This is a genomic window from Gaetbulibacter saemankumensis DSM 17032 (assembly GCF_000425645.1).
Classification (GTDB): Bacteria; Bacteroidota; Bacteroidia; order Flavobacteriales; family Flavobacteriaceae; genus Gaetbulibacter; species Gaetbulibacter saemankumensis.
The window spans coordinates 749,728-865,070 of record NZ_KE384430.1 but is presented as its reverse complement, the minus strand read 5'-3'; the positions used below and the strand labels follow the sequence as shown (position 1 = coordinate 865,070).

Here is a 115,343-nt window from a genome sequence, read left to right as displayed (position 1 = left end):
AATAATTCATCTCCCTTAAACGGCACTTTCATATGATTTGGAGTAAAGGCCGCATGCGGATTTTTTCCTTTTGGTAGAGCTTTTAATAATTTTTTAAAATCCTTAGTTTCATAACCGTAATAACCAAATTCTTCGGCAGACTGATAATAATGTGATGCATATTTGGTCATTGTTTCATCGGCAAAAAACGACATATCACAAACCTTAATTAAATGTTTCGTTTTATCTTCTATAGATGCATTCTTGAACGGAATATCCTCACAACTTGTACCCCACTGCCAAAAAGAAAATGGATATTCTAAAACCGTTAATTCAAAAGCCTCTTCTAACGACAAATAGCTGTAATGCACATTGCGTCCAAGACTATAAAACTTTAGCAAAGGCAATATTTCCTCTCTGTTTTTTAGAATATCCTTCTGAAAATTTTGAATCTTATTTCTACACTTGGCAGTACCAATAGTGTCGAAGAATTTATAAATACGTTTATCTTCAAAACTATTATTTATGGGCGCAACATAGGGCACACTTACATCGACATCTTCAGGGTAAAAATAGCGATAAAATACCGTGGTACTTCCTCCCTTACTTACTCCAGTACTTACCCATTTATTTTTGTAAATATTCCCTAAAAGCGTTCTAATATGGTGTAAATCGGCGGTTACTTGTTTTAAATTCAAATAATCATAATCTATTTCTTTTGGTGAACTATCACCAAAATATCTATGTTCTACATCAATTTGATTGGCTTTTAAAACCCTCGATAATTCAAAAATACTATTGCTGTTTTTTGTATATCCCTGAGTGATAATAACCGATGGCGCATCAAAACTTAAATGTGATAGATACACTTTTTGATGAAAATAGCCTTTAGAGGTATCAGAGTGATCGATGGGCTGTTTTACTTTCAACATATAAGCTGATTGATAACCTTCTGGTGTTTCAATTTTCTCGAAACTCACATCTGGCAGTTCAAAAAGCAAGGTTTCTAAAGAGGCGCTCTGAGCAATTAATTTTGTAAAACATATGAAACTAAAGAGTAAAATAATACTGTATCTTTTCATCTAAAAGTTGATTTAAGTTTGATTTTCAACAAAACTAACTAAAACTTTTTTTCAAACATCTAACAAATTTATCTAAAATAGGTGACAAAAAAAGCCCGAGCAATCACTCAGGCTTTTTGTTCTATTCTACTCTTTATTTAAAGATAAATCTAACTTTGGGAGAATAAACTTTCTCTTTAAATAGAAGATTATTCAGATTATTGCATTTTCATTAACCAATTGCGTACATCGACTTCACCTTTGATAATATCTCGCAAGTCTTCAATTTTAACACGTTCCTGCTCCATGGAGTCACGATGACGAATGGTTACTGTATTATTTTCCAAAGTATCATGATCAACCGTAATACAGAATGGCGTTCCGTTAGCATCCTGCCTTCTATAACGACGGCCTACAGCATCCTTTTCGTCATAAATTACATTGAAATCCCATTTCAATTCATCTACAATTTTACGTGCTACTTCTGGTAGACCATCCTTTTTAACCAAAGGTAAAATAGCAGCTTTAACAGGAGCTAAAACACTTGGTAATTTTAAAACGGTTCTTGTACTTCCATTTTCTAATTCTTCTTCTACTAAAGAATTTGAAAATACTGCTAAGAACATACGGTCTAATCCTATAGAAGTCTCCAATACATAAGGCACATAACTTCTATTTTCTTCAGGGTCGAAATATTGTAATTTTTTACCCGAATATTTTTCATGCTGACTTAAATCGAAATCGGTTCTAGAATGAATCCCTTCTAATTCTTTAAATCCGAATGGAAATTTAAACTCGATATCGGCAGCAGCATCCGCATAGTGCGCTAATTTTTCATGATCGTGAAAACGATAATTATCTGCACCCATTCCTAAACTTAAATGCCACTTTAAACGTGTTTCTTTCCAGTGTTCATACCACTCTTTTTGAGTTCCTGGCTTTATAAAAAACTGCATTTCCATTTGTTCAAACTCACGCATTCTAAAAATAAACTGTCTTGCTACAATTTCATTTCTAAACGCTTTACCTGTTTGAGCAATACCAAAAGGGATTTTTAAACGACTGGTTTTCTGCACATTTAAGAAGTTTACAAAAATACCCTGTGCCGTTTCTGGTCGTAAGTACAAATCCATGGCATTTTCGGCCGAAGCTCCAAGCTTAGTGCCAAACATTAAGTTAAACTGCTTTACATCGGTCCAGTTCTTACTTCCTGTTAATGGGTCTGATATTTCCAACTCTTCAATTAATGCTTTCACATCGGCTAAGTCTTCATTTTCTAAAGACTTTGCCATTCTTGATAAGATGGTATTTATTTTTTCCTGATACCCTAAAACACGTGGGTTTGTAGATACAAATTCTTCTTTATTGAAGGCCTCACCAAAACGTTTGGCAGCCTTTGCTACTTCCTTATCAATTTTCGCTTCAATTTTAGCACAATAGTCCTCAATTAAAACATCGGCTCTGTAACGTTTTTTCGAATCTTTATTATCGATTAATGGATCGTTAAAAGCATCAACGTGACCAGAAGCTTTCCATGTGGTAGGGTGCATAAATATTGCAGCATCAATGCCTACAATATTTTCATGCATTTGCACCATGGCTTTCCACCAGTAGTCGCGAATGTTTTTCTTTAATTCTGCACCATTCTGAGCATAGTCGTAAACGGCACTTAATCCGTCGTAAATTTCACTGCTCTGAAACACGTAACCATACTCTTTTGCATGAGAGATTACTTTCTTAAATTGATCATCTTGATTTGCCATAGTGCAAAAATAAAAAACCGCTTTAAACAATTGATAGTCTTAGCTAAAAATTAAACAGCTAATCGTTTAATTTTTTTAATTAAGTTTATGTAACCAAATTACCCGAATCATGTTACAGTCTATTGTTAATCTTTTCTTTCCTAAAGTCTGTTATGCCTGTCTGGAACTACTACAAGACAATGAAGATACCATATGCACAAATTGCAGGCACGATTTACCGGTAACCAATTATCATTTTAATGATGATAAAACCATACAAAAAGTGCTTTACGGACGTGCCAAAATTGAAAACGGGACAGCTCTTTTTAGATTTGAAAAGAAAGGCTTGGTACAACAACTTATTCATGGTTTAAAATATAGAGGCTATCAGCGTATTGGATTTATTTTAGGTAATTGGCTGGGAGCAGAATTAAAAACCATTCCTGCATACCAACATATTGATGCCGTAATTCCAGTACCGCTTCACAAAAAGAAACTAAAAAAACGAGGCTATAACCAGGTGACTAAGTTTGCAGAACAATTAGCCTGTTCATTGGATGCAGAATATTTAGACCATGTATTAATTAAAACAACCAACACGAGTTCTCAGGTTAATAAAATTCGTTTCGCCAGGTGGAACAAAAGCAACGAGTTATTTTCGATTAAAAATAAAGAAGCCATTAACAACAAACATATTCTACTGGTAGACGATTTAATAACAACCGGTGCCACTTTAGAAGCCTGCATTGAAGTTTTAAATGAAGCCGACAACCTAAAAATTAGTATTGCGACCATAGCAATAGCATAAAGAGTTGGGTAATATATCTTCAAAATTATGTAGGTTTGCATTGTACATCTGATTACCAAAAACAGGCATCATTTCAGATTAAAAAATTACAGGTAATGAACACATCTTTTTCCAATACTTTTTTGGCTTTATTAATAGGGCTAACTTTAGTAAACTGTGCTAATCGTGGTACGCCACAAGGAGGCCCCAAGGATGAAACACCTCCTGTGATAATTAAATCTGAGCCAGAAAATTTCAGTACCAATTTTAAGGGGAATGAAATTAAAATTTATTTTGATGAATTTATCAAAATAAAAGACCTTCAAAAGCAGTTAATTATCTCGCCTCCCATGAAAACGCAACCTTTAGTTACACCTATGGGTAGTGCCAGCAAACATATTACAATTAAAATTGAAGACACGCTTAAACCTAACACCACCTATGCCTTTAACTTTGGAAACAGTATTGTAGATAATAACGAGGGGAACCCCTACCCATATTACCGCTATGTATTTTCAACAGGCAGTTATATTGACTCTTTGAATGTGCAAGGTAAAATTTTAGATGCCTTGTATAATAAAGCCGAGTCGTTTGTTAATGTTGGACTTTATGAGGTAGATTCAACCTTTACCGACTCTATAGTTTACAAAGAAGTCCCCACATACATTACCAATACATTAGACAGCTTAACCACGTTTTCTATTGAAAATATCAAGGCTGGAAAATACATGCTTATGGCTTTAAAAGATGGGAACGGTGACAATAAATTTCAGCAAAAAACAGATCAGATTGGGTTTCACAATCATTTTATTGAGGTACCCAACGACTCGCTTTATACCCTGCGATTATTTAAAGAAGACCTAGATTTTAAAGCTTCCAGACCTACGTTAGACGTTGGGCAGAAAATTACCTTTGGATACGAAGGTGATTATAGCCAAATGAAAATAAAATTAAAATCTGAAGTCCCTGCCGACTTCGACCATCGTATTACAAAAGATGAAAAAACAGACACTTTATATTATTGGTACAAACCTAAATTAGAAGTTGATTCTTTAATATTCAATGTGTCGCATCCCACCTTTAACAAAGATTACACCGTAAAAATTCGTGATAAAGAAAGAGACTCATTAACTCTAAAACCAATAGCTTCCGACGGCATTGATAACCCTTTTAAAATTCGAGGAAGTGTGCCGATTGTTAAGTTTGACAAATCAAAAATTGCTATTATAGATAAAGATTCTACAGCCATCGATTTTACGACCAAATTCGATACAATAAATAACATCTACACCTTAAATTTCGAAAAAAAAGAAGAGAACAGTTATAAAATTCGAATTTTACCTAAAGCCTTTGAAAGTTTCTTTGGAAAAACTAATGACACGCTTAATTTCACCACTAAAACAAAGGCAGCTTCGGCTTATGGCTATGCGCGATTTACTTTAGTAAATGCCACTTACCCCTTAATTGTTCAGTTAACCAGCCAAAAAGGAGAAGTTTTAGAAGAGCGTTATGCTACTGAAGAAGGTACGGTGGACTTTTATAATTTAACACCGAACACATATTATATTCGCGTAATACATGATACCAATGGCAATGGCAAATACGATACAGGTAGTTACTTAGAAAAAAGACAACCTGAATGGGTTACCCATTTTGATGCCATTGAAATACGTGCCGATTGGGGATACCCTGAGATTCTTCAGTTTACTGAATAGTAAAGGTATCACGGTCGTTTAAAAATTTTAATTTATTACGGTAATAATTGATATGATGACGTTCCAGAGTCACCACTTCTAATTGTTCCTTGTTTGGTTTTATATTGCTTATCGCATTCCCCAAAACATCATATACAGCAGAATTACCGGAATACTCATTAAGATCTTGGTCTGTACCAACGCGATTTACACCAATTACATAGCTCATATTCTCGATAGCTCTTGCTTTTAGCAAGGTATCCCAGGCTAATATTCTGGGTTTTGGCCAGTTCGCCACATAGAGCAACACATCATAGTTTTCGGTGTTTCTTGCCCAAACAGGAAAACGCAAATCGTAACATACTAAGGGGCAAAGTTTCCATCCTTTGTAATCTAGTGTGAGCTTTTGGTTTCCTCTGGCAAATACTTTTTCTTCGCCTGCCAAGGTAAACGTATGGCGCTTATCATAACTTGTTATTGCTCCATTAGGCTCGATAAAAAGTAAGCGATTAAAATATTTACCATCTTCTGAAATTATTAAACTTCCTGTAACAGCAGCATTTGTTTTCCTGGCAATTTTCTGCATCCACAAAACTGATTTTCCATCCATACTTTCAGCAACAGCACTAGCATTCATGGTAAAACCCGTGGTAAACATTTCTGGTAGAACGATTATATCGACTGGAGAGGTCATACTCGCTATTTTTTCAGCAAAAGCTTTACGATTTTCCTTAGGATGTTCCCAAACCAAATCGGATTGAATAAGTGCTACTTTTAGTTGATCTTGCATAAAAACAATGTTGTTAAATCTATCTATATTCAGCCTTTCGAATTTAACAAAAAGATTCTATATTGATTATTATAAATTATATCAAACTATATTCATCTTTTTAAGCAGAAATGACGCATTCATATTCTGGCATACGCCCAATTTTAACTTATAGTCGAAATGCAATTCGTCGTTAATAATTTCGGCATCGAAATAATAATTTTTTACCTGATTCAATTCCTTTTCAACTTCACACAAACTTAAATCGTGTGTCGCTATAACCCCTGTAGCTTGTAATGCGACTAATTTCTTTACAAACTTTAACGAACCAATCGCCTTATCTGTACTATTAGTCCCCTTTAAAATCTCATCTAATACTATAAAATAAGCATCATCTTTTATGGTTTCTACAATATGTTTTAAGCGCGTTAATTCTGAAAAGAAATACGAACTATCATCGGTTAACGAATCAGTGGTTCGCATACTTGTAATCAATTTAATTGGGTTATATTGACTTGACTTTGCACAAACCGGCAATCCCATATTAGCCATGACAATATGTAAAGAAATGGTTCTTAAAAAAGTACTTTTACCCGCCATATTTGCCCCGGTAACAATAAAAAACTGTTGCTTATCTATAAGTACATCGCTATCTATGCGCTTTGCTTTATTTAATAAGGGATGCCCCAGACTTTGCGCTTGAATCACGGCACCGCTAGTAACTATGTCTGGGAATATAAATTCCGGGTGATTAAAAACAAAATTCCCTAAAGTATTATAGGCATCAAAAAACGAAACCACATCAAACCAATCTTCCACTTTATGCCCATGCTCTTTAATCCACTGTTCGATATGATAGCTATGCTTTAAATCGGTTAAAAACAATCCGTTCCCGAATATAGCTGAAATCAAGTTATTTCGATTATCCAAGGCATCCAGACGCTTTGAAAGGGTTTTAAATAATACCGAAGCCTTTATATGATCTTCTTCAATTTGCTCCTGTTTTTCCTTAAGCAAATGAGAAGTAAATACTTCGTTTTCTATTAAATCTAATAATTGAGCATAATGGCGAAAGGTGTCTTTTACCTTATCGGAATTTGCAGATAATATATTAATACGTTTTACATACATACCTGTAAGCCCCAAACCAATTAACAACCAATACCCAAGAAAACTAATATCTAAAACTTTAAAAAATGACGTCAGAATTAAAACCAGGGTTACCCCAGAGAATACTATGGGCAGAAACTTCATTGCTTTAGGAATGGATAATTTGTAGGTATTTAACCAATCTATAATTTGTTTAGCAGGCGTTTCCACATTTACCAAACTTGAGGTTGCCGAATAGGCTTGTCGCCATTTAGATTTAGTACTTAACTCCCGAATCGCTTCCTGCCTTAATGGTATATCACTAATATTATTCGCTTTAAAATCATGAGCCAATTTTTTGGAACCTTCTACTATTGTGGTTCTGTTTATATATTGATAGAGAGACCCTCGGCCAAACAAATCGATATCTAAACTATAATCGTGCTTAGGATCTTGAAACTCTAAGCCTTTATCACGATGATGAAAATCGCCAGAATTAATTCTAATCTCTTCTTCATTGATTGTAGCCAGCGCATTTTTAAAAAGTCTTTGCGACTTGATGTCATTATATTTAGAAAGCAAGAACAAAAATACGGCAACACCAATAAATCCAATAACAAGGGCGCCTTGCCAATATGTAAAACTTAAATAAACTCCTAACCCCGTTAGGACAAAAGTTAACAACCTTAATAAACTTAACAAAGTCATGCGTTTATAAAGTTGTTTGGCTTCTAAAGTATATAATTGTAAGTGTTCTTTATAATAAGAAATCGGATTGTTCATGCACTATTAAATTGAATATTTAAAGTAACAAAAAAGCCCTGAGATAACTCAAGGCTTTTAACACATTATTTATTGTTTTAGTCACGAGACATGAATATTCTAAGCACATACCAAAATAAAAGCATTAAGGAGGCAAATAATCCCAATGCCGCAGGTATATAATCATCAGAAGTGTATTTATTAACCAAGTTAGATGTTTGATATAAAATCGATCCTGCTGCTAAAACACACATTCCAACGGAAAACCAAAGTCCAAGATTAAATCCAAACAAAGTACCTGCTAATATTAACCCTATTGCAATAAAAAATCCAATAGTTAGGCCTGCCTTTAAAAATGAAAAATCTTTTTTGGTTACAAATACAATAGCCGATAAACCTGTAAACAAACACAAGGTAACAATTGCCGCCTGATTTAAAATTTCAGGCCCTGAATCCATATAAAAAGCCGCGATATATATTATAGGCACAAAGATGAGAGCTTCTGCTAAAATATAAAGTCCATAAGCCAGATACTGCATATTCTTATCCGAAGTTCTTAAAGTCATATTTTCGGCATAGTTTGTTACTAACATAAAACCACCAAGCATGATTAACCAGCGATAACCTTCAGTCATCGACAACATAAATTCCACAATGGTTTCACTCTGCAATAATAGATATTCAAGTAATACAAACACCAAAACACCCCCCGCCACATGGCTATATGTTTTTTTATAAAAAGCCACTTTATCTACTTCAGATAATTGAGCTACCATTAATTTATTTTCAACCGTATTCTCCATAAAATTTAGTTTTTTGATTAGACTCTAAATATATAAAAAGAAACCGAATTCTTACATAAAAGTAAAAATTCGGTTTCAGTACTAAATATTATGCAGATTAATCTCTTGACCCACCTAAAACACGTAATCCCCAATACAGTAAGTTTGCTAACGCCCCAATTGCAGCTACCAGATAAGTTCTTGCTGCCCATTTAAGCGCATCTTCCGAACCGGCATACTCCTCTCGAGACACCATGTTTTTATTTTTAAGCCATGCTAAAGCACGGTTACTAGCGTCATATTCTACAGGCAGGGTAATAAAACTAAACAAGGTTGCCGCAGCCATAAATACCAAACCTATGACCGCTATGTAAAATCCCATACCGGCACTTTCAGCTGCACCGAGAATCAAGCCTCCAATAACCAACCATTGCGACATTCCCGAGGTAACACTTACTACGGGCACTAAAGCCGAACGCATCTTAAGCCATTCATATGCCTGAGCGTGTTGCACGGCATGACCACATTCATGAGCAGCTACTGCCGCTGCGGCCGCATTACGCTCATGATAAACCGCCTCACTTAAATTAACCGTTTTATTCTTTGGGTTGTAATGATCGGTTAAACGACCTGGGGTAGAAATAACCTCAACATCATATATACCATGATCTGCTAACATCTTCTCTGCAATCTGTGCACCAGTCATACCATTACGTAAATGGACTTTTGAGTATTTATCGAATTTCCGTTTTAAAGTATTGCTTACCAACCAGCTAACCAGCGCAATACCTCCTATTAATATATAATATCCAAACATTGTTTTCTTTTTAAATTTTCATACTAAATATAACAAAAATAACGCCAAGATTAAAGAGATGATATTCTGTCAGTAGCCAAATAATTGTTAAAAATAAGAACATAAAAAAGCGGGATGCTTTTTTATAAACATCCCGCTTTTAATATATTAATTATAGTCTTTTATTAAGACGCTACGTATTCTAAATCGAATGCTTCGGCGATTTCTTTATAAACGATATCTCCCTTAACAACGTTTAATCCTTTAGCTAATGACGCATTGTTAGCACAAGCTTGCTCCCATCCTTCGTTAGCTAATTTAATTACGTAAGGTAACGTTACGTTTGTTAAAGCTACAGTTGAAGTATAAGGCACAGCTCCTGGCATGTTAGCAACACAGTAGTGTACTACATCATCAATAATGTAAGTAGGATCTTCGTGAGTCGTAGCTTTTGTTGTTTCGAAACAACCACCTTGGTCTACGGCAACATCAACGATAACTGTTCCAGGACGCATTTCCTTAAGCATATCTGCAGTAATTAATTTAGGGGCCTTTGCTCCTTTAATTAATACACCACCAATAATTAAATCGGCATCTGTAATATGTTTTCTGATGTTATACTCACTAGAGAACTCTGTATATACATTAGCTGGCATGATATCTGCAATGTAACGTAATTGTTTCATGTTAATATCTAAGATAGTTACGTTTGCACCTAAACCTGCTGCCATTTTAGCTGCCTGAATACCTACAATACCACCACCTAATACTAATACTTTTCCTGGACGTACACCTGGCACACCACCTAGTAATACACCTCTACCTTTAATTGGTTTCTCTAAGTATTTAGCGCCTTGCTGAATAGACATTCTACCCGCTACTTCAGACATTGGAATTAATAATGGTAAAGTACCATCTGCATCTTCAACAGTTTCGTAAGCAATACATACAGATTTGCTATCGATCATAGCATTTGTTAAAGCCTCACTTGATGCAAAATGAAAATAGGTAAATACAACCTGATTTTCTTTAATCAAGCTATATTCTTGTTCTATCGGTTCTTTAACCTTAACAATCATTTCAGCTACATCATAAACCTCTTCAATGGTATCTAGAATAGTCGCTCCAGCTTCAACGTAATCTTTATCGAAAAAACCACTTCCAAAACCTGCATTTTTCTGCACGTATACCTCGTGATTTCTTTTCGTTAATTCGAATACACCTGAAGGTGTCATCCCTACTCTGTTCTCATTGTTTTTAATTTCTATAGGAACACCAATTTTCATTTTAATCTTATTTTAAAAAGTTAGCATTTAACAATTTGCATCAATTTTTAAAAATTGTTTGCGTGTAGCAAATGTCAATTTTATTTAAAAGATTCCTATCTACTTTAACAATTAAATAACAATTCCACAAAAACTATCTTTTTAATAGGGTTTTATTAAATATTCTTCAATTACAAATCTGCCGTATTATACTTTAATGAAAAACTTTTTTTCTTACAAGAATCTAAAAACAGAATACCAATAATTACATAAAGGAACATACCCCTTCACATCAAACCTAAACATAGTAAATTGCACAGGTTGACAACCTGATTATTTGAAGTCGCACCATAGAAACAGTGGTGACTTTAAAACAAGAAAGCTATTACCCATAATTATGGGTAATAGCTTTTTAGATTATTCTTGTTTGAAAATATTATATAAGCAATGCGTTAGCCAACAATGTTAACTATTTTTCCTGGCACCACAATTACTTTCTTAGGTGTTCTTCCTTGTAATTGCTCCTGGGTTTTTTCATGAGCCAATACGGTTTTCTCAATATCTTCCTTACTCATATCTAATGGCAACTCTAAAGTAAAGCGCATTTTACCGTTAAATGAGATTGGGTAATTTTTGCTGCTCTCTACTAAATGACTCTCATCGAATTTAGGAAACGCCGCTGTTGCAATAGACTCATTATGCCCCAGCTGACTCCATAATTCTTCAGCGATATGTGGTGCATAGGGTGAAATTAAAACCAATAACGGTTCTAAAATGTCTTTAGAAGTACATTTTTGAGAAGTTAATTCGTTAACCGCAATCATGAACGTTGATACCGAAGTGTTGAACGAGAAATTCTCGATATCTTCCTGTACCTTTTTAATGGTTTTATGAAGGGTTTTTAAACTATCTGCACTTGGTTCACTATCAGTTACTCTTAATCCGTTATCATCGTTATACAGCTTCCAAAGTTTTTTAAGGAAGGAATGCACACCGGTAATACCAGCTGTATTCCAAGGTTTGTATTGCTCCAAAGGTCCTAAGAACATTTCATATAAACGTAAGGAGTCGGCGCCATAATCTTCACAAATACTATCTGGATTTACCACATTGTATTTCGATTTCGACATTTTTTCGACTTCGCGAGAGACTGTTATTATTGTATCTGAGGTTATTTCAGAGTTATCTATTACTTTTTCTCCATCATAATAATGTGCATTCTGAAGAAGATCATAACGTTTATCTTCTTTTAAGTTCGTTAAGTCTAATTCATTTTTAAGATTCACAAAACTTACATCAATATTAGTTGTTTTAAATGTTTTATACCCTTGACTAAAAATAGAATCAGAACTATTCCATGATATATGAAGATTAATCTTATCCTCTAATGCTTCAGCAAGCACAGAAGGTAAATCTGATAATTGACCTTCTTTCTCATTTAAATCGTCATATACAGCCTTACTTATTATGATTTGTGTTCCGGGTGCTTGCTTATTTTCAGATTCATTAAATAATCTTCCTTCAATAACGTGTAAAAACGCACTCTCACCCAAAATCATTCCCTGGTTAATCAGTTTTTTGGCAAACTCATCAACAGGCACAACCCCTTTATCGAATAAGAACTTTTGCCAGAAACGTGAATATAATAGGTGCCCCGTAGCATGTTCGCTTCCACCTATATATAAATCGACATCTTTCCAGTAATTCAATGCTTCCTGACTTGCAAAAGCGGTATCGTTGGAGGCATCCATATAACGGTTAAAATACCAGGAGCTTCCAGCCCATCCTGGCATGGTATTCAATTCTAATGGGAATACGGTTTCATGATTTATTAAATCGTTAGAAACCACTTCATTTTTAGTAGTATCCCAAGCCCAAACGGTCGCATTACCTAAAGGTGGCTCACCGGTTTCGGTTGGTAAATATTTTTCAACTTCTGGTAAGTGTATTGGTAAATGTGCCGCATCAATCATTTGTGGCATACCATCGACATAATACACTGGGAAAGGCTCGCCCCAATAACGTTGACGACTAAATACAGCATCACGTAAACGGTAGTTGGTTTTCCCTTCACCACAACCTAATTTTTCTAACTCAGCAATTACCTTTTTGGTTGCTTCCTTATAATTTAAACCATTTAGGAAATCACTGTTCGCGATAATGGTTTTGTCTTTATCAGCAAAGGCTTCTTCCGAAATATCTACGCCTTCGAAAATATTTGGAATCGCAATATTGAAATGCTTCGCAAAATCGTAATCACGCTGGTCTCCACAAGGCACAGACATCACAGCTCCGGTTCCGTAACCCGCTAACACATAATCACCAATCCAAACCGGAATAGGTTCTTTGGTAAAAGGATGCTCGGCATAGGCTCCGGTAAAAGCTCCTGTAATGGTTTTTACATCGGCCATACGCTCACGCTCACTACGTTTCGCCGTTGCTTCAATATAAGCTTCAACTTCCGATTTTTGCTCTGAAGTCGTGATTTTAGACACTAACTCATGCTCAGGTGCCAAGGTCATAAAACTCACTCCGAAAATAGTATCAGGACGTGTAGTAAACACTTCAATAACCTCATCATGATTTTTCACATTGAAGGTTACTGCAGCTCCAACGGACTTCCCAATCCAGTTGCGCTGACTTTCTTTTAATGAATCTGTCCAGTCAATAGTATCTAAACCTTGAAGTAAACGCTCGGCATAAGCAGAAATACGCATGCTCCATTGGGTCATTTTCTTTCTAACTACCGGATGTCCGCCACGCTCAGACACGCCATTTACAATCTCGTCGTTCGCCAATACCGTTCCTAAAGCCGGACACCAGTTTACCTCGGTTTCAGCTAAATAAGTTAATCGGTATTGTAATAATATGTCTTGCTGTTCTTTTGTAGATAAAGCATTCCATTCGTCAGCTGTAAACGCTTTAACGGCATCATCACAAACCGCATTTACTTTAGCATTTCCTTCAGCTTCAAAAATTTTGATTAATTCTGAAATGTCTTCCGCTTTATCGGCATCGTTATTATACCAGGAATTAAACAGTTGAATAAAAATCCACTGGGTCCATTTATAATAGCTGGGATCTGATGTTCTTACTTCTCTTGACCAATCAAATGAAAACCCAATTTGATCTAGCTGACGTCTGTAGGTAGCAATATTTGTTTCGGTTGTAATAGCCGGATGCTGCCCGGTTTGAATCGCATATTGCTCAGCCGGTAAACCAAAGCTATCGTACCCCTGCGGATGCAACACATTAAACCCTTGATGGCGCTTGTACCTTGCATAAATATCAGAGGCGATATATCCCAGAGGATGCCCAACGTGTAATCCCGCCCCACTTGGATAAGGAAACATATCTAACACATAATATTTGGGTTTATCGCTATTGTTTTCAGCCTTAAATGTTTGGTTTGTGGCCCAATATTCTTGCCACTTTTTCTCGATTTGATTGAAATCGTATCTCATCTGATTGTTATATTCTTTAGTAACAGCATGCTATTACATCCAAACCTTCCGATAATGAATGTTTTAACCCGTTGTTATTCTTCATTTTTGAAAGCGCAAATTTACGGTTTATTCATAAAACTGAAAGCCTTTACAGGTAATTAATAAAATTGAATCATAAGGCAAGATTATAACAATCCAATAAGCATTCTTTTTTAATGACTATTTGTAATTTCGCAGCTTAAATACATGACCTTGATTAAAAGTACTACCAAAGCACATTTAGCATTATTAGGTGCCAATATTATTTACGGAGCCAATTACCTGATATCGAAAGGTATTATGCCGGACAAAATTGCACCCACTCCTTTCGTGTTTATTCGATTAATGATTTGTGTCACCCTTTTTTGGGGTATTAAATTCTTCCTTGTTAAGGAACGAATTGAAAAAAAGGACCTTTTAAAACTTGCCTTATGCGGACTGTTCGGTGGCTGCTTAAATCAGACTTTGTTTTTTCACGGCATCAATTTAACATCGCCAATAGATGCTTCCATCATTACTACAGCAACCCCCGTAATTGTTTTAATTTTTAGCTATATTATTTTAAAAGAACATATTACAAAAAACAAAATAATAGGAATTAGCTTAGCAGCAGTTGGCGCTATTTTTTTAATTGTTTACGGCAACAAAGCGGCAGGAACAAGTTCACTTCTAGGTAATGTCCTGGTATTAATTAACGCCTGTAGTTACGGATTATACTTAGTACTTGTTAAAACTTTAATGAGTAAATACCACCCCATAACGGTAATTAGCTGGGTATTTTTATTTGGTTTTATTTTTTTACTCCCAATAGGATTGCCTAGTTTTTTAAATACAAATTTTAGCTCCTTCGACACGCATACATATTTAACCATTGGCTATGTTGTTATATTTACCACCTTCTTTGCTTATTTATTTAATATTTATGCCCTTCGATTCGTATCCCCTTCAGTAACCAGTAGCTACATATATTTACAACCAGTAGTTAGTTTTATATTGGTAAGTATTTTGGCTTATGGATTTATGCAAACCCAATATGCGCAAGATATTAACTTAATTAAAATATTAAGTTGTTTTCTGGTAGCTGGCGGCGTTTATCTTGTTAGTAAACCTGAAAACATAAAAGTTACAAAACCATCTTATAACCCTAAACGTTAATTACAAATAAAACTTAATAGATACTAAAATTCAAGATAGAAGCAATTGCTTTTAAAAGACCTCTATGTTTTGAAGTTTCTTTAGAGATACTTTATTATTTTTACATCTTAAATCCTGTTATTTTATGAGTTCATCATTTGAAAAGCACCAGAAACGCCGACTTATATCTTCTTATTTCTCTGTGGTACTTAGTATCGCTTTGGTGTTATTTCTACTTGGCTTATTAGGGATGCTTGTTCTAAATGCTAAAAAAGTATCCGATCATTTTAAAGAACAGGTAGTCGTTACCATTTACTTAAAAGACACCGCTAAAGAGGTTGAAATCAATCAGCTTGAAAAAAGTTTAGCAATGGCTGACTATGTGAAAACTATTGAATATGTTTCTAAAGAACAGGCTGCTGAATTTATGAAAGCGGAAAATGGTGAAGATTTCATGGATTTCGTAGGTTATAACCCGCTTCAAAATTCTATTGATGTACGTACAGTTAAAAGCCGATTTTGTAACCTCGGAACATTTGGAAAAAATATCGAATGAAGCTTTAACCAAAAACTTTGTCGATGAAGTTACCTATGATAATGATTTGGTAAAACTTATGAATGATAATGTAAAAAAAATCAGTTTCTGGGTTTTAATGATAAGCGGTATTTTCACCTTAATAGCCGTATTACTTATTAATAGTTCTATCAGATTATCAGTATACTCAAAACGATTCACCATTAAAACCATGCAAATGGTTGGAGCCACCAAGCAATTTATTCGTCGTCCATTCGTTTGGAAAAGCGTACGTCTTGGTATTATTGGAGCTATTTTAGCATTAATAGGTATGGGTATTGTGCTGTATTATGTGAATAAAACCTTTCCAGAATTGGGCTTATTAAACACCCCTGTCCTGGTCATTGCCTTGTTTACGTTTGTCTTTGGTTTGGGCATTTTAATTACTTGGATTAGCACACATATTGCCACACAGCGTTTTTTAAATTTAAAAACAGACGAATTGTATTATTAATAACCCTGTTTAAATTACAAGACTGTTAACATCAAATTATTAAATAAATCTATTACTTTGCAATAAAGTAATCATTGATAAACATTATGGGAGAGAAAAAACAAAAAGACGCCATGAAACCAACTTTTGTATTTGAAAGGAAGAACTACAAATTCATGTTTATCGGCATTGTGTTTATTGCCCTTGGGTTTGCCCTTATGGCGGGTGGCGGTAGCGATGACCCGAATGTTTTCAATCCGGATATTTTTAGTTTTAGACGAATTCGTTTAGCACCAATGCTAGTACTACTAGGCTTTGGGTTTGAAATGTACGCTATTTTACTAAATCCTGACAAGAAGGAAAACTAAACCAGACTTTCGGCAAAATCTTTCGACATTTGCTTTACATAACTAATCGTATTGCGCATGGCATCATCTAAATTATCAGCGTGATGAATTACGGCATCCCAATAACTAATACCCAGAGCTTTTATAGCACTTTCCTCTAAATAAATTGTTCCGCACAAGGCAGCTACCGGAATATTTTTATCTGCAGCCGAAGAAATCACGCCCTGAATCGTTTTACCCGATAAAGTTTGCTTATCCAGTTGCCCTTCACCAGTAACAAGCCAATCGGCATTTTCAATTTTAGTATTGAAATCTGCAAGTTCCTTTACCAATTCAATTCCTGGTTTTAAATCACCTTTTAAAAACAATACTGAAGCAATCCCCATGCCCCCGGCCGCTCCACCACCTTTAACAGACAATACCTTAACATCGAAAACCGCATTTAGTATTTTGGAAAAATCTCGTAACCCCTTGTCCAGAAATTCAATTTCTGCATTTGAAGCCCCCTTTTGTGCCGCATAAACGTATGCCGCACCATGCTCTCCATAAAGCGGATTATTAACATCGCAAGCAATTTTAAAGCTAACGTCGAAAAGTTGTGGATGGACTTTAGTTACATCGATGGTTTTAACTTTTGAAAGATTGGCTCCCACAGGATTAAGAACCTCCTGATTAACATTTAAAAACCGGTAACCCAAAGCTGTAGCCATACCCATCCCACAATCGTTAGTAGCACTACCCCCAATTCCAAGAATAATGGTTCGCGCACCTGAATTAATAGCATCCAGAATCATTTCACCGGTTCCGTAGGTGGATGCATTTTTACAATCGTACATTTCAGGTTTCAACAGTTTCAATCCACTGGCTTCAGCCATTTCAATATAGGCCGTTTTAGAATCTTCCGCATATAAATAAGACGCCTTAATAGGCTCAAAAAAAGGATTTTTCACCTCAATTTGTTTCACCGTACCATCTAAATAAAACTTTACCACATCAATAGTACCATCACCACCATCCGCCATAGGTAACTTAATAATTTCAGCATTTGAAATTACCTCTTTAATACCTTGCTCGACAGTTTGGCAAAACTCTAATCCCGTTAAGGAGTTTTTAAACTTATCTGGTGCTAAAACTATTTTCACGTCTTTATTTTAAACCTTAGAATTAAAGTTACAATTTAAAATTTCAATTTGAAACTATAAATTCATTATAACTACACGATTATAGTGCTATTTTAATACTTTTGCGCCATGGAAATTATAGACGCAATTATTTTAGGTATCATCCAAGGACTTACTGAGTTTTTACCTGTTTCTTCAAGTGGACATTTAGAATTAGGCAAGGCCATTTTGGGAGACAATTCTATCCCTGAAGAAAGTTTAGTTTTTACTGTGGTTTTACACTTCGCAACGGCTTTAAGTACCATAGTAGTTTTTAGAAAAGATATTTTAAACTTAATAATAGGTGCCTTAAAATTTAAATGGAATGACGACTTACAATTTATAAGCAAAATTGCCATTTCTATGATTCCGGCCGTTATTATTGGTTTATTTTTTGAAGAACAACTGGAACTATTATTTGGTGGTAATATTCTACTGGTAGGAGCCATGCTCATTATAACAGCTATCTTACTATTTCTTGCCGACAAAGCTAAAGACACTAATAAACCTGTGTCCTTTAAAAATGCTTTGATTATTGGTATTTCTCAAGCTATTGCCATGCTTCCGGGTATTTCACGTTCTGGCGCTACGATTTCAACTTCCGTATTATTAGGAAACGACAAAACGAAAGCAGCAAGGTTTTCATTCTTAATGGTCGTACCTTTAATTTTAGGAAAAATTGCCAAAGATGTTTTAAGTGGTGATATTTCTATGGACAACCAGAACTTTACAGCCTTATCTGTCGGTTTTGTAGCGGCTTTTGTTTCTGGATTATTTGCATGCACCTGGATGATTGCGCTTGTTAAGAAGAGTAAACTTTCTTATTTCGCCATCTACTGCATTATTATTGGTTTATTTGCCATTATTTATTCATTATTATATTAATAGTATGCTTACTAAAGACGATTATATTGCCGGGCAGGTATTACTTATAGATAAACCACTTAACTGGACTTCTTTTCAAGTCGTAAACAAACTGCGCTGGGAGATTAGGCAAGCATTCAAAATAAAAAAAATTAAGGTTGGTCATGCGGGGACTTTAGATCCTTTGGCATCCGGATTACTCGTAATATGCACGGGGAAAATGACCAAACAAATTGATACGTTTCAGGGGCAAGTTAAAGAATATACGGGCACCTTTGTTTTAGGTAGCACGACGCCTTCATATGATCTAGAAACGGAAATAGACCAAAATTTCCCAACTGAGCATATCACCGAAAATTTAATTCATGAGGCTACCAAACAATTTATTGGGGATATTGAGCAATATCCACCAGTCTTTTCTGCCCTAAAAAAAGACGGGAAGCGCTTATATGAATTTGCGCGTGCCGGTGAAGCCGTTGAAATACAATCGAGAACGGTAAACATCCAAGAGTTTGAAATTACTAAAATTAACGATTTAAATATTGATTTTCGAGTGGTTTGTAGCAAAGGCACCTACATTCGTTCGTTAGCAAACGATTTTGGAAAAGCATTAAATTCAGGAGCACATTTATCGGCTTTACGACGCACAAAAATTGGTGACTTTGACGTTAAAAATGGGATAAGTATAGAAAACTTCATAAACGAACTAAAAGACCAAAGTTTGTAATTTTTCGTATATTAACTAAACAATGACCAAATTACTATTGATTTGCATTTAACAGATCAACATAAAGCCCTACTTATAACTTTCCTGATAACCGGAACGGTTCTTCTTGTGGTTTTTAATATGAATTTGAAACAATACTCGGAAATCATTGCAGAGAGTTATTACGAATTAGAGCCTGAAAAGGAGCTAACCGAAGAAGAAACTAAAATTTTAGAGGCGCTTGAAAAATTAAATGCAAGTAAAGCAGAAACCAACAAGGCTTTTAACGAAACCGACGATAATAAGCATTTTGCTCAAGCATTTAAACCTATTGCTCCTCCAAGCGATTATGTTCCAAAAAGCACTTCTAGTGAAAACAATCCATTGGAACACTTTGAGCATGAACTTCCGGAAAATTCAGAATTAAAGGAAACCGATTATTCTACCTTTAATAAAGTAAACGACCTTTTAAAAAAACAACAGGAAACAGGTGCCAATACGAAAAGTACCATGCATTACTCTCTTTCAGGGAGGAAACATTATTACATGCCCACCCCTATTTACTTATGCGAAACAGGTGGGAAAATTGTAATTAATATTACGGTAAATTCTAAAGGAAACGTAACAGACGCCTACGTAAATAGGTCTTCGACTTCTTCAAACCAATGCTTAATAGATCATGCTTTAGAATACGCTAAAGAAGCAAAATTTAATGAAGACCCAACTAAACCAAGTCAGTTGGGCTCCATCACATTTAATTTTATAGGCAAACACTAGGTTCTAATCGGCATAACAGCTTAGTAATATCTTCCACAATATTTTGTCCCTTATTTTGATTATACCAATGTTGTAAATCTTCTTTAAACTCAGCTGTTAACTTACCATATTTGTTTTTATAACGTGTAACAAAATTAGTAGCCTCGGTAGGTCTTGGACCATAAGTCTCGATCACATCACCAGTTTCATTATCAATCATGATCATTTTAGGAATAGACCGTGCTCCATTGGTTAAAAATTGATCCATTAATTCTGGATTGTCATCACGAAGCACAATTTTTAGATCGATATCATCATTTAATTCGGCAATCTTATTTATAACAGGCAGTACATGTGCCGCATCACCACACCAACTTTCAGCAATCATCAACCACGTTACGCTATGATTAAAATCTATTATTTTAAATTTATGTTCGTCAGAAATTTTTAAAGTCTTATCCCAACGCTTCATCCGATTATTATTAAGCTTCGTTAAATCGACAAAACTTTCAGATTTATCAGCTCCAGTCGTAGATTTATCCTCAACTAGCTGTCTTACTAAATCACGGTAGTCCGCATAGGACATACTATTTTCTAAACTGTTTTTTATTATAGAATTCATCGGCTTATATATTTTCGGGACAAAATTAGTATCTTGATATCTTAATAAAGATGATTTTTGTCATACTTTAACACTATAACTAACAGACTACTAATTAGCTATGCACAAACAACGTTGCGACTGGTGTATTGGAGACCCATTATATGAAGCTTACCACGACCTAGAATGGGGTGTTCCTGTTTACGACGATCTAAAATTATTTGAATTTTTAACTTTAGAAACCTTCCAGGCGGGCTTAAGTTGGATTACTGTTTTACGCAAACGAGAGAACTTCAAAAAAGCATTTGACAATTTTGATTACCAAAAAATTGCAAATTACAATCAAGATAAAATTGATAATTTACTATTAAATGCAGGTATAATACGAAACAAACTAAAAATAAAAGCAACTGTTACCAATGCTCAGGCTTTTATAAATATTCAAAAAGAATTTGGCAGTTTTAGCAAATACATATGGGGATTTGTCGATGGCCAGCCCATAAAAAACTCATGGAAATCGATGGCAGAAATACCAGCAACTACAGCTTTAAGTGACACCATAAGTAAAGATTTAAAAAAACGCGGGTTCAAATTTGTTGGTTCGACAGTTATTTATGCTCATATGCAGGCTACCGGCATGGTTAACGACCATATTACGAGTTGTTTTAGATACAATAAACTATAAATTACTACCACGCTTTTAATTGTGTTTAATTTTCTTTTATTTTATACCCAATTCAAAAAACATGTAATCCATGAACAAACATTTTATAAAAATGTTTATTCTTACACTCTCTCTAATCAAGTCCATTACATGCCATGGACAGGATCATTTTAATGGCTTGGGGGAGTCGGCCATTGCCCTAAAATATAGTAATTCAAAATCATACCAAGCACAGTTCTCACTCCGTTCTCGCTATTTCTTATACCAAAACAATGAAGTATCTTACAAACAACAACAATTTGATGCGTTTCATTATTCCACATTACAACTAAACAATAAGAATCGTTTAGGCTTAGGAATTTATTATCGTCAAAGAGATTTTCTTGAAATGGGCAGCAACGAGTTCCGCTTAGCCCAGCAGTACATTCATAAATCAAAAATATCAAGATTTCAGTTAGGACATCGATTACGAACCGAGCAACGATTTTTAGACACCAAAACCATATTTAGACAACGTTATCGTCTTAAATTTGATTTTCCCATAATAGGGAGCACTTTAGAAAATGGTGAACCATATTTTATAGCTGCTTTGGAAGGCTTATTGAGTCTTAGTGAATCGCAACCTGCTGAAATCGATCAACGCGCTACCGCACAACTTGGAATTCAATTTAACAAATCGTTAAAAATTAGGGCCGGGTTGGAATATCGATTGGAAGCGATTAATGTTTTAAACAATACGTATTTATTTCTATTATCCTCAGCAGTAATAAACATTTAAAATCAACTAGATTTTAAATACTCCAAAAACTCATCCCTTGGCATATCTTCTGCTCCTAGACTAGCCAGATGATTGGTGTACACCTGACAATCAACTAACTTATAATCTGTGTTTTGAATAAAAGTGATAAAAGCCACTTTACTAGCATTACTTTCTAAGGAAAACATGCTTTCTCCGCAAAATACGCCATTACCTAAATCAACGCCATACAATCCACCAATTAGTCGACTGCCGTCCCAAACTTCAACGGACTTAGCATACCCCAATTCGTTTAATTTTGTGTAGGCTTCAATCATGTTTCGGGTTATCCAAGTATCCTCCTGTCCCGATCGTTCTACTTTCGCACAGGCACGTATGACAGCTTTGAAATCCCTATTTACCGTTACTTGATAATCGCGATTTCTTAAAATCTGACGCATGCTTTTTGAAACTTTTAATTTCTCAGGAAACAATACAAATCGTGGATCTGGCGACCACCATAAAATAGGCTCTACTTCACTAAACCATGGAAATATTCCATTTTGATAGGCAGCCAACAATCTTTCGGTAGACAAATCGCCACCAACAGCCAACAAACCCTCAGATGAGGCCTGACTAACATCCGGAAACGGACTGTTTTTTTGAAGATAATACATGACATATCAAAAATATAAAAACCTCTTTGTTAATAATAACAAAGAGGTTTTTTTATGTCTATTAAAAAAATTAAATGCTAATTAAAATGGTAAATCGTCGTGATCCTCTTCATTTAAATTTCCAGCTGGCTCGAAAGCATCCATTGGTGGTACAGGTGGCACATTTCCTCCTGAAGCATCTGCCTGAATTGCTTCAATTCTCCAGCCTTGAATAGAATTAAAGTATTTTGTTTCTCCCTGAGGGTTAACCCACTCTCTACCGCGTAAGTTAATGCTAATTTTAACTTGCTGTCCTTCACTATAATTATTTAAAAGATCGGTTTTATCTTGTACAAACTCCACCATAATATGCTGTGGGTACTGCTCTTCTGTTGTTACAACAATTTCTCTTTTTCTAAACCCGTTACTTCCAAAAGATTGGGTTTCACCAATCATTTTAATTCTACCTTGAACTTCCATTGATTATTATTTATTCTGAATTATTAACTTTCTTCTAACTTAATAAAATTTTCCATGCGCTCGACACATCTCCAAAACTAAGATAATTATGTGCCAATTCATGTTTCTCCTTTTCGCTTGCCAATTTTATATTTGGATATTTAGCACTAATATCTTCAATAAATTGCTGGACGACTTCGTTACTTGGCAAAGCCTCGACATTACCTAACATCCCCAAATCATTACCAGTTAACACATTACTGGTTCTAATAGCTTCTGGAAAACTATCGACACCAATTCCAATTGATGACAAAGGCTTTGGTATTTCAAAAAATCCACTATTAGCGCGGCTGTAATAACTACCTCCAGCTCTAGCTACCAAATCCAGTTTGTCCTGATTTATTGAAGCATCATCATTTAATACAGCTTCATTGATATGAAGTTTTACAACTTCACAAATCACTAAATTCCCAGCTCCACCCTCTTCACCTAAAGCCACCACGTCCTTTACCTTACATTCCATCTGTACCGGAGATTCAGCCACCCGATAAGGTTTTATCAACTCCGATTCCAACATGGTAAATCCAGCTTTTTCAAATTCATTAACGCCTTCAGCAAATTCTGTACTCGCCAGAGACATTTGATGTACCATATCAAAATTCACTACGTTGATGACAACTTCCTTAACCGATTTTACATTCTCTAACGTATGCTTTACTGTATTATTTCTAACACGTCTTGCCGGCGAAAATATCAATATTGGTGGATTCGCACTAAACACATTAAAAAAACTAAATGGCGATAAATTTGGTCTTCCATCGGCATCTATAGTACTTGCAAAAGCTATAGGTCTGGGCGCCACGGCACTTAACAAATAACTATGTAATTTACTGGTTTGTAAGCTTTTTGGATCTAATGATAGCATTGAGGGTAAATTTCAACAAATGTAACCAATCTATACTGGAACTAAAAACCAATTTACTAACAACTTAAACAATAATATTAACAGATTTACATTATATTAGATACCAATTAACAAGGAATGATTTTTACCAAGTATAGTAATATATTACGCTGGATTATTGTAACCACTTCATTTATTATTGTTTCCCTTATATTATGGAAAACTTACGAATTCTTCCAACATTTTAAGGAAGAAGAGCGCACTAAAATGGAAAACTGGTCTTTTGCGCAAACCCAGTTTATTAATTCAGATACCAACACCGATTTAAATTTAACCTTAAAAGTTCTTCATAGCAATAAAACGACTCCCATGCTGGTAACTGACACCGATGGGAATTTGATAAATCACAATAATTTAGATAATGTCGACCTATCTAACAAAAAACTATTAAAACATCTACTCTCTAAATTCGAAGAAGAAAATAAACCTATTCCGGTAAAGGTTGATGGTAAAGTAGTAAACATTATTTATTATGGCAACTCCGACCTACTTAATAAACTGAAATATTACCCGATGGCTTTGCTGCTTATCGTATTTTTATTTGGTGCGGTAATATTCTTCTTTTACCGTAGCAACAAAAATGCCACCCAGAATAAATTATGGTCGGGTATGGCTAAGGAAACAGCACATCAAATTGGCACACCTTTGTCTTCACTTATTGGCTGGACGGAAATATTAAAAACTGAGAATATTGACCAAAACTATGTCGTAGAAATTGAAAAAGATATTGACAGACTACAAACCATTACCGAACGTTTTAGTAAAATAGGCTCTATCCCAACCCTAGAAATTGCTAACATTGTAGATGAAACTATCCAATCTTTCGATTATTTAAAATCAAGATCCTCAAAATTAGTAGAATTTGAAATCATTACACCCAAGGAAGATATTCAGGTGCAATTAAATAAACAATTATATAGTTGGGCCATAGAAAACTTAGTTAAGAATGCCATTGATGCTATGAAAGGTCGAGGTAAATTAAGCATTGAAATTACCCAACTTGAAAACACTATAAAAATTAATGTTAGCGACACAGGTAAAGGAATATCTAAGAAGCATTTTAATACAGTATTCGAACCAGGATATACAACAAAAAAACGTGGTTGGGGTTTAGGTTTATCCCTTACAAAACGTATTATTGAAGATTTTCATGAAGGAAAAATTAAAGTATTAAATTCTGAAATAGGCAAAGGAACTACCTTTCAAATAAGTTTAAATCGTGCATAAAATGTCTGAGAAATTTGTTAAAATAAAAGAAGTCCCCTTAAACAATAATTGCCCTGAGTGTTACAATAACAAAGGACTTACTTTAAGTTTCAATCAGAAATTTGTTGAAACAAAATATTACAAATCTATAACTTCCGAAATTCAAACCACACTAATCTGTAAAACCTGTAACAATACTATTTATCCTGTACAATGGACTGAGGATATAGAACAAGTTTTTGAATACCAGCAGCGTGCCTTCACCCCTAAAAAACCTTCTACTTTTATAAAACAGACAACTTGGATACTAATTATAGCGGCAACTATATTAATAATAGCGAGTATAGCGGCTATTGGCTATTTTAAATTATAAATTCGCACGTATTGCTTCTGCCGTAGCTTCAAACGCCTCTTTGGTCATGCTTTCTTTTTTAATGAAACGCGCATCTTCCATAGTATTAAGAGGTATTAAATGCACATGCACATGCGGCACTTCAAGACCGATTACGGAAACCCCAACGCGCTTACAAGGAATGGTTTTTTCAACAGCAATGGCCACTTTACGAGAAAAGGACATTAATCCGTTATAAGTCGCTTCATCTAAATCAAAAATTTTATCAACTTCCTTTTTTGGTATACATAGTGTATGCCCCTTACTATTTGGGTTTACATCTAAAAATGCCAAGAAATCTTCTGTTTCAGCAATTTTATAACAAGGTATTTCTCCGTTAACGATTTTAGTAAAAATTGACGCCATAATAATTTAATTGTTGCAGTTGAACCTATGTAAATATAAAAGATTCCTAATAATATTATTAGGAATCTCTTCTTTACTGTTTAAAAATATGTTATCGTGTAATTTCTATAATATCAAATTTCATCACCCCATTTGGCACCTGAATTTCAGCTACATCACCAACAGACTTCCCTAACAATCCTTTACCAATTGGAGAATTAACCGATATTTTACCAGAAGCTAAATCAGCTTCACTTTCGGCTACCAAAGTATAGTTCATTTCCATACCATTGGTTTGATTTTTTATTTTCACTTTAGATAGTACCAAAACTTTAGAAGTATCTAATTGCGACTCATCGATAAGACGTGCATTAGATAAGGTTTCTTCTAATTTAGAAATTTTCATTTCTAACATTCCCTGAGCTTCTTTTGCTGCATCGTATTCTGCATTCTCACTCAAATCACCTTTATCTCTAGCTTCAGCAATAGCCTGAGATGCTTTTGGGCGTTCGATATCTTTAAGTTGGTTTAACTCAGCTCTTAATTTTTTTAATCCTTCCGGTGTATAGTACGATACTTTACTCATAACTTCATTATTTATTAACAAAAAAAGTGCTGAACATAATTCGGCACAAAAAAAATCCCGCACATACGAGATTGAGTAACAAATATACAAAATATTTAATCAAAATACTTTTTATTGTACCTTGCGCAATATTATTTTTTACTATGAAGTCCTTTATTTACCTACTGTGTTTCACCTGTTTAATAAGCTGTAGCAACACGCAAGAAAATGAAAACTGTCGTTTTTTATTAAACGTTGGTGTAAATGTCGTGGTTGACCTCAGCCTGCCTCAATATAGCCAATTACCATTTGCAGGCAATTCGGTGTATATTCCAAATGTTGGAAACCGCGGTATTATTGTTGCAAGTAGTGGTGCAGATTATTATGCCTGGGATGCCGCCGATCCGAACCACATACCTTCGGCATGTTCAACACTAAAAAACAATGATTTAGAAGCAACTTGTGGCTGTGAAGACCAAAACACATACAGTTTAATAACAGGTCAGATTTTAGGAAACAACCAACTACCCTGTAGCCTAAGAAATTACCGTGTAGAACAAAGTGGTAATCGCTTAATTATTTCAAATTAAGAATGACAAACAAAAAAGATTTCGAAAGTATATTTCGAAATCTTTTTCTATAACATTTAAAACCTATAATTTTTAAAATTTCAAAGTCATTCCTAACAAGAAATTTGTGGTGGCTTGTGGATAGTAAAAATTCTCTGTAATGGCATCATCATTCGATCCAACCGGTCTGTAATAATAGCTATAGGTGTAACCATTCGAAACATATTCACTATTAAATATATTATTCACTAATAGATTAAAAGCTATTTCTTTAATCCATGTTGGCTGAATTTTATAGGATGCATTTAAATTATTCACAAAATAAGCGTCCATACTTTTTCTATCACTCGAGGTATTATCTAAATACTGTTTCCCTACATACTTTGAAATGAATCCTAAATTAAGATTCTCTATCGGCGAATATCTAAGCGTTCCTCCTGCAATAACATTTGGAGAAAATGAGATATCGGTATCTTCATATTCGGTAACTATGGCTTCGTATGATACCTCATCATATGTTACTGGATCGTACTGTATATCATAGACTACATAATCGAAATTTTTTATTTTATTTTGGCTAAAGGTCGCATTAGCATCCAGTCTTAAATTTTCTAAAAGTTTTACGCCTGCCTGCAATTCAATCCCTGCACGATAACTACGATCAACATTCAGACGAATTGGATCACCAACGCCGTCTAAATCGCCGGTTAACACTAGCTGATCCTTATAATCCATATAGTATAGATTCGCTGTAGCGTAATAGTTAGGGGTTTTTAATTTATAACCAAATTCATAATCAAATAAACGTTCTGGTTCTGGCGTAACGGGGTTCTTTGTTAAATCGTCTCGGTTTGGTTCTCTATTGGCTACAGCAAATGATCCATAAACAGAATTATAATTGTCAATTGTATAAGTTAGACCCGCCTTAGGGTTGAAGAAATTAAAGGTTCTATTTACATTAATTGGAAATAATTCAGAACTAACACCTAAGGCTTCATAAGCCACGCGACGGTATTGTACATCACCAAACACATACCAATTTGAATTTAAAGCATACTCTGCTTTCAGATAGCTGTTATAATCATGCTTCTCTGAAATACTCGTGTAATAATCGGTTCTTATTGGCACTTCCACAGGAAATGAATCCCAAATAAGTTCCCCAAAATGATCGCCATCGTATTTATTATAGCCACCACCTAAATGCACATCTAAACCGTCTTTAGCATAATTTAATGAATAAACTAAGGCATAGAAATCATTATCTAACCAACGTCTTCTTATAATATCGCCATCTTCGTCCGCGTTAGGATCGTTTGGAAAATAATCGCCAACTTTTTCATCCTTTTTATACTGTTCAAAATAGCCCTTACCTCTGGTATAATTCCCCGAAATATTACCCGAAAAACTTGAATTAAACTGATGTGACAAATGCAACTGATAATGGGTCTGCTCATAATGGTCTATCTCATTATCATAAGTGTAATAATTGTATGTTCTTCCAGAATTCAACAAATTATCGGCTTCTTCTGGTGACAGATAATTTCTATCTATAAAATCCTGAATACCTTGCTTATCTCCTTTCACAACCGCTTCGGGCGTACCATACCAAGATTGATACGTTTCTTCTAGTCCGCCAAAAACCATAACTTTCACCGATGTTTTATCATTTAAAAAACCACCCTCTACATAAAATGAAGACAAGTCTGAACTGGCACGGTCTATATAACCATCACTCAAAATTTTAGACAATCGCCCTTCAACATAAAAATTATTTATTAATCCGGAACCGATACTCACATTATGCTTACGGGTATTATAAGAACCAATGGCATTGGTAGTTGTGGCATAACCCACTTTTGAAGGTTCTAAAGTTTTTAAGTTCAGACTGGCACCAAAAGCTCCAGATCCGTTCGTACTTGTTCCAACGCCACGCTGCAGTTGAATATCTTCAACTGAACTCACAAAATCCGGCATATTTACCCAAAATGTACCTTGACTATCGGCATCGTTATAGGGAATTCCATTTATGGTAACGTTTACACGAGTGGCATCACTACCCCGAACTCGAATACCCGTATAACCAACACCTGCACCGGCATCGCTAGTAGTAACTACTGATGGCATCTGGTCTAATAAAATTGGTAAATCCTGCCCTAAATTTATAGACTCCAGTTCTTCTTTAGAAATATTGGTAAATGCAACCGGTGTTTTATCTTTAGCTCTTGTTGCCGATAGCAATACTTCTGATAGTTGCTGCACTTTAGTGGTATCCTGAAGTACTTCATTCTGTTGAGCACAAAGCCCCGAAGACAACATTAAAAATGTTAGAAAAAGCATTAAGTTTTTCATATCGATTAATTGTTTAACCGAATAAAAAGAGGTAATTATTCTTTAAAAATTTGTTGGTTTTATTAAAATAAATATCCAATACAGCGATTTTCGCCTTCCTAAACAGCATTACCTGTTCCAGGTTCAATGGGTATGATCTCAGCCTATATTAGGCACCCCTTTTTTGAGAACGCTGCAAATGTAATAAGTCTTTTCAATTAAAATCTATAGAAATAAGATTTTTTTAAATTTCCCAAAATCAAGGAGTTTGGATTTTAAACATTGAACAAAAAAATAGGCTAAAGAAATCTTTAGCCTATTTTTTAATATTATTTATTATTGCATCTAGCTTTTTAAAATATCATGAAGCGTTGGCATGAAATTTTTATCAGCAGGCTCTAAGAATCGGTAACTTACCATTTTTCCTTCCGGATCAACAATAATAAATGTTGGGAAACCTATAATTTGATAGTCTGCTAAAAATCTTGAATTACGTCCATTATCCATGATAAGCTGATGTCCTACCATTTCTTTTTTAGCTACAAAATCACGCCATTTTTGTTTTTCTTCTTGTTTATCACAACTTACACCTATAAATTCGATGTTTTCATTTTTTAATTCCTCCTCATACTTCCTTAAATATGGAATTTGTTTAATACATGGCCCGCAATAAATATTCCAAACATCTATAAAAACATATTTCCCTTTAAAATCTTCAAGAGCTATCATATTGCCATTAACATCTTCAAATTTAAATTTTGGAGCTTCTTGACCAGGCATTAAATGGGCATAATTTTTTTCTAAAATCCCCAGTTTCTCTATAATATTATTATAGTCTGTTTTACCATTATCAGTTACCATATAATCTCTTAAAGGCTCTAACCCTTTACGAGCAATACCATCTAACCCTTTACGAGAGCTAATCATCTTATTATAATAATACAGTATGTAACGTTCTTTAATTAAAGGATTGGCAATTTTATCTAAGTTGCTATTAAAATCAGTTTCCTGGCCAGAAAACTTATCTTGAGTTCTAAAATATTCATCTAAAAAATAAAACCAACTCATAGAGCCCAATAAAGCAGACGATTCAAATTTTTCGGTAACGGTGTTTTTTATAAAACTGGTAAATTCAGCTGGCCAATCATTCTGATTGGTTTTATCTATGATGGCATATTTTATAGATGCATATCTATAATTCGTCCACTCTTTTAAAAACGTTTTAAACTCCTCATTAAATTCCAATTTTTCAAGAGCCGACAACTCTTCATTTAACTGACCATTAAGCTGTTTAAAACCTTCTGATCCGTTTAATCTTGAACCTTTATAATGGGTTAAAAAAGCCTTACTAGCGGCATCTTTTAAGAATTCATTTTCTTTAACTAAATCTCCGCTATAGGTAATATCTGTTCCTGTAATTGCAATTTCAACATTTGATCCTGCCTCAATATAACATGGCACCCTTTTTAATCGGTACCTATTATTTGAGTATAAGGATAATTCTCCAAAAATTGGTCCTGAAATTTGGATATCATTCACTCTAAATACCCCATCTTCTCCTTTAGGTTCAACAAAATATGGTAAGGAAGAACTCTCGCTGAAATACAAAAACTTTAAAGCATCAGCCTCTTCATTATCAAACTTTACAGTTAAACTTGTTTTTAAATCTTCTTTCTTTTTCCCTTGACAACTAGTTATTACAAATAACATCAAGAAAGCAAACGCGAATTTTTTAATCATTTTTCGAATTTATTTAACATTTTTTCTTTTTCACAAAGCAACAACTTTGCCTCAGCAACGTCCTGATTTTTACCCCTTAAGATAAATTAAAGTACATGTTTGATGAACAGCGAATTTAATAAAATCCTCGGCAGATATGATTTTTAGGGCGTTTTTTAACTAATATTTGGCTTTTTACGATTGATTTTTTTCTCTGAATGCGCCTTCTTATTGTTTAAGCGCTTCTTAATTATCGCCTTGGGAGTTTTTGTTGGGATACGTTTTTTAGAAGTTTTAAGTCCAGATTCAAGCAAAGCCATTAACCGCTTTATAACAAGCCCTTTATTTTTATGTTGACTCCTAGTAGTGTCACAACTTAATATTAAAAAGCCATCTTTTGTCAACCTATTCTCAAGCTTTTTTAAAAGGCGGACCTTTTGATTTTCGTTAAAAATTAGGGAATCCTTCAAATTAAAACTTAATTCAATTTTTGAAGACACTTTATTAACATGTTGGCCACCAGCTCCCGAACTTCTAAGGGCTTTGAATTGTAATTCCTTTAATAAGTTCGCTTCGTTTAGCATTACATATTTTGATGAGCTGGTTTCAATAAATCATTAACCGTTTTAACTGGATTGAAAGTAGATAGTGGTATTTCTACAAAAATAGAGTTCCATTTTGCCATACTACCATTCCATAAACCTGGACGCTCCAAAGCTTTTATTTCCGTTCCGTTTTGAGATTTCATTGTAATAAATGCTGCATCCGGATCAATAAAGTCTAAAAGGTTAAATTTATTTCCATTATAATCTTTCACACCACAGACCAAATCGGTTGGATTAAAATGAGTCGCATTACTTACAATATCGTTTTGGGTCTTATCCAAAGTATTTATTTGAGCAAACTCAACAATTTGTAAGGATAATTCATCATGTTTATCTTTCACCCAAAACGGTCCACCTCCTGGCTCCCCTTCGTTTTTAACCATCCCGCAAATGCGAATAGGTCGGTTCAATTTATCATGAAGTAAGAGGCGCTTTTCATCATTAGATAAATTTTGGTAAGTATCGTCTAAATAAATGCTCATTCTATTTATCGCAAACAATTCTATATTGCTAAGTTGCTCTTCTAATATTTCTGGGTTATCTAAAACTCTTAAGTATTCAAAAATCTGAGTTTGAAGTTTAATTAGAATTCCTCCAAGCATTTTTCTATACTTAGAAACTTCTATGTTTTTATCAAGAACAACAATATTATCTACATTTTTTATAAAAATTATATCATGGTCAAGCGCATTTAAATTTTGAATTAGAGCACCATGACCCGCTGGTCTAAATAATAGATCTCCAGATTCGGTTCGATACAACTCATCATTTGAAGTAATGGCAATCGTATCTGTCGATTTTTGTTGATAACTAAATGAGACATCGAACGCTGTACCGGTTTCTTTCTCAAGCTTATCTTTTATGTTTTTTAGCTCACTATTAAACATGTTTTTATGAACTTCAGAAATGGTAAAATGTAAATATGCTTTACCTTTCGAAGAGGCATACATACTTGACTCTAAAAGGTGTTCATAGAAAGCTGTAACTACTTGTTTTCCATACTTATGAAAAGACAATAATCCCTTCGGATAAAACCCATAATTTAATTCATTTTCAAGAAGCATTGCTTCAACAAAAGCTGTGTATTTAGCCTCATAACTCAATGCACTGTAATCAACACCCTTCAATTTTATATGATTTAAAACCTCTGTATAAAATGGCAACTTTTCTAAACCATTCACAAAAATCCAGAAGCTTTTGTGTCTTTTCAAATAAAGATCGATACGTTCATCCAGTTTCTTAAACTCTTTTAAAAACTGAAACAAAAATTTAAACATTCTAGTGGCAGCACCCGATGCCGGTACAAATTTAACAATAGAGAACTCCTCACGATTATCATCGAAGAATTGAACAAATTCTTCTTCCTGACTATGGCTAACTTTAAAAATACCATCTCCCAGAGTAGCGGCTGACACTAAATTAGAATAAGTCATCCCCTGCTTAATCTGTTCAACTTGGGCTTCAACTTCGTGAATGTTTAGATGGTGGTTTTTAATTTGTTCTATATCCTTTTCAGAAAACATTACTTTCTTTATTTAATTTATCGATATGTTTTACAGCTTTTTGAAAACGTGCTTCCATAGCTCCTTAGAATAAACCATATGGACGTTGATTATTATCGAGCGCAGACTTAAATGCTTCAAACATTTCCTTTCTCCGCATAGGTCTATCCCTAAGGTCATCGGCCTCACAAGGGACGTCAATATTAGTTAAAAAATATAAATTGAAAGTATTTTCGACAGAATATTTCTTTAGCATAGGGTGGCAATACCCATTATAAAAAGTTTCCGAATATACTCTGGTTTCTAATAAATCGGTATCGCAAATTAAAACTTTATTCACTTTCAATGCATATTCGTTTTCCAATTTTATTTGACCTACTGCTATTGGCAATAAGTCTTCTACTTCACACGTTTTTTGTTATTTATCCCATTTATTCTGCAAATAATCACGAGCAAAATCATGGACCCATAAAGTATCATAATAACGTGCTAATTATCTCGACAAAGTCGTCTTACCCGTCGATTCAGACCCAAATAAAACAACTTTTATACAGGTTGAAGATTTTTGTTTAAACTTTTCTTCCATGCCAAATACCCAAAAATAGCAATAATAGCGAAGCCAAAGTATTGCAAACTAGTAAATGTAAAGCCTTTATACAAATATAACGGCACTGAAATCACATCCCCAATAATCCATAAAATCCAATTCTCAACCTTACGACGGGCCATAAGCCACATACCAACAAAAAATATGGCAGTGGTTAATGTATCAATATATGCTACCCAACTACCCCATTTATTAAAAAAATTATAAACCAAAAAAACAAATACCAAGGTTAATAAAAATATGAGAAGCCCTAGTTTTTTTTCCACCCTAGTCATTGTGGAAATAGGTGTGACATGAGTTTCATCAACTTTTCTGGTCCAAATATACCAGCCATACACACTCATTATAAAATAATAAGCATTAATCATCATGTCCCCTAATAATTCCCATTTAAATAATAAGTAAACAAATATGACAGTACTAATCATACCTGATGGAAATACCAGAATGTTATTCTTTTTAGAATACCAAACGGATAAAAAACCGAATATTACCGCAACAATTTCTAAAACAATATCCGTTGGTTGATATTCAAAGTATTGTTGAAATAAAAAATCAAATAAATCTTTCATTCTGCTTGAGGTTTAGAATAATCTTACACATGTGATGTGTCTTTTTTAAACGCTTCTATAAAGGATTCATTTTCTTCAAAGGCAGTACCAATTACTACCATATTAGCCCCTGCATTGTAGGTAGCATCTAATTGCTTTTTGGTACGGATACCGCCTCCAACAATTAAGGGTATATTTAATTCCCTTTTAACTGAAGCAATAATTTCCGTGGTAACAGGATGTTGTGCACCGCTACCAGCTTCAAGGTAAATTAATTTCATACCGAGAAACTCTCCTGCCTTAGCCGTATCTACAATCTGATTTAATCCTTCTCTAGGCATTGGCTTAGTCTCTGTAACCCTCTGAACAGCCGTTTCTTTTCCATTCTCAATAAGAATATATCCTGTAGGAATGACTTCTAATTTTGTTAGTCTTAGTTTAGAAATAGCTTCTACATGTTTACCTATAAGATATTCAGGATTACGCCCTGAAATTAAACTTAAAAATAATAAAGCATCGGCTTCACTCGTAATCTGAGTGACATCTCCCGGAAATAATACAACTGGCAGGATGGTATTCTTTTTAATGTTTTCGACTAAAACTTGAGTATCATTATCTTTTACGGTACTGCCTCCAACAAAAATATGAGTAGCGATTGAAGCGTTTACTTTTGCAATAAATCTTTTAATTTTACTTAAAGAAAATTTGTCAGGATCTATTAAAACTGCTAATAACCTCTCTTCTTTTCCAACCGCATTAATTATACAATTATAAACTCCTTCCATCTAAGACATAGCATAAGCACAAGTAAAACCTTCAAATTCTAAAAACTCAACATTATATCGGCCCTTAAAATCTTTGTAATCTATCCAGGCCACCGTTTTCAATTCGTTATCTGAAACAGGAATCATTAAACAATGATTTTTAAAACTCAATCCCGGTGTTGCAAAAAGTTTAAAAAGTGATTCTTTCACACACCATATAACCGTAAGTTTGTTGATATAATCGTTGGAATTTTCATTTAAATATTTAAACTCGTAATCAATAAATTTATTCGCAATCAACTTAATTTTATCACGTTGCTTTTCAATATCAATACCAATCTTTTGAGTACTTACTATAACCGCGGAAAAATTAAACGAATGGGTTATCGAAATATGTTTTCCATCCTTTAAATGGGGTTTTCCGTTTTCATCATAAAATAAATCCGTATCGGTATACCCAAACTCGGCTAATAAATGCCTTACACTTAAAAACCCTCGCCGATGTATCTCACTTTTCATTCCCAAAACTCGGACAGAGCTTTCCGGTTTTAAACAAATAGGCTCTATTAATTCATCGAAGGATTCTGTTATCTTCCAGATTTTTACCGTTGTTTGTAAATTTGGATTAATGGTTTTATAGAGAGGCATTTAAATATTCTAAAAGTTATAGTTATCTTTGCAGCGCCGTTGGCAAAGTAAACATTAATTCAAGCGAATTTAACTATTTAAGTTTTAATGACAAGCATGTTTATTTCAAACAAAAAAAAAAGATAAATCAATATGAGTACAAAAACAATTCCTTACGTAGCTAACAAAGTAAAAGACATGTCGCTCGCTGCTTGGGGACGTAAAGAAATAGAATTGGCTGAGGCTGAAATGCCTGGTTTAATGAGTCTGCGTGAAGAATACAAAGAATCTCAACCTTTAAAAGGTGCTAGAATTGCGGGATGTTTACACATGACCATTCAAACAGCCGTTTTAATTGAAACTTTACAAGCTTTAGGTGCAGAAGTAACTTGGAGTTCTTGTAATATCTTTTCAACTCAAGATCAAGCTGCCGCTGCTATAGCTGATGCAGGCACTGCTGTTTATGCCTGGAAAGATATGACCGAAGAAGAATTTGACTGGTGTATTGAACAAACTTTATTCTTTGGAGAAGATAGAAAGCCTTTAAACATGATTCTTGACGACGGTGGCGACTTAACTAATATGGTATTAGATAAATACCCTGAATTAGCTGCTGGAATTAAAGGTTTATCTGAAGAAACTACTACTGGCGTTCACAGACTTTACGAGCGTGTAAAAAATGGTACTTTACCAATGCCCGCAATTAACGTGAACGACTCTGTAACAAAATCTAAATTTGATAACAAATATGGATGTAGAGAAAGCGCCGTTGATGCCATTCGTCGCGCCACTGATGTCATGCTTGCTGGTAAACGAGTAGTTGTATGTGGTTATGGAGATGTTGGTAAAGGTACAGCAGCTTCTTTTAAAGGTGCAGGAAGCATTGTAACAGTTACTGAAATAGATCCTATTTGTGCTTTACAGGCTGCCATGGATGGTTTTGAAGTTAAAAAATTAGAAACTGTTGTAGGTAATGCCGATATTGTAATTACAACAACCGGAAACAAAGACATTGTTAGAGCTGAGCACTTTAAAGCAATGAAAGACAAAACTATTGTTTGTAACATCGGACATTTCGATAACGAAATTCAGATGGCTTGGTTAAATGAAAACTATGGCAACACTAAAAACACCATCAAACCTCAAGTAGATAAATATACTATAGATGGCAATGATATCATTATTCTTGCTGAAGGGCGTTTAGTGAACCTTGGTTGTGCTACTGGTCACCCTAGTTTTGTAATGAGTAACTCATTTACAAATCAAACCTTGGCCCAGATTGAACTTTGGAACAACTCTGAAGCTTATGAAAACAACGTTTATATGCTACCTAAGCATTTAGATGAGAAAGTAGCAAAATTACACTTAGCAAAGATTGGTGTTGAGCTTACAGAATTAAAAGAAGAACAGGCAAAATATATTGGTGTAACGGTTGATGGCCCATTCAAACCTGAGCATTACCGATATTAAAAGCATATTGATTTAATATCATCAGTTGAATAAAAAAAGTAACCCCATGTATACGTATACATGGGGTTACTTTTTTTATTCTAATTCAGAACGCTATTTAAATACGGATAACAATACATTAATCAACAACTTCCTTTTCAAAATACCACCATAAACTGGAGTCTATGGTCGATTTCATTTTCATAATATCAACATCATTTTTTAGGAAAATAGTAATATTCTCATCGGCACGATTACGTTCAACACTTTCTCTTATTTCGATAGATTCAATCTCATTAAATCGAATTAAATAATCTCTGACTTTATCGTCCAAAGATTCATCGCTTAAATAAATTTTAATCGTTGGGTGGCAGGGGGAATTTCTAATTTCAGATCTAAATGGGAATTGCATAATGTCGAAGTTTAAAAAGTTTGTTCAGTACATGACTTCAATTTACATATTAATTCATTAAAAATCAACATATAAAACCCCCTTTATAGTAAAAGCCTAATCAATTTGAAATTAAAAAATAATCTTAAACTATTATAAAAACAAAAACTCACCCTAAAAATAGGATGAGCTTTTAAAATTATTCTATTAAGAAAATAGTTTCTTAAGCTTCGAAAGGCTCGATAGAAACGTAAGATTTGTTATCTTTTTTCTTAGTAAACTTTACAAGACCATCAACTTGAGCATGTAAAGTATGATCTTTTCCTTGGTATACATTTTCACCAGGGTGATGTGTATTACCGCGTTGTCTTACGATAATGTTACCTGCTAATGCAGCCTGACCACCAAAAATCTTAACACCTAAGCGTTTCGATTCTGATTCTCTACCGTTTTTCGAACTTCCGACTCCTTTTTTATGTGCCATTTTATTTCGATTTTAGATTTTAAAATTAACTTAAAGCAGCAATTAAATCAGCCTTTTTCATTGAAGAAATTCCTTCAATACCTTTTGCTTTTGCCATCTCTTTTAATTCAGCAACTGTTAATTTGCTTAAATCTTGAGAAGCCTCAGCCTTAGGAGCTTCAGTTTTAGTTTCTACTTTTTTCTCTGCTTTTGCTGGTGCAGCTTTCTTAGCTCCAGAAGCAGCAATGTTTTCAATTACGATTTCAGTTAAAGCTTGACGATGACCGTTTTTCACACGGTAACCTTTACGTCTTTTCTTTTTGAAAACTATAACTTTATCACCTTTAAGGTGTTTTAAGACTTTTGCTCCTACTTGAGCTCCATCTATAGCCGGGGCGCCAACAGTTACATTCTCACCATCTGCAACAAGAAGAACATTATCGAAAGCAACAGCTTCTCCTTCTTCTACTTGTAAACGGTTTACGTAAACCTTTTGGTCTTTAGCAACTTTAAATTGCTGCCCTGCTATCTCTACAATTGCGTACATAGCGTAACGTTTTATTAATTAATTTTGTTCAAAAAATGAGTGCAAATATACTGCTAATTAATTAATTTACAAACGATATATTTTAAAATACGGATTTTTTTATTTTTTAAACATCTGCATAACGGTTAAAGTCGCAATTACTGTTGTTGCGAGCCCCATAATAAGCACCACAAAGGTTACCATACCAATATCAGCATTAAACCCACCGTGGATTACCTCTAACATCTCCGGAAGAAAACTATTATTTACTTCGGTAGCATAAAACAAGAAGAAAAAAGTAAATAAAATAGCTGCTACAAAACCTGTAATTACCCCTGTCTTAAATCCATTACCATATGAAAACGAATCAGGGCTTTGCAGCTTACTTAATCGTACAGCTTCATAAATTCCAAAGGCCGTGATAACTGCATTAAAAAAGCTGTAAACCGGATTGGTATTCATGTGAAAAAGAGCCAATATTAAAAAATACGCAATTAATACCGCACTTGTAACAAGGCCAAACCGAATGGGTAATGATATTCTTTTCATGGGTATAATTTTATTTATTCTTTTAAATTTCGTGAAAAATTAACTAAAAAAATAATTTTCAATCATCTTTTTGTGGATTTAAGAATACAACAGGTACAATTAAAGCTTTCATTTTAATTGAAATAGACCATTATTATTTATTATTTTTGCGAAAACATTACATTGAACATCATGAAGACTTTAAAAAACATAATTCCATTAGTCTTGGTACTTACTTTAACTTTTAGCTGCAAAGATAAATCTGTGCCAGAAGTTAAAACTATTGCTATTGAAAGTGATAATATTAAAACTTTAGACCCCAATGCTACTTATGCTAAAGCTGAGTTTACCATTGAAGGTATGACCTGCGCTATGGGGTGCGCTAAAACCATTGAAAAGAAAATTGCTGGTATGGAGGGTGTAAAATCGTCTGTAGTTGATTTTGATAAAAAATTAGCTATGGTAGAGTACGATAACGCTAAAGTAACGCCTGCAAGTTTAGTTGAAACTGTATCGAATGTTGCCGATGTTTACAAAGTAACCAATATGAAAACGGTAGAGGCGTTTTCAACTAACGATGCTAAAAAACAATGCGACGCTAATTGTGAAAAAGCATGTTGCAAAAATAAAACGGAAGCAGAAAAAATGGCCTGTGCTGAAGATTGCACCAAAGCCTGCTGTGCTAAAGAAGCTTAAATATTGTCTGCTAAATAATAAAAAAAGCTTCTCCTTTTGAGAGGCTTTTTTTATTTCCATTGTAAAGTTTCCATCATGTGCTTAATATCTTTCTGGATATAATTCACAGCAGGCAATATAGAATCGTAATTTGGTTTTGCTCTGAAATATAACGAGCCTGTTAAAAAGTGCTGAACACTATCCGTAACGTAGAACTGCACGGGTGAAGCAACATCCCCTTTAACTTCAGATAATACACCATATACTTTATGTTGCTTACTTTCAAAAGGATACACTGGAATCTCATCGGCTTTAACCGTATGCTCCAAAGTAAATTTCTGAGCATCTCTAAAATACTTAATTAAATTCTCCTTATTACCTTCAACCGATTTATAGGTTAAAAACAAGGTGCCTTTTAAGGCTGGATAATCTAAATTAACGCCATAACTCGGGGTAGCTGACTTCAGCTTTTTTGAGCTTACATTGCTTGCTAATTGATTTTTTTCAAAAGTAAAGGGCAAATCCAAATTTGATGTTTCATAACTCGCCTGCGGATAATCTAACCGTAAATACGCTTTTGGCTTAGGCAAATAATCTTCTCCGCAGGATAAACAAAACAAAACTATTGCTAACAAAAAAAGATTATACAGCTTCATCAAGAATGGTGAATTTTATAAGTTTTATACGCTTTTTATCTAAGGCTTCAATTTTAAAAACGAAATTTTTAAAATTTATTTTACTATTCAACTTTGGAAAACTACCTGAAATCTCTAAAACAAAACCAGCAATAGTTTCAGCTTCACCCTTATTATCCTCAAAAACAGATTCATCCTCCATTCGGATAATTTTATAAAAGTCCTTTAGAGCCGTTTTACCCTCGAACACATAATTATGTTCATCGAGTTTAGAATAGGTCAAATCTTCATCATCAAATTCATCGCTAATATCACCAACAATTTCCTCGATAATATCTTCCAAAGCAATAATACCAGAAGTCCCTCCGTATTCATCTACAACAACGGCTAAATGCACTTTTTTCTCCTGAAACTCTGCCATTAAATCATCCAGCTTTTTGTTCTCAGGAACAAAAAATGGCTCTCTAATCAATGTGGTCCAGTCAAATTGTTTTCTATCTAAATATGGCAGTAAATCTTTAACATACAGAACACCTTCGATAGTATCAATATTATCACGATATACCGGAATACGTGAATAACCATTTTTAATAATTTCAGGAATAATTTCCTGAAATTTTTGTTCGATATTGATAGCGAATATATCTATCCTCGGACTCATAACTTGCTTAGTATCGGTATTCCCAAACGACACAATACCCCGAAGAATTTTATGTTCTTCTTTGGTGGTATCTTCCTCACTTGTCAATTCCAAAGCTTGAGATAACTGATCAACACTTAAATTGGACTTTTGCTTACCTAGTTTATTATGTATGGTTAACGTAACACTACGCATAGGCAGGCTTAAAGGCGAAAATACAATATCTAAAACCCGAAGTGGATAAGCCATAAAAGTAGCAAACTTCAAATTATTCCTACTAGCATAAATCTTGGGTAAAATCTCACCAAACAATAAAATTAAGAAAGTAATAACTACAACTTCAATTATAAATTTCACTACTGGTGAAGAAATTCCAGTAAATAAATCACTGCTCAAAAAAGCAAACAGAATTACAATTGCTATGTTTATAAAATTATTCGCTACCAAAATGGTTGCTAATAGCTTTTTAGGTCTTTCTAATAATTTTGAAATAATTTGAATTTGCCTAGATTTCTGCTCTAATCCAGCGTCTATATCATTTCTACTTAATGAAAACAAAGCAACTTCAGCCCCAGAAATCAGGGCAGAACAAAAAAGTAATAAAAATAGTAGAACAACACCAATAACAATTGAATAATCAACTGCTAAAATTAAACTCATAAAACTCGCGGGGTCGGGATCCAAGTACTATCGATTTAGTTAAACATTCTAGCTTTTAAAAGCTATTGATTATTAAAAAGGGAGATCATCATTATCATCATCAACAGCATCTAAAGAAGCCTCAGATTTAGTTTCTACTTTAGTGGCCACAGTGGGTTGTTGTTGCGCAGCACTAGCATTGCCTTCACTTTCTTTTTTAGTAGTTAAAAAAGTGAAATCGGTACACTGAACTTCGGTCGAATAGCGTTCATTTCCACTTTCGTCCTGCCATTTTCTAGTTTTTAATCGACCTTCAATATACACCTTATCTCCTTTACTTAAGTATTTCTCGCAAATTTCGGCACCTTTATTTCGAACTACTATGTTATGCCATTCGGTATTGGTAACCCGTTCGTTTGTTTGCTTATTTGTATAGGTTTCGTTTGTTGCCAACGGAAAACGACCAACGCAACCGCCACCTTCAAAGTAGTGCATCTTTACCTCATCGCCTAAATGCCCAATTAACATTACTTTATTTAAGGTTCCTGACATATTTTTTCTGTTTTTTAATGAAGCAAAATTACTCATTTGCTTCTCAATTATTAAAGTTGAATTCCTTTTTTTTAAAATTAATAAAAAAATTATGATTGCTAATTATTGAGTTCATTAAAAATTGAACGTTTCTATGAAATTACCAATTAATACAGGCACCGCATAATCATTTATCTTACTAATTGAAACACCATTATCTATAACATCGTCCAACTTTGCAATCCAAAATCTTGTATGTAAATGCTGATGGGACAATTTATGTATAATGCAATCCTTATTATATAAGGACAATTCAAACGATTTATGTTTTAAGACGGGATGGGCCTCTACCTGAATGTTTAAATCTTCATAAGCCAAATCTGTTTTCGATTCTATTAAAGGAAACTGATACAAATTTTCCCAGATACCTTTACCTTCTCTTTTTTCAAGAACTGTTTGTCCATTGTTAGATATGACAACAAGAAAATTAAAATATTTCCTTTTAGCCTTTGCCGCCTTTATTTTTACGGGTAACTCTCCTACAATCCCTTTATTAAACGCTAGACAACCAGATTGAAAAGGACAGGAAGTACAATCTGGATTTTGAGGCTTACATTGAGTAGCGCCAAACTCCATAATGGCCTGATTAAAATTTGCTGGATCCTTTTTATCTATAAGTTCCTGAGCCAATAATTTAAACTCTTTAGCTCCTTTAGACGAATTAATAGGGGTATCAATATTAAAATAACGAGCAAGAACACGATATACATTACCATCGACCACAGCAGTCACTTCATTAAAACAGATAGAAGCTATGGCACTAGCCGTATAATCACCAACGCCTTTTAATTTTAAAAGAGAATTATAATTATCAGGAAATTTACCACCTAACTCAAAAGCTATATACTTGGCACTGGCATGTAAATTTCTCGCTCTGGAATAATACCCTAGTCCCTGCCACAGTTTTAGCACCTCACTTTCGTCAGCCTCTGCAAGATGAGAAACTGTAGGAAACTTGTCTAAAAATGCCATGTAATATGGTAATCCTTGCTTCACTTGTGTTTGCTGCAAAATTATTTCCGACAACCAAATTTTATATGGATCGACAGTTCTTCGCCAAGGCAAATCACGCTTATTATCTGAATACCAATTACTTAATGTTTTATAAAATATCATTCGTTTAAGAAATAAAGCCAACAAAAATAAACGTTTATAATCTTAAATTTTAATGAATTAGGTTTGAAATATTGAATTTTAAATTCCTATATTTGCATCCCTTTAAATTTATAGTAACCTAAAAAAAAAATTAAAATGACGAAGGCTGATATAGTAGCAAAAATTTCTGAGAAATTAGGAATTGAAAAAGGTGATGTTCAAGCAACTGTTGAAACATTTATGGAAGAGGTAAAATCATCTTTAGAGAGCGGTGACAATGTTTACCTAAGAGGTTTCGGTAGCTTCATTATTAAAACAAGAGCTGAAAAAACAGGTAGAAACATCTCTAAGAATACCACTATTAAAATACCATCTCATAATATTCCTGCATTCAAGCCTGCAAAAGTTTTCGTTGAAGGCGTTAAAACAAATGTAGAAGTAAAGTAAAATATTTAAAAAGAATTATTAATTTAAAACACACTATTTATGCCAAGTGGTAAAAAACGTAAGAGACATAAGGTTGCTACGCACAAGCGTAAGAAACGTAGACGCGCTAATCGTCACAAAAAGAAAAAATAATCCAAAAAAGTAGTTAACAGCTACTTTTTTTGGTTTTTAAAAAACAAACGTTCTTTGAAATGAGTTCATCAATGTTTTAGGCACTTACGGTGCTTTTATGAACTCCACGGATTTAAAAAATCCTGTGAAATCCAGCTATAATCTTATAGTTGGATAAAACAATTTATTAATCCATCTATACTTAATTGTATGGATAAAAATTAACAAAATGGATAAAGAATTGATCATTCGATCTAGTTCTGACGATGTTGATTTTGCCTTATTAAAAGATGGAAAACTAATTGAATTACAAAAAGATGAAGGTGGTAACAACTTTTCTGTTGGCGATGTGTTTATAGCCAAAATAAGAAAAGCTGTTCCAGGACTAAACGCGGCATTTGTTAACGTGGGCTACGAAAAAGATGCCTTCTTACATTACCACGATTTAGGGCCTAAACTTCCTTCCCTTTTAAAATTCACAAAAAGTGTAAGCACAGGTAAACTAAAGGATTTCTCTTTAAAAAATTTCCCATTTGAAAAAGATATTGATAAAGACGGTAAAATTACCGATGTCTTAAAATCAAATCAGTCGCTATTGGTACAAATAGTTAAAGAACCCATATCAACCAAAGGTCCTAGAATAAGCTCAGAGCTTTCTATTGCCGGAAGATATATTGTTTTAGTGCCTTTTTCGAGTCGAATTTCTATTTCTCAAAAGATAGAAGACAAAGATGAAAAAGACCGTCTAAAACGATTGGTTAAAAGTATTACTCCTCCAGGGTTTGGTATTATTGTACGCACCGTAGCACAAGGCAAAAAAGTAGCTGAACTAGATAAAGATTTACAAAATTTGCTTAGTCGTTGGACAGCAATGTGTAAAAAGCTACATAAAGCGCATCATCCGAGTAAAGTATTAGGTGAAATGAATAAAGCCTCGTCGATATTACGAGACATATTCAACGATACCTTTACAAGTATTCATGTAGATGATGAAGAGCTTTATTTTCAAATTAAAGATTACGTGCAAGAAATTGCACCCAAAAAAGAATCAATAGTTAAATTGTATCAGTCGAATGTGCCAATTTTCGAAAAATTTGGTATTGAAAGACAAATTAAAACCTCGTTTGGTAAAACAGTTTCCATGGCGAAAGGTGCCTATTTAGTTATAGAACACACCGAAGCCCTTCATGTCATTGATGTAAACAGTGGTAACCGCTCTAACAAGGCCAACAATCAAGAAGATACAGCATTAGAAGTTAATTTAATTGCCGCTACCGAAATAGCCCGACAGTTACGTTTACGTGATATGGGAGGCATTATTGTAGTCGATTTTATAGATATGACCAATGCTGAAAACAGGCAGAAACTGTTCAATCACTTTCGTGATGAAATGAAAGATGATCGTGCAAAACACAAAATTTTGCCTCCAAGTAAATTCGGATTGATACAGATTACAAGACAGCGTGTTCGCCCAGAAATGAACATTAAAACTCGTGAGGAAAACCCCGATGCGGTAATGAATAATTCTGAAGTAGAAGCACCAATTGGGTTGATACAAAAAATTAATCACGATCTTGAAAAACTATTCAAAAAAGACTATAAAAAGGTGACCTTAAACACACATCCTTTTATAGCAGCCTTTTTAACAAAAGGTTTTCCATCTATTCGTTCTAAATGGTTTTTAGAACACAAAAAATGGGTTAAAATATTACCAAGAGATGCTTACACATACCTTGAATACCACTTTTTCGACAAAGATGGTAAACAATTAAAATAATTAAAAAACCCGCAACTTAATTAGTTCGCGGGTTTTTTTATATTTCAAAATTCATTTAAATCTTAAGCTTGTATAAAGCACTGGGTACAAACAAAATTAGGTTGCCGGATTCGGCATAGCAGCATGTACTTCATTAATTTGCTCTATAATCTCTTCACTTAAATTTGTATCTATAGAACCTATATTTTCTTTAAGCTGGTCAAGATTCGTAGCTCCAATAATATTACTCGTAACAAAGGTTTGTTGATTAACAAAGGCTAAACTCATCTGAGCCAAAGTTAAATTATTCTCTTCAGCTATTTTTAAGTAACGTTTAGTAGCTTCCGTACACTGCTCACTACTATATCTGGCAAATCTCGGAAACAACTTAAGTCTTGCATTGTCGGCAGCTGTACCTTTAACATATTTACCTGAAAGTACACCAAATGCCATTGGTGAATAGGCTAACAATCCGATATTCTCACGCAAAGAAATTTCGGCCAAATCACCTTCAAAAACGCGATTAATCAAGGAGTAGGCATTTTGAATGGTTTTCATTCTTGGCAAATCATTGCTTTCTGATTCCTGCAAATAACGCATCGTTCCCCATGAATTTTCATTCGATAACCCTACATGTCTTATTTTACCGGCCTTTATTTGAGCATCCAAGCCTTGTAAAACCTCATTAATATTGTCGGTCCATTGTGTATCTAATTTAAAATCTCGAACACCAAACCTGTTTGTGTCTCGTTCCGGCCAGTGCAATTGATAAAGATCAATATAATCTGTCTGTAAACGCTTAAGCTCTTTATTTACTGCTTCTTCAATAGCACTAGGACTAAAGCCTGTTGTTCTAATATGCGCAGTATAATCTCCTGGACCGGCAATTTTGGAAGCTAAAATAACTTTGTTTCTATTTCCGCTTTTTTTCAACCAGGTCCCTACAATTTCACTAGTTCTTCCACTGGTTTCAGCTGTAGCAGGTACTGGATACAATTCGGCTGTATCTATAAAATTAATCCCTTGCTCTAAGGCATAATCCAACTGGGCATGCCCTTCGGATTCAGTGTTTTGATTTCCCCATGTCATGGTACCTAAACAAATTTTACTAACTTCTATATCGGTGTTTGGTAGTAAAGTATACTTCATAATTATTATTATCGCTTTTATTTTTAGGTTTTAATTAAAACAGTCATAAAGATAAAAACCTTCCAGTTCTGGGGGAAACTGAAAGGCCTTAATATTATATTATTATTATTTATTTACTGAAAAGCTACTCATTCTCATTTAACAGCTCGGTTAGTTCATCTAATTTTGGTGTTAAGATTACTTCTATTCTTCGGTTGGTTGCCCGGCCATCAGGGGTATCATTCGATGCAATTGGAGCATACTCACCACGACCTGCCGCTGTTAAATTTTCTGGATTAATCGATGCATTTTCTCTTAATATATTAACAATGGCCGTTGCACGTTTAGTAGATAAATCCCAGTTATCACTCAATACACCATGTCCTTGATAAGGCACATTATCTGTATGCCCCTCAATCAATACAGCAACATCAGGATTTTCTCCCAGAACTGCTCCTAGTTGTTGAACAGCACGTCGTCCTTCTCCACCAACAGCCCAGCTTCCTGATTCGAATAACAATTTATTTTCCATAGAAACATAAACTTTTCCATTGCGTTGTTCGACCGTTAAACCTTTGCCTTCAAAATCGGTTAAAGCACGTGAAATCGCATTTTTAAGCTTACGCATAGCCATATCCTTATCGGCAATCACTTTTTCTAGTTCTGCCACACGATTAGAACGCTGCTCTAATTCTCTTTTCAGTTTTTCCAGTCTCTCACTTTCTGCATTTAACGCTTGTTCTTTAGCTTCCAACTGTGCTAATAACTCACGATTCTTTTTAGAATTTGCTGCTATTGCTGCCGAACTGTTTTTCTCTAAAGCAGCATACGAAGCTTTTAAATTATCTAAGTTCGCTCTGGTTGCATCATATTCATTTTTTAAATGATCGCGTTCTTCAACTGCTGAATCATAGGCTTCCTTGAGCTTTTTCAACTCATTCTCAGCATTAGTTTTGCCTGCCAGTAAAATTTCGTTATCGTCGGCTAATTTTCTATTTTCCTTTTTTAAATTATTGTACTTTGATTCTAATTCTTTGTAGACCTTTGGGGACACACATGAGGCTAAAATTCCCAGCGTCAGTACAGCCAATGAAATTTTTTTTATCATTTTTTTCTTTTCTTAGGTTAGGTTTATTTTGGTTAATTCTCAATCTCAACTAAAATCGGACAATGATCGCTATGTACTGCTTCCGATAATATAACGGCTCGCTTTATCTTTTCTTGCAATGGCTTAGCAACCATAGCATAATCTAAACGCCAACCTTTGTTATTAGCTCTAGCATTTGCACGATAACTCCACCAGCTATATTGCTGTAATTCCGGATGAATATATCTAAAGGAATCGATAAACCCACTATCTATAAACCTCCCTATCCATTCACGCTCTACAGGTAAAAACCCTGACACCCCTTTCATTTTTGGATTATGAATATCTATTTCCTCGTGACAAATATTATAATCGCCACAAATAACCAAATTAGGCACAGTTTCTCTAAGTTTATTTACATAGTCTTGAAACATATCCATATACTCCAATTTATGATCTAAACGAGCATCGTTAGTCCCGGAAGGTAAATACAAACTCATTATAGAAAGACCATCGTAATCGACTCTTAAATTTCTTCCTTCGAAGTCCATTGAATCAATTCCCGTGCCATACTCGACATGCTTGGGTTCTTTTTTACATAAAATAGCTACGCCACTATACCCTTTCTTTTGAGCACTAAACCAATAATTATACTTATAACCTGCTGCTTCAAAAGCTTCCAAATCTAACTGTTCCTTTAACGCTTTTATTTCCTGCAAACAAATAACATCAGGGCTGGCGCTTTGTAACCAATCCATAAAACCTTTATTAATTGCTGCTCGGACGCCATTTACATTATAAGATATAATCTTCATCTATATTGATTTTTAATTTCAAAATTAATATTACTTGGGTGATATGTTTACAATATCTACTTATTTTTAGCTAAAATAAATAATGACTTACTTTTACACCATTATTTAACAACGCATTTAACGAAAAGACCCAATGAAATAATTTGTGCGATTTGTAGTTTAAAATACCAAATGAAGTTTATAGCCTATCTTATAATACTATTTATTGGTTTTAGTGGTTTCGCACAAAATCCGATATCCAACTATAGAACTAAAAAAGTTGCTCTTAATGACAGTATTGTTATAGATAGAGTTAGTATTAACCCTAATTACTTTTCAATTTCGATTAACAATGGGGTTATATTAGATTCCAGCTATTATTTTGTAGATTTCTCTAAAGCGATACTAAGACTAAAAAGAACAATCGATACTGATAGCATTGTTATAAACTACTTGAAATTTCCCGAATTTTTAACCAAAACTTACAAACAATTAGATGAGAGTATTATTGTTAAAAATAACAACAATCAACAAAAATTATATCAACTTACACAACCTAACACCAACAAAACCTTTATACCTTTTGACGGATTAACCACGAGCGGAAGTATCTCGCGTGGAGTCACTATTGGAAACAACCAAAATTCCGTTTTAAACAGTGAATTAGACCTTCAAATAACAGGTAAACTTAACGATAAAGTTTCTCTTAGGGCTTCTATTCAAGATGCAAATATTCCACTTCAGGAAAGCGGATATAGTCAACGGCTGGATGAGTTTGACCAGGTATTTATTGATTTATACAGTGAAAAATGGCATGTTCGAGCAGGAGACATCGACCTTATTAACAACAATTCTTATTTTGCAAATTTCTCTAAACGTGTTCAGGGTTTATCACTTAATATGCACCTAGATGACAACAACAAAGAAACACACCTATTTGCTGCAGGCGCCTTAGTAAGAGGTCAGTTTACACGAAGTCAGTTTACCGCGTTAGAAGGCAACCAAGGCCCCTATAAATTACAAGGGCCCAACGGCGAATTGTTTGTGCTTATCGTTTCTGGTAGTGAAACCGTTTACGTAAATGGCGTGCCATTACAGCGTGGGGAAAACAAAGACTACATTATAGATTATAATGCTGGCGAAATTATATTTAACCCCACCTTTCCAATAACATCAGAAATGCGGATTACTGTTGATTATCAATACAGTGATCGCAACTATTCCAGGCTAGTAGCTTATGGGGGTGGACGTATGGAATCTAAAAAATTTAGTCTGGGGGTCTCGGTTTATTCTGAAAATGACTCTAAAAACCAACCCCTTCAGCAAAACCTATCGGAAGAACAAATTGAAATTTTAGCCAATGCTGGAGACAACCGTAGCCTGATGGTAGCTCCTTCGGCTGTTAAAGAAAGTTTAAATGAAAATAGAATTTTATATAAAAAAGAACTAATTAACGGTGTCGAAGCCTTTGTATTTTCTAACAATCCGGACGATCAGTTATATCGCGTAACTTTCTCACAAGTAGGAAATGGTAATGGCGATTATATCTTAAGCAGTATCAATGCCGTAAGTAATATTTACGAATATGCTGGACCGAATCAGGGAAATTATGCACCAATAATTCAACTAATCGCACCTACAAAACTACAAATGGCAGTTATAAATGGGCGTTATGCACCTAGTGAAAAAACAAATATTGATTTCGAAGTTGCAGGAAGCAAAAATGATTTGAATCTCTTTTCAAATTTAGATAACGAGAATAACGATGGCTTTGCAGGGAAACTTAACATTAACCAAAACATTATTAAAACAGATAGCTTATGGAGCTTAGAAGTTTTTGGAAATGCCGATCATATTCAGAAGAATTTTAAAACCATTGAGCAGCTGTATAATGCCGAATTTAATCGTGACTGGAATCTGGGGAACCTAGACGGAACAAGTACTACAAAAATTTCCGGAAACCAAACTCTAATGCGAACAGGTATTAAGTTATATCATCCCGAAAAAGGACAAACCACATACGAATTTGAGCATTTAGGGTATTCTAACAATTTTAAGGGTAACCGCCATATTACCAATATTAATTTTAATTTAAATCGATTCAATATTCAGTCCTACTCTAGCTTTTTAAATGCCAATTCCACCCTAAATAACTCAAAATTTTCCAGAAGCTACAACCACCTAAGCTATAGTTTTAATAAAGCCTGGCTCGGCACAAAAATTGCCTTAGAAGATAACGAGCAGCGCGATATTGCAACCGACTCCCTTACTCCGCTAAGTCAGAAATTTAAATCTTTTGAAGTTTTTACTGGTATTGGTGACAGCACGAAAATATTTACTGTAATTGGGTATAAGAACCGAATAAATGATAGTATAAGAAACAACCGTTTACAGAAAGTAAACACATCAAACACCTATTATTTAGACACGAAACTGATTAAAAATAAACAAACCAACTTATCACTATATGCCAATTATCGTGTTTTAAAAAATGTTGACGATAATATTAAAGACGAGCAATCTATAAACTCTCGTGTACTGTTCAATCAAAAATTATTTAAGAACGTCATCTTATGGAATACCCTTTTTGAAACCAATTCAGGAACCTTACCTCAGCAGGATTTTACTTATGTTGAAGTTGAACCAGGACAGGGTACCTATACATGGATTGATTATAACAATAATGGTATTCAAGAACTAGACGAATTCGAACTGGCACAATTTCAAGATCAAGGCAAATATATTCGTGTGTTATTACCCAATCGTATTTACATAAAAACCCACCAAAACAGACTAAGTCAAACTGTAACTATAAATCCGTCGCAATGGTCGGTAAGCGATAATAAACTGGAACGATTCTGGTCCCATTTTTATAATCAAACCAGTTATTTAGTCAATAGAAAACTAAAACGTGAAGGCGATAATTTTAATTTAAATCCGTTTAACAGTAATGGCAACGATTTGCTAGGGCTTCAGTTAAATTTCAGAAATGTGTTGTTTTTAAATCGTGGTAAACAACACTACACTACCTCCTATACTTATCTTTCTAATAAAAGCAAAAATGTACTTTCTATCGGTTATATCGAAAATAGTTTACAGAGTCATCAGCTCGATTTCAACCATAAAATAGTAGAAAGCTGGCTAATAACTTTACAGTCTAATTTTGAAGCAAATGCGAGTAATAACGAAAACTTCAGCAATAAAAATTACGATTTAGATGAAATGCAGTTAAGTCCGAAACTTTCTTATTTGTTCAGCGACAGCTCTCGATTTGATATATTTTATCAATATGCTACCAAAGAAAATACCATTGGCGATTTAGAAACCTTAAATCAAGAAAAGTATGGGGCGTCATTCACTTTTTCCAGCACAGTAAAAAGTTCCGTTATAGGAGAGTTTAATTATTTCTCGAATAGCTATAAAGGCAACCCGAACACGCCGGTAGCTTATCAAATATTAGAAGGGTTACAGCCTGGAAAAAACTTTACCTGGAGTTTATTAGCGCAAAAAAAACTCACTAAATTTCTTGATTTAAACTTGAGTTATTTTGGAAGAAAGACCCCAACAAGTAATGCTATTCACACAGGAACCGTACAGTTAAAAGCCTATTTTTAAGATTTAATTAATATTTCGGTTACAGATTTTTTGTAATATTGTTATTAAGATGAGCAAGTTAGTGGTTGTTACATACACATTTTTGATACTTCTACAGAGTATTAATATAAACATTGAGGATTTTTCAAAGCTCAGTGTTTTGCTCGAACATGCTAATTATCATAAAGAAATGTATGGTGATAGTTTTCTTGAATTTATATCTGAACACTACGGAGATCAAACCCTATCACATGGTGAAAATCATGATGAGCATAAAAAATTGCCGTTTAAAGAGCACCACCATATGCTCTGCCAAGTTAATGCTGTATTTATTTTAACTTCAACACTCACATCGCCTTTAAATTGTCAATCGTTTACTGAAATCCCACTTAATTTCTTCTATAAAGAATCGATTTCCCTATTTGAAAAACCATCTGTTTTTCAACCTCCCAAATTTGCATAATTCTATTTCATTTTTAATTACTTAACTATTCAATTCATGTGATTTTTGAATAGCCATTATTAATTTCATAGTTATGAATCATGCTAGAAAAGATTATAAAATTTAGCTTAAAAAATAAGCTAATCATTATACTATTTACAATATTTATCATAGGTTTCGGAATCTACTCCTTAACCCAAATACCTATTGGTGCCGTTCCAGACATTACTAACAATCAGGTACAAGTAATAACCACTTCTCGAAATTTATCTACTCAGGATGTCGAACAGTTTATTACCTACCCTGTAGAACTGGAAATGGCCAATTTACCTGGCGTGGAAGAAATCCGATCAGTCTCAAAATTTGGCCTATCGGTCGTTACCATCGTTTTTGAAGATAAAATGGGAACCTATTTACCACGTCAGTTAATAGCCGAAAAAATAAAATCGGCAGAAGAAATAATACCTAAAGGCTTCGGCACTCCCGAAATGGGCCCAATAACAACTGGGCTTGGCGAAATTTATCAATATATTTTAGATGTAAAACCCGAATATAAAAACCGCTATTCAACTACCGAATTACGTACCATACAAGACTGGATCGTAAAACGTCAGCTCTCTGGTATTCCCGGGGTAGTGGAAGTTAATACTTGGGGAGGCTATTTAAAACAATATGAAATAGCCATAAACCCAGAAAAGCTAAAAGCGATGAACATCCAATACATGGAAATTTTTGAAGCTTTAGAAAAAAACAACAGCATCGCCGGAGGTGGATATATTGAAAAAACTAACAAAGCCTTTTTTATACGTGGCGAAGGACTTATTGGAAGCCTAAAGGATATAGAAAATATTGTTGTTAAAAATGAAGGTATTCCCATTTACATAAAAGATGTTGCCAAAGTAGGATTTGGAAAAGCCACACGTTTTGGAGCCATTACAGGCAATGGTGAAGGCGAAAAAGTATTAGGTCAGGTTATGATGCTCAAGGACGGTAACTCGAAGCAGGTTATCGATGCGGTTAAAGAACGTATTTCTAGCATAGAAAGCACCTTACCTGAAGGCGTTTTCATTAATGGATTTTTAGAACGCAGTGAGCTTATAGGCAAAACCACTTTCACAGTGAGTGAAAACCTCATTTTGGGGTCGCTAATTGTGATATTTGTGGTCGTATTACTTTTGGGTAATTTACGTTCTGGATTGGTTGTAGCCTCCGTTATCCCTTTATGCCTTCTATTTGCAATTGCACTCATGAACATCTTTGGAATTGATGCCAACTTAATGAGTTTAGGCGCCATCGATTTCGGTATTATCATTGACGGAGCCGTTATTATTGTTGAATTTATTGCTTTTCAAATTACAGCTAAAAGTGCAAAAATAGGCGACCTTCATTTACAAGAAAAACAAGCCGTTATAGATGAAATTACCCTGCAAAGTTCATCAAAAATGATGAACTCAGCCATATTTGGACAACTTATCATTCTTATTGTATTTATCCCCATCTTATCGCTCAGCGGTGTTGAGGGTAAAATGTTTAAACCAATGGCTTTAACATTCAGTTTTGCCCTTATTGGCGCTATGATTTTCTGTTTAACCTATGTACCTGTTATCGCTTCCATATTTTTAAAACCTAGCAAACTAAGTGATAAAAACATTTCAGTAGTACTAATGAAACGTTTAAACCACTATTATAAACCAACCATTCATTGGGCTCTTTTAAACAAATCTACGGTAGTAAGTCTGGCTGGTATTTTATTGGTGTTAAGTATATTTATTTTTAGTCGCATGGGAGGTGAATTTGTTCCTACCTTAGATGAGGGTGATTTTGTAATACAACCTGTTTTAAAAACGGGAACCTCACTTGGAAAAACCATTGAAATCACTACAAAGATTGAACAAATCTTATTAGACAACTTCCCTGAAGTAGATCAAGTAGTGAGTCGTATTGGTGCTGCCGAAGTCCCCACAGATCCAATGAGCATGGAACAGAGTGATGTCATTATAAAATTAAAACCTAAAGACACATGGACTTCGACCGAAACCAAAGATGAGCTGGCCGACAAATTTAAAGAGGCCCTAGCAGTAATTCCTGGTATGGATGTAGAATTTACCCAACCTATAGAAATGCGTTTTAACGAACTCATTACAGGAGTAAGAGCGGATGTAGCTATTAAAGTTTTTGGTGAAGACTTATCAATACTTGCCAATAAGGCTAATGAAATAAAATCATTAATTTTAGAAGTGGAAGGCGCATCCGATATTATTGTTGAAAAAGTTGAAGGTCTTCCGCAAATGAGTGTTACCTATAATCGCAGTAAAATTGCGCGTTATGGATTAAACATTTCAGATATTAACGATGTCATTTCTATGGGATTTGCGGGTAAAACTTTAGGAAGTGTTTTTGAAGGTGAAAAACGCTTCGACTTAACGGTTCGATTAGATGAGGCTCACAGGAAGAACATCGAAAATTTAAAAAACTTATTTATCGACACTCCTAATGGAGCAAAAATTCCTTTAAGTGAATTAGCTGAGATTAAATACTCGAAAGGTCCTGCACAGATTTCTAGAGATGACACGAAACGCCGAATTGTAGTTGGGATTAATGTTAGAAATCGTGACCTGCAATCGGTTGTTGATGATGTTCGCGCTATTATAGAAAGTAAACTAACATTACCGCCAGGCTATAGTATTTCATACGGCGGACAATTTCAAAATTTACAAAGTGCAAAATCCAGGTTACTTCTGGCGGTTCCAGTAGCTTTAATACTTATTTTCATACTCCTCTACTTTGCCTTCGGCTCTATGAAGGAAGCTGCCATGGTATATTCGGCCATCCCATTATCTGCGGTAGGAGGCATTTTTCTCCTTTGGATTAGAGATATGCCTTTTAGCATATCAGCAGGGGTAGGTTTTATTGCCTTATTCGGGATAGCGGTACTTAATGGTATTGTACTTATCGAACACTTTAAAGAGTTAAAAGAACAGGGTATAATAGATATAGAAACAAGAATAAAAAAAGGAACAACCGAGCGTCTCAGACCAGTTTTACTAACAGCTTCTGCCGCCGCATTGGGATTCCTGCCTATGGCAATATCCACCAATGCTGGTGCTGAAGTACAACGTCCCTTAGCAACCGTAGTAATTGGCGGATTGGTAACAGCTACTTTATTAACACTTGTGGTGTTACCTGTGTTATATGCTTGGTTCGAAGAAAAACCTAAATTTAAAATGAATCCTAAAAAAACCATAATAACGATTATACTTGTTATATTTTCAACACATATTAATGCCCAAGGTAAGCCTTTAAGTCTAGAGGACGCTGTGAATTTAGCCATAGAAAATAATGCAAGTTTAAATGCTTCAATATTAAAATCTGAAGAATCTAAATCTTTAATTGGCAGTGCTTTCGACTTTAATAAAACTTCGGTGTATTACAGCTATGATGAAAATAATCTTGCTGTGAACAATAGACCTTTAAAAGTGTTTGGCGTATCACAGGATTTTAAATTTCCCACGCTCTATTTTGCAGATAAAAAAGTCAATAAAGCCAAATACCATTTACAAGAATCTAAATACCAAATTAAGGCTGAAACTTTAAAACGAGACGTGCATTTGGCATATTCCAATTTAAGCTATTTTAAAAACAAGACCAAAACCTATAAGTTTCTTGATAGCTTATACACGCATTTTGTAAAAGCATCTGAACGACGTTTCGAATTAGGTGAAACTAATTATCTGGAAATGATAAGTGCACAATCCAAGCAAAAGCAATTAGAAACTGTTTATAGACAATCTCAACAAGATGTTGTTTTAGCTCAGGAAACTTTAAAAAGACTCATTCAAGTTGACAGTGTTATAATTATTCAAGACCAGTTAGAGAAATTAGAATTAGAGTCTATAACTCTTGAAGACAATGTGGGGATGTTATTTTTCGATAATTCTTCATTATACTATGAGGCCCTCAACCAGAAAGAGAAACAAAGCCTACTACCCGATTTAAATGTTGAATATTTCCAAGGAACTAATAGTGACTTAAACAGAAATATAAAAGGTTATCAATTTGGCATTAAAATCCCACTTTTATTTAGTGGCAACGCATCTAAAATAAAAGCTTCAAAAATAGCAATAGAAGCTATGAATACTGAAAAACAAGAGTATCAAGTCAACCTTAAAGCCAAATACAATAGCCTATTGGCAAAGCTCCAACAATACAATGAAGCTATTAAGTATTATGAAACCCAAGGTGAAAGATTATCAAGAGAAATTTTAAATACGGCAAATCGAACATTTAAGGAAGGAGAGATAGATTTCTTTCAGTACATACAAAGTATTGAAACCGCAACGGAAATTGAACTGACTTACCTAAAAAATCTCAATCAATATAATCAAACCATTATCGAAATAAACTTCTTAATTCTATAACCATGAAATATATATATATACTTTTTATTGCGCTACTCTTAATTGGATGTAACAATTCTGAAAACAAAAAAGAATTGGCACATAACGAAGAGGAAACTGAATTACATGATGATATAACAATAACAAAACAACAATTCACTAATGAGAACATGGCTCTTGGGACACTTGAAGAACAGGATTTTAACACGACCATTAAAGCTACTGGAAGCATTGATGTACCGCCTTCAAACAAAGCCGTTATAAGTACTTTTATGGGTGGTTATATTACCAAATCGCCATTATTGGTAGGTGATCGGGTTGAAAAGGGACAAGTCCTAGCCTCTTTAGAAAACACCTTATTCGTGGAGTTACAACAAGAATATTTAGAAGTCGCAGGACAATTAAGTTATTTAAAAGCCGAATTTGAACGACAAAAAACCTTATACAACGAAAACATTAGTTCACAAAAAAACTATTTAAAAGCAGAAGGCACCTTTAAAAGTAATTTGGCTCATTACAATGGACTACGCAAAAAACTCGAAATGTTAAACATATCCCCATCTCAAGTTGAAAAAGGCAATATAACTTCGGTCATTAATTTATTTTCTCCAATAGACGGGACTATTAGTAAAGTAAATGTAAGTCATGGTGCTTATGTTTCGCCCTCTGATGAAATACTTGAAATTGTAGATACCCATCACATTCATTTAGAATTAGAAGTTTTTGAAAAAGATATTTTAAATATTAAAAAAGAACAAAATATTCTGTTTTCAATACCCGAAGCATCTGATAAGGTTTTTGAGGCCGAAGTGCATTTGGTAGGCACTACCATTAATGAAACCACAAGAACTATTAAAGTTCATGGACATATTCACGATGAAGCTGAAGCGAATTTTATTGTAGGCATGTTTGTTGACGCAAATATTGTTATTGATAGTGCAAAAAACAAGGCGTTACCTAACGAATCCATTATAGATAATGATGATGCTTCTTATGTTTTGCTATTGACAAATGAATCAGAAAGCAACTATCAATTTAAAAAAGTAAAAGTTGAATTAGGTGAGCAAAATAACCAATACACTTCCATACTTAACCCGGAAGTCTTAAACAATAAAAAAGTCTTAACTCGAGGCGGGTATATGCTTATAAATGAAGGTAAAGGTGGGCATTCACACTAAATACATCAAGCTGTTAAAATTGTGAGCTATCCAGTTTACTAAAAACTTTTATCACGGTTTTAACAGCTTCATAATAAAAATCTGGCTGAATATTTTCATAAATATCACTAGGTTCATGATAATCGGCATGGTCTTCTACACCAAAATACAAGAAAGGGACATGAAACTTATAAAATGAAGCATGATCAGAAGATAGCGTCCAATCATCTTTCCAATTTCCTCCATCATGACCTATTTTCAAATGCAATTTCCCTGTATCTTTTATGCTTAAAACCACCTGTCTGAGGACTTCTGATTCTCTGGTCCCCACAACATATAATTCGCGTTTATCACTGCGACCTATCATATCTAAATTAATATTTAATTTAATTTTCGCAAATGTTATAATGGGGTTCATTACAAAATATTTAGATCCCCTCAAGCCTAATTCCTCGGCGTCAAAAGCAGCTAAAACTACAGAGTTATTTGGCGGATTATTTTTAAAATATTCAGCAAAGCTAAAAAGCGCACTTAATCCCGAAGCATTGTCATCAGCACCATTATAAATTTGCCCATCTTTAACCCCTAAATGATCGTAATGCGCACTAATGACGACATAATGATCCGGATGTGTTTTTCCTTTTATAAGTCCTAAAACATTAGCGCCTTCGTAGTGAACACCGCGCTCCGAAAAATAAAATAATTGCGTATAAGTATCTTTTTTAATTGGAGCTAATCCCTGACGGTGAAATTGATTGATAATATATTTACGTGCTTTTAAAGCACCTTTTGTTCCCGTGTGCCGACCTTGAAAACCATCAGAAGACAAAGATTGACAATGCTTGAGTAGTTCAGATTTTGAAAATTGAACTTCCTGAAGTACTTGATCCTGACCATAACCATTTAAAGTTATGCCAAACCAAAGCAAAACAAGCAGATGTAAATATGTTTTCATTTAATAAGGAAATGACTATATATTTAGAAAGTCATGATACAATAAATATACAGAATAAAAACTATGATTATCCCTATTCATCAAAAACAAAAAGCCTGCATCATTATACTGATGCAGGCTTAAACGTAATATAAATTATAAAATCTACTTGATAGCAGCTTTCATTAATTCTCTATTCATCCTTGCAATGTTATCTAATGAAATGCCTTTAGGACATTCTACTTCACAAGCACCAGTGTTGGTACAGTTACCAAATCCTTCTAAATCCATTTGAGCAACCATATTTTGAACACGATCAACCGCTTCTACTTGTCCTTGTGGCAACAAAGCATATTGCGATACTTTAGCTCCAACAAACAACATAGCAGATGAGTTTTTACAAGTCGCTACACAAGCCCCACAACCAATACATGTTGCAGCATCCATTGCCTCATCGGCAGCATGCTTAGAAATTGGAATAGCATTCGCATCTTGGGTATTTCCTGAGGTATTTACAGAAATATAACCTCCAGCTTGCTGAATACGCTCGAAAGCCGTTCTGTCAACCACTAAATCTTTTATTACAGGAAATGCCGCTGCTCTGAATGGTTCGATAGTTATGGTATCGCCATCGTTAAACATACGCATATGCAACTGGCAAGTTGTTACACCTCTATCAGGTCCATGAGCTTCACCATTAATATACATAGAACACATACCGCAAATTCCTTCACGACAATCGTGATCGAAAGCTACAGGTTCTTCTCCACTATTAACCAACTGCTCGTTCAAAACATCCATCATTTCAAGAAATGACATATGCTCTGAAATATCAGTAACTTTATAATCGACCATTTGACCCTTTGCATTTGAGTCTTTCTGTCTCCAAATTTTAAGTGTTAAATTCATAATGTCAATCTTATTTGTATGAACGTTGTTTTAGTTCAATATCTTTAAATTCTAATTCTTCTTTATGTAAAACGGCATCTGCAGGTTCGCCTTTGTATTCCCAGGCTGCAACAAACGCAAAGTCTTTATCGTTACGTTTTGCTTCGCCTTTTTGCTCACCACTTTCTTCAACAGACTCCTCTCTAAAGTGACCTCCACAAGATTCTTCTCTCATTAAAGCATCTTTAGCGAACAATTCTCCTAATTCAAGGAAATCGGCCACACGACCAGCTTTCTCTAGTTCAGGGTTCATTTCGTCTGCGTTACCTGGCACTTTCACTTCTTTCCAGAACTCTTCACGGATTTGTTTAATTTCAGCCATAGCTTCTTTTAAACCTTTTTCATTACGAGCCATTCCTACTTTATCCCACATCACTTTTCCTAGTTTTTTGTGGAAATAATCAACCGATTTGGACCCTTTATTGTTTACGAAGAAATCGATTCTGTCTTTAACTGATTTTTCAGCTTCATCAAATTCTTTTGAATCTGTTGGAATTTTCCCTGTACGAATATCATCAGCTAAATAATCACCAATAGTATAAGGTAACACGAAATAACCATCGGCTAAACCTTGCATTAAAGCCGAAGCTCCAAGGCGGTTAGCACCGTGATCTGAGAAGTTAGCCTCACCAATACAGTAACATCCAGGAATGGTAGTCATTAAGTTATAATCAACCCAAACACCTCCCATGGTATAGTGCGTTGCAGGATAAATCATCATAGGTGTTTTGTATGGATTCTCATCAACGATTTTCTCATACATCTGGAATAAATTTCCGTATTTAGCTTCCACAATTTTCTCTCCTAATTCAATAATTTTTTCCTTAGAAGGATTCTTTAAATTGTGAATTTTAGCCTGTTCTTCACCGTAGCGTTCGATAGCCGAAGCAAAATCTAAATACACCGCTTCACCTGTAGCGTTAACACCGTAACCAGCATCACAACGCTCTTTTGCTGCACGAGAAGCTACATCACGAGGCACTAAGTTACCAAATGCAGGATAACGGCGCTCTAAATAGTAATCCCTTTCTTCTTCGGACAAATCGGTTGGTTTTTTACGACCTTCACGAATTGCCATGACATCTTCCATATTTTTAGGCACCCAGATACGTCCGTCGTTACGTAAAGACTCAGACATCAATGTTAATTTAGACTGATAATCTCCTGAACGTGGAATACAAGTTGGGTGAATTTGTGTATAACAAGGATTTGCAAAATAGGCTCCTTTCTTGTGAATTTTCCAAGCTGCCGTAGCATTCGATCCCATAGCATTTGTAGACAAGAAATAAACATTTCCATATCCACCAGAAGCAATAACAACCGCATGAGCCGAATGACGTTCGATTTCACCAGTAATTAAATTACGGGCAATAATACCACGTGCTTTACCATCAACAATAACAACGTCTAACATTTCATGACGATTGAACATCTCAATCTTACCACGAGCAATTTGACGATTCATTGCAGAATAAGCTCCTAATAATAACTGTTGTCCTGTTTGTCCTTTAGCATAGAAAGTTCTGGATACTAAAACCCCTCCAAAAGAACGGTTATCTAATAACCCACCATAATCACGAGCAAAAGGTACACCTTGTGCCACACACTGGTCGATAATATTAGCAGATACTTCAGCTAATCGATATACATTAGCCTCACGTGAGCGGTAATCGCCCCCTTTTACTGTATCGTAGAATAATCTGTATGTTGAATCTCCATCACCTTGATAGTTCTTTGCGGCATTAATACCACCCTGTGCAGCAATAGAGTGTGCACGTCTTGGTGAATCCTGATAAGCAAATGCTTTTACATTATAACCTAACTCTGCTAAAGTCGCAGCTGCCGAACCTCCTGCCAAACCAGTCCCTACAACAATAACATCTATATGACGTTTATTAGCAGGGTTTACAAGGTTTATTTTATTTTTATAATCTGTCCATTTATCTTTAATTGGACCTTCTGGTACTCTTGAATCTAAAGCCATTTTATATAAGATTAATGGTTAAAGTGGTGAAATAAAGCGATAATAATAAATCCTAATGGAATTATGATCGAATACGCTTTACCAAGTTTTTGTAATGTTTCTTTTCTACCTGCAGTAGACCCCATAGATTGGAATGCAGAAGTAAAACCGTGTGCTAAATGTAATCCCAAAAGAACAAAAGCAACGATATAAGCACCAACTCTAACTGGGTTATGGAATTTCTCAACCATTTCATGGAAATACCTAAAACCGCCATCATGCATTCCAGACATATCGCCTTGAATGTATTTTGTATTTATTTCTGGGAACCAAAAATCTATAAAGTGAAGAACTATAAACGCTAAAATAACAAGTCCGCTTAAAATCATGTTTCTACTCATCCAAGTAGAATTAGCAGCTCCATTATTTTTAGCATATGCTACACCCTGAGCTTTTTTGTTTTTCAATTCTAAAACAAACCCCATAACAAAATGAAATACAACACCAAAAATTAAAACGGGTTGTAAAGCGAATTGCACTAGAGGATTTGTTCCCATAAAATGCGACAGTTCATTGAACAAGTCTTCACTAAACAAGGAAGTAATATTTACCGCTAAATGAATAATTAAGAAAAACATGAGGAAGAATGCAGAAAGCGCCATAGCCACTTTTCTTCCAATTGAAGATTTAAAAAATCCGGTCATTTTTAATATATTAGTTAATACGCTAGCAAAGGTAAGAACCAAGCCTATTTTTAACAAGTTTTAAATAAGCTTTTATTTGGTATTTAGAATGGGTTTAAAGAAAAATCTATAGAACGCTATATAAGTTTAAAATCTAAATAGATATGATTAACACAACCCTCTAAATCAAACGCTTCCAAAGTCACCTATCGAATTTTATATTTAGAATTAGTTTCGAACTCCACTTTAAATTTTAAAATGAAGTTAAATCTATAAAATTATCTAAATCTTAGTATATATTTTACTTAGCTTTGCTCAATTCATAAAACGAAAAATCTTCAAAATACAATGAAATACAAAAGAATAGACAGCAATCTTTTCATTAATAACAGAAAGAATTTCGCTGAAAAAATGAAACCAAACAGTTTAGCGGTTTTCAATTCTAATGATATTTATCCAATAAGTGCCGACAGCACCATGCCTTTTCAGCAACACAGAGATATTTTTTATTTAAGTGGTGTCGATCAGGAAGAAAGTATTCTGGTTATTTTCCCGGATTGTCCAAGAGAAAAGCACCGTGAAATATTATTTTTAAAAGAAACAAACGAACACATTGCCATTTGGGAAGGCGAAAAATTAACCAAAGAAGAAGCCTTTGAAACTTCTGGAATCAAAACAGTTTATTGGCTTAAGGACATGGAAAAAATCATGTTCGAAATCATGACACAGTGTGATACCGTATACATTAACACCAATGAGCATTACAGATCCAATGTTGAAACTGAAACACGTGAAGATCGTTTTACAAAATGGTTAAAAAACAGGTATCCTGCACATGCCGTTGCTAAGAGCGCTCCTATTTTACACCGTTTACGTTCTGTAAAGAGTCAGATTGAAATCGACCTTATACAAGAAGCCTGTAACATTACAGAAAAAGGATTCCGTAGGTTATTGAACTTCGTAAAACCAGGTGTTTGGGAATATGAAATTGAAGCAGAATTAATGCACGAATTCTTAAGAAACCGTTCAAAAGGTTTTGCCTACACCCCAATTATTGCCGCAGGTAATAACGCCAATGTCTTGCACTATGTTGAAAACAATCAACAATGTAAAGCGGGCGATTTAATTTTATTAGACACCGCAGCAGAATACGCGAATTATTCCAGTGACTTAACCAGAACAATTCCAGCTTCCGGCAGATACAGCAAACGCCAAAAAGAGGTTTACAATGCTGTAAATCGCGTTAAAAAAGAGGCTACAAAAATGCTTATTCCTGGAGCCGATTGGGCAGATTATCATTTTGAGGTTGGAAAACTTATGACTTCGGAATTACTAGGTTTAGGTTTATTGGATAAGGCCGATGTACAAAATGAGAATCCAGATTGGCCAGCTTACAAAAAATATTTCATGCATGGTACTTCTCATCATATTGGTTTAGACACACATGACGTGGGTATTTTAACAGAACCCATGCAAGCGAATATGGTATGGACTGTTGAGCCTGGTATTTATATTCCAGACGAAGGTTTTGGTATACGATTAGAAGATGATGTTGTTATCCAAGAAACAGGAGAACCATTCAACCTCATGCAAAATATTCCTATTGAAGCGGACGAAATTGAAGATATTATGAATTCATAATGAAAGTTTCCATAGCTTACAACAACAAAAAGGGTCGTTTCAAAACGACCCTTTCTTTTTAACAATACTAAAAAATTGCAATTTACAGAGTGACTAATTCAAATAAATAATCGTTCAGCTTGCTAAGTGTCTTTATTTTGTCTTTCGAGTTAATTAATAACGAAATATTATTGCTACTACCTCCATAAGAAATCATTCTAATTTTCACATCTTGTAATACCTGAAACAACTTATAAGTTTCCTGATTATTTACAATAGAATGTCCTACTAAGCATACAATACTTTGATCTCTATCAACTTCGATTGTAGCAATTTTTTCTAACTCATTTAATATCTTATCAAGATTTTTATCATCATCAATAGTTAGTGATACTGCCACCTCAGAGGTAGTAATCATATCAATTGGCGTTTGATAAACTTCAAATATTTCGAATACTTTTTTCAAAAACCCATAGGCTTGAAGCATTCTTGCCGACTTAATTTTAATGGCAATGATATTATCTTTTGCTGCAATAGCCTTAACACCTATTTCTGAATGATCGTTATTAATTAACGTTCCAAAAGCCAATGGATTCATCGTATTTTTTAAACGTACCGGAATATTGTCGGCACGCACAGGTGTTACCGTTTGAGGATGTAATATTTTAGCTCCAAAATACGCCAACTCGGCAGCCTCCTCGAATGATAAGTTTGAAATTGGCTTCGTATTTTCAACATATCTAGGATCATTATTATGCATACCATCAATATCGGTCCAGATCTGTACTTCTTCTGCCAATACAGCAGCACCAATAATAGTCGCTGTATAATCACTTCCTCCACGCTGTAAATTTGAAATGGCGCCCTGATCATCCAAACATATAAATCCTTGAGTAATATAAATATCTGCATCACCTGCCTGATCTAAACTATCTTTTAAATGCGACTTAATATGAGCCATATCAGGATCTTTATCTGCATCTATTTTCATAAAATCTAAAGCAGGCAATAAAGCTGAGCTAATACCTTCTTGCTTTAAAAAGCAATTCACCATATATGTAGAAAGTAATTCTCCCTGAGCTAATATTTGATTCTCTAATTGCAAAGAATACGTTTTTTTAGCCGAAGCTACCAATAACTGAAACACTTCAGACACATAATCCTTAACCTGAGCATTTATACTTTCGTCGCTTAATAATTGATCTACAACGGCAATATAAGTTTCCTGAAGCACATTTATTTTTTCTACCGCTTCACTCGCTTTATTATCCTTAATATCATTGGCAATAGCAACTAAATGATTTGTTGTACCAGACATTGCTGATAAAACAACAATCTTTTTCTCTCCGTTGTGAATAATGTTTTTTACATTATTAATATTCTCAACCGAACCAACAGAGGTACCACCAAATTTTAATACTTTCATATAGTATGCACTTAAACTTTTCTACACAGTCTGTAATTTTTACATTACCTACTTCATTTTCATTAATTTGAGCCAAAACTATAACTACTATCTCAGAAAAAAATATTTATTAAAAAAAATGTTTACTTTTACACATATTGTTAAATAATTAACATGAAGACTGTATCTAACTGTGTAGAAGACATATTAATTACACAACCTTATTTAGAAGAAGCACTTTCAAGAAACATTATTAATTTTAGTGCACTGGCCATAGAATTAACCGAACCTATAAGTAAAATGCTTAAAAAGGAGGTTAAGCCTGGCGCTATAATGATGGCTTTGAGACGTTACAATCCTCCGATAACTTTATCGAATTCTGTTAAGATGAAAAAAGTCATGCAGAATTTAGGAGATATAACCGTACGTTCCAACCTAACCGACTTTACTGTAAAAAATTCGGAAACAATTATCGACAATCATGCGAAAATCTTAGAACGCATTAATCAGGAGCCGAAATTATTTTACACCTTTACGCGAGGTATTCACGAAAGTAATATAATTGTTTCAAGCGGTCTTGACGACTTTATTAAAGAGTGCCTGAAGAATGAAACATTTTTAGCTATCCAGGACGGCTTATCTGCTATAAGTGTAAATTTACCACAGGACAACTCTAAAATTGCCGGATTGTATTACCAGTTCTTTAAACGTTTGGCCTGGGAAGGCATTGGCATTTACGAAGTAATCTCAACCACGAACGAGTTCACTATTTTGGTTGAAGATGACATTGTCGACAAGGCATTCGCTGCTATAAAGAAAGTTAAGGCCTAAATCAAAAATATGACCATAACATATAAAGGTGCACATGTATTTTTCACAGATACGGGAACAGGTGATACTTTAGTTTTCCTTCATGGATTTTTAGAAAACCACCTTATGTGGCAACATGTTGTTCCTGCTTTATCTAAAAAGCATCGCGTGATTTGCATCGATTTACCAGGACATGGACAAACGGAATGTTTTGGCTACATCCACAGTATGGAACTCATGGCAGAAGTTGTAGAAGTGGTACTTTTACATTTAAAAATTGAAAACGCTACGTTTTTTGGACATTCTATGGGAGGCTATGTGGCTCTAGCATATGCAGAAAAAAACACTAATAAAGTTAAAGGTTTAGGTTTATTGAATTCGACAGCCCTACCTGACACCGAAGAAAAAAGAATTAATCGCGACCGTGGTATTGTAGCAGTAAAACAAAATCATAAAACCTTTATTCGTATTGCTATTAATAATTTATTTAATCCGGCCAATAGTAAAAAATTCGAGAAGGACATTAAAGCTATAACTACTAGAGCACTGCAAACACCGCTTCAAGGTATTATTGCTGCACTAGAAGGCATGAAAATAAGATCCAACAGAGAACATATTTTTCAAAATGGTAATTTTAAAAAGATGATGATCGCAAGCAAAAATGACCCGGCCTTAGATTTTAATACCCTTGTAAATCAAACCAAATACAGCGACGTCTATTTTGTAGAATTTCCCGATGGACATATGAGTTATATTGAAAACGAACGTTTATTCTTACGTATAATAGTGCATTTCATCGAAAAAATATAGCTTTTTGTCGTTTTACTCTTTTTTTTACTTATGTTTAAGGTCCTAAATCACTCGAACCATGGAAAATACGACCAAAAAAACGGCATTGATTCCAAAAATGTATTGTAGTATTTTTGGACATGATTATGTGATAACAAAAAAAGTAACTTATCACGTAAAAGAGTATACTTGCACCCATTGTAAAAGACAGCTTACAACCAACAGCAATGGAAACCTAACTGAACTCACTCCAAAATTTCAGGAAATAAACCAAATACTTGAAAAAATTTACAATTCACGTATGGAACGTATGAAAAACAAACAATTCGCATAAGCAATTAACAAACAGTAAATTAGATATTAAAATTCTATTTATTATTCACTAGTATTTTGTACTTTCGTATTTTAATTAAACACCAATAAGTACAAATGAAAAACCTTCATTGCAAGGTATTTGGACACCAGTATAACATTACGCGACATGTTACTTACCATGTAAAAGAATACACCTGTAAAATCTGTAAAAAGCAACTTACTACGAACGGAAATGGACTCTTAACAGAGCTAACACCAAAATTTAAGGAAATAAACAACGTATTAGAATATGTATATTTTAAACGAATAAATCGCTTAAATAAATATACCGCTTCGTCACGACATAACCGCTCTAAAACTCGGGAATCAGTTTAATCGTTAAAATTTTTCCAGCCCTGAGCTTTAATTGGAATTTTGGTCTCTGCCCTGGTAACTAAATGCATGCCCGCACTTTCTTCGGTTATATATCCAATAACACTAAAATGGGGATTTGCCTTAATTTTAGGAAAATCTTCCTGAGAAATAGTAAATAATAATTCGTAATCTTCTCCTCCATTTAAAGCCACAGTAGTACTGTCTATATCGAATTCTTCACAAGTAGCTATCACTTGCGGGTCTAAAGGAATTTTATTTTCATATAAATCACATCCCACTTTACTCTGCGTACAAATATGCATAAGTTCAGAAGACAAACCATCACTTATGTCAATCATTGCCGTAGGTTTTACTTCCAATTCCTTGAGCAATTTAATAATATCCTTACGCGCCTCAGGTTTTAACTGACGCTCTATAATATAAGTATAAGCATCTAAATCGGGTTGATTATTAGGATTTACTTTAAATACTTCCTTTTCTCGCTCTAATACCTGAAGCCCCATATAAGCCCCACCTAAATCACCACTAACAACAATTAAATCATTTGGCTTAGCACCATTTCTATAAACTTCATTTTCAACCTCTCCAATAGCTGTTACAGATATTAAAAGTCCTTTATTAGAAGACGTAGTATCACCACCAACAACATCAATATTATAAATCTTAGCAGCCGTTTCAATTCCTGCATATAACTCCTCCAACGCTTCTAAAGGAAACCGGTTAGAAACTGCTATCGACACCGTAATTTGACTAGCTTCAGCATGCATCGCATACACATCCGATAAATTTACCATTACCGCCTTATAACCTAGGTGTTTTAACGGCATGTAACTTAAATCGAAATGCACACCTTCAACCAATAAGTCTGTAGTAACAACAATTTTGCCCTTTTTAAAATTTAATACCGCTGCATCATCGCCGATACCTTTAACTGTAGATTTATGGTTAATTTCAAAATTCTTGGTTAAGTGATCTATTAATCCAAATTCACCTAAATCACTTAGTTGCGTACGTTGTTGATTTTTATCTTCTATCATACTGCAAAAATAAGAAGCTTATTTTACAAACTCATATTTTAACAATTAATAAATACTTTGAGAATAATCGTAAAATTAACAATACAACAACCCATTTGTAAACAATAAGAAAATCCTATGAAACTATATAGGAATATAATGTTAGGTTATATGGTAATCCGTGACTTATATTGTATATTTGTCCCCTATTTAGACAAAATCTATTTAAGAATTATGATAAAAGTTTCTGAAACAGCTAAAAAGAAAGTTATCGAACTTATGCAGGAGGATGGCTTTAACCCGGCAACCGACTACGTACGTGTTGGTGTAAAAAGCGGTGGTTGTTCTGGGCTATCTTACGATTTAAAGTTTGACAAAGAAAATAAAGAAGACGATAAAGTTTTTGAAGATAATGATGTAAAAATCATAGTCGATAAAAAAAGTTTCCTATACTTAGTAGGAACAACTTTAGAATACTCTGGAGGATTAAACGGAACTGGATTTGTATTTAATAATCCAAACGCAAATCGTACTTGTGGTTGCGGTGAAAGTTTCTCTTTATAAAAACACACAATGAATAAATATACCGAAGACGATTTAAGGGAAGAGCTTAAAACCAAAGAATACGAATACGGATTTTATACAGATATAGCATCCGATACGTTTCCTGTTGGCTTAAATGAAGATATTGTTCGAGCAATTTCAATAAAAAAAGAAGAACCAGAATGGATGACCGAATGGCGTTTAAACGCGTTTCGTTCTTGGCAAGAAATGACCGAGCCTGAATGGGCGAATGTACATTACGAAAAACCAGATTTTCAAGCCATATCTTATTACTCTGCACCTAATAGCAAACCAAAATACGATAGCCTAGACGAAGTAGACCCAGAATTATTGGATACGTTTAGTAAGTTAGGCATTTCGTTAGATGAACAAAAGAAGTTAGCCGGTGTAGCGATGGATGTTGTAGTCGATTCTGTATCGGTTGCCACAACATTTAAAGCAACATTAGCTGAAAAAGGCATTATATTTTGTTCTATTTCTGAAGCTATTCGTGAGTACCCAGATTTAGTAAAAAAATATATTGGTACCGTAGTACCACAAAAGGATAATTTCTATGCAGCATTAAACTCAGCGGTTTTTAGTGATGGTAGTTTCTGTTATATTCCTAAAGGTGTAAAATGCCCTATGGAATTATCAACTTATTTCAGAATAAACCAAGCTGGAACGGGACAATTCGAAAGAACTTTAGTAATTGCTGATGAAGGTAGTTACGTAAGTTATCTAGAAGGTTGTACTGCTCCTAGCCGTGACGAAAACCAATTACATGCTGCTGTAGTAGAATTAATTGCCTTAGATAATGCTGAAATAAAATACAGTACCGTTCAAAACTGGTACCCTGGAAACGCAGAAGGCAAAGGAGGTGTTTACAACTTCGTTACTAAACGTGGACTTTGTGAAACCAATGCCAAAATTTCTTGGACACAGGTAGAAACTGGAAGTGCCGTGACTTGGAAATATCCTTCATGTGTACTTAAAGGAGATAATTCGGTTGGTGAGTTCTACTCGATTGCTGTAACCAACAATTATCAGCAGGCCGATACAGGTACTAAAATGATTCACCTTGGTAAAAACACCAAATCGACTATCATTTCAAAAGGTATCTCAGCCGGTAAATCTCAAAACAGTTATAGAGGTTTAGTACAGATTAATTCTCGTGCCGAAAACGCTCGTAACTTCTCACAGTGCGACAGTTTATTAATGGGTAACGAATGTGGTGCACACACGTTCCCATATATTGAGGTTAAAAATAAATCGGCTAAAATAGAGCACGAAGCTACCACCAGTAAAATTGGAGAAGACCAAATATTTTACTGTAACCAGCGTGGTATCGATACCGAAAAAGCCATTGCCTTAATTGTAAACGGATTTAGTAAAGAAGTACTTAATAAATTACCCATGGAGTTTGCGGTTGAAGCGCAAAAACTTCTGGAAATAAGTTTAGAAGGTAGCGTAGGTTAATTTAAAATCCCATGAAAAAAGCATTTGTTTTAATTCTAAGTGTTGCAGCCTTATTAAGCTGTAAAAATGACAAAAAAACGACTACAAACATAGAAGAAACCTTTACAGCAGATAGCCCGGAAAAAACAGCCAAACAAAATGATGGCTTAACCTTATTAAAAGGTGATTTCATATATTTTGAAGGTGCAGCTGTATTACAAACACATGCTAATATTTACGGAGTTTTTTTAACCGATAAATTATATGAGCTAAACAAACGCGCTCAGGAATATAAAAATGAACCAACGGATATGGTTCAAGTAGAAATAAGAGGAAAAATAACAAATAAAGCCGACGATAAAATTCTTTGGGATAACAAAGTTGAGATTGTAGAAATCTTAAATGTAAAACAAGCAGATCCAGAGGATAATAATGTTGTAAAATTAGGACAAGAATAGTATGTTAAAAATTGAGAATTTACACGCCAGTGTTGAGGATAAAGCCATCTTAAGAGGTATTAACTTAGAAGTAAAACCGGGCGAGGTGCATGCCATAATGGGACCAAACGGTTCAGGTAAAAGTACATTATCTTCTGTAATTGCAGGAAAAGAAGAATACGACGTTACCGAAGGTAGTATCATTTTTAATGACGAAGATATTGAAGATTTAGCAGCAGAAGAACGTGCTCATAAAGGAATTTTCTTATCATTTCAATACCCTGTTGAAATTCCTGGAGTTTCAGTAACAAACTTTATGAAAACAGCTATTAACGAAACCCGTAAAGCTCAAGGATTAGAAGAGATGCCTGCTAAAGACATGCTGAAACTTATCCGCGAAAAATCAGAATTACTTGAAATCGACCGTAAATTTTTATCACGTTCCTTAAACGAAGGCTTTTCAGGTGGTGAAAAGAAACGTAATGAAATTTTTCAAATGGCCATGCTCGAACCCAAACTTGCTATTCTTGATGAAACCGATTCTGGTTTAGATATCGATGCGCTTCGCATTGTAGCTAATGGTGTAAACAAATTAAAAAATAAAGACAACGCCGTTGTAGTTATTACGCATTACCAAAGACTATTAGATTATATCGTTCCAGATTTTGTTCATGTACTTTACAATGGTAGAATTGTTAAATCGGGCGGAAAAGAATTAGCGCACGAATTAGAAGAAAAAGGTTACGACTGGATTAAAGAAGAAGTGAACGCTTAATAACAAGCAAATGGATTTAAAAGATAAATTAGTTTCATCATTTCTAGCATTCGAAAACCGTGTCGATGTAGACACCTATGTGCACGACGTTAGATCTGATGCAATCAAAATATTCGAAGAAAAAGGCTTTCCTACAAAAAAGGAAGAAGCTTGGAAATACACCTCATTAAACAGTGTATTAAAACAAGATTACAGCCTGTTTCCTCAAAAAGAAAGCTCTATAGAATACGGCGATGTAAAAAAATATTTCATTCATGATATCGATTCATATAAAATCGTATTTATAGATGGCAAATATTCTTCATACCTATCGCAAACCACCCACGACGGTATCGACGTATGCCTAATGTCGGCGGCAATTTCAAAACCAAAATACCGCTTAGTCATAGAGAATTATTTTAATAAAGCTGCAACTAAAGATAGTTTATCGTCTTTAAACACAGCTTTCTCGAGCGAAGGTGCATACATTCATATTCCTAAAAATAAATTGGTTGAAAAACCAATTCAAATTATACATTTTTCGACCGGATCGGAGGCTGCCACGATGTTGCAACCACGCAACCTGATTGTTGTAGACGAGAATTCGCATGTACAAATTATCGAGCGTCACCAGAGTTTAACCAACAATCCGGTATTAACAAACAGTGTTACGGAGATTTTTACGAATAAACGCGCCATTGTCGATTATTACAAAATTCAGAACGATAGCGAAAATGCCTCCTTAATTGATAATACGTTTGTAAAACAAAAAAGAGAAAGTCATGCTTCAGTGCATACCTTCAGCTTTGGTGGTAAATTAATTCGCAATAACCTGAACTTTTTCCAAAATGGTGAGCGTATCGATTCCACACTAAAAGGAGTGACCATTATTGGAAACAAACAACACGTAGATCATAATACCTTAGTACATCATATAGAACCAAATTGTGAAAGTCACCAAGACTACAAGGGGATTTTCGACGATAGTTCTACAGGGGTATTCAACGGTAAAGTAGTTGTTGAAAAAGAAGCTCAAAAAACCAATGCATTTCAAGCTAACAATAACATATTAATAAGCGACAAAGCAACTATTAATACCAAGCCTCAATTAGAAATTTTTGCAGATGATGTGAAATGTTCGCATGGTTGTACTATAGGGCAACTGGACGAAAGTGCTATGTTTTATATGCGTTCTCGCGGTATTCCTGAAAAAGAAGCTAAAGGTCTTTTAATGTATGCCTTTAGTAATAATGTATTAAGTTCGGTTAAAATTCCGGAAGTAAAACAACGCATCACTAAACTCATTGCTACCAAATTAGGTGTTAATATCGGATTTGATTTGTAAAATTATTAGAAGCTCCTCCCGCTTTCGGCAGTCGCTCTCTGCGAGGAGCTTCAACAAATGCCTCAATCGGGGCTAAACATAAAGCCATGTTCAATATAAACGAGATAAGAAAAGATTTTCCAATACTTTCACGTACAGTTAACGGTAAACCTCTAGTATATTTCGATAATGCGGCCACATCGCAAACCCCACAACAGGTTATAGATGTTATTGTAGACTATTATTCAAACTATAATGCCAACATTCACCGTGGCGTACATAGCTTGAGTCAGGAAGCTACCGATAAATATGAGCAGGCAAGACATACTATCCAAAAGCATTTTAACGCAAAACATGCCCATGAAATTATTTTCACATCAGGCACAACACATGGCATTAACCTAGTAGCTAATGGATTTTCCAGCATTTTGAAAGCTGGCGACGATATTCTGGTTTCTGCCTTAGAACATCATAGCAATATTGTACCATGGCAAATGCTCTGTGAGCGTACAGGAGCGAATTTAAAAGTAATACCGATGAATCAGGAAGGAGAATTGGTGATACCCGAATTCGATGCCTTACTTTCAAAAAACACGAAATTGGTATTCGTAAATCATGTTTCAAATGCTTTAGGAACCATAAACCCAATTGAATACATTATAAAACAAGCTCACTTAGTAGGCGCTGCCGTCTTAATTGATGGGGCACAATCAACACCACACATTAAGCCAGATGTTCAGGCTTTAGATGTCGATTTTTATGTTGCTTCAGCACATAAAATGTGTGGTCCTACCGGCCAGGGCATGCTCTATGGAAAAGAATCCTGGCTAAAGAAATTACCACCATACCAAGGTGGTGGCGAAATGATTGCCGAAGTCACTTTCGAAAAAACAACCTACGCCGAATTACCCCATAAATTCGAAGCAGGCACCCCTAACATATGCGGTGGTATCGCTTTTGGGGCTGCTATAGATTACATGAATACTATAGGTTTCGACACTATTGCCAGCTACGAAAACGAATTATTGGTATATGCAACTAAGCAATTGCAAAACATCGAGGGGCTTACTATCTATGGTACTTCAAAGCAAAAAACCTCAGTTATCTCATTTAACCTTGATGGCATTCATCCATACGACGTAGGCACCATTCTAGATAAATTAGGCATTGCTGTGCGTACGGGTCATCATTGCGCACAACCTATAATGGACTTCTATAGTATTCCGGGAACAGTTCGGGCTTCGTTTGCTTTTTATAATACTAAAGAAGAAATCGATGCGCTAATTACTGGCATTAAAAAGGCTAAAATGATGCTTTCTTAGTGTATTATTCTATTTACAATAATTAAATATCAATACTCAAAATCGGGGCTTTATCGAAAACTTAACCCATTCATTTAGTTTTTATTAGGGTTAAATTAAAAAATCATATATTTAAATTCTGTATCCTAAAAAATAGATTTTAAATAATGAAAACTTCCCTCTTTAAATTTATTCTACTGCTACTTGTTATTACCGCCTGTAATAATAACGACATTGAAACCGCTCAAGAACCTGTTGAAATTGATATGAGTGATTTTTATTTATACACTAATACGGATGAAGTAAGTTCGAAACAGATTAATGGTAAATCACAAATCAATAAATGTTATACCATGTCTAATTTAAACCGTTTATTGGATGAAACTCCTGGTTTAGAAACACGCATGTATGCCATAGAATACCAAACCAGAAAATTTATAGCTTCAAAAAAACCGTCGGGAACGCCAGGAGGAGGGCCTAATACAGAAGATCCTACCGATCCAGCACCATCTGTTCCGTATGATGGCATAGTAACTATCCCTGTAATTATAAATATAATAGAACAATATGACCAGCAAATTACCCAAGCACATATTGATTCTCAAATAGAAATTTTAAACACAGATTTTAGCAATAATAATACTCATTTATCATCTGTTCCAGATGAATTTGCAACATTATCAGCGGACTTTCAAATAAAATTTGAATTTGCGGGCATTCAAAGAAAAACCTCTAATAAAAATAGCTGGGGTACCAGAGATGCTATGAAATCTTCAAAAAAAGGAGGTTTCGACCCTATTGATCCTGCCAATAATCTAAATATCTGGGTTTGTGAAATTGGAGGCGGCATTTTGGGCTATGCACAATTCCCGGGAGGCCCTTCTAAAACCGATGGTATTGTAATTGGTTTGGACTACTTTGGAGAAAACCTAGATGGTAAGGAATATGGTCACGGAAGAACTGCAACCCATGAAGTTGGGCACTGGTTAAACCTCAGACATATTTGGGGTGATGGAGGTTGTAGTTATGATGATTTTATAGAAGATACACCTAGAGCGGATGGCCCAAATTATGGTTGTCCTGGAGAGGTTTATTCATGCAATAATACCGTTCGTGATATGACCATGAATTACATGGATTACGTTTACGATAACTGTATGTATATGTTTACAGAAGGGCAAAACTTAAGATCACGTGCACTCTTTGCAAGCGATGGCGCCAGAAGAAGTTTTATAGATTAAAAATGACACTTCAATAAATTAAAAAAGACGCCTATTGGGCGTCTTTTTTATTAAAATAAACTCAAAAATACCCTACTATTAACTGCATCCTTATCAGAAAATATTGAATAGGAATATTTCTTGTTGTATTTTTACATAAAATTTTGACACTGTGAGTATAGAAGAAATTCAGAATGAAATAATTGACGAATTCTCAATGTTTGAAGACTGGGAAGAACGTTACCAATATATGATCGACTTAGGGAAAGATTTACCCTTAATTGACGACCAATACAAAACCGACAACAATATTATAAAAGGCTGCCAAAGTAAAGTATGGGTTCATGCCGAATTAAAAGATGATAAAATAGAATTTACTGCCGATAGCGATGCCATTATCACAAAAGGTATTATCGCTATTTTAATACGCGTATTTTCTAATCAAAGTCCAAAAGATATTATCGATGCCAATATGGATTTCATTGATGAAATTGGATTAAAAGAACACTTATCACCTACCAGAGCCAATGGCTTAGTAAGCATGATAAAACAATTAAAAATGTATGCTATTGCATACCAAACACAATTAAAATAATGAGTGAAACAATAGATACCGCCGAACTAGGTGAAAAAATCGTAAATGTACTTAAAACCATTTACGATCCGGAAATTCCTGTAGATATTTACGAACTAGGACTTATCTATGACGTATTTGTTAATGAAGATTACGATGTAAAAATATTAATGACTTTAACCACTCCTAACTGCCCCGTAGCGGAAACGCTACCTATGGAGGTTGAGGAAAAAGTTAAATCCCTGGATGATGTTAAAAGTGCCGAAGTAGAAATCACTTTCGATCCGCCTTGGACTCAAGAATTAATGAGTGAAGAAGCCAAGTTGGAATTAGGCATGCTTTAAAAAAACTATTCCCTTAAACATTATAAATAAAATTGGCCAGGCATAAAGCTGGCAGTAACTATATGGCAGACGAAATTATAAATCGTGTTGCGAACAGCAAATTAGTAACTATTAACCTTGAGGATTATTATCCTCAAGGTCAAAGGGTTTTATTCGACATTAAAGATTGGCTTTTTGAAGGCTTTGTGTTGCGTGAAAAAGATTTTAGGGCCCAAGTTTCAGAGTTTGACTGGGAGCAATATCATGATGCTTATGTGGCGTTAACCTGTAGTACAGATGCTATTATTCCAGGATGGGCTTACATGCTTATTAGTTTGCATTTAAAACCTTTTGCAAAAAAGGTGGTGATAGGTGATTTAATAACTTTAGAAACCTCAATCTATCAGGATATTATAAACAATCTGGATGTTGCAGAATTCCAGGACAAACCCATAATAATAAAAGGCTGTTCTAAAAAACCTGTTCCGGAGAATGCCTATATCATGCTAGCTTCAAAACTACAACCCGTAGCTAAATCCATAATGTATGGTGAAGCCTGTTCCTCGGTTCCTTTATACAAAAACAAACGATAATCACTTTCTAATCAACTCAAATTCTATGAAAAAAACATTACTATTTCTTTCCTTAGTATTTGTTTCTATTAGTACTTCTTTTGCTCAGACCAAAGAAGAATTAGAAACCCAAAAAACAGAAAAAAACGATCAAATTAAAGCTCTTAAAGGCGAAGTAAATGCTATACAGAAAAAATTAGATGCCCTTCCAGGATGGCGTATTGGTGCCTTTGGAGTTATTGGAGGAAGTTTTTCTCAATTTAATAACTGGTATGCACAAGGTGCGCCAAATAACTCTTCAGGTAATATAGGAATTACATTTAACGGCTATGCGAATTTAATTGAGGAAAAATTCTTCTGGAGAAATGCATTAACTGCCAATTTAAAATGGGTAAAGTTAGACGATAGGGACGATCCGGATGATAATTCAAATTTCGAGCCAACCACGGATGTTTTCAACTTATCATCATTATATGGTAGAAACTTAAGCAAATCATTCGCAGTTTCTGGCCTATTAGAATACCGCACTACCCTATTAAATAACTTTAACGATCCAGGTTATTTAGATGTAGGTGTCGGTGGAACATGGACACCCATAGAAAATCTCGTTGTAGTTATACATCCTTTAAACTACAACTTTGTATTTAGTAGTGGTGATACTATTTTCGAATCGACTATGGGAGCTAAAATTGTAGCCGATTATTCAAGAACTTTTAGTAACATAAACTTTAAATCGAATTTTTCAATGTTTCAAAGTTATAAGAGTAATAACTACTCAAACTGGACATGGAATAACTCATTTAGCTATACCCTGTGGAGCGTGATTGGTGTAGGATTTGATTTTGGCTTAAGAAACAACAAGCAGGAAGCTCTTAATTATGCGCTTAACACCCTTGAAATTCCTGACGCAACTTTCGATAATATTGATAACGATTTACAAACATATTACACCCTAGGCTTAGCCTACAAGTTCTAAATCAAAAAAAAATTAAAATTTCCATAAAAAAGCCAATAATTAAATTTATTGGCTTTTTTATTTCAAAACGACTATCTATATTATTTTATTTCAAATAGTTAGACACACAATCTGTCATATCAATAATTCCGATAACAACACAGATAGTCTGTTAAATTCATCTTTTTTATGTATTAATACTGATGTATAACATCTATAATTGACATTTGGTCGTAAATAAAGAAAACTAAAATTATAATCATGATGAAAAAAATATCAATTTTATTACTAGCTACCACCCTAGTATTTTCGTGTGTATCAAAAAAGAAATATGTAGCACTAGAACAAGAAAATGGTGAAATTAAAAGTGAGCTAACCAAAACACGCGTTGAAAAAGAAGAATTAGAAGATAAATTTGCTCAAATACAAGAACGCGTTGATTCCTATAATAATAAGATTAATTCTTTAAAGGCTGAAAACGACTCTAAATTAGATATGCTACCTGAAGAAGGTGTAGTCATTTCTAATGAGGTAAAAGCTAAAATGCGTGAAACCCTTAAAAATGTAGATCAAGCTAAATTAAGTCAAGCAAAAACGCTTAAAGATTCTATGAATTTAGCCATCGCCTATAACTTAGAGAAAACAATTAGCGAAAGCAATATGAATGATGATGAAGATCTTGCCATCAACATCAATGAGACTGTGGTTATGATCTCTATTGCCGATGATATGTTATTCAACACTGCTAGTTACAGATTAAGCTCAAAAGCTGATGATATTCTTAAAAAAATCGCTGATGTTGTAAACTCTGAAGAAAGCCTAGACTTAATGGTAGAGGGCCACACAGATTCTAGAACCATTAACACAGTAAATATCGCTGACAACTGGGACTTAAGTGTTTTAAGAGCAACATCGGTTGTTAGAAGACTAGAAAATAAATTTAATGTAGCTCCAGAAAAGCTAATTGCATCAGGAAGAAGTAGCTACCAACCTTTAGTACCTAACGATTCTAAAGAAAATATGGCTAAAAACAGAAGAACACGCATCATCATTCTTCCTAATATCGATAAATTCTTCGCTCTCATGGAAGAATAATTAATCCCTTGAATTACTAATAGTAAAAAAGCACCTCTATTGAGGTGCTTTTTTCGTAATATACTTTATAAAAACTAAGATCCACACATCAGGCAATCATCTCCTTCAGCCTCTTTGGCTTGCGCAATTAAAGCCTTCATCTCTTCTGCCGTCATAGGTTCTATTTCAACATTAGTTTCTTTAGCAAACTTAGCTGCGTTCTTCTCTGCAATATGCTGTTTTTGTTCTTGTTTGGTTGCTACTTCAGCTTGATTTACAACTTCAACTGCTTTTGAAACTGGCTCTTCCTTTTTAGTCGTTTGAAGTGTAAACTTAATAGCATCTACCGCACTCTTAGTACGCAAGTAATACATACCTGTTTTTAAGCCACTTTTCCAAGCATAAAAATGCATAGACGTTAGTTTAGCCATGGTAGCACCTTCCATAAACAAGTTAAGTGACTGAGACTGATCGATAAAATAACCACGCTGACGTGACATATCGATAATATCTTTCATACTTAGCTCCCAAACGGTTTTATACAACTCTTTAATATGCTGTGGAACATCAACATTTTGAACCGAACCATTAGCACGCATAATATCTTGTTTTAAACCTTCATTCCATAAACCAAGCTCTACTAAGTCTTCTAATAAATGCTTATTAACTACAATAAACTCACCCGAAAGTACACGGCGCGTGTAAATATTTGAAGTATATGGTTCGAAACACTCATTATTTCCAAGAATTTGAGATGTTGAAGCGGTTGGCATTGGAGCCACTAATAAAGAGTTACGCACACCATGCTTTAGCACTTGCTTGCGTAATTTATCCCAATCCCAATTACCACTTAATTCTTCATCTTTAATATTCCAAAGATTGTGTTGAAACTGACCTTTACTTATTGGAGACCCCTCGTAAGTTTGGTAAGGACCATCGACTTTTGCTTCTTCCATACTAGCCGTTACAGCAGCAAAATAAAGCGTTTCAAATATATCCTGATTTAACTTTTTAGCTTCATCACTAGTAAAGGGTAAACGTAATTTAATAAAGGTATCTGCCAAACCTTGAACACCAAGCCCTATTGGACGATGACGCATATTAGAATTCTCAGCTTCAGGAACCGGATAGTAGTTTCTGTCGATTACGCGATTTAAGTTTTTGGTTACGCGTTTCGTAATTCTGAATAATTCTTTGTGATCGAATTCACCATTTTTAATAAACATTGGCAATGCAATAGAAGCTAAATTACATACAGCCACTTCGTCTGGAGACGTATATTCTAAAATCTCAGTACAAAGGTTAGAAGAACGGATGGTTCCTAAATTCTGCTGATTTGATTTACGATTCGCAGCATCTTTGTACAACATGTAAGGCGTACCGGTTTCAATCTGAGATTCTAATATTTTCTCCCAAAGTTCACGTGCCTTAATGGTTTTTCGTCCTTTACCTTCAGACTCATATTTTGTATAAAGTGCTTCAAATGCTTCACTATGTACTTCGTCTAATCCAGGACATTCGTTAGGACACATTAACGTCCAAGTACTATTTTCCTGAACACGCTTCATAAATAAATCGGAGATCCACATAGCGTAAAATAAATCACGCGCACGCATTTCTTCTTTACCGTGGTTCTTTTTTAAATCTAAGAAATCCATAATATCGGCATGCCAGGTTTCTATATACATCGCAAAGCTTCCTTTACGTTTTCCTCCACCTTGATCTACATAACGTGCTGTATCGTTAAACACTTTTAACATGGGAACAATTCCATTGGATGTACCATTTGTTCCTGCAATATAACTTCCAGTAGCACGAATATTATGAATAGCTAAACCAATACCACCAGCAGATTGCGATATTTTAGCTGTTTGTTTTAATGTATCGTAAATACCATCAATACTATCGTCTTTCATTGTTAACAAGAAACAAGACGACATTTGTGGTTTTGGTGTACCTGAATTAAAAAGCGTGGGTGTTGCATGTGTAAAATACTTTTTAGACATCAATTCGTAAGTCTCTATTACTGAATCGATATCGTCTAAATGAATCCCAACAGCCACACGCATTAACATATGTTGTGGGCGCTCAGCAATAGCACCATTTAGTTTTAACAAATACGATCGCTCTAAAGTTTTAAACCCAAAATAATCGTATCCAAAGTCACGGTTATAGATAATATGAGAATCTAACAGGTCTTTATGTTTCATAATCACCTCGTATACATCGTCGGCTAAAAGCGGCGCCATTTTTCCTGTACGTGGATTTACATAAGTGTATAGATCGTGCATGACCTCACTAAATGATTTTTTAGTGTTTTTATGTAAGTTAGACACCGAGATTCTCGCCGCAAGACGAGCATAATCAGGATGTGCTGTAGTCATAGTTGCAGCAATTTCAGCAGCAAGATTATCAAGTTCACTAGTAGTTACACCATCGTATAACCCTTCAATTACACGCATTGTTACTTTTAATGGGTCTACTAATTCGTTTAACCCGTAACATAATTTTCTCACCCGTGCGGTGATCTTGTCGAACATGACCTGCTCTTTTCTGCCGTCTCTTTTTACTACATACATAATTTTAAACTAGTTTTTAGCTTTTCTGATACACCTTCAGAAAAATGGATTGGTTGATTATTCTAAATACACACTAATACCAAATTAGTTTATACTTAGTTAGTTAAATTGGTTACAATAGAAAAATAGATAATTACTCATAGTTCTGAGATAACCCAGCTAAGTGATGAGTAAACACCTTAGAAAATTTTTAAAATTTTAACGCGCCGTTATTAAAAATCGGCATCGAAACTAAATTTATCTTCGTCTTCTTCTTTGTTAAGTACACCTGCTTTTTGATATTCTGAAACACGCTTTTCGAAGAAATTTGTTTTTCCTTGAAGCGAAATCATATCCATAAAATCAAACGGATTTGCAGTATTATACACTTTTTCGCAACCAAGCTCTGCAAGTAATCTGTCGGTTACAAATTCTAGGTATTGGGTCATTAATTTAGCATTCATACCTATTAAACTTACCGGTAAAGATTCGGTAATAAATTCACGTTCAATATCAAGCGCATCTACTAAAATTTCTTTAATACGCTCTTTAGGCACTTTGTTAATTAAATGATTATTGTGTAAGTGTACCGCAAAGTCGCAGTGTACACCTTCATCACGAGATATTAATTCATTAGAGAACGTTAACCCCGGCATTAAACCTCTTTTCTTTAACCAGAAAATCGAACAAAATGCCCCCGAAAAGAAAATACCTTCTACCGCTGCGAATGCAATTAAACGCTCGGCAAAACTAGGAGATTCAATCCATTTTAAGGCCCAGTCCGCCTTTTTCTTAATGGCTGGAAAATTCTCTATAGCATTAAATAATAAATTTTTCTCTTTCTCATCTTTTACATACGTATCAATTAAAAGCGAGTAAGTTTCACTGTGGATGTTTTCCATCATAATTTGAAACCCGTAGAAGAATTTCGCTTCACTGTATTGAACTTCGTTTACAAAATTTTCAGCCAAATTTTCATTTACAATACCATCACTGGCAGCGAAAAAGGCTAAAATATGCTTTATAAAATAACGCTCATCATCTGTTAATTTTGATTTCCAATCGGTAATATCCTGATGTAAATCAATTTCTTCAGCGGTCCAGAAACTGGCCTCAGATTTTTTATACCATTCCCAAATATCATGATGTTGAATAGGAAAAATTACGAAACGATCTTTATTTTCTTGGAGAATAGGTTCAATGGCCTGAGACATTATTTTAATTTATTTTATTGAGTTAAACGAATTTTGAGTTTCGATTTGGGAATAACAAAGATTGAAAATTGACATTAAAAATGAAAGGTATAGTTATAAACATTGTCAACAAGTTTTTAACAATTTATGTTGAAATAAAAATTAAGAAGTTTACAATAAAAAACTATCAAACATCTGATTTTCAATTTTTTATAATTTTTGAAATTTCCAAAAGTTTACATAAAAAATTTATAATATTTTTGAAAACCCCATGTTTTAAAGGCCTTCAAAGAAGTTAAAAAAGTTATTAAAACGTTGCAGCAACTTTCTCAAGTTCGAGATACCAATCTTCACCAAATTTTCGAATTAACGCTTCTTTTACAAATTTATAAATAGGGACCTGAAGCTCCTTACCTAAAGCACAGGCATCATCACAAATGTGCCACTTATTATAATTTACAGCTGAAAATTCGGTGTAATCCTGAACACGTATTGGATACAAATGACAAGACACTGGTTTTTTCCAGTTTATATCTCCTTGGTTATAGGCTTCTTCAATTGCACACAACGCTACCTTTTTTTCATCGAAGATAACATAAGCACAATCGGCCCCATTGATTAAGGGTGTTTCTAGCTCACCATCTTCAGTGGTAATATACGTTCCCTGAGATTCTATTGCCTTAACCCCTTCTTTTCTTAGATAAGGTTTCACCTTAGGGTATATTTCTTCTAAGATTTGTGCCTCTTCCTGCTCGAGTGGCGCACCAGCATCACCATCTATACAGCAAGCACCTTTACATGCTGATAGATTACACAGGAAATCTTTTTCTATAATTTCCTCAGAAACAATGGTTTTACCTAACTGAAACATAAACTAACCTGAATTTAACGCCGCAAAAATAATGAAACTTTAGCGTTTCTTAATACTGTTTTTACACTTATTAATATACTTTTGCAACAAATAATAAAGGCTTAACCATGCAATTTAATTTAAAAGAAATTTTTACAGCTTTCATGATATTATTTGCCGTAATAGATATTATTGGCAACATCCCAATCGTTATCGATTTACGTAAAAAGATGGGACATATTCAAAGTGAAAAAGCATCTATTATTGCCGGGGTTATTTTAACCTTATTTCTATTCTTAGGAAAAAGCATTTTAAACCTTATAGGTATCGATGTTAACTCGTTTGCTGTTGCCGGTTCGTTTATTCTCTTTTTTATTGCTTTAGAAATGATCTTAGGGATTACTTTATATAAGCAAGAAGAACACACCGCTATGTCGGCAACCGTTTTTCCTTTAGCTTTCCCTCTCATTGCAGGCCCTGGGAGTTTAACAACATTACTATCACTTCGAGCAGAATTTAGAACAGAAAACATAATTGTTGCCGTAATAATGAACGTTATTATTATTTTTATTGTTTTAAAGACCTCTTCTGCTATAGAACGTATTATAGGGCAGAATGGCATTAATATTATACGCAAGGTATTTGGAGTGGTTTTATTGGCTATTGCCGTTAAACTATTTGCACACAATATTAAAGCCTTGTTTGAACTTATTTAAAAGATTACATTATGAAGATTTTAACCATAATAATTAGCATTGTTGCTCTTGGTCTTATTGGCTTTAATTTAACCAAAGTAGACTTTAGCGACCCATTTCAGGGCGAAAGCACCGTAGCTTTAATCACTATTGTAGCTGCCCTTTGCTCAATACTTATCATGCTTATCCTAAATACTTCCAAACGCATTGAATCGAAAGTAAACAAAGGAAAATAATATGTTTGATGCCTTAATAATTGGTGGTGGTGCGGCTGGATTATCCTGTGCCTTGGTTTTAGGTTCTGCAAAAGACAAAGCGTATGCAAAAAACAAACACATTGGCATAATAGCGCACCAAAAAACATCACATTTACAAACAGCATTATTCAACAATGTTTTAGGGCTTGAACCAGGAACTACAGGAGCCTCAATTTTAGAAAGTGGTAAAAATCAACTAGCGACTTTATATCCGCATGTTAAACAAATAAACCGTGAAAAAGTATTAGAAATATCTAATTCTGATGGCCATTTTTCAATTAGAACCAACAAAAACACCTACCAATCCAAAATTGTAGTAATTGCCGTTGGTTACACGAATTTAATCAGTATTAAAGGCCTGGAAGCCTATATTGAACCACATCCACGCGCCGCAGCAGACAAAGAGCGCATCTGGTTAAAAAACACCGATCATTTGGTTTCTGAAAATTTATACGTTGCTGGTGCCTTGGCTGGCTGGCGTAGTCAATTTGCCATTACTTCAGGAAGCGGTGCACACGTAGCTACCGATATTTTAACTTTATGGAATGATGGTAAACACGCCAAAGTGCACGACAAAATAGAAGTCTAATTTTTGTCTTTGCTTAATTCGACCACCTCCTCAATCATAACATCTTTTTGATTCAGGATTTCATTGAAAGCGCCACTACCATAAAGCTGATCTCCTAAAGTTGCTTTGATGTATTGCTTTACCTCATCATGGTAAGCTACGAAGGTTACTTGCGAATCTGCTCGAATGTTTAAATAGTCTTGAAAATCAAATACAATATCATCACTAACTTCAAACGAGTTAATAAAATCACTTCGTGAAATTCCCTCATAAAGACTACGATCTTTTTCTAATAATTCGAACACAAAATACCCAATGAAGCCACGTCGCTCCAAAAATGTAAGTGTTTCATTTTCCATACTTCTATCAATAGGAACAAAAACATCGGGCACAATACCTCCTCCCCCATAAACCACTTTACCTTTAGGTGTAGTAAACTTCAAGGAATCGGCTAATTGAATTTTGTCGGCATCAAGAAGTTCTCCACTTTGTAAACGATGTATATATTCATCGAAATAATCTTCATTCCCATTCTCGTAGGGACGCTGAATACTCCTTCCCGTTGGTGTGTAATAACGCGATACCGTTAATCGTACCGCACTTCCATCACCTAAATCCATTTCACGTTGTACTAAACCCTTACCGTAAGAGCGTCGACCAACAATGATTCCCTTATCGTTATCCTGCAAGGCACCAGCGACAATTTCACTTGCCGAAGCTGAATTTTCATTAATCAACACATATAAATCTCCTGATTCAAATTCACCTTTACTGGTGGCAAAACTCTTTTCAATATTTCCGCGCTTATTTTTAGTAAATAAGATAAGTTTATTGGCTTCTAGGAACTCATCAACAATTTGCTCAGCAATTCCTAAAAAACCTCCAGGATTATCCCGAAGATCTAATGCCAATTCCGTAGCCCCTTGATCTAACAACTTATTTAAGGCTGCTTTAAATTCACGATATGTTGATTCTGCAAAGCGATTAATTTTTATATAACCTAACTTTTCGGTTAACATATAAGCCGCATCAACACTTTTAATAGGAATATGAGCTCGTTTCACAGTGAAATTTAATAGCCTATCTTCTCCCTTTCGGTACACTTTTAAGTTTACCTTGCTATTAATTGGGCCCTTTAATTTTTTTACCAGCTCGCCATCTTTTAACTTATCGCCAAAAAGCGAATCGTTATCGGCCATAATAATGCGATCACCTCCCCTTATCCCAGCCTCTTCACTAGGACCATCTTCTAAAGCGCGTATTACTGCAATCGTATCTTTATATGAATAAAAACTTACTCCAATACCTACAAAGTCACCTTTCATGTTTTCGGCCACCTCTTCCATCTCATCCTTTGGAATATATACCGAATGCGGATCTAGATTATCTAAAATACCATTTACCGTAACATCAACAATACTATCGGTATTCACATCATCGACATAATCGTACTCAATATAATCTATCAGGCGGTTAAGCTTATCTTTTTTACTGTTACTTGAAAACAGCCTGTCAGGAGAGTCTGTAAAATGCAATTTACCTCCAATAAAAATACCTGCCGCAATAGCAACACCTAATACCAGGGGCAAATATTTTTTATGGTAAGACATTATCCTTCTATATCTTCAATTTGTTGTAATTCTATTCCAGCCTTTGCTAAAAATTTCAGACCAGAATCGTCTTTATAAGCTTGTTTATAAACAACTTTAACTATCCCCGCCTGATGCACAAGCTTACTACACTCTTTGCATGGCGACATGGTTATATATAGGGTAGCACCTTTACACGAATGTGTTGATGCCGCCACTTTTAAAATAGCATTGGCCTCAGCATGCAATACATACCATTTAGTATATCCCTCTTCATCTTCGCAAAAATTTTCAAATCCAGAAGGTGTACCATTATATCCGTCGGAAATTATCATGCGATCTTTCACAATAAGTGCTCCAACTTGACGACGTTTACAATAGGATAATTTACCCCATTCTTCAGCAATTCTTAAATAAGCTTTATCGTATTTAAGTTGTTTTTTCTTCGACATTAATTTTTTTTAAAACTTGGGCGTGTTACTTCAGTAGCAAATAAGCTTTAGGCAGTCGCTTTATGTTTTAGCTTAAGGCAACACAAAAGCGCTTTAACAAATACCTGAATACTTCACGCAAATATTATAACGAATATACTCGCTTCGTATTTTAAATGCAACGCCTGTAAGGAAAGTTTTTTACTTTTTCTAGGCTAAATAATCACTATTCAGTATCATAGGAATAACTAACCCGACAACTACAGACGATATAACCATAATCCAGTCGCGCTTAGAAAACCTAAAAATCGTTTGGAAAATATACCCCAAAAATAGTACCACAAATACTATAATGATTTGTGCGATTTCAATCCCTAAAGCAAACTCTAGTAATAATTCTAATTTACTATCAGACCCACCAAGTAGCATGTGAAACTCCCGAGCAAAGCCTAGTCCATGAATTAATCCAAAAAATAAGGTGGATAAAAATAGCACACCAACCTTCTCTTTTTGTGCCCCTTTACCAGAAGTAAACACATTAAAAAGAGCTACAATTAATATAGTTACAGGAATTAAAAACTCGACTATTTGACCATTAATGCGCACCACATTGTAAGCTGCCAGAACCAGAGATAAGGTATGCCCTAAAGTAAACATAGACACCAAAAGCAATACACGCTTCCAGTCTTTAAACATATACGGAACCGTTAAAACAATGAGAAATAAAACATGATCGTAGGCCTTTATATCTAATACGTGATTGATACCGTACTCTACATTAAACCAAAAATTTTCAAGCATAAACTATTAATTAAGATTTAGGGTTGGCCAAATATACAATTAATTGAAATGTTTTTAATGCGTCCTATATTTTATTTAACTTAAAAAAACTATTACCCTATCTTTGTGCATTGCACAATATTTTTACACCATGACGAAATCCATATTCAAGGCTCTGTTAATACTTATAACTGTTTTTTCCTGTAATCAAAAACAAACTGCAACAACCACCGATGAAACACAAAACAACAGTCAGGAGATTACAGAAAAAGATTTGTCTAAATTAAAATACACTGAATTTAATTTAGATATAAATACTGAAAAACTAATAACAAACTGGGCCGAATATTACCAGATTAAAGATGCTGTTGGGAATATAAAAAAAGGGGATTTAAGTTATTTTAACGACAACGAAAAGGGTGTAAAGAATGTCTTAAGAGACTTTAGAAAAAACATACCTGAAGGTGTAAATACCGAAGCTATTTTAGCTAGAATAAGTGCCTTTGAAACAAAACTTTTAAAACTACAAAGTCTTGCTAATTTAAGCACAACAAAAAAAGCAGAACTTATTTCCAGTATTAAAGAGTTCCTTATAGCATTTTCTAATTTAAACTTGCAAATGAACAAAAAAGCAGAGGCGGATAAGACCACTATCGAAAAACCATAACAAAGAACCTCATTCAAATAAAAGTGGCTATATAAAAATTTATATAGCCACTTTTATTTAGAACAATCCCACTCTAGTTCTTAGGCTGCGGTTGCGCAGATTCTAAAACCTGTAAGGCTTGTTTCTGCCTTAACAATTCATTCTTCGTTAATTGAATTAAATTGAAATTGGGAGACGCTTTTAAGGTAGCATCTAAAATATCAACCGCCTCATCTATATTCGCTTTTCTATCGCGATTATATGTTAACAGAGCGTTTAAATACATAAATGCCGATTTTAAAGACACCTCGTAAGGCGTTTGCGTTTCATAATATGCCTTTTTCATTTCGTCTGTTGCATTTGCTAGTCCATACTGTATATGTTTCTCAGCCTCATCAAGCTGTTGAACCTGTAAATTAAGTTCGGCTAATTCGTAAGCTATTACTGGACCAGGCTCTCTTTTAAACATCTCTTGAAATAACGAAATAGCTAATTTAGGTTGCTTTACCGCTTTTAAGGATATCGCTTTAACCTCTACGGCCATATCAGAATCGTCTAGCATTAATTCGAAACCTATCGTATTTAAGGCCTGCATATACTTACCTTCGCTCATATATATGTAAGCCAACGTATCTTTTCTTTCTTCTGAAGGCGATAAAATGTTTAAATGGGTCATCGCATTTATTATTCCTTGCACATCACCTTGAGCTTTCATTTGTTGATAAAATGCTTCGAAATGTTTTACTAACTCAGAATCACTCTGAGCATTTAAAGTAACCGTTCCAAATAACACTATCAGTATAATTAATCGTTTCATATCTTCATTTTTAGTTCCAAGGCCTAAACTATAAAAAATTAATATTTTAAAATATGAAAAGCTATTATTTATTTTAGTATAAATCTTTAGCATTCAAACATTACAATATAATCATTAAGAAATAACCTATAAGCCGAGTCTTGATATAAGACAACATGTAATGCGAACGATTTTTTTCAATTTTTCATATACTTAAAAAAATTTAAGTATATTTAAGTTTACTAAATAAGGAGATTATGGGTATAAAAAGTTTTCAAGGAGCGAGGAAGCAACAGGCCAACGTAGATGATTCACCATCATTACTCGTAAGCGATTACATGTCGACTAACTTAATTACGTTTACACCAGACCAGAGTATAGAAAGTGTGATGCAAGAATTAATTAAACACAGAATTTCTGGTGGACCAGTTGTAAACGATAAAAATGAATTGGTTGGGATCATATCTGAAGGAGATTGTATTAAGCAAATTAGCGAGAGTCGCTATTATAATATGCCAATGCAAGACCAGACCATTGAGAAGCATATGGTAAAAAATGTTGAAACTATCGATGGCAACATGAGTATTTTTGATGCTGCCAATAAATTTTTACAAGCTAAACGTCGTCGTTTTCCAATTGTAGAAAACGGCAAGTTGGTGGGACAAATAAGTCAGAAAGATGTACTAAAAGCCGCTATGGAATTTAAAGGACACAACTGGAAATAATCATGAAATGTATTAATGTATAAAAAAGCTCGTACTGGTAGTGCGGGCTTTTTTAATTTTCACGCTTTACCAAAGCATAATAATCGCCTTCTAGAGGCAAATACCCCTGATTGTACACAAAATAATATATGGTTCCGGCCTTGGTGGTATAAATACTTGTTATATAATTAAAATCGAAACCAGCCTCTATTAATTTTGCTCTTGAAGTTTTCGATTTCTGATTCGGGTTTAAAGTTTCCAAAATACGGTAATTCTTGCGTAACCTGTTATTCGTATTCCGAATCAGGTTTTTACTGTCTTTATTAATTTTATTGTTATAAGCATTGCGACAGGCATCACTACAGAATTTTTTATCGATTCGACCAACTATTTTTTCACCGCATTCTAAACATTGTTTTTGCATTTTCTTCTATTTATTAATTCGTCTTTAATTAACTTTAAACTGTGCTTATATCATTTAAATATACAAAATATTCGTTTACAAACGACTACAAACATTTGCAAACGATTTTAAATATGTAACTACCGACTATGTTTTTTTGGTTTTTAAATCTTTGCCTTGTCGAAACATAAGAACTCGATAGTATTAACTGTTTAACGTAAAAAATAATATTATGAACACACTTAGAAACAAAGTACAGTTGATTGGTAATTTAGGAAACGATCCGGAAATCATTAATCTAGAATCAGGAAAAACATTGGCAAAATTTGCCATTGCAACCAATGATAGCTACACCAATAATAAAGGTGAAAAAGTTACAGATACCCAATGGCATAACGTGGTTGCCTGGGGAAAAACAGCTCAAATAATTGAGAAATATGTAACTAAAGGCAAAGAAATAGCCATTGAAGGAAAACTTACATCTCGTAGCTATGAGGATAAAGACGGCAACAAACGTTTCATAACAGAAATTGTTTGTAACGAACTTTTAATGTTAGGGAAATAATCTTTTTTCTTACGAGTTTACACTTAGATTTAAGCAAGGTTACGATTCGTAACCTTGCTTCTTTTATTTTCGGGTAATCGATTCTAATTCTACCCTTAATTCCTGAAACATCGTCATTATACTACTCAACTTCAACTCTTCTTCATCGTACTCTTGGGTATTAATACAACAGGTAAATTCCCAAAGTTCTATAACATCTTCAGTCTTTACATCGAATGGCTGGTAAGCCTTATTATCCGAATGCAGTTCTAAGCAATTCTTCTCTTTTATCTTATTATACAAACGCTTATAAACCAAACCATCATTTTTTGTTAAAACAATATAGGTCCTACCATCTTTAACTTCTTGAATATTATCGACAAACTTAGCCACTACAAAAGAACCACTTTTTACAGGCAACATAGAGTCGCCACTAATAGGAAAAGCACGATGGGTACCTGTGGGTAAAAATGGTAATTTTATTTTTTGAAGCTGCTCAATATACTCTGGATCGGCATACCCCTGAAGATATCCTGCCGAAGCCTTAGCCGGAATAATTTCTATTAAATCTTCATTTGCTTCATTTACTGTAATTGGAAATAGTACACGCTTGTTACCTACTTCTATAAACGAAGTGTTTTTAGCTCCTCGTAAATCGTTTTTCACCAAAATATCAATAGGAATATCGAAATAATTAGACAATTCTATCAAACGATCTATAGGAGGCTCCGATCGCCCTTCTTCATACGACCCTACAATAGAACGTGTCCATCCCAATTCGTCTGCAAAACGTTCCTGCGAAAACTTTTTTAGCACCCGCAGGTGCTTAATGTTTGTTTGTATATGTTTCATTTTAAATAGGCTATTTTCAACTTTAACATTTATTACTACAAATATAAGCAACAATAACTATTATTTGTAGCTAATTTTGTTAATCCTATGTATTTAAATTGTCACACATACTACAGCCTGCGTTACGGAACTATAAAACCCGAGCGTTTGCTTGCTATTAGCTCAAAAAATGGCATAAAAACCATGGCGTTAACCGACATTAACAATACCTCGGCCTGTCTGGATTTTACCCGGCTATCTGAAAAATATGAGGTAAAACCCGTATTAGGTGTCGATTTTAGAAATGGTGCCCAACAACAATTTATTCTGTTAGCAAAAAACAACGAAGGGTTTCAAAATATTAACGCCTACCTATCGACCTTTTTGCACAATAGCAATATAAAAATCCCCAATAGAGCACCACAAATAGCAGATACTTATGTTATTTACCCTTATAAACAGGGAAAGGATTTCGAACTGCAACCTAATGAATTTTTAGGTATTAAACCCAAAGATTTAAATGCCCTTAAATTTTCAAAATGGAATCATTTCAGAAATAAACTGGTAGTGCTTCAAACAGTTTCTTTTGAAAATAAAAAAGACTTCAATACACATCGCCTACTACGGGCCATAGATAATAATACGTTATTAAGCAAACTTCCTAAAAGCGAACAAGGTTACGAAACAGATTGCATGTTACCTTATTCCGAAATCTGCGAAACCTATCAGGAATTCCCAGAGTTACTCGAAAATACAGCATCTGTTTTAGACAACTGTTCTATTGAATTCGATTTTTCTCAAAAAACACCAAACAATCAAAAATCGTACACCACAAACGAAGAAGAAGACTATGCCTTATTACAAAAACTAACTTACGACGGTATCCCCTACAGATATGCACAACCCGACAACACTATCTATAGTCGAATACAAAAAGAGTTAGAAATTATTAAAGACAAAGGTTTTGTATCCTACTTTTTAATTAATTGGAAAATTGTATCATACGCCCGAAGTAAAGGCTACTTCTATGTAGGGCGCGGCAGCGGTGCTAATAGTATTGTAGCCTACCTGCTTCGTATCACCGATGTGGATCCTATAGAGCTAGACCTCTACTTCGAACGTTTTATTAACCTATACCGTAAAAATCCACCCGATTTCGATATCGACTTTTCATGGACCGATCGTGATGACGTTACCCGTTTTATATTCAAGAATTTTAAAAACACCGCGCTTTTAGCTGTTTACAACACCTTTAAATGCAAGGCTTCGGTGCGTGAACTAGGCAAAGTATTCGGACTCCCCAAAGCCGAAATAGATATTTTAACCAAAGGACGCTATGACATTAACAACCTCGATAAACTATCGAAACTCGTTCTTACATACAGTAAATATATTCAAGGATTCCCGAACTATTTAGGCATTCATGCCAGTGGTATTATTATTTCAGAAAAACCCATTCATTATTATACCGCAACATTTTTGCCTCCAAAAGGGTATGCGACCACACATTTTGATATGATTACTGCCGAAGATATCGGCTTGTATAAATTCGATATTTTGAGTCAGCGTGGTTTAGGAAAAATTAAAGAAACCGTAGACATTATAAAGTATAACCACCCCGAAGAATCACCAGTAGACATCCATGATATTAAGCGCTTTAAAGAAGACGAGCGCATTAAACATCTGCTAAAAAATGCTAAAGCCATTGGTTGTTTTTATGTAGAATCGCCTGCCATGCGCATGCTTCTAAAAAAACTTCAGGTAGACAATTACCTCGGCTTAGTTGCTGCCAGCTCTATAATACGACCGGGCGTTGCCAAATCGGGTATGATGCGTGAATATATTTTGCGTTATCGTTATCCAGAACGCATTAATAAAGCACATCCCGTACTACTTAAAATTATGCCAGAAACCTATGGTGTTATGGTATATCAGGAAGATGTTATTAAAGTCGCTCATATTTTTGGAGGTTTATCGTTGGCTGAAGCTGACAAATTACGCCGTGGTATGTCTGGAAAATTCCGATCTCGAGAAGAATTTCTAGGTGTAAAACAGTTGTTTTTCAATAATTGCAAGCAAAAAGGCGAATCGGAAACTGTAATTTCAACCGTTTGGAAACAAATTGAAAGCTTTGCAGGTTACGCTTTTGCAAAAGGACATTCAGCATCTTATGCAGTTGAAAGCTACCAAAGTCTATTTTTAAAAGCCTACTATCCTATTGAATATATGGTGGCTACCATTAATAATTTTGGTGGATTTTATAGAACCGAACTTTATGTTCACGAAGCCCGAATGCACGGCGCAGCCATAGAGCCACCTTGCATTAACACTAGCTATAATGAGGCTTATGTTAAAGATAAATCTATTTATTTAGGTTTTATGTTTTTACATGCTTTAGAAAACAAAACCATAAAAAATATTCTAACCAATCGGCAGCAAGCAGGTAAATTTATAAGCTTAGACGATTTTATCGATCGCGTTCCTATTTCTATAGAACAGATTTCAATTTTAATAAAAATAAATGCCTTCAGATTTACAGGAATTAACAAAAGAGAATTGCTTTGGGAAGCTCATTTAAAAATTAGCAAAATACATTTTGATGAATACACCACATCATTATTTAAAACTGAAAAAATCAATTATGAAACTCCCGAGCTGCCAAGCAGCTTTTTGGAAAATGCATTCGATGAAATAGAACTACTCAGTTTTCCGCTTTGTAACCCTTTCCAATTATTAGAAAAACCTCTTGACACCCAACTAACCGCTAACGACTTAGAAAATTACACTGGAAAGATTGTTCGTATTGAAGGTTATTTAATTACCACCAAAAACACGGTTACCAAAAACAAAAAAACCATGCATTTCAGCACATTTTTAGACCGAGAAGGCTATTTTATAGATACAGTACATTTTCCTCCTATAGCCAGTAAATTCCCCTTTAGAGGTAAAGGCGTATATACCATCACAGGCAAAGTAATAGAAGAATTTGGCTGTATTACAATAGAAGTAACCTCCATGTATAAATGTGCCGTTATTGAAGACCCACGTTATTCAGATAAAATTAACACCATTGCAGTATAATGACACATCGAACCATTGTACATATGGATTTAGATACTTTTTTCGTGTCTTGCGAACGCCTTTTAGACAGTCGTTTAATAGGGAAACCTGTGCTTATTGGAGGTACTTCAGATCGTGGTGTCGTAGCCTCTTGTAGCTATGAAGCGCGTAAGTTTGGAGTACATTCGGCCATGCCCATGCGCATGGCTAAAATGCTTTGTCCCGAAGCTATTATATTAAGAGGTAACTCTGGTATTTACACCAATTTCTCGAAAGACGTTACTAATGTTATTAAAGAAAGTGTTCCGCTTTATGAAAAAACATCAATTGATGAGTTTTACATCGATCTTACAGGTATGGATAAATTTTTTGGGTGCCACAAACTGGCATCCGAATTACGACAACGAATTATAAAGGAAACCGGATTACCCATCTCGTTTGGTTTATCCGTTAACAAAACAGTCTCTAAAATAGCCACAGGTGAAGCCAAACCTAACAACGAAATTCGTATTTTAAGTGGTACCGAAAAACCTTTTTTAGCGCCGCTTTCAGTTAGAAAAATCCCGATGGTTGGAGAGATTACCTATAAAGCACTTTGTGATCTGGGTGTAAAAAGAATTAAAACCATTCAGGAAATGCCTATGGAACTTATGCACCGGGTTCTTGGAAAAAACGGATTGAGTATCTGGAAAAAAGCCAATGGTATAGACAACAGCCCGGTAATTCAATACCACGAACGAAAATCGATTTCTACCGAGCGTACTTTTAACAAAGACACTACCGATGTTTTAAAACTGAAAGGTATTATTGTAGCCATGGCCGAGAATTTAGCCTACCAATTACGTCGTGGCAACAAACTAACAGCTTGCATTACGTTTAAACTTCGGTATTCCGATTTTCAAACATATACTCAGCAACAGCGTATCCCGTATAGCGCTATGGATCATAATATTATTCCAGTAGTTTTAGATTTATTTCATAAGCTTTATAACCGTCGTTTACTCGTACGACTTATCGGTGTAAAATTTAGCCATTTAGTTGAAGGCGGCCATCAAATTAACTTATTCGAAGACAATGAAAAACGCCTGCATTTAAGTGAAGCTATCGATAAAATGCGGGAACGTTATGGTGATAGAGCCGTTATTACTGCTGCAGGCATGGAAGCCAAAAGTATTAGCCGATGGAATCCGTTTACTGGCGAACCACCACCGCTATTAGCTAATCGAAGACGATAAACTCTATAATCAAATTTTACCTTTTTTTATAATAGTGTGTCCAGTACGTTTGTAAGCCACTTTAGTACCATTGGCACAAAAAACATAAACACCCTTTGATTTCTGTTCTTTATAATCTAATAACACAACATCGGCAATAGTACAATTATAATCATGAGCTACCTTCTCCTTTACATGGCCCATAGTCGCCCTACCCTTCTTCAACTGCGCCTGAATTTTATTATCTAGCTTAGGCTCTTCAAAATCTGCCCCCATATCACACGCACTTTCATTTACAGTTTTAGCGAGATCTAATCCCCCTTTTCCTGCAATAGAAACCTCAGCATCAATATATTCCCAGGTGTAATCAGCTTTTAGCAACACACGTCTACCATCTTCTGTTTTAACAATATAATTATTCTGGGCGAAACCAACACAAGTAAAAAAGAATAACACGAACAACAGATGACATCTCATAATAGTGTAAATTTGAATCAACTCAAAAGTACAAATTTTGCATACATTTGTTCTATGAACCTTCCTAAAAAATTACAACAAAAATTAGATGATCGTATCGCTAAAAACGCTTTACGAACCCTCAAACCATCAAATAATTTAATAGATTTTTCATCTAATGATTATTTAGGATTTTCTAAAAGCGAATTCATATTTAAAGAAACACATGCTTTTTTAAAAGGACACCATATTGCACAAAATGGAGCGACAGGATCGCGATTACTTTCAGGAAATCATCGATTATATCCAATCGTAGAATCTATTCTATCCCATTTTCATAACAGTGAATCGGCATTAATTTATAACTCAGGCTACAATGCCAATATCGGGTTTTTCTCAAGCGTACCTCAACGTGGAGATATTATCTTATACGACGAATACATTCATGCTTCCATACGCGACGGCATTACCATGAGTCATGCCAAAGCTTACAAATTCAAACATAACGATTTAAACGATTTAGCATCGCTTATTTCACGCTTTAATAACAATGAGACTATTTACGTCGTTACCGAATCGGTATTTTCTATGGATGGTGACTCTCCCGATTTAATAGCGCTTAGTAATCTTTGTAAAACACATTATGCCTACCTCATCGTCGATGAGGCACACGCTTTAGGCGTATTTGGAAAAAATGGTTCCGGACGCGTTCAGGAATTAGGCACCGAAACACATGTATTTGCCCGTATTGTAACATTTGGCAAAGCCTTAGGATGTCATGGTGCTGCAATAATTTGCGATAACAATTTAAAGCAATATTTAATTAATTTCTCCAGAAGTCTTATTTATACCACCGCCTTATCGCCACATGCTTTAGCTACAATACAAACTGCTTATCAAGAACTAACACAAACTCCAAGTATAAACCAACTAAAAGACAACATCGCATACTTTAAACTGGAGTTACAAAAAAACAACCTTCAAAATATCTTTATTGAAAGTGATTCTGCTATTCAATGCTGTATAATTCCCGGAAACGAATATGTAAAAAATGTAGCACTTAAAATACAAAATTTAGGCTTCGATGCCAAAGCCATTTTATCTCCTACAGTTCCTATCAATCAAGAACGTCTGCGTTTTTGTTTACACAGTTATAATTCTAAGAAAGAAATTAAGGATGTTTTAAAAGGTCTTGCTACTTTTGCGTGTCATAAACCAACTGTAAATGAATAACAATTATACCGTTTTAGCCGTATTCGAATATTCAACTGAAGCTCAAATCGTCAAATCGAAATTAGAATCAGAACATATTAAAACCATGTTAGCTGATGAAAAAACCATCGATTCCGATCCTTTAATTAGTCAAGCCATAGGAGGGGTAAAACTGTTGGTTCATAATAAGGATTTAGATTACGCTATAGAAATCTATAATGATATTAGAGAATATCACAAAGGTAAAAACGGACAAGATTTACACTGTCCTGAGTGTAATTCGACTCGCATTTTAATAGCCCCACCAAAAAGAAATAATATCTTTTTTATGCTTTTTCCTTTTTTCGAAAAGACCAAATACATCTGTAATAACTGTAAAACAGTTTTCAAATGAAAACATATTTCATAACAGGAATATCTACCAATGTTGGAAAAACAATTGCCTCAGCCATCATTACCGAAGCTCTAAAGGCGGATTACTGGAAACCTATTCAAGCTGGAGATTTAGATAATAGTGACTCCCATAAAGTTGAGCGCTTAGTTTCAAATTCTAAATCTAAATTTCACCCAAACAGCTTCACTTTACAAACCCCAATGAGTCCACACGCAGCGGCTGAAATTGATGGGGTACACATAGAAGCCAAAAACATAAAAAAACCGAAGACTAAAAACAATATGGTTATAGAAGGTGCTGGTGGTTTACTGGTTCCTATTAACAATACTCAAACTATTTTAGACCTAATACAACCAGATTACAAAGTAATTGTTGTTTCAAGACATTATTTAGGCAGCATCAATCACACACTGTTAACTATAAACCTGCTAAAATCTAAGGGGCTTGATGTGTCTTTAATTTATTCTGGCAACGAGCATACATCTACAGAATCTATTATTGAAAAAATGACCACCATTCCCGTAATTGGTCGCATTGAAGAAGAGCCTTATTTCGACACCAATGTCGTTAAAGAATATGCTTCCATATTCAAAGACAAATTATAACCATGACTTTACAAGACCGCGACAAACTACATCTGTGGCACCCGCTAACACAGCATAAGCTACACCCAGATACCATTGCAATAAAAAAAGCCAAAGGCTGCATTCTTTACGATGAAAACAATAATGAATACATCGATGCGATTGCCTCCTGGTACACTTGCATGTACGGGCATTGCAACCCGTATATTACCAATAAGGTATCTGAGCAAATGCAACAGTTAGATCAAGTTATTTTTAGCGGTTTTACACATGAACCTGCTGTAAATCTTTCAGAAGCGCTTGTTAATATCCTTCCTGATAATCAGGAAAAAATATTTTTCAGTGATAATGGATCGACCAGTGTTGAAATTGGTATAAAAATGGCCTTGCAATACCACTTCAACCAAGGTAAAAAGAAAGATACGCTTTTAGCTTTCGAAGACGGATTCCACGGCGATACCTTTGGAGCCATGAGCGTATCAGGCCTATCGGTATATAATGGGCCGTTTGAAGATTTCTTTTTGAACGTAAAACGGATTCCAACCCCAACTGCAGATACTATTGAAAACATTTTAAAAACCCTTGAAGAATTAAATAATACTTGTAACATTGCCGGGTTTGTTTACGAACCACTGGTACAAGGAGCCGCTGCTATGAAAATGCATAGTCCTGAAGGATTAAATGCCATTCTAAAATTCTGCAAGGCTAACCATATTATTACCGTAGCCGATGAAGTCATGACAGGATTTGGTAAAACTGGTAAACATTTTGCATCACTTCATCTGGAAACTTATCCTGATATTATGTGTCTAAGCAAAGCCTTAACTGGTGGCCTACTCCCCATGGCTTTAACAACTTGTTCTAAACGCATTTATGACGCTTTCTATAGTAACGACATAAGTAAAGGGCTTTTTCACGGACATACTTATTCTGCAAATCCATTGGCTTGCACAGCTGCCCTAGCGAGTATCGAACTGTTACAAACAGAAGCCATTCAAAATAATATTTCCAGAATCACGGCTTCACATAAAACCTTTAAGAATCGAATAAAAAATCACCCTAAAGTAAAAACTACGAGACAAACGGGTATTATTTTCGCTTTAGATTTGAATACTAAAATGGAACGCTACGGAAATCTTCGCGATAAACTATTTAATTTTTTTATGAGTAAAGGCATATTTCTACGACCGCTTGGAAACACTATATACATTCAGGCTCCGTATGTTATAAGTCAAAATCAGCTTGAAAAAATTTATAAAGCCATTGAAGAAGCTTTAGAAATAATATAAATTTACTCCAAAATTAGACCCTTGCAAAAACCAATCTCCATTACTGCAATAGCTTCGATTTCCCCGCTAGGAAAAACTTTAAATGAAACTTGGGCTAGTTACCAAAAAAGTTCTCATTGTCTATCGAAACACACAATAAAGGCACAAAAAGCATGGATGGGTAAAATTCCAGACGATGCCCAAAATGAGATTGAGGTATTACGGGGTTCAGATCCGAAATATAAAAACTTAGACCCGACCGTTTTATTTGCTATTTATGCTTCACGAAAGGCCATTAAACAGGCTAATTGGATAGCTTCGAACAACTTCGGAATTAATATTGGATCTTCGCGTGGTGCTACCGAATTATTTGAAGCCTATCACGAAGATTTTTTAAAAAACAACAAAGCCCAAACACTTAGTTCTCCAACAACAACACTAGGTAATATTTCGTCCTGGGTGGCTCACGATTTACAGACCCAGGGACCAGAAATTAGCCATTCCATAACCTGTTCGACGGCATTACACGCCATGTTAAACGGCATCGCCTGGATTAATTCGGGGATGTGCGACAAGTTTTTAGTTGGTGGTAGTGAAGCGCCATTAACCCCGTTCACCATAGCTCAGATGAAAGCCTTAAAAATTTACACGAAAGGCACATCAGATTATCCTTGTCGGGCATTAGATCTTTCTAAAGAAAAAAACACCATGGCTTTAGGTGAAGGTGCCTCTATGGCTTGTTTGGAAGAAGGTATCAAAAAACATGCTTTAGCCATTATTACAGGCTACGGGTATGCCACCGAAATACTAAAACATAACATCTCTATTTCAAGTGATGCCAAATGTTTTCAAAAGTCTATGACCATGGCCTTAGGAAACACAAACCCCAATGACATTGACGTCATAGTTATGCACGCACCTGGCACTATTAAGGGCGATTTAAGTGAATATAAAGCCATCGAAAAAATATTTTGTAACAAAATGCCTGCTCTCACTACTAATAAGTGGAAAATAGGACATAGCTTCGGTACATCAGGATTGTTGAGTATAGAATTGGCCATATTAATGCTGCAACATCAAAAATTCATTCCTGTACCTTTTTTAGAAAACCCAAAAACACCAAAGCAGATTAAGAACGTGTTAATTAACGCTGTAGGATTTGGAGGGAACGCCGTGTCGATTTTACTTTCAAAATAACATTATAAAACCATAAAAAGGTTTTATATTTCATTAAAATTTAAAACTTATAATTATGGTTGAATGGTTTTTTAGCTTAGACCTCTTTCCCAGAATTTATTGGGGTATTGCACTAATTGCTTCCTTAGTTTTTATCATTATGATTGTCCTAACATTTGTTGGTGGTGATTCTGATGGTTTAGAACTCGAAACAGATGCTGAAATAGAGTCCGATACGGGTATCGGATTTCAGTTTATAACCTTTAAAAATCTAGTAGGTTTCTTTACCATTTTTGGGTGGAGCGGTATTGCCTGCATAGATTCTGGCTTATCTAAACCTTTAACAGTACTCATTTCGTTAGTAGCTGGTTTGGTTATGATGAGCATTATGGCTGCTATGTTTTATTATATGCGAAAACTAAATCACAGTGGGACCCTTAATTTTAAAAATGCTATTGGAGCCGTGGGTGAAGTCTATCTAACTATTGGAGCTAACCGTTCTAGTATTGGTAAAGCCCATGTTAGAATTCAAGGCGCATTAAGAGAACTTGAGGCTTTAACAGATTCTGAAAACAATCTAAAATCCGGAACCGTTATAAAAGTTAAAGACGTTACCGATAACGGCATTTTAATTGTAGAACAACTTAATAACTAATTAAACCTTTTATTCAATGCTAACACTTATTACACAAGACGCTTTTAGTTTTGGACTTCCCATGGCTGTTATAGCAGCCATCATGTTTATTTTTATATTTTTTATCGTACTCATTAGACGCTATAAGCGTTGTCCATCCGATAGGATTTTAGTAGTTTACGGTAAAGTAGCTGGTGGGCAATCAGCGAAATGTATCCATGGTGGAGCCGCTTTTATTTTTCCAGTAATTCAAGATTATGAATTCTTAGATTTGACTCCGATTTCTATTGAAGTCAATCTAGTTAACGCCCTTTCTAAACAAAACATTCGTGTTAATGTACCATCACGATTCACTATTGGTGTTTCTACCGAACCTGGTATCATGCAAAATGCTGCCGAGCGATTATTAGGCTTATCAATGAACGATGTTCAAGAGTTAGCCAAAGAAATCATTTTTGGTCAGTTACGTTTAGTAGTAGCGTCCATGGATATTGAAGAAATTAATTCTGATAGAGATAAATTCTTAACCAATATCTCACAGAGTGTGGAATCAGAACTTAAAAAAGTAGGTTTAAAACTCATTAACGTTAACATTACCGATATTGTTGATGAATCTGGCTATATTGAAGCCTTAGGTAAAGAAGCTGCAGCCCATGCTATAAATGCCGCACGTAAATCGGTGGCTGAAAAAAATAGAGATGGTTCTATTGGTGAAGCCAATGCCGTTCAAGATGAAAGAACACAGGTTGCTGCAGCCAATGCCCAGGCTGTTGAAGGAGAAAATACTGCAAAAATTGCAGTAGCCAACTCCGATTCCTTACGCCGACAGAGAGAAGCCGAGGCTGAACGCGTGGCCATTGCTTCAGAAAAAGTACAAAGTGCAAAAGCATTAGAAGAAGCCTATGCCGCGGAAAAAGAAGCTGAAACTGTCAGAGCAGAACGTGAACGTTCTTCTCAAATGGCAGATATAATTGTACCAGCTGAAATTGACAAAAAGAAAGTTGAAATTGATGCTGAAGCTGAAGCTGAACGTATTAGAAGGCGCGCCAAAGGGGAAGCTGATGCGATTTTATTTAAAGCACAGGCCGAAGCACAAGGTCTTTATGAAGTACTAACCAAACAAGCTGCCGGTCTTGACGAAATTGTAAAAGCTGCAGGCAACAGTTCAAGGGATGCTGTATTATTATTGATCGCCGACAAACTACCAGAATTGGTTAAAATGCAATCAGAAGCTATTAAAAACATTAAAATCGATAAAGTTACCGTTTGGGAAAATGGCGGAAATAAAGATGGTAAATCCTCTACCGCAAACTTCCTTTCAGGCATGTATAAGTCGGTACCACCACTACAGGAAATGTTTAATATGGCGGGGATGCAACTTCCCGACTATCTAAAAGGAAAAGAAATTGAAAATAAAGCTTCTGAAGACAATTCTTCAGAAGAAAATTCAAATTCTGAAAATAAAGAATAATTTTTACCCATAAATAAAAACAATTAAAACCCCAAAAGGATACTTTGGGGTTTTAATTATAAACCGTTTATAAATTTTAAATTTCTCAAACAATTATATTATCATAAACCCTCCTTAAAACCTTAACTACCTCCTCAATTTCTACTTCATTTAAATGACCAAAACCAAAACGAATCGCACAGGTTTCTATATCCTGATAAAGTATTGTTTTTGGTAAAAACAAATCCTGCTTTTCAGCTTCTTCAGCTAATTTCACCAAAGAAATGTGAGATTTAAATTCCAACCAAATGGCTAATCCGCCCGTAGGAATATCCCACTTTAAAGCATCTCCAAAATACCTTTTTAAATACTGGCATAATGCATCACGCCTTTGCTTATAAACAATAGTATTCTTTTTAATTAGTTTATGTATTTCTCCTTCAGAAATGAGTTCGGCAAGCATTTGTTCCTGAATCAAATCACCTTGCTTATCTAACAATTCCAAGTAATTTTTAGCTTCAGAAATTAAATTTTTAGGAGCCACCACAAACCCCGTTTGAAAACTTGGAAATAAAGACTGCCCTAACTTTCCCAAGTAAATAACCATACCATTAACGTCGGCACTAGCCATAGGCAGCATAGCAGAACCTTCAAACTGAAAATCGTAATCGTAATCGTCTTCTATAATAGCAAAACCAAATTCTTTGGCTAATTGTAACAGTTTTAAACGACGCTCCGCACTCAGCGTTTTGGTTGTCGGGTAATCCCTCTGTGCGCAAACATATACACACCGTATATTGTCCTTTTCAAAATGATTTCTAATATAATCCACATCAATGCCATCCTGATCTACAGGAATGGTTTTAATACTTGCCCCTACCTGCTGAAATATCATATTGGATTCATAGTTACTTAATCTGCCCACTAAAACCACATCCTTTGGTTTAATAAGTAACTGCGACACGATATACAGACTCATATCCGTATTTCGCGTATTAATAAGATTGCTGGGTTTTATATGAAATCCTCTGGTGGCGTTTAAATAATTACAAAGTTGATTTTCAAAATTTGAATGCACGGTTTCACGTGTTCGATTCCACTTTGAAACTAAGGTTTTTCGCTTCATCGCCGCACTATACCATCTGGAAAACTGATGCGTTGGATGCAATCGCAAATCCGGTCTTCCATCATTAACCGTGTACCTAGCATTTGTAAATTGCGCTGTAGAAGCTAAATGAAACGATGTTTGAAACGAAAATCCCGTTTTTTGAGCATAGGTATATGCCTGATCTAACTGCTGAGTGGGTGCCGTTATTTTAGCCGTGCGTTGCTCCGGAACCAGAACAAAAGTTCCCCTATTAGGTAATATTTCGACCCAACCCTGAGAAGCCAATTCATCATAAATAGCTACGGCTGTATTTCGGTGTACCTGTAATAAATGACTTAAAACCCGGGTGCCAGGCAAGGTTGCTCCTTTTAACAAATAGCCTCGTTGAATTAAATTTATTACCTGTTCTGAAACTTGTATATATATCGGTTTTCCACTCGATTTATCAAAATCGATTAATTTTTCAAAAAGATCTTCAACCGGACTACTTATTGTTTTCAAACTGGACTAGTTTAATAGTCCGCTAAGTTACGACATTTGTTTTGCTTTTTAAATCCAAACACATTCATGCAGAACAAAATAGCCTATATAGTATTAGTTTTAATCTATAGCTTTCAAACAAATGCACAAACTGAAACCGTTAAAGTAAACTCTTTAGAGGAAGTCACTATTACCTCAACACGTATCGACCTGCCTTTTAAAAAGAACTCTCGAACTATTACGGTTATTTCTTCGGAAGATATTAAAAACAGTGCTGCTACCAATGTTGCTGACTTATTACAACAAATCGCAGGTATAGATATTAGAAGACGCGGTACAGCTGGTAGTCAAGCCGATTTATATATTCGTGGCGGTAGTTTTGACCAAACACTTTTATTAATAGATGGTATTAAAATGGACGATGCACAAACAGGACATCATACTATGAATGCCGCATTACCTATTGAAGTGATAGAACGCATTGAAATTATTAAAGGTCCAGCGGCACGTGCCTTTGGTCAAAATGCTTTTGCTGGAGCTATAAATATTGTCACTAAAAATGAATTGAATAATAGTGTTTCAGCACATGTAGAAGCGGGTTCTTTTAATCAGTTAAATGGCTCGGTAACTTTTGGTTCTAATCTAAAAAATTCAAACCATATTGCGCATATAGGCAAATTAACCTCAGGAGGGTATAGAATAAATTCAGATTATGACAATTCGAATTATTTTTTGAAGAGTGTATTCAATAAAAATGCACAACCTATTGAAATGATTTCAACCTTTTTCGAAAGAAAATTTGGTGCCGAAAACTTCTATACCACAAATCCCAATTTTAATGAATATGAAGAAACCCAAAATAGTTTAATTGGCCTTTCAACTACATTCAAATCGAATAATTTCAAGATAGCACCTCGTATATACTGGAAGCGTAATCAAGATATATTCTTATTAAAACGCAATGAACCCAACTTTTATAGAAACCTACACATTAGCAATAAATTGGGTGCCGATGTAAATACATCTTACACCTCAAGTTTGGGTATAACCGGATTTGGATTGGACGTATCTCAGATTACTATGAGCAGTAACAGCTTAGGTAATCGCCAGCGTTTTATGGCAACAGCCTTTTTAGAACACCGATTTAAAGTATTTAATGAATTAGTCGACATTACTCCTGGAGTGGCCGTTACGTATTTTTCAGATTTTAAATTTCATGCTTTCCCAGGTATCGATATAGGCTGTCAGGTATCTCCTAACTTCAGACTTTATGGAAATGCGGGTTATACCTATCGTGTACCAACCTATACCGATTTATATTATAGGGACCCCGTAACCCTTGGAAATGAAAATTTGAAACCAGAAGAGGCCCTATCCGGCGAGTTAGGTGGAAAATATTTCTCATCGAAATTTAATGCCTCATTTGCTTTATTTTATAAAGATGCCAGTAGCTTAATTGATTATGTGAAGGATGTAGAATCTGATCCTTTTGTGGCTCAAAATTTAAGAGATTTATACACGAAAGGTTTTGAAATTAACACCTCATACAATTTTACAGTAAACAATCTTCAGCAAAATCTAGCGATTGGTTATACCTTCATGGAAGATGAAGTTGGCAACTTAAATCTAAATTTTTCAAGATATTCGATAAACTCTTTAAAACATCATTTTACATCACGTTTAATGACAAAAATCACCAAATCATTCAATTTTAATGTGATTTATAAATATGCCGAACGTACACAAGGGTTAAGTTATAATGTTTGGGATGCTTCGGCTGTATTAAATTTAAAACAATTTGAATTAAGCCTAACAGCAAACAATATCTTTAACGAAGATTATATCGAAACAGGGATTGTACCGATGCCTCCAAGTAATATGTTATTTGGATTACGTTATAACTTTATTTAAATTAATCGATTAAGCCATTATAGCTGACTAACAAAATACAATTATGAGTACAACAAAACACGATTGGACCAAAGAAGAAATTCTAGACATATATAACAAACCATTAATGGAGTTATTATATGAGGCTGCCACTATTCATAGATTGCACCACGACCCAAATACAGTTCAGGTAAGTACTTTGGTATCTATAAAAACAGGAGGTTGTTCAGAAGATTGTGGTTATTGTCCCCAAGCAGCCCGTTACCACACCAATATTGAAGGTAACGATTTAATGACGGTTCAACAGGTAAAAGTACAAGCGCTTCGTGCCAAATCTGGTGGAAGTTCACGCGTTTGTATGGGAGCTGCATGGCGTAACGTAAAAGATGGCGAAGAATTCGATCAGGTATTAGAGATGGTGCGCACGATTAATAAGCTTGACATGGAAGTTTGCTGTACTTTAGGTATGCTTACCGAAAATCAAGCAAAACGATTAGCCGAAGCTGGATTATATGCTTATAATCACAATTTAGATTCTTCGGAAGAATATTATAAAGAAGTGATTTCTACACGTGGTTTTGAAGATCGTTTAGAAACTATAGATAACGTACGAAAAACGAATGTAACCGTATGTAGTGGCGGTATAATTGGCATGGGCGAAAAGGAAGAAGACCGTGCAGGAATGTTAGTTGCTCTGTCTACTTTAAACCCGCAACCCGAATCCGTTCCCATAAATGCCTTAGTTGCTGTTGAAGGCACCCCACTTGAAGACCAAAAACCAGTTTCTATATGGGATATGGTTCGTATGGTAGCTACTACCAGAATTGTGATGCCCGAAACCCAGGTGCGTTTAAGCGCAGGTAGAACACAAATGTCGCGTGAAGGCCAGGCCATGTGCTTTTTTGCGGGAGCTAATTCTATCTTTGCTGGAGACAAACTATTAACTACCCCCAACCCAGATGTAAACGAAGACATGGAAATGTTTAAATTACTAGGCTTAAATCCGCAAAAACCATTCACAAAAAAAGTTCAACCACGAACAGTTGAAGCCGAAGATTCTCGATTTGAAGCGTTGGGAGAAAAACCAAAATGGAGTCGACCAGATCACACTATAGAAAGAAACGAATTAGCTAAAGAAAAAGCTAAATCTCTAAAATAAGTCTTTAATAACGATCACGATAAAGCTCTTTCATAAATTAGAAAGGGCTTTTTTATTTCTTTATATTTATACAAATATTCGTTATGAAACACATATCTATTCTATTTAGTATTACTACTGTTGTTCTCTTATTCAATACAAGTTTAAATAGTCAAATTGATCCCGATATTTTCAGTAAATTCCAATCTGAGTTTTATGAAATTGATGGCTATAAAATAAATGTAGAAGTTAAAGGCGAAGGTGACCCTATTTTTTTTCTGCCAGGAGGACCAGGAAACTCCCATGATTATATGCAGGCCAACTTCGGACAATATTATAAAAGTCATACCGTAGTATTCTTCGATTTCCTTGGCCGTGGAAAAAGTGATGATGCCAAAAACCCTTCAGAGTATTCTGTTGAAAACGATGTCGCCCTTATTGAAAGTCTCAGAAAGGCATTAAATTTTGATAAAATCTCGATTGTTGGTCATTCCTACGGCACCGTTCCGGCCCAAGCTTATGCGATTAAATATCCAGATAATGTTAACAAACTATTTTTAATTAGTGGATTTCATAGTGGCGCAATGTGGCAGACCAACTGCGACAGTTATAATCACTATGCCAAAACACATTTCCCTGAAAAATGGAAGCAGGTAGATTCTTTAAGAGCCTTAGGCTATGTTTCGAGTCAGGAGCCTTTAAAATCATTATATGCAAGTTTCCCCACAAAATATATTTACTATCACAACACGAGTATAAAAGGTAATCGACCAAACGAACCATATAGAAATTGGTCGGATGAGGTTTACGTTACCATTATTGGGCGCGACGGCGATTTCGATGTGAGCGGTAGTATGATTAATCAGGATTACCGACAAGACCTAAAACATGTAAAAGCCAAAACTATGATTGTGGCCGGACGATACGATGGTGTTTCTACCCCCGAGTTTAACATTCAGTACAAAACTTTTATGCCTGAAGCGCAATTTGAAATGTTCGAAAATAGTGCGCACAACCCTTATTTAGAAGAACCTGAAAAGTTTTATAAATTGTTCGATACTTTTTTCGAAATTAAATAAACTTAAAAAATGTACCTTCCAACATTAAATGAGATATTTAATTAATAACGTTTTATTAACTTTGGCACACTAAACTTATTACACTTTGTCTTTAAACCTACAAGATATTCCAAGGGTAAAAACCATTACCAAGGAAGCTTTTTTAAACGAATATTTCAGACCACAAAAACCAGTGGTTATAGAGCGTTTTATTGAAGATTGGCCAGCGTACAGCAAATGGGACTTAGACTATATGAAAGCTTTGGGAGGCAATATAACTATTCCGCTTTACGATGACAGGCCTGTAGATTATAAGGACGGATTTAATGAACCTCACGCTCGTATGAAGCTGAGTGAATACATAGATTTATTAAAGAAAGAACCAACAAGATATCGTATTTTCCTTTGGAATGCCATTAAAGAAATCCCTCAATTACAGAAAGATTTCTCATTTCCCGATTTTGGTTTACGCCTTATGAAAGGCATTCCCATGTTATTTTTTGGCGGACGTGATTCTTACACCTTTATGCATTATGATATTGATTTAGCGAATATTTTTCATTTTCATTTTGAAGGGAAGAAAGAAGTTATCCTTTTCGATCAAAAACAAAATAAATACCTCTATAAAATTCCACATTCCCTAATTACCAGAGAAGATATAGACTTTAATAATCCTGATTTTAAAAAATGGCCGATGCTAAAAAAAGCAACTGGTTTTAAAACAGAACTAAATCATGGTGAAGTACTATACATGCCCGAAGGTTACTGGCATTATATGCGGTACATTACACCTGGATTTTCTATGAGCTTGAGAGCTATTGCACGCAACCCAAAAAACTTCAGTAAAGCCATATATAATTTGGTTGTAATGCGCAATTTTGATAATGCCATGCGACGCCTGAGGGGTCAAAAATGGATTAATTGGAAGAATGAACGCGCCATAACAAACACTCACAAATCTTAATTAGAGCAACCTATTTTATAAGCTCATTAGCTTTAGAATAAACTAAGTGTGATTCCCAACCGCGATACAGAAAATAATCGACAAATTTTTTCTTCTTTTTTAAAATATTTGTTTCTCTAATAGAGGCTACTTTCCTTTCTGCTAATTCACTAAAAAGGTTTAAATATTCAAACTCATCTATAGTATTTAAAGCTTGATTTATTATTACAGTACTTAATCCTCTACGTTTCAATTCTACATTTATTCGACGCCTGCCCCAGTGCTTTATCCTAAATTTTCCACTTACAAAGGTTTGCGCAAATCTGGATTCATTCAAAAAATTATTTTCAATTAAATGCACTACAACGACATCTATAGCTTCAGGTATCATGTGCATTCCTTCTAATTTTTTAACTACTTCCTGATGGCAACGCTCCTGATAGGCACAATAATATTCTAACTTCTGTATAGCTTCGTCTAAAGTAAAAGTTGTTTTCTGATGCATGTTAAAAAATAATCAGTATTGGGGAAGTATCATTAAACAAGGTTAATTATATGTTATACCTAAAAGATACAATTAAATTACGTCCAGGAGCTGCAATTCCAGAAGAATACGTTTTATATCGCTGGTCCGTAATATTTTCTAAACTCAAAATTAAGCTAGCATCCGAACTTAGTTGATACTGTGTTCTTACGTTAAAAGTATACCAAGCCGGGCTGTAAGGATTACCATTACCATCAATAGCATAAATATAGTCTTTACTTTGTTCTGAAGGTGCAAGTTGATAAAATGATAATTCGTCATTATAATTGGCAAACAAATCAATTTTAAGATTATTGTTAGTCCAGATTAAATGGCTACTTCCAAAATTTGGGGCAACATGCCTGACTGGCACTTCAATATTACCATCAACCTCAGAGCCACCAATAACATTGTATTGTGATGTAAAATTTACTCCCTTACTAATCGCTATTTTCATACCAATTTCAAATCCATAAATCCATGCTTTAGAGGCATTTTGAATAGCCTGAACATTACTTAGAGTACCATCGTACATAATTTCTGATTCTCCATTTAATATAAAATCTCTTCTTACCAAAGCATTATCAAGATACGTGTAATACGTTCCGAGATCTAATACAAATTTCTTATTAAAATTTAATTTCACACCTAAATCTCCCCCATAAGCATATTCCGATTTTAAATTATCATTTGGAACGACCACCGAACCAGGTTCTGAATCGAAAACCTTACCAATATCGTCTATATTTGGCGCACGAAAAGCTGACGATAAATTAAATCGCCATTGCAAAATAGGATTTGGAGTCCAGCTAAAACCAGCAGTACCCGTAAGTGCTCCGGTATTAATATTTGAAGTATTAAAAGGTAAATTTAAATACCTATTATTCTCTTGAAAATTAGCCCGTGATAATATATGATTATACCTTACTCCTGACTGCAATACAAATTTTGAATTTGGTTTATATTTAATACTAGAATAGGCTGCAATAGACTGCCAAGTTGCTCCATTAGGATATCTTGATACAGTTGGAACATTTTGATTTGTTAATATATCTTCTTCATGACCTTTTGAGGATACCTTATTAAAAATATACTCAAGACCATAGAAAAATTCAGTTTTTGAACTTAACAGTTTTTCTAAATCCATATTAAAAGAATAAGCATCAACCGCTTCCTTCCGAACGTTTCTTATTTCCGATTGAAAATCTCTGTCTAATCGACTTTCTTTAAAATTTTGATATGCTAGCGTAATCTTTATTTTATCGTACAAATTAGAACTACTACTTAATTTTGTAACTTGAAAATTCGACATAAACCATTGTTGTGGTCCATAATTCCATTCGGCAGACCTTAAATTTCCGCGTCGATATCGTATCAGTCTATCATATCTTGGGTAGTTAGATGTTGTAGTATAAAAAATCCCTAAATCGAAATCGAAATTTTCATTCGCTTTAAAATGCACTTTTTGCATTAAATTGAATTGATTATAACCTGTTGGTCTCTGAATTCGAGGATTTTTATTTTCAACCATTTGGTCTTTACCATTATTGGTAATTACAAATTCGGGGCGCAAATATTCTTTTGGTCCATATTTACCCATTCGTAAATGATCGAAATCTGAATATGACGCACTAGTAACGAAAGCCCATTTTTTTAAACCTAAATTAAAATCGAAATGTCCTGTTTTTTCCTGATTTGCCGTGGCATAACGCAGTACCGCATTAGACCTCATATTAAACTCACTCCCAACTGATAATTTTGGTTTTAGAGTATAAAAACTCATAACACCTCCAATGGCATCACTTCCATAAATCACAGAGCCTGATCCTAAAGTTATTTCAGTATTCTGAACAGAAAAGGGATCTATAGAAATAACGTTTTGAAGATTACCTCCTCTAAAAATGGCATTGTTCATTCTAACTCCGTCTACAGTAATTAATAATCTGTTGGTTGAAAATCCACGAATCATAGGACTCCCACCTCCTAATTGACTCTTTTGTATATAAACACTCCCCGACGATTCCAATAAATCGGCACTTGTCTGCGGGTTAGAAAATTCAATATTAGATTTATTTAAACTAAGAATTTTTTGAGGCACCTCATCTTTATGTTGTTTAAATTTTGACGCTGAAATAACAATCTCACTTAAATCTTCGGTATTCGATTCAAGATAAACGCGATTTAATCCCTGCAAATCTACTTTCTGAATAGATTTAATTGTGTAAGACAAATGCTTGAAAATAATAATTTCATTTGTTGAAAACTCCTCTAAATTGGCTTCCCCTAAAAAATTGGTTATAGTACTAACAGATTTATCGATATTATAAATAGCCACTCCAGAGATTGGCTCATTAGTTAGCTTATTTAATACCTTTATATTTTGAGCAATAACTACTTTAAAGTTTAAAAACAAAATTGAAATAAGAATTACATATTTCATAATTAACTAAATACTTGATTAAATATTTGCAACGATTTTGGTGTACTAAAACTTCCCAAATGTAACTCAAAATAAAGCAAAATCATATTTAAAAAGGATTGCCTTTGCTTGGAGCTAATCTTTAAATCAGGTAAATCTTCAAATGTAATATGAAGCAACCTCTTTAGCACCGTAATATTTTCACCGCTAATTGTATACCTACCATAATCAGTTTCAACAAAACGTCCCTCACTTAAATCAAAATAATGATAATCTATATCAGATACATCTGGATAAAAACCGAGATATTTTGTTAAATTCAAAAGAAATAATAAATGAAAATTAGCATAATCGTCCTGTGAATCTAACCATTGTAAGGAAGTTTCTAAATATCGGTAAAGAGTCTCATTTTGCTCTTCTTCTTTTAGGGCACTTGAGAGAGCTTCAGATAAAAACATAACTATAGAACTCTTAAATACATTGGATTGTAAACTGTTATAGAGAAAACCAATTTTAGTATCCTTTATAACTTGAAGCGATCTGTTACCTTTATATACAAGATTTAATTCCAATTGAGATAACAATTGAAAATAAGCCAACTTATTATTCGATTTATGACTTTTAAAAACACCTCGAATTAAAAAACTAACAATACCTAGTTGTTCTGTATAACAACGTACAATTAAATCGTTGTCTTTAAACTTTAATTTTGACAGCACGATAGCTCTAGTAGAAACCTGCATTAGCGAACTACCATTATTTTTAAAACCTTAGTTTCGTAAGTATCTAAATCTGACAACATAACCAGATACACTCCTGACGCCACATCGTTATTAGCCAAGTTTTTTCCATTCCAATAAGCGGTACCTCCATCAATTTCCAGATTATACCCATTATAGCGCTGATTAGTTCTTGATTGCGCTTCAGCAACCAGATTTCCCTCGATATCTGTAATTTTAATATTTACATTCTCCGAAATATCTTTAATTTTAACTTTTTTATCGACCATATTAAAGTTAGGTCTTACAGGGTTAGGATACACAAAGGCACTTTCTAAATTTTCTATGGGACTTGAACCTCCCGATTTAAAAGAAACCAACCCTTTACTTGTTGCGATATAAACAATGCCATTCGTATCATCGATTGAAACATCTCTAATACTATTTGAAGGAAGTGGCGAATTTTCTTTAGTAAAATGAAAAATCGTTTGCTGTCCATCGGGTGAAAAATAAAACAAGCCCGAATCATTAGTTCCTATCCATTTATTATTGGAACCATCTACCTTGATATCTGTAATAAATTGCTGAAATAAAAGTTCTTTAGCCACACCATCTTCCTCTATAATTATTTCATCTACCCTAATGTCATTTTCTTGAAAAAAATTAGACGGATTATACAAGACTCTTAACCCACTATATGTCCCTATCCACAATTGATTTCTTTTATCCAACGCCAATGCAGATACTAAATTACTCGGCAAATTGTTTTCCTCACCATTTAAAGCTTTTA

At 34.6% G+C, this 115,343-nt stretch carries 111 protein-coding genes and 1 pseudogene (2 of these 112 only partly in view); 57 read left to right on the top strand and 55 right to left on the bottom strand.

Annotated elements, in window-relative coordinates; all coding sequences use genetic code 11:
* Both H611_RS14225 and H611_RS0110500 read right to left on the bottom strand, forming a co-directional pair.
* Window positions 1-1,061 carry the 5' portion of a S28 family serine protease gene (locus H611_RS14225; protein WP_051238785.1) on the bottom strand. It extends 232 nt beyond the left edge of the window, so only the first 1,061 of its 1,293 coding nucleotides appear in the window; it begins with the start codon at window positions 1,059-1,061; the stop codon falls past the left edge of the window.
* Between the two features lie 197 nt (window positions 1,062-1,258).
* The gene (locus H611_RS0110500; RefSeq protein ID WP_027138334.1) at window positions 1,259-2,803 is read right to left on the bottom strand and encodes a glycine--tRNA ligase; all 1,545 of its coding nucleotides are present in this window, start codon (window positions 2,801-2,803) and stop codon (window positions 1,259-1,261) included.
* A gap of 109 nt (window positions 2,804-2,912) precedes the next feature.
* On the opposite strand from H611_RS0110500, the gene H611_RS0110495 reads away from it, so the two are divergent.
* Both H611_RS0110495 and H611_RS0110490 read left to right on the top strand, forming a co-directional pair.
* Window positions 2,913-3,590 carry a ComF family protein gene (locus tag H611_RS0110495; protein WP_027138333.1) on the top strand — a complete coding sequence of 226 codons (678 nt, stop codon included), beginning with the start codon at window positions 2,913-2,915 and terminating at the stop codon, window positions 3,588-3,590.
* A gap of 95 nt (window positions 3,591-3,685) precedes the next feature.
* Entirely contained in the window at window positions 3,686-5,284 is a 1,599-nt protein-coding gene (locus H611_RS0110490) for an Ig-like domain-containing protein (RefSeq protein ID WP_027138332.1), read from the top strand.
* Here the strand turns inward: H611_RS0110490 and H611_RS0110485 are convergent.
* The 6 genes from H611_RS0110485 to H611_RS0110460 form a co-directional block, all read right to left on the bottom strand.
* Entirely contained in the window at window positions 5,274-6,053 is a 780-nt protein-coding gene (locus tag H611_RS0110485; protein WP_027138331.1) for an amidohydrolase, read from the bottom strand. The two genes, H611_RS0110490 and H611_RS0110485, sit on opposite strands and share 11 nt — an antisense overlap.
* An 81-nt stretch (window positions 6,054-6,134) precedes the next feature.
* Window positions 6,135-7,904, bottom strand: coding sequence for a MutS-related protein (locus H611_RS0110480; RefSeq protein WP_027138330.1), 1,770 nt, complete (start codon window positions 7,902-7,904; stop codon window positions 6,135-6,137).
* Window positions 7,905-7,981: 77 nt separating this feature from the next.
* Window positions 7,982-8,686, bottom strand: a complete 705-nt coding sequence (locus H611_RS0110475; protein ID WP_027138329.1) for a Bax inhibitor-1/YccA family protein — start codon at window positions 8,684-8,686, stop codon at window positions 7,982-7,984.
* Between the two features lie 97 nt (window positions 8,687-8,783).
* Entirely contained in the window at window positions 8,784-9,482 is a 699-nt protein-coding gene (locus H611_RS0110470; protein WP_027138328.1) for a zinc metallopeptidase, read from the bottom strand.
* Between the two features lie 164 nt (window positions 9,483-9,646).
* A complete protein-coding gene (gene ald / locus H611_RS0110465; RefSeq protein ID WP_027138327.1) occupies window positions 9,647-10,747 on the bottom strand; it encodes an alanine dehydrogenase in 1,101 nt (366 codons plus the stop codon).
* 431 nt (window positions 10,748-11,178) lie between these two features.
* On the bottom strand, window positions 11,179-14,190 hold the full coding sequence (locus tag H611_RS0110460) for a leucine--tRNA ligase (protein ID WP_027138326.1): 3,012 nt from the start codon (window positions 14,188-14,190) through the stop codon (window positions 11,179-11,181).
* A 228-nt stretch (window positions 14,191-14,418) separates the two neighbouring features.
* Here H611_RS0110460 and H611_RS0110455 point away from each other — a divergent pair, with 228 nt between their 5' ends.
* From H611_RS0110455 to H611_RS0110445, 3 genes and pseudogenes are all read left to right on the top strand, one after another.
* Window positions 14,419-15,366: a DMT family transporter gene (locus H611_RS0110455; protein ID WP_035483759.1), complete on the top strand. Its 948-nt coding sequence runs from the start codon at window positions 14,419-14,421 to the stop codon at window positions 15,364-15,366.
* A 124-nt stretch (window positions 15,367-15,490) separates the two neighbouring features.
* Window positions 15,491-16,373: pseudogene (locus H611_RS14220) on the top strand (cell division protein FtsX).
* A gap of 86 nt (window positions 16,374-16,459) precedes the next feature.
* Complete coding sequence (locus H611_RS0110445; protein WP_027138324.1) at window positions 16,460-16,720, top strand: DUF3098 domain-containing protein; 261 nt, start codon at window positions 16,460-16,462, stop codon at window positions 16,718-16,720.
* Here H611_RS0110445 and H611_RS0110440 read toward each other — a convergent pair.
* Window positions 16,717-17,841 (bottom strand): glycerate kinase, encoded by a 1,125-nt coding sequence (locus tag H611_RS0110440; protein ID WP_027138323.1) that lies wholly within the window; start codon window positions 17,839-17,841, stop codon window positions 16,717-16,719. The two genes, H611_RS0110445 and H611_RS0110440, sit on opposite strands and share 4 nt — an antisense overlap.
* Window positions 17,842-17,949: 108 nt before the next feature.
* Between H611_RS0110440 and H611_RS0110435 the strand changes: the two genes are divergently transcribed.
* The 3 genes from H611_RS0110435 to H611_RS0110425 are packed head-to-tail and all read left to right on the top strand — an operon-like array spanning window position 17,950 to window position 20,206.
* Window positions 17,950-18,744, top strand: coding sequence for an undecaprenyl-diphosphate phosphatase (locus tag H611_RS0110435; protein WP_027138322.1), 795 nt, complete (start codon window positions 17,950-17,952; stop codon window positions 18,742-18,744).
* 4 nt (window positions 18,745-18,748) lie between these two features.
* Complete coding sequence (gene truB, locus H611_RS0110430) at window positions 18,749-19,450, top strand: tRNA pseudouridine(55) synthase TruB (RefSeq protein ID WP_027138321.1); 702 nt, start codon at window positions 18,749-18,751, stop codon at window positions 19,448-19,450.
* 42 nt (window positions 19,451-19,492) lie between these two features.
* Window positions 19,493-20,206 (top strand): energy transducer TonB, encoded by a 714-nt coding sequence (locus tag H611_RS0110425; RefSeq protein WP_245574791.1) that lies wholly within the window; start codon window positions 19,493-19,495, stop codon window positions 20,204-20,206.
* Here the strand turns inward: H611_RS0110425 and H611_RS0110420 are convergent.
* Window positions 20,190-20,807 carry a thioredoxin family protein gene (locus tag H611_RS0110420; protein ID WP_035483757.1) on the bottom strand — a complete coding sequence of 206 codons (618 nt, stop codon included), beginning with the start codon at window positions 20,805-20,807 and terminating at the stop codon, window positions 20,190-20,192. The genes H611_RS0110425 and H611_RS0110420 overlap by 17 nt on opposite strands.
* A 100-nt stretch (window positions 20,808-20,907) precedes the next feature.
* On the opposite strand from H611_RS0110420, the gene H611_RS0110415 reads away from it, so the two are divergent.
* Together H611_RS0110415 and H611_RS0110410 are read left to right on the top strand one after the other, a co-directional pair.
* Complete coding sequence (locus H611_RS0110415; protein WP_027138318.1) at window positions 20,908-21,471, top strand: DNA-3-methyladenine glycosylase I; 564 nt, start codon at window positions 20,908-20,910, stop codon at window positions 21,469-21,471.
* A 70-nt stretch (window positions 21,472-21,541) separates the two neighbouring features.
* Window positions 21,542-22,228 carry a DUF2490 domain-containing protein gene (locus tag H611_RS0110410; protein ID WP_027138317.1) on the top strand — a complete coding sequence of 229 codons (687 nt, stop codon included), beginning with the start codon at window positions 21,542-21,544 and terminating at the stop codon, window positions 22,226-22,228.
* Window positions 22,229-22,230: 2 nt separating this feature from the next.
* On the opposite strand, the gene aat is transcribed toward H611_RS0110410, so the two are convergent.
* From aat to H611_RS0110390, 3 genes are all read right to left on the bottom strand, one after another.
* A complete protein-coding gene (gene aat, locus H611_RS0110405) occupies window positions 22,231-22,863 on the bottom strand; it encodes a leucyl/phenylalanyl-tRNA--protein transferase (RefSeq protein WP_027138316.1) in 633 nt (210 codons plus the stop codon).
* A gap of 81 nt (window positions 22,864-22,944) precedes the next feature.
* Entirely contained in the window at window positions 22,945-23,322 is a 378-nt protein-coding gene (locus H611_RS0110395; RefSeq protein ID WP_027138315.1) for a DUF3127 domain-containing protein, read from the bottom strand.
* Window positions 23,323-23,356: 34 nt separating this feature from the next.
* A complete protein-coding gene (locus H611_RS0110390) occupies window positions 23,357-24,226 on the bottom strand; it encodes a flavin reductase family protein (RefSeq protein ID WP_027138314.1) in 870 nt (289 codons plus the stop codon).
* Window positions 24,227-24,343: 117 nt separating this feature from the next.
* On the opposite strand from H611_RS0110390, the gene H611_RS0110385 reads away from it, so the two are divergent.
* Window positions 24,344-25,492, top strand: coding sequence for a sensor histidine kinase (locus H611_RS0110385; protein ID WP_027138313.1), 1,149 nt, complete (start codon window positions 24,344-24,346; stop codon window positions 25,490-25,492).
* 1 nt (window position 25,493) lies between these two features.
* Window positions 25,494-25,844 carry a hypothetical protein gene (locus tag H611_RS0110380; protein WP_027138312.1) on the top strand — a complete coding sequence of 117 codons (351 nt, stop codon included), beginning with the start codon at window positions 25,494-25,496 and terminating at the stop codon, window positions 25,842-25,844.
* On the opposite strand, the gene H611_RS0110375 is transcribed toward H611_RS0110380, so the two are convergent.
* Both H611_RS0110375 and greA read right to left on the bottom strand, forming a co-directional pair.
* The gene (locus H611_RS0110375) at window positions 25,839-26,228 is read right to left on the bottom strand and encodes an HIT family protein (RefSeq protein WP_027138311.1); all 390 of its coding nucleotides are present in this window, start codon (window positions 26,226-26,228) and stop codon (window positions 25,839-25,841) included. The genes H611_RS0110380 and H611_RS0110375 overlap by 6 nt on opposite strands.
* A 91-nt stretch (window positions 26,229-26,319) precedes the next feature.
* Window positions 26,320-26,793, bottom strand: coding sequence for a transcription elongation factor GreA (gene greA / locus H611_RS0110370; RefSeq protein ID WP_027138310.1), 474 nt, complete (start codon window positions 26,791-26,793; stop codon window positions 26,320-26,322).
* 143 nt (window positions 26,794-26,936) lie between these two features.
* On the opposite strand from greA, the gene H611_RS0110365 reads away from it, so the two are divergent.
* The gene (locus H611_RS0110365; RefSeq protein ID WP_027138309.1) at window positions 26,937-27,362 is read left to right on the top strand and encodes a hypothetical protein; all 426 of its coding nucleotides are present in this window, start codon (window positions 26,937-26,939) and stop codon (window positions 27,360-27,362) included.
* Window positions 27,363-27,434: 72 nt separating this feature from the next.
* On the opposite strand, the gene H611_RS0110360 is transcribed toward H611_RS0110365, so the two are convergent.
* The 8 genes from H611_RS0110360 to H611_RS0110325 all read right to left on the bottom strand — a co-directional run bounded on the left by H611_RS0110360 (window position 27,435) and on the right by H611_RS0110325 (window position 36,065).
* A complete protein-coding gene (locus H611_RS0110360; RefSeq protein WP_027138308.1) occupies window positions 27,435-29,690 on the bottom strand; it encodes a TonB-dependent receptor in 2,256 nt (751 codons plus the stop codon).
* 324 nt (window positions 29,691-30,014) lie between these two features.
* Window positions 30,015-31,409 (bottom strand): TlpA family protein disulfide reductase, encoded by a 1,395-nt coding sequence (locus H611_RS14535; protein WP_051238784.1) that lies wholly within the window; start codon window positions 31,407-31,409, stop codon window positions 30,015-30,017.
* Window positions 31,410-31,564: 155 nt separating this feature from the next.
* Entirely contained in the window at window positions 31,565-31,972 is a 408-nt protein-coding gene (gene arfB / locus H611_RS0110350) for an alternative ribosome rescue aminoacyl-tRNA hydrolase ArfB (RefSeq protein ID WP_027138307.1), read from the bottom strand.
* A complete protein-coding gene (locus tag H611_RS0110345) occupies window positions 31,972-33,516 on the bottom strand; it encodes a DUF4301 family protein (protein ID WP_027138306.1) in 1,545 nt (514 codons plus the stop codon). Before H611_RS0110345 ends, arfB begins: the two co-directional genes overlap by 1 nt.
* 64 nt (window positions 33,517-33,580) lie before the next feature.
* Window positions 33,581-33,886 carry an ATP-binding protein gene (locus tag H611_RS14990; protein ID WP_316928852.1) on the bottom strand — a complete coding sequence of 102 codons (306 nt, stop codon included), beginning with the start codon at window positions 33,884-33,886 and terminating at the stop codon, window positions 33,581-33,583.
* 155 nt (window positions 33,887-34,041) lie between these two features.
* Complete coding sequence (gene pnuC / locus H611_RS0110335; protein WP_027138305.1) at window positions 34,042-34,674, bottom strand: nicotinamide riboside transporter PnuC; 633 nt, start codon at window positions 34,672-34,674, stop codon at window positions 34,042-34,044.
* A gap of 23 nt (window positions 34,675-34,697) precedes the next feature.
* Window positions 34,698-35,438, bottom strand: coding sequence for a phosphoglycerol geranylgeranyltransferase (locus tag H611_RS0110330; RefSeq protein WP_027138304.1), 741 nt, complete (start codon window positions 35,436-35,438; stop codon window positions 34,698-34,700).
* The gene (locus tag H611_RS0110325) at window positions 35,439-36,065 is read right to left on the bottom strand and encodes a 4'-phosphopantetheinyl transferase family protein (RefSeq protein WP_027138303.1); all 627 of its coding nucleotides are present in this window, start codon (window positions 36,063-36,065) and stop codon (window positions 35,439-35,441) included.
* A gap of 132 nt (window positions 36,066-36,197) precedes the next feature.
* Here H611_RS0110325 and ahcY point away from each other — a divergent pair, with 132 nt between their 5' ends.
* A complete protein-coding gene (gene ahcY / locus H611_RS0110320) occupies window positions 36,198-37,514 on the top strand; it encodes an adenosylhomocysteinase (RefSeq protein WP_027138302.1) in 1,317 nt (438 codons plus the stop codon).
* A 118-nt stretch (window positions 37,515-37,632) separates the two neighbouring features.
* On the opposite strand, the gene H611_RS0110315 is transcribed toward ahcY, so the two are convergent.
* From H611_RS0110315 to H611_RS0110300, 4 genes are all read right to left on the bottom strand, one after another.
* On the bottom strand, window positions 37,633-37,905 hold the full coding sequence (locus H611_RS0110315; protein ID WP_027138301.1) for a hypothetical protein: 273 nt from the start codon (window positions 37,903-37,905) through the stop codon (window positions 37,633-37,635).
* A gap of 202 nt (window positions 37,906-38,107) precedes the next feature.
* Entirely contained in the window at window positions 38,108-38,368 is a 261-nt protein-coding gene (gene rpmA / locus H611_RS0110310) for a 50S ribosomal protein L27 (protein WP_027138300.1), read from the bottom strand.
* A gap of 25 nt (window positions 38,369-38,393) precedes the next feature.
* Entirely contained in the window at window positions 38,394-38,894 is a 501-nt protein-coding gene (gene rplU, locus H611_RS0110305) for a 50S ribosomal protein L21 (RefSeq protein WP_027138299.1), read from the bottom strand.
* Window positions 38,895-38,993: 99 nt separating this feature from the next.
* Window positions 38,994-39,422, bottom strand: a complete 429-nt coding sequence (locus H611_RS0110300; RefSeq protein WP_027138298.1) for a DUF4199 domain-containing protein — start codon at window positions 39,420-39,422, stop codon at window positions 38,994-38,996.
* A 171-nt stretch (window positions 39,423-39,593) separates the two neighbouring features.
* Here H611_RS0110300 and H611_RS0110295 point away from each other — a divergent pair, with 171 nt between their 5' ends.
* On the top strand, window positions 39,594-40,097 hold the full coding sequence (locus tag H611_RS0110295; RefSeq protein WP_027138297.1) for a heavy-metal-associated domain-containing protein: 504 nt from the start codon (window positions 39,594-39,596) through the stop codon (window positions 40,095-40,097).
* 50 nt (window positions 40,098-40,147) lie between these two features.
* On the opposite strand, the gene gldD is transcribed toward H611_RS0110295, so the two are convergent.
* The 4 genes from gldD to mutY form a co-directional block, all read right to left on the bottom strand.
* Window positions 40,148-40,732, bottom strand: a complete 585-nt coding sequence (gldD, locus tag H611_RS0110290) for a gliding motility lipoprotein GldD (RefSeq protein ID WP_027138296.1) — start codon at window positions 40,730-40,732, stop codon at window positions 40,148-40,150.
* Window positions 40,719-42,035: a gliding motility-associated protein GldE gene (locus H611_RS0110285; protein WP_027138295.1), complete on the bottom strand. Its 1,317-nt coding sequence runs from the start codon at window positions 42,033-42,035 to the stop codon at window positions 40,719-40,721. Before H611_RS0110285 ends, gldD begins: the two co-directional genes overlap by 14 nt.
* Window positions 42,036-42,083: 48 nt before the next feature.
* Complete coding sequence (locus tag H611_RS0110280; protein WP_027138294.1) at window positions 42,084-42,542, bottom strand: single-stranded DNA-binding protein; 459 nt, start codon at window positions 42,540-42,542, stop codon at window positions 42,084-42,086.
* Between the two features lie 114 nt (window positions 42,543-42,656).
* Window positions 42,657-43,697: an A/G-specific adenine glycosylase gene (mutY, locus tag H611_RS0110275; protein ID WP_027138293.1), complete on the bottom strand. Its 1,041-nt coding sequence runs from the start codon at window positions 43,695-43,697 to the stop codon at window positions 42,657-42,659.
* Window positions 43,698-43,832: 135 nt separating this feature from the next.
* On the opposite strand from mutY, the gene H611_RS0110270 reads away from it, so the two are divergent.
* Both H611_RS0110270 and H611_RS0110265 read left to right on the top strand, forming a co-directional pair.
* Window positions 43,833-44,123, top strand: coding sequence for an HU family DNA-binding protein (locus H611_RS0110270; RefSeq protein ID WP_027138292.1), 291 nt, complete (start codon window positions 43,833-43,835; stop codon window positions 44,121-44,123).
* Between the two features lie 340 nt (window positions 44,124-44,463).
* Window positions 44,464-46,011 (top strand): Rne/Rng family ribonuclease, encoded by a 1,548-nt coding sequence (locus H611_RS0110265; RefSeq protein WP_027138291.1) that lies wholly within the window; start codon window positions 44,464-44,466, stop codon window positions 46,009-46,011.
* Between the two features lie 96 nt (window positions 46,012-46,107).
* Here the strand turns inward: H611_RS0110265 and H611_RS0110260 are convergent, their stop codons facing one another.
* The 3 genes from H611_RS0110260 to H611_RS0110250 form a co-directional block, all read right to left on the bottom strand.
* Window positions 46,108-47,139 (bottom strand): aldo/keto reductase, encoded by a 1,032-nt coding sequence (locus tag H611_RS0110260; protein WP_027138290.1) that lies wholly within the window; start codon window positions 47,137-47,139, stop codon window positions 46,108-46,110.
* 124 nt (window positions 47,140-47,263) lie between these two features.
* Window positions 47,264-48,226 carry an OmpA family protein gene (locus H611_RS0110255; RefSeq protein WP_027138289.1) on the bottom strand — a complete coding sequence of 321 codons (963 nt, stop codon included), beginning with the start codon at window positions 48,224-48,226 and terminating at the stop codon, window positions 47,264-47,266.
* Between the two features lie 32 nt (window positions 48,227-48,258).
* A complete protein-coding gene (locus tag H611_RS0110250) occupies window positions 48,259-49,020 on the bottom strand; it encodes an exodeoxyribonuclease III (RefSeq protein ID WP_027138288.1) in 762 nt (253 codons plus the stop codon).
* Between the two features lie 171 nt (window positions 49,021-49,191).
* Between H611_RS0110250 and H611_RS0110245 the strand changes: the two genes are divergently transcribed.
* The 4 genes from H611_RS0110245 to H611_RS0110230 all read left to right on the top strand — a co-directional run bounded on the left by H611_RS0110245 (window position 49,192) and on the right by H611_RS0110230 (window position 58,610).
* Window positions 49,192-52,614, top strand: coding sequence for a hypothetical protein (locus tag H611_RS0110245; RefSeq protein WP_027138287.1), 3,423 nt, complete (start codon window positions 49,192-49,194; stop codon window positions 52,612-52,614).
* 139 nt (window positions 52,615-52,753) lie between these two features.
* Window positions 52,754-53,056: a hypothetical protein gene (locus H611_RS0110240; protein ID WP_245574790.1), complete on the top strand. Its 303-nt coding sequence runs from the start codon at window positions 52,754-52,756 to the stop codon at window positions 53,054-53,056.
* An 80-nt stretch (window positions 53,057-53,136) separates the two neighbouring features.
* A complete protein-coding gene (locus H611_RS0110235) occupies window positions 53,137-57,453 on the top strand; it encodes a CusA/CzcA family heavy metal efflux RND transporter (RefSeq protein ID WP_027138285.1) in 4,317 nt (1,438 codons plus the stop codon).
* A gap of 2 nt (window positions 57,454-57,455) precedes the next feature.
* Window positions 57,456-58,610 (top strand): efflux RND transporter periplasmic adaptor subunit, encoded by a 1,155-nt coding sequence (locus H611_RS0110230; protein ID WP_027138284.1) that lies wholly within the window; start codon window positions 57,456-57,458, stop codon window positions 58,608-58,610.
* Window positions 58,611-58,623: 13 nt separating this feature from the next.
* Here the strand turns inward: H611_RS0110230 and H611_RS0110225 are convergent, their stop codons facing one another.
* The 4 genes from H611_RS0110225 to H611_RS0110210 form a co-directional block, all read right to left on the bottom strand.
* A complete protein-coding gene (locus H611_RS0110225) occupies window positions 58,624-59,544 on the bottom strand; it encodes a M28 family peptidase (RefSeq protein ID WP_027138283.1) in 921 nt (306 codons plus the stop codon).
* 144 nt (window positions 59,545-59,688) lie between these two features.
* Window positions 59,689-60,432, bottom strand: coding sequence for a succinate dehydrogenase/fumarate reductase iron-sulfur subunit (locus H611_RS0110220; RefSeq protein ID WP_027138282.1), 744 nt, complete (start codon window positions 60,430-60,432; stop codon window positions 59,689-59,691).
* Between the two features lie 10 nt (window positions 60,433-60,442).
* Entirely contained in the window at window positions 60,443-62,455 is a 2,013-nt protein-coding gene (locus H611_RS0110215) for a fumarate reductase/succinate dehydrogenase flavoprotein subunit (protein WP_027138281.1), read from the bottom strand.
* Window positions 62,456-62,466: 11 nt separating this feature from the next.
* Complete coding sequence (locus tag H611_RS0110210) at window positions 62,467-63,138, bottom strand: succinate dehydrogenase cytochrome b subunit (RefSeq protein ID WP_027138280.1); 672 nt, start codon at window positions 63,136-63,138, stop codon at window positions 62,467-62,469.
* Between the two features lie 327 nt (window positions 63,139-63,465).
* Between H611_RS0110210 and H611_RS0110205 the strand changes: the two genes are divergently transcribed.
* The gene (locus H611_RS0110205) at window positions 63,466-64,758 is read left to right on the top strand and encodes an aminopeptidase P family protein (protein ID WP_027138279.1); all 1,293 of its coding nucleotides are present in this window, start codon (window positions 63,466-63,468) and stop codon (window positions 64,756-64,758) included.
* An 82-nt stretch (window positions 64,759-64,840) separates the two neighbouring features.
* Here H611_RS0110205 and H611_RS0110200 read toward each other — a convergent pair whose 3' ends face one another.
* Window positions 64,841-66,163, bottom strand: a complete 1,323-nt coding sequence (locus H611_RS0110200; RefSeq protein ID WP_027138278.1) for an aspartate kinase — start codon at window positions 66,161-66,163, stop codon at window positions 64,841-64,843.
* 153 nt (window positions 66,164-66,316) lie between these two features.
* Here H611_RS0110200 and H611_RS0110195 point away from each other — a divergent pair, with 153 nt between their 5' ends.
* The 4 genes from H611_RS0110195 to H611_RS0110180 all read left to right on the top strand — a co-directional run bounded on the left by H611_RS0110195 (window position 66,317) and on the right by H611_RS0110180 (window position 68,431).
* Entirely contained in the window at window positions 66,317-66,973 is a 657-nt protein-coding gene (locus H611_RS0110195) for a hypothetical protein (RefSeq protein ID WP_027138277.1), read from the top strand.
* Between the two features lie 9 nt (window positions 66,974-66,982).
* On the top strand, window positions 66,983-67,762 hold the full coding sequence (locus tag H611_RS0110190; RefSeq protein WP_027138276.1) for an alpha/beta fold hydrolase: 780 nt from the start codon (window positions 66,983-66,985) through the stop codon (window positions 67,760-67,762).
* Between the two features lie 58 nt (window positions 67,763-67,820).
* Entirely contained in the window at window positions 67,821-68,075 is a 255-nt protein-coding gene (locus H611_RS0110185) for a hypothetical protein (RefSeq protein ID WP_027138275.1), read from the top strand.
* A gap of 95 nt (window positions 68,076-68,170) precedes the next feature.
* Entirely contained in the window at window positions 68,171-68,431 is a 261-nt protein-coding gene (locus H611_RS0110180; RefSeq protein WP_027138274.1) for a hypothetical protein, read from the top strand.
* On the opposite strand, the gene thiL is transcribed toward H611_RS0110180, so the two are convergent.
* Complete coding sequence (gene thiL, locus H611_RS0110175; protein ID WP_027138273.1) at window positions 68,428-69,468, bottom strand: thiamine-phosphate kinase; 1,041 nt, start codon at window positions 69,466-69,468, stop codon at window positions 68,428-68,430. The genes H611_RS0110180 and thiL overlap by 4 nt on opposite strands.
* Before the next feature lie 213 nt (window positions 69,469-69,681).
* On the opposite strand from thiL, the gene H611_RS0110170 reads away from it, so the two are divergent.
* From H611_RS0110170 to H611_RS0110110, 12 genes are all read left to right on the top strand, one after another.
* A complete protein-coding gene (locus tag H611_RS0110170; RefSeq protein ID WP_027138272.1) occupies window positions 69,682-70,011 on the top strand; it encodes a HesB/IscA family protein in 330 nt (109 codons plus the stop codon).
* A gap of 9 nt (window positions 70,012-70,020) precedes the next feature.
* Window positions 70,021-71,469, top strand: a complete 1,449-nt coding sequence (sufB, locus tag H611_RS0110165; protein WP_027138271.1) for a Fe-S cluster assembly protein SufB — start codon at window positions 70,021-70,023, stop codon at window positions 71,467-71,469.
* A gap of 11 nt (window positions 71,470-71,480) precedes the next feature.
* Window positions 71,481-71,906, top strand: coding sequence for a hypothetical protein (locus H611_RS0110160; protein ID WP_027138270.1), 426 nt, complete (start codon window positions 71,481-71,483; stop codon window positions 71,904-71,906).
* 1 nt (window position 71,907) lies between these two features.
* Window positions 71,908-72,660 (top strand): Fe-S cluster assembly ATPase SufC, encoded by a 753-nt coding sequence (gene sufC, locus H611_RS0110155; protein WP_027138269.1) that lies wholly within the window; start codon window positions 71,908-71,910, stop codon window positions 72,658-72,660.
* Between the two features lie 10 nt (window positions 72,661-72,670).
* A complete protein-coding gene (sufD, locus tag H611_RS0110150) occupies window positions 72,671-73,984 on the top strand; it encodes a Fe-S cluster assembly protein SufD (protein ID WP_027138268.1) in 1,314 nt (437 codons plus the stop codon).
* An 86-nt stretch (window positions 73,985-74,070) separates the two neighbouring features.
* Window positions 74,071-75,285 carry an aminotransferase class V-fold PLP-dependent enzyme gene (locus H611_RS0110140; RefSeq protein WP_027138267.1) on the top strand — a complete coding sequence of 405 codons (1,215 nt, stop codon included), beginning with the start codon at window positions 74,071-74,073 and terminating at the stop codon, window positions 75,283-75,285.
* 146 nt (window positions 75,286-75,431) lie between these two features.
* Window positions 75,432-76,505, top strand: a complete 1,074-nt coding sequence (locus tag H611_RS0110135) for a zinc metalloprotease (RefSeq protein ID WP_027138266.1) — start codon at window positions 75,432-75,434, stop codon at window positions 76,503-76,505.
* A gap of 151 nt (window positions 76,506-76,656) precedes the next feature.
* Window positions 76,657-77,079 carry a SufE family protein gene (locus H611_RS0110130; RefSeq protein WP_027138265.1) on the top strand — a complete coding sequence of 141 codons (423 nt, stop codon included), beginning with the start codon at window positions 76,657-76,659 and terminating at the stop codon, window positions 77,077-77,079.
* The gene (locus tag H611_RS0110125; protein WP_027138264.1) at window positions 77,079-77,402 is read left to right on the top strand and encodes an SUF system Fe-S cluster assembly protein; all 324 of its coding nucleotides are present in this window, start codon (window positions 77,079-77,081) and stop codon (window positions 77,400-77,402) included. Before H611_RS0110130 ends, H611_RS0110125 begins: the two co-directional genes overlap by 1 nt.
* Before the next feature lie 62 nt (window positions 77,403-77,464).
* Window positions 77,465-77,974 carry a DUF2480 family protein gene (locus H611_RS0110120; protein ID WP_027138263.1) on the top strand — a complete coding sequence of 170 codons (510 nt, stop codon included), beginning with the start codon at window positions 77,465-77,467 and terminating at the stop codon, window positions 77,972-77,974.
* A 25-nt stretch (window positions 77,975-77,999) separates the two neighbouring features.
* Complete coding sequence (locus H611_RS0110115; RefSeq protein WP_027138262.1) at window positions 78,000-78,929, top strand: DUF3078 domain-containing protein; 930 nt, start codon at window positions 78,000-78,002, stop codon at window positions 78,927-78,929.
* Window positions 78,930-79,172: 243 nt separating this feature from the next.
* Complete coding sequence (locus tag H611_RS0110110; RefSeq protein WP_027138261.1) at window positions 79,173-80,003, top strand: OmpA/MotB family protein; 831 nt, start codon at window positions 79,173-79,175, stop codon at window positions 80,001-80,003.
* Window positions 80,004-80,077: 74 nt separating this feature from the next.
* Here the strand turns inward: H611_RS0110110 and H611_RS0110105 are convergent, their stop codons facing one another.
* The 3 genes from H611_RS0110105 to H611_RS0110090 all read right to left on the bottom strand — a co-directional run bounded on the left by H611_RS0110105 (window position 80,078) and on the right by H611_RS0110090 (window position 84,604).
* Window positions 80,078-82,561: a ribonucleoside-diphosphate reductase subunit alpha gene (locus H611_RS0110105; RefSeq protein ID WP_027138260.1), complete on the bottom strand. Its 2,484-nt coding sequence runs from the start codon at window positions 82,559-82,561 to the stop codon at window positions 80,078-80,080.
* Between the two features lie 212 nt (window positions 82,562-82,773).
* Entirely contained in the window at window positions 82,774-83,754 is a 981-nt protein-coding gene (locus H611_RS0110100) for a ribonucleotide-diphosphate reductase subunit beta (protein ID WP_027138259.1), read from the bottom strand.
* A gap of 286 nt (window positions 83,755-84,040) precedes the next feature.
* Entirely contained in the window at window positions 84,041-84,604 is a 564-nt protein-coding gene (locus tag H611_RS0110090; RefSeq protein WP_027138257.1) for a DUF3109 family protein, read from the bottom strand.
* 107 nt (window positions 84,605-84,711) lie between these two features.
* Here H611_RS0110090 and H611_RS0110085 point away from each other — a divergent pair, with 107 nt between their 5' ends.
* From H611_RS0110085 to H611_RS0110075, 3 genes are read left to right on the top strand one after another with little or no spacing between them, the layout of a single operon-like run.
* Entirely contained in the window at window positions 84,712-85,299 is a 588-nt protein-coding gene (locus tag H611_RS0110085; RefSeq protein WP_027138256.1) for a MarC family protein, read from the top strand.
* 11 nt (window positions 85,300-85,310) lie between these two features.
* Window positions 85,311-85,514, top strand: a complete 204-nt coding sequence (locus H611_RS0110080) for a hypothetical protein (RefSeq protein ID WP_027138255.1) — start codon at window positions 85,311-85,313, stop codon at window positions 85,512-85,514.
* Between the two features lies 1 nt (window position 85,515).
* On the top strand, window positions 85,516-86,124 hold the full coding sequence (locus H611_RS0110075) for an FAD-dependent oxidoreductase (protein WP_027138254.1): 609 nt from the start codon (window positions 85,516-85,518) through the stop codon (window positions 86,122-86,124).
* On the opposite strand, the gene H611_RS0110070 is transcribed toward H611_RS0110075, so the two are convergent.
* The 3 genes from H611_RS0110070 to H611_RS0110060 all read right to left on the bottom strand — a co-directional run bounded on the left by H611_RS0110070 (window position 86,121) and on the right by H611_RS0110060 (window position 88,924).
* Window positions 86,121-87,713, bottom strand: a complete 1,593-nt coding sequence (locus H611_RS0110070) for a S41 family peptidase (RefSeq protein ID WP_027138253.1) — start codon at window positions 87,711-87,713, stop codon at window positions 86,121-86,123. The genes H611_RS0110075 and H611_RS0110070 overlap by 4 nt on opposite strands.
* Entirely contained in the window at window positions 87,713-88,144 is a 432-nt protein-coding gene (locus H611_RS0110065) for a deoxycytidylate deaminase (RefSeq protein WP_027138252.1), read from the bottom strand. The genes H611_RS0110070 and H611_RS0110065 overlap by 1 nt, the downstream gene beginning before the upstream one ends.
* A 189-nt stretch (window positions 88,145-88,333) precedes the next feature.
* On the bottom strand, window positions 88,334-88,924 hold the full coding sequence (locus H611_RS0110060) for a HupE/UreJ family protein (protein WP_027138251.1): 591 nt from the start codon (window positions 88,922-88,924) through the stop codon (window positions 88,334-88,336).
* Window positions 88,925-89,054: 130 nt separating this feature from the next.
* On the opposite strand from H611_RS0110060, the gene H611_RS0110055 reads away from it, so the two are divergent.
* Window positions 89,055-89,570: a hypothetical protein gene (locus H611_RS0110055; RefSeq protein ID WP_027138250.1), complete on the top strand. Its 516-nt coding sequence runs from the start codon at window positions 89,055-89,057 to the stop codon at window positions 89,568-89,570.
* Between the two features lie 73 nt (window positions 89,571-89,643).
* Here the strand turns inward: H611_RS0110055 and H611_RS0110050 are convergent, their stop codons facing one another.
* Entirely contained in the window at window positions 89,644-90,366 is a 723-nt protein-coding gene (locus tag H611_RS0110050) for a hypothetical protein (RefSeq protein WP_027138249.1), read from the bottom strand.
* 236 nt (window positions 90,367-90,602) lie between these two features.
* Between H611_RS0110050 and H611_RS0110045 the strand changes: the two genes are divergently transcribed.
* Window positions 90,603-91,070: a CBS domain-containing protein gene (locus H611_RS0110045; RefSeq protein ID WP_027138248.1), complete on the top strand. Its 468-nt coding sequence runs from the start codon at window positions 90,603-90,605 to the stop codon at window positions 91,068-91,070.
* A gap of 52 nt (window positions 91,071-91,122) precedes the next feature.
* Here H611_RS0110045 and H611_RS0110040 read toward each other — a convergent pair whose 3' ends face one another.
* Entirely contained in the window at window positions 91,123-91,473 is a 351-nt protein-coding gene (locus tag H611_RS0110040; protein WP_027138247.1) for a hypothetical protein, read from the bottom strand.
* A gap of 211 nt (window positions 91,474-91,684) precedes the next feature.
* Between H611_RS0110040 and H611_RS0110035 the strand changes: the two genes are divergently transcribed.
* Window positions 91,685-92,017 (top strand): single-stranded DNA-binding protein, encoded by a 333-nt coding sequence (locus tag H611_RS0110035; protein ID WP_027138246.1) that lies wholly within the window; start codon window positions 91,685-91,687, stop codon window positions 92,015-92,017.
* Between the two features lie 63 nt (window positions 92,018-92,080).
* On the opposite strand, the gene H611_RS0110030 is transcribed toward H611_RS0110035, so the two are convergent.
* Window positions 92,081-92,848: an XRE family transcriptional regulator gene (locus H611_RS0110030; protein ID WP_027138245.1), complete on the bottom strand. Its 768-nt coding sequence runs from the start codon at window positions 92,846-92,848 to the stop codon at window positions 92,081-92,083.
* Window positions 92,849-92,935: 87 nt separating this feature from the next.
* Here H611_RS0110030 and H611_RS0110025 point away from each other — a divergent pair, with 87 nt between their 5' ends.
* Window positions 92,936-95,908 carry a DNA polymerase III subunit alpha gene (locus H611_RS0110025; RefSeq protein WP_027138244.1) on the top strand — a complete coding sequence of 991 codons (2,973 nt, stop codon included), beginning with the start codon at window positions 92,936-92,938 and terminating at the stop codon, window positions 95,906-95,908.
* Window positions 95,908-97,122, top strand: coding sequence for a DNA polymerase IV (gene dinB, locus H611_RS0110020; protein WP_027138243.1), 1,215 nt, complete (start codon window positions 95,908-95,910; stop codon window positions 97,120-97,122). The genes H611_RS0110025 and dinB overlap by 1 nt, the downstream gene beginning before the upstream one ends.
* Before the next feature lie 9 nt (window positions 97,123-97,131).
* Here dinB and H611_RS0110015 read toward each other — a convergent pair whose 3' ends face one another.
* Window positions 97,132-97,578, bottom strand: coding sequence for a DUF3157 family protein (locus H611_RS0110015; RefSeq protein WP_027138242.1), 447 nt, complete (start codon window positions 97,576-97,578; stop codon window positions 97,132-97,134).
* A 54-nt stretch (window positions 97,579-97,632) separates the two neighbouring features.
* On the opposite strand from H611_RS0110015, the gene H611_RS0110010 reads away from it, so the two are divergent.
* Genes H611_RS0110010 through H611_RS0109980 form a run of 7 tightly spaced genes read left to right on the top strand, consistent with a single transcriptional unit; the run spans window position 97,633 to window position 104,296 of the window.
* Window positions 97,633-98,790 (top strand): aminotransferase class I/II-fold pyridoxal phosphate-dependent enzyme, encoded by a 1,158-nt coding sequence (locus tag H611_RS0110010; protein WP_027138241.1) that lies wholly within the window; start codon window positions 97,633-97,635, stop codon window positions 98,788-98,790.
* Window positions 98,783-99,163 carry a putative signal transducing protein gene (locus tag H611_RS0110005; RefSeq protein WP_027138240.1) on the top strand — a complete coding sequence of 127 codons (381 nt, stop codon included), beginning with the start codon at window positions 98,783-98,785 and terminating at the stop codon, window positions 99,161-99,163. Before H611_RS0110010 ends, H611_RS0110005 begins: the two co-directional genes overlap by 8 nt.
* Entirely contained in the window at window positions 99,160-99,768 is a 609-nt protein-coding gene (bioD, locus tag H611_RS0110000; protein ID WP_027138239.1) for a dethiobiotin synthase, read from the top strand. The genes H611_RS0110005 and bioD overlap by 4 nt, the downstream gene beginning before the upstream one ends.
* Window positions 99,769-99,770: 2 nt before the next feature.
* Complete coding sequence (bioA, locus tag H611_RS0109995; RefSeq protein ID WP_027138238.1) at window positions 99,771-101,036, top strand: adenosylmethionine--8-amino-7-oxononanoate transaminase; 1,266 nt, start codon at window positions 99,771-99,773, stop codon at window positions 101,034-101,036.
* A 21-nt stretch (window positions 101,037-101,057) separates the two neighbouring features.
* Window positions 101,058-102,212, top strand: coding sequence for a beta-ketoacyl synthase N-terminal-like domain-containing protein (locus tag H611_RS0109990; RefSeq protein WP_027138237.1), 1,155 nt, complete (start codon window positions 101,058-101,060; stop codon window positions 102,210-102,212).
* A gap of 55 nt (window positions 102,213-102,267) precedes the next feature.
* Window positions 102,268-102,846 (top strand): hypothetical protein, encoded by a 579-nt coding sequence (locus tag H611_RS0109985; RefSeq protein ID WP_027138236.1) that lies wholly within the window; start codon window positions 102,268-102,270, stop codon window positions 102,844-102,846.
* Window positions 102,847-102,862: 16 nt separating this feature from the next.
* On the top strand, window positions 102,863-104,296 hold the full coding sequence (locus H611_RS0109980; protein ID WP_035483748.1) for a flotillin family protein: 1,434 nt from the start codon (window positions 102,863-102,865) through the stop codon (window positions 104,294-104,296).
* Window positions 104,297-104,381: 85 nt separating this feature from the next.
* On the opposite strand, the gene H611_RS0109975 is transcribed toward H611_RS0109980, so the two are convergent.
* Complete coding sequence (locus tag H611_RS0109975; protein WP_027138234.1) at window positions 104,382-105,875, bottom strand: aminotransferase-like domain-containing protein; 1,494 nt, start codon at window positions 105,873-105,875, stop codon at window positions 104,382-104,384.
* A 75-nt stretch (window positions 105,876-105,950) separates the two neighbouring features.
* On the opposite strand from H611_RS0109975, the gene H611_RS0109970 reads away from it, so the two are divergent.
* From H611_RS0109970 to H611_RS0109955, 4 genes are all read left to right on the top strand, one after another.
* Complete coding sequence (locus tag H611_RS0109970; RefSeq protein WP_027138233.1) at window positions 105,951-107,774, top strand: TonB-dependent receptor plug domain-containing protein; 1,824 nt, start codon at window positions 105,951-105,953, stop codon at window positions 107,772-107,774.
* Window positions 107,775-107,817: 43 nt separating this feature from the next.
* A complete protein-coding gene (bioB, locus tag H611_RS0109965; protein WP_027138232.1) occupies window positions 107,818-108,912 on the top strand; it encodes a biotin synthase BioB in 1,095 nt (364 codons plus the stop codon).
* Between the two features lie 83 nt (window positions 108,913-108,995).
* Window positions 108,996-109,970, top strand: a complete 975-nt coding sequence (locus H611_RS0109960) for an alpha/beta fold hydrolase (RefSeq protein ID WP_027138231.1) — start codon at window positions 108,996-108,998, stop codon at window positions 109,968-109,970.
* Window positions 109,971-110,055: 85 nt separating this feature from the next.
* Window positions 110,056-110,913: a cupin-like domain-containing protein gene (locus H611_RS0109955; RefSeq protein WP_027138230.1), complete on the top strand. Its 858-nt coding sequence runs from the start codon at window positions 110,056-110,058 to the stop codon at window positions 110,911-110,913.
* 10 nt (window positions 110,914-110,923) lie between these two features.
* Here H611_RS0109955 and H611_RS0109950 read toward each other — a convergent pair whose 3' ends face one another.
* The 4 genes in view from H611_RS0109950 to porZ are tightly spaced (at most 46 nt apart) and all read right to left on the bottom strand, a layout consistent with a single transcriptional unit that may run on beyond the window.
* Complete coding sequence (locus H611_RS0109950; RefSeq protein ID WP_027138229.1) at window positions 110,924-111,397, bottom strand: regulatory protein RecX; 474 nt, start codon at window positions 111,395-111,397, stop codon at window positions 110,924-110,926.
* Window positions 111,398-111,443: 46 nt separating this feature from the next.
* Window positions 111,444-113,855 (bottom strand): TonB-dependent receptor, encoded by a 2,412-nt coding sequence (locus tag H611_RS0109945; RefSeq protein ID WP_027138228.1) that lies wholly within the window; start codon window positions 113,853-113,855, stop codon window positions 111,444-111,446.
* 2 nt (window positions 113,856-113,857) lie between these two features.
* On the bottom strand, window positions 113,858-114,577 hold the full coding sequence (gene recO, locus H611_RS0109940) for a DNA repair protein RecO (protein ID WP_027138227.1): 720 nt from the start codon (window positions 114,575-114,577) through the stop codon (window positions 113,858-113,860).
* Window positions 114,577-115,343, bottom strand: partial view of a type IX secretion system anionic LPS delivery protein PorZ gene (porZ, locus tag H611_RS0109935; protein WP_027138226.1) — the 3' end only. Its footprint extends 1,585 nt past the window's final position; the window shows 767 of its 2,352 coding nt (coding positions 1,586-2,352); its start codon lies off the right edge, out of view; the stop codon is at window positions 114,577-114,579. The genes recO and porZ overlap by 1 nt, the downstream gene beginning before the upstream one ends.

What these genes read in the sequence shown, in the direction of transcription:
- H611_RS0110345 (WP_027138306.1), bottom strand. Translation starts at nt 33,516, where the DNA reads ATGTTTTCTGAAAAGGATATAGAACAAATTAAAAACCACCATCTAAAC.
- H611_RS0110040 (WP_027138247.1), bottom strand. Translation starts at nt 91,473, where the DNA reads ATGCAAAAACAATGTTTAGAATGCGGTGAAAAAATAGTTGGTCGAATC.
- H611_RS0110395 (WP_027138315.1), bottom strand. Translation starts at nt 23,322, where the DNA reads ATGGAAGTTCAAGGTAGAATTAAAATGATTGGTGAAACCCAATCTTTT.
- truB (WP_027138321.1), top strand. Translation starts at nt 18,749, where the DNA reads ATGCTTACTAAAGACGATTATATTGCCGGGCAGGTATTACTTATAGAT.
- H611_RS0110210 (WP_027138280.1), bottom strand. Translation starts at nt 63,138, where the DNA reads ATGACCGGATTTTTTAAATCTTCAATTGGAAGAAAAGTGGCTATGGCG.
- H611_RS0110055 (WP_027138250.1), top strand. Translation starts at nt 89,055, where the DNA reads ATGACGAAATCCATATTCAAGGCTCTGTTAATACTTATAACTGTTTTT.
- H611_RS0110470 (WP_027138328.1), bottom strand. Translation starts at nt 9,482, where the DNA reads ATGTTTGGATATTATATATTAATAGGAGGTATTGCGCTGGTTAGCTGG.
- ahcY (WP_027138302.1), top strand. Translation starts at nt 36,198, where the DNA reads ATGAGTACAAAAACAATTCCTTACGTAGCTAACAAAGTAAAAGACATG.
- bioA (WP_027138238.1), top strand. Translation starts at nt 99,771, where the DNA reads ATGACTTTACAAGACCGCGACAAACTACATCTGTGGCACCCGCTAACA.
- mutY (WP_027138293.1), bottom strand. Translation starts at nt 43,697, where the DNA reads ATGATATTTTATAAAACATTAAGTAATTGGTATTCAGATAATAAGCGT.
- aat (WP_027138316.1), bottom strand. Translation starts at nt 22,863, where the DNA reads ATGTATTATCTTCAAAAAAACAGTCCGTTTCCGGATGTTAGTCAGGCC.
- H611_RS0110105 (WP_027138260.1), bottom strand. Translation starts at nt 82,561, where the DNA reads ATGTATGTAGTAAAAAGAGACGGCAGAAAAGAGCAGGTCATGTTCGAC.
- arfB (WP_027138307.1), bottom strand. Translation starts at nt 31,972, where the DNA reads ATGCTAAACGAAGCGAACTTATTAAAGGAATTACAATTCAAAGCCCTT.
- H611_RS0110315 (WP_027138301.1), bottom strand. Translation starts at nt 37,905, where the DNA reads ATGCAATTCCCATTTAGATCTGAAATTAGAAATTCCCCCTGCCACCCA.
- H611_RS0110080 (WP_027138255.1), top strand. Translation starts at nt 85,311, where the DNA reads ATGAAGATTTTAACCATAATAATTAGCATTGTTGCTCTTGGTCTTATT.
- H611_RS0110025 (WP_027138244.1), top strand. Translation starts at nt 92,936, where the DNA reads ATGTATTTAAATTGTCACACATACTACAGCCTGCGTTACGGAACTATA.
- H611_RS0110120 (WP_027138263.1), top strand. Translation starts at nt 77,465, where the DNA reads ATGGCAGACGAAATTATAAATCGTGTTGCGAACAGCAAATTAGTAACT.
- H611_RS0110265 (WP_027138291.1), top strand. Translation starts at nt 44,464, where the DNA reads ATGGATAAAGAATTGATCATTCGATCTAGTTCTGACGATGTTGATTTT.
- H611_RS0110200 (WP_027138278.1), bottom strand. Translation starts at nt 66,163, where the DNA reads ATGAAAGTATTAAAATTTGGTGGTACCTCTGTTGGTTCGGTTGAGAAT.
- H611_RS0110030 (WP_027138245.1), bottom strand. Translation starts at nt 92,848, where the DNA reads ATGAAACATATACAAACAAACATTAAGCACCTGCGGGTGCTAAAAAAG.
- H611_RS0110010 (WP_027138241.1), top strand. Translation starts at nt 97,633, where the DNA reads ATGAACCTTCCTAAAAAATTACAACAAAAATTAGATGATCGTATCGCT.
- sufD (WP_027138268.1), top strand. Translation starts at nt 72,671, where the DNA reads ATGGATTTAAAAGATAAATTAGTTTCATCATTTCTAGCATTCGAAAAC.
- H611_RS0110005 (WP_027138240.1), top strand. Translation starts at nt 98,783, where the DNA reads ATGAATAACAATTATACCGTTTTAGCCGTATTCGAATATTCAACTGAA.
- rplU (WP_027138299.1), bottom strand. Translation starts at nt 38,894, where the DNA reads ATGTACGCAATTGTAGAGATAGCAGGGCAGCAATTTAAAGTTGCTAAA.
- H611_RS0110100 (WP_027138259.1), bottom strand. Translation starts at nt 83,754, where the DNA reads ATGTCTCAGGCCATTGAACCTATTCTCCAAGAAAATAAAGATCGTTTC.
- H611_RS0110160 (WP_027138270.1), top strand. Translation starts at nt 71,481, where the DNA reads ATGAAAAAAGCATTTGTTTTAATTCTAAGTGTTGCAGCCTTATTAAGC.
- H611_RS0110245 (WP_027138287.1), top strand. Translation starts at nt 49,192, where the DNA reads ATGAAGTTTATAGCCTATCTTATAATACTATTTATTGGTTTTAGTGGT.
- greA (WP_027138310.1), bottom strand. Translation starts at nt 26,793, where the DNA reads ATGAGTAAAGTATCGTACTATACACCGGAAGGATTAAAAAAATTAAGA.
- rpmA (WP_027138300.1), bottom strand. Translation starts at nt 38,368, where the DNA reads ATGGCACATAAAAAAGGAGTCGGAAGTTCGAAAAACGGTAGAGAATCA.
- H611_RS0110065 (WP_027138252.1), bottom strand. Translation starts at nt 88,144, where the DNA reads ATGTCGAAGAAAAAACAACTTAAATACGATAAAGCTTATTTAAGAATT.
- H611_RS0110205 (WP_027138279.1), top strand. Translation starts at nt 63,466, where the DNA reads ATGAAATACAAAAGAATAGACAGCAATCTTTTCATTAATAACAGAAAG.
- H611_RS0110255 (WP_027138289.1), bottom strand. Translation starts at nt 48,226, where the DNA reads ATGATAAAAAAAATTTCATTGGCTGTACTGACGCTGGGAATTTTAGCC.
- H611_RS0110385 (WP_027138313.1), top strand. Translation starts at nt 24,344, where the DNA reads ATGATTTTTACCAAGTATAGTAATATATTACGCTGGATTATTGTAACC.
- H611_RS0110135 (WP_027138266.1), top strand. Translation starts at nt 75,432, where the DNA reads ATGAAAACTTCCCTCTTTAAATTTATTCTACTGCTACTTGTTATTACC.
- H611_RS0110110 (WP_027138261.1), top strand. Translation starts at nt 79,173, where the DNA reads ATGAAAAAAATATCAATTTTATTACTAGCTACCACCCTAGTATTTTCG.
- H611_RS0109945 (WP_027138228.1), bottom strand. Translation starts at nt 113,855, where the DNA reads ATGAAATATGTAATTCTTATTTCAATTTTGTTTTTAAACTTTAAAGTA.
- H611_RS0110060 (WP_027138251.1), bottom strand. Translation starts at nt 88,924, where the DNA reads ATGCTTGAAAATTTTTGGTTTAATGTAGAGTACGGTATCAATCACGTA.
- H611_RS0110035 (WP_027138246.1), top strand. Translation starts at nt 91,685, where the DNA reads ATGAACACACTTAGAAACAAAGTACAGTTGATTGGTAATTTAGGAAAC.
- H611_RS0110075 (WP_027138254.1), top strand. Translation starts at nt 85,516, where the DNA reads ATGTTTGATGCCTTAATAATTGGTGGTGGTGCGGCTGGATTATCCTGT.
- H611_RS0110070 (WP_027138253.1), bottom strand. Translation starts at nt 87,713, where the DNA reads ATGTCTTACCATAAAAAATATTTGCCCCTGGTATTAGGTGTTGCTATT.
- H611_RS0110195 (WP_027138277.1), top strand. Translation starts at nt 66,317, where the DNA reads ATGAAGACTGTATCTAACTGTGTAGAAGACATATTAATTACACAACCT.
- H611_RS0110015 (WP_027138242.1), bottom strand. Translation starts at nt 97,578, where the DNA reads ATGAGATGTCATCTGTTGTTCGTGTTATTCTTTTTTACTTGTGTTGGT.
- H611_RS0110360 (WP_027138308.1), bottom strand. Translation starts at nt 29,690, where the DNA reads ATGAAAAACTTAATGCTTTTTCTAACATTTTTAATGTTGTCTTCGGGG.
- recO (WP_027138227.1), bottom strand. Translation starts at nt 114,577, where the DNA reads ATGCAGGTTTCTACTAGAGCTATCGTGCTGTCAAAATTAAAGTTTAAA.
- H611_RS0110230 (WP_027138284.1), top strand. Translation starts at nt 57,456, where the DNA reads ATGAAATATATATATATACTTTTTATTGCGCTACTCTTAATTGGATGT.
- bioB (WP_027138232.1), top strand. Translation starts at nt 107,818, where the DNA reads ATGAGTACAACAAAACACGATTGGACCAAAGAAGAAATTCTAGACATA.
- dinB (WP_027138243.1), top strand. Translation starts at nt 95,908, where the DNA reads ATGACACATCGAACCATTGTACATATGGATTTAGATACTTTTTTCGTG.
- H611_RS0110170 (WP_027138272.1), top strand. Translation starts at nt 69,682, where the DNA reads ATGATAAAAGTTTCTGAAACAGCTAAAAAGAAAGTTATCGAACTTATG.
- H611_RS0110410 (WP_027138317.1), top strand. Translation starts at nt 21,542, where the DNA reads ATGAACAAACATTTTATAAAAATGTTTATTCTTACACTCTCTCTAATC.
- H611_RS0110460 (WP_027138326.1), bottom strand. Translation starts at nt 14,190, where the DNA reads ATGAGATACGATTTCAATCAAATCGAGAAAAAGTGGCAAGAATATTGG.
- H611_RS0110180 (WP_027138274.1), top strand. Translation starts at nt 68,171, where the DNA reads ATGAAAAACCTTCATTGCAAGGTATTTGGACACCAGTATAACATTACG.
- H611_RS0110140 (WP_027138267.1), top strand. Translation starts at nt 74,071, where the DNA reads ATGTTCAATATAAACGAGATAAGAAAAGATTTTCCAATACTTTCACGT.
- H611_RS0109980 (WP_035483748.1), top strand. Translation starts at nt 102,863, where the DNA reads ATGCTAACACTTATTACACAAGACGCTTTTAGTTTTGGACTTCCCATG.
- H611_RS0110415 (WP_027138318.1), top strand. Translation starts at nt 20,908, where the DNA reads ATGCACAAACAACGTTGCGACTGGTGTATTGGAGACCCATTATATGAA.
- H611_RS0110190 (WP_027138276.1), top strand. Translation starts at nt 66,983, where the DNA reads ATGACCATAACATATAAAGGTGCACATGTATTTTTCACAGATACGGGA.
- H611_RS0110375 (WP_027138311.1), bottom strand. Translation starts at nt 26,228, where the DNA reads ATGGCGTCAATTTTTACTAAAATCGTTAACGGAGAAATACCTTGTTAT.
- H611_RS0110115 (WP_027138262.1), top strand. Translation starts at nt 78,000, where the DNA reads ATGAAAAAAACATTACTATTTCTTTCCTTAGTATTTGTTTCTATTAGT.
- H611_RS0110455 (WP_035483759.1), top strand. Translation starts at nt 14,419, where the DNA reads ATGACCTTGATTAAAAGTACTACCAAAGCACATTTAGCATTATTAGGT.
- H611_RS0110330 (WP_027138304.1), bottom strand. Translation starts at nt 35,438, where the DNA reads ATGGAAGGAGTTTATAATTGTATAATTAATGCGGTTGGAAAAGAAGAG.
- H611_RS0110235 (WP_027138285.1), top strand. Translation starts at nt 53,137, where the DNA reads ATGCTAGAAAAGATTATAAAATTTAGCTTAAAAAATAAGCTAATCATT.
- H611_RS0110220 (WP_027138282.1), bottom strand. Translation starts at nt 60,432, where the DNA reads ATGAATTTAACACTTAAAATTTGGAGACAGAAAGACTCAAATGCAAAG.
- gldD (WP_027138296.1), bottom strand. Translation starts at nt 40,732, where the DNA reads ATGAAGCTGTATAATCTTTTTTTGTTAGCAATAGTTTTGTTTTGTTTA.
- H611_RS0110480 (WP_027138330.1), bottom strand. Translation starts at nt 7,904, where the DNA reads ATGAACAATCCGATTTCTTATTATAAAGAACACTTACAATTATATACT.
- H611_RS0110475 (WP_027138329.1), bottom strand. Translation starts at nt 8,686, where the DNA reads ATGGAGAATACGGTTGAAAATAAATTAATGGTAGCTCAATTATCTGAA.
- H611_RS14535 (WP_051238784.1), bottom strand. Translation starts at nt 31,409, where the DNA reads ATGATTAAAAAATTCGCGTTTGCTTTCTTGATGTTATTTGTAATAACT.
- H611_RS0110325 (WP_027138303.1), bottom strand. Translation starts at nt 36,065, where the DNA reads ATGCCTCTCTATAAAACCATTAATCCAAATTTACAAACAACGGTAAAA.
- H611_RS0110085 (WP_027138256.1), top strand. Translation starts at nt 84,712, where the DNA reads ATGCAATTTAATTTAAAAGAAATTTTTACAGCTTTCATGATATTATTT.
- thiL (WP_027138273.1), bottom strand. Translation starts at nt 69,468, where the DNA reads ATGATAGAAGATAAAAATCAACAACGTACGCAACTAAGTGATTTAGGT.
- H611_RS0110380 (WP_027138312.1), top strand. Translation starts at nt 25,494, where the DNA reads ATGTCTGAGAAATTTGTTAAAATAAAAGAAGTCCCCTTAAACAATAAT.
- H611_RS0110485 (WP_027138331.1), bottom strand. Translation starts at nt 6,053, where the DNA reads ATGCAAGATCAACTAAAAGTAGCACTTATTCAATCCGATTTGGTTTGG.
- H611_RS0110490 (WP_027138332.1), top strand. Translation starts at nt 3,686, where the DNA reads ATGAACACATCTTTTTCCAATACTTTTTTGGCTTTATTAATAGGGCTA.
- H611_RS0110125 (WP_027138264.1), top strand. Translation starts at nt 77,079, where the DNA reads ATGAGTGAAACAATAGATACCGCCGAACTAGGTGAAAAAATCGTAAAT.
- H611_RS0110365 (WP_027138309.1), top strand. Translation starts at nt 26,937, where the DNA reads ATGAAGTCCTTTATTTACCTACTGTGTTTCACCTGTTTAATAAGCTGT.
- H611_RS0109985 (WP_027138236.1), top strand. Translation starts at nt 102,268, where the DNA reads ATGGTTGAATGGTTTTTTAGCTTAGACCTCTTTCCCAGAATTTATTGG.
- H611_RS0110050 (WP_027138249.1), bottom strand. Translation starts at nt 90,366, where the DNA reads ATGAAACGATTAATTATACTGATAGTGTTATTTGGAACGGTTACTTTA.
- H611_RS0110090 (WP_027138257.1), bottom strand. Translation starts at nt 84,604, where the DNA reads ATGTTTCAGTTAGGTAAAACCATTGTTTCTGAGGAAATTATAGAAAAA.
- H611_RS0110270 (WP_027138292.1), top strand. Translation starts at nt 43,833, where the DNA reads ATGACGAAGGCTGATATAGTAGCAAAAATTTCTGAGAAATTAGGAATT.
- sufC (WP_027138269.1), top strand. Translation starts at nt 71,908, where the DNA reads ATGTTAAAAATTGAGAATTTACACGCCAGTGTTGAGGATAAAGCCATC.
- H611_RS0110250 (WP_027138288.1), bottom strand. Translation starts at nt 49,020, where the DNA reads ATGAAGATTATATCTTATAATGTAAATGGCGTCCGAGCAGCAATTAAT.
- H611_RS0110280 (WP_027138294.1), bottom strand. Translation starts at nt 42,542, where the DNA reads ATGTCAGGAACCTTAAATAAAGTAATGTTAATTGGGCATTTAGGCGAT.
- H611_RS0110420 (WP_035483757.1), bottom strand. Translation starts at nt 20,807, where the DNA reads ATGAATTCTATAATAAAAAACAGTTTAGAAAATAGTATGTCCTATGCG.
- pnuC (WP_027138305.1), bottom strand. Translation starts at nt 34,674, where the DNA reads ATGAAAGATTTATTTGATTTTTTATTTCAACAATACTTTGAATATCAA.
- H611_RS0109960 (WP_027138231.1), top strand. Translation starts at nt 108,996, where the DNA reads ATGAAACACATATCTATTCTATTTAGTATTACTACTGTTGTTCTCTTA.
- H611_RS0109970 (WP_027138233.1), top strand. Translation starts at nt 105,951, where the DNA reads ATGCAGAACAAAATAGCCTATATAGTATTAGTTTTAATCTATAGCTTT.
- H611_RS0110295 (WP_027138297.1), top strand. Translation starts at nt 39,594, where the DNA reads ATGAAGACTTTAAAAAACATAATTCCATTAGTCTTGGTACTTACTTTA.
- H611_RS0110495 (WP_027138333.1), top strand. Translation starts at nt 2,913, where the DNA reads ATGTTACAGTCTATTGTTAATCTTTTCTTTCCTAAAGTCTGTTATGCC.
- bioD (WP_027138239.1), top strand. Translation starts at nt 99,160, where the DNA reads ATGAAAACATATTTCATAACAGGAATATCTACCAATGTTGGAAAAACA.
- H611_RS0109950 (WP_027138229.1), bottom strand. Translation starts at nt 111,397, where the DNA reads ATGCATCAGAAAACAACTTTTACTTTAGACGAAGCTATACAGAAGTTA.
- ald (WP_027138327.1), bottom strand. Translation starts at nt 10,747, where the DNA reads ATGAAAATTGGTGTTCCTATAGAAATTAAAAACAATGAGAACAGAGTA.
- H611_RS0110045 (WP_027138248.1), top strand. Translation starts at nt 90,603, where the DNA reads ATGGGTATAAAAAGTTTTCAAGGAGCGAGGAAGCAACAGGCCAACGTA.
- H611_RS0110390 (WP_027138314.1), bottom strand. Translation starts at nt 24,226, where the DNA reads ATGCTATCATTAGATCCAAAAAGCTTACAAACCAGTAAATTACATAGT.
- H611_RS0110445 (WP_027138324.1), top strand. Translation starts at nt 16,460, where the DNA reads ATGGGAGAGAAAAAACAAAAAGACGCCATGAAACCAACTTTTGTATTT.
- H611_RS0110225 (WP_027138283.1), bottom strand. Translation starts at nt 59,544, where the DNA reads ATGAAAACATATTTACATCTGCTTGTTTTGCTTTGGTTTGGCATAACT.
- sufB (WP_027138271.1), top strand. Translation starts at nt 70,021, where the DNA reads ATGAATAAATATACCGAAGACGATTTAAGGGAAGAGCTTAAAACCAAA.
- H611_RS0110185 (WP_027138275.1), top strand. Translation starts at nt 67,821, where the DNA reads ATGGAAAATACGACCAAAAAAACGGCATTGATTCCAAAAATGTATTGT.
- H611_RS0110300 (WP_027138298.1), bottom strand. Translation starts at nt 39,422, where the DNA reads ATGAAAAGAATATCATTACCCATTCGGTTTGGCCTTGTTACAAGTGCG.
- H611_RS0110260 (WP_027138290.1), bottom strand. Translation starts at nt 47,139, where the DNA reads ATGAAGTATACTTTACTACCAAACACCGATATAGAAGTTAGTAAAATT.
- H611_RS0110215 (WP_027138281.1), bottom strand. Translation starts at nt 62,455, where the DNA reads ATGGCTTTAGATTCAAGAGTACCAGAAGGTCCAATTAAAGATAAATGG.
- H611_RS0110500 (WP_027138334.1), bottom strand. Translation starts at nt 2,803, where the DNA reads ATGGCAAATCAAGATGATCAATTTAAGAAAGTAATCTCTCATGCAAAA.
- H611_RS0110435 (WP_027138322.1), top strand. Translation starts at nt 17,950, where the DNA reads ATGGAAATTATAGACGCAATTATTTTAGGTATCATCCAAGGACTTACT.